This is a genomic window from Flavobacterium psychraquaticum, assembly GCF_034497725.1.
In the GTDB taxonomy this organism is placed as follows: Bacteria; Bacteroidota; Bacteroidia; order Flavobacteriales; family Flavobacteriaceae; genus Flavobacterium; species Flavobacterium psychraquaticum.
In genome coordinates this window covers 1-115343 of sequence record NZ_JAXKVR010000025.1, presented here as the reverse complement: position 1 = coordinate 115343, position 115343 = coordinate 1, and the positions used below count along the sequence as shown (strand labels likewise).

Here is a 115343-nt window from a genome sequence, read left to right as displayed (position 1 = left end):
TTAGTGATCACTGGAAGTTCTGGTTTGTATGAAAGCGCAATGGGCGACGGTTATCCAAAACGCGGGGATTATGAATACATCAAAAAGAAAGCGGAAGATGTTTTTTATAATCCTGAAATAGCAACTAAAGAAATAGTAGACGAAGTTTTTGCAACTGTTAACGACAGAATTAAATTGATCAAAACTTTAACTATTGCTAAGAGTGCTATTCGTCATAACATGGCGAAGGATTTACCGAAGATGACAACGCCAACTTGTATTATTTGGGGGAGAAATGATAAAGTTACACCACCAAATGTTGCGGAAGAATTTGATAAATTGTTACCAAACTCAGAATTATTTTGGATTGAAGAATGTGGCCACGCAGCGATGATGGAACACCCTAATCAATTCAACGAAATTCTTTATAACTGGTTTCAAAAAAAGAATATATAACTGTTCCCCTTCCGGGGAATTTTATTTTAAAAAAACATGAAAATTAATACTGCCGAATTCGTAATTAGTAATTCTGAAATTGATAACTGTCCGAAAGAACGTTTGCCAGAATATGCTTTTATTGGACGTTCAAACGTAGGGAAATCATCCTTGATCAATATGTTGACCAATCATAAAAACTTGGCAAAAACATCCTCTAAACCCGGAAAAACGCAATTAATTAATCACTTTAAGATTAACGGTAATTGGTTTTTAGTAGATTTACCCGGTTATGGTTATGCAAGAGTTTCTAAAAAAACAAAAGCGGTTTTCCAACAATTTATTATGGATTACTTCGAACAAAGAGAACAACTAGTTTGTGCATTTGTTTTAATTGACATACGCTTGGAAGCGCAGAAAATTGATTTAGAATTTTTAGAATATCTAGGCGAAAGTGAAATACCATTTTGCATTGTTTTTACCAAATCTGATAAATTAGGAAAGAACAAAGTAAATAGTCACGTAGATTCTTACAAAAAACAATTATTAGCTGGAGATTGGGCGGAAATGCCTCCTTATTTCATTACATCTTCTTTGGACGCAGTAGGAAGAGAGCCAATTTTAGATTACATAAACGGAATTAACGAAGACCTATTTAAGAACGAAGGTTTTGTTTAAAAAATAAATTAAAAAAAGTCGCTAATGATAAGTTAGCGACTTTTTTTATGCTTTCAACTCTAGTTTTTCTGCAAAGTATTCACAGAAATCTCGCATTGTATCTGCCATTTTTTCATCGGCTGTAGCACGTTCAAAAGTATCGGCCATTGCCACTAACGTTTGATGAAAAAATTGTTTCATTTCATCGACAGGCATTTCTTTTGTCCATAAATCAATACGAAGCGTTTCTTTCTTTTTACTATCCCAAACTGACAATAAAATTGCTTTTGCTTCTTCTTGCTCAATTCCTCCATCTTCTGCCGTCCATAATAATTTATCAGGAACGTTATTTTGGTCTAAGCCTACGGTGATTTTTATATCGGATGTTTTCATACTTATGATGATTTTAGTGCAACTGTTTAATATGTTGCGGGATTATTATAAAGTGAAAAATATTATTTTTTCTTTGGTTTGTATTTTGAATTTTCAAAGATAGTCTTTGCATTTAATGCTAACAATTCTTCTAATGTGGTTTTGTCATTATTTTCCATATAGCTTCTAACAATTTGCCAACCTAACCATTGCCCAACTCTTCCTGGTGTTTGATTATCAATTTCTAAATAGAATTTTGAAAATGGTGCCGGATTGATAAATCGTTGTTCACTTTTAGGATTAGAATCATACAATAATTTATTTTCTACCAAACTACTCCACATATAATATTCGTTTTCTTGACAAAATTGCAACTGCATTTCAGTGTATCCAATTTTATTGGCATCTGAATATTCTGGAATTAATTTATCTTTCATGTACAATTCTTTACCATAATAAATCATAGCCGACAGCAAAGTTCTATCGGTTGGCGGCGTAATTTTTCCGTAACTAAAACTAGAAACTAAATTAGGTAAAATTTGATTTTCTTCTAATTCAACTTTCTTAAATTCTGGAAAATCCACATAAAAGCGATGGTCTTTTCCTAAATAACAATCTAAAGAAATTAAAGCTATAGAATCTAAATAATAAGCTTTGGCATCCGTATCAACTTCATTAATCAAAGTGATAACTCTTGGCGTTTTTTGTTTTGGAAAATAATATTGAACGTGTGCAAATAATTGTTCCAAATCCGTTTCAACTTTACCTAATTTTGGATATTTCTGTTGCACTTCTGTATACAATTCTCTCAATAACGGATTTTTCAATTTATTTACCCAAACTGAATCTTGATTGCCTTCGGGAAAAAAGAAAGGATATTTTGCTTTAATTTGAGGTAAATCTTCTGGTTTTGAACCATAAAAAACTTGCTCAAAGCGTTCAACTTTAAATTTTACAGGGATTTTCGCTACAGCTTCTTCCACTTTAGTTTCGTCTTTACACGAAAAAAGAAAAACTGAAAGAAGGACCAATAATAATTGTTTCATAAAGCGTATTTTTATATTTTTATCAAATCTAAAATCGGTTGCAAATATACAGTTATCGACACATAAAATCTCATAAAATAATGACAAATTCTAATCGTTTTCAGGTCGAAAAAATAAATCAGCATATTGTTGAATGGCTACTTGATTATGCTATTAACGCTAAAGTAAAGGGTTTTGTTGTGGGAATTTCGGGCGGAATTGACAGTGCATTGGTTTCTACCTTATGTGCACAAACTGGTTTACCAACATTATGCGTGGAAATGCCCATTCATCAAGCAGAAAGTCACGTGAACAGAGCCAATGAACATATTGCACAATTGAAAGAGCGTTTTCCAAATGTAACTAACGAAAGAACTGATTTAACTCCTGTTTTTGAAAGTTTTAAAACACAAGTTCCTACTTCTGAAAAAGAAGCACTTTTACACTTGTCATTAGCAAATACGCGTGCTCGATTACGAATGACTACATTATATTATTATGCTGGAATTCACAGTTTATTAGTAACGGGAACCGGGAACAAAGTAGAAGATTTTGGGGTTGGATTTTTTACAAAATATGGTGATGGCGGTGTTGACATTAGTCCGATTGGTGATTTGATGAAAAGTGAAGTGCGAGAATTATCAGCCTATTTAGAAGTTCCATCCAGTATTTTAAATGCAAAACCAACCGACGGATTATTTGGCGATGACCGAAGCGATGAAGATCAAATTGGTGCAAATTATGACGAATTAGAATGGGCAATGCATCAAGATGAAAACGGAAAAACAGTAAAGGATTTTTCAGGAAGAGAAGCGGAAGTGTTTACTATTTATAAAAGATTAAATACTATAAATCAGCATAAAATGAATCCAATTCCAATTTGCAAAATCTTTGTATAATTTAACACGTATTTAATTATAAAATACATTTTTTTTAGTAACTTTGATAATATGTTGATATTAATGTAAATTTTTAACTATGATTAAAGTATGTATTGCTGATAGTTTCCCAGTTGTAGCACACGGACTACAATCGTATTTTTATGGGAATTCCAAATTTGAAGTTATAGCTTCCGTCCGAAATTTAGAATCTTTATTGCAAGTTTTAAACAATAAACCTTGTTCTATTTTAGTTTTGGACATAGAATTAGATGGCTTGTCTAGCATCAGAGATGTTAAAAGCTTAATTAAGGATTATCCTCAAACAAAAATTGTTTTATTCACTTCTGTTTCAGAGCAAATGTATGCTCCCACCGCAATTAAAGCCGGTGTTTCTGCTTACATACCAAAAACCACAGAATTGAGCGAAATTGAAAACATTCTAACGAAAGTTTCTGAAAATGGAGTTGTTTTAAGTGATTCTGTCAAAAAAGCAATTGACTTCTTAGGAAAAGGAAAAAAAGCAGATCGTTTATTTAAAAAATTATCTACTAGAGAAATTGAAGTGTTGCGTTATTTAAATGACGGAAAGAAAAACAAAGAAGTTGCTCAAATTCTAGGCTTAGACGAAAAAACAATTAGTACTTATAAGCTGAGATTATTAGCCAAACTAAACGTTAGTAATTTAGTTGATTTATTGAAAAAAGCCAAGGATTTAGACGTAATCTAATTATATCTAGACAAGACCCTTCCTAAACTGTTAGAAAAAATATAGGTTAACCCCAAATAAGCCATAACCATTTCTAATGTTTCTCTATTGTCAGAATTTTCATCACTTACGAGATCTTTTTTTAAATCGTCGATGATGTTATTTACTAAATACCAGCGAAGTGTAATAATCGTTTCGGTCACATATTGACTAATTGTGGTATCTTTTTGTTTGACATAAATTTGTTGCACTTCCCAATTGTGTAGTACTTCGCGTTCTTCATTCATTAAGACCGAGGTTACTTCTTGGGCTAGTTCTTCAGGCAAATTCATTAAGTATTTATCTAATTCGAAAGATTCATTTTCATTGAAATAAGTAATCAAATGATTATAAATAGCTCTAAAAACTGGATTAGCTAATTCGACCTCATCTTCTTGCAGACTCAAATAAATACGTTGGTGTACCTTATAAGGTTTTATTTCTTTTACCTCAATCATATTACCATCTTCATTTTTCGCCAGTACGATATCTTCAAATTGCTCCTCTTTACTTCCGTAAAGCAAAAGAATTTCGATGATTTTTTGTTCCAATTCGTACTGAATATCGACTTTTGTTGAAGGTTGGGAAATATCATTCTTAATAACTTCAAATGCTTTTTGCTCTTTTTGATATTCTTTATTGACTTCGTTTAAATCCTTTTTAAGTAACTGAGCCAATGTATTGAAAAGCACATCTTCAGAAATATCCATAATTCTGGAACACTCCTTAATATATACTTCACGCTTAATTCGATCGGGAATTTTTGAAATACTAACTACCATATCCCGAATCAAATCTGCTTTTTTGATCGGATCATTTTTTGCATCTTGCATTAACAAAGACGCTTTAAACTGAATGAAATCTTTGGCATTTTCATCAAAATAGGCCAATAAAGCTTCTTGATTATTCTTTCTTGCAAAACTATCAGGATCATCTCCATCTGGAAACGAACATACTTTTACGTTCATTCCGGCTTCCAAAATTAAATCAATTCCGCGAATCGATGCTCGGAGTCCGGCCGCATCACCATCAAAAAGAACTGTAATATTTGGTGTTAGCCGATTTACTAAACGAATTTGATCTGCTGTTAGAGCAGTTCCTGAAGACGAAACGACATTTTCAATTCCGGCCTGATTCATTTGGATAACATCGGTATACCCTTCAACTAAATAGCAATTATTCAACTTCGCAATTGCTTGCTTTGCTTGAAAAATTCCATACAAAACTTTACTCTTGTGGTAAATATCACTTTCGGGCGAATTTAGGTATTTTGCCGCTTTTTTATCATTGGTTAAAATTCTTCCACCAAAACCCAAAACCCTACCGCTCATGCTATGAATCGGAAACATCACACGACCTTTAAATCGATCAAATGTTTTTCCGTCTTCTTGTTTTACGATTGTAAGACCTGTTTTGTCTAAAAATTCTAATTTATACCCTTTTCCTAGTGCTTCTTTGGTAAAAGCGTCCCAAGATTCAGGCGAATATCCTAAGTTAAATTTCTTAATCGTTTCCGAAGTGAACCCACGTTCTTTAAAATACGATAATCCGATGGCTTTGCCTTCTTCTGATTCTAATAAAGTATGATGAAAATATTTTTGTGCGAATTCAGAAACCAAATACATGCTTTCTTTTTCATTGGCTTGCACCAAATCTTCATCTGATTGAAGGGTTTCTTCGACTTCAATATTATATTTTGCTGCTAAATATTTTATGGCTTCCGGATAAGTAAAATGTTCGTGTTCCATTAAAAACGTTACAGAATTCCCTCCTTTTCCCGATGAGAAATCCTTCCAAATTTGTTTTACAGGAGATACCATAAATGAAGGCGATTTTTCATTTACAAACGGACTCAATCCTTTGAGATTACTTCCCGCTCGTTTTAGTTGTACGAAATCACCAATTACCTCCTCAACTCGGGCGGTTTCAAATACTTTTTCTATGGTGTCTTTTGTAATCAAATTATTTGGGATAATAGATTTTCTGCATTAGGATTTTCAGTATCCATAAAATCGATTTCAAAGTTACAAAGTTTTTAAATAGCAAATGCATTCGGTACCAAAAACCTCAACAAGAACAAAAAAGCACCTCGATATAGAAGTGCTTTTTCAAAACAGATATAACTTAACCTAACCCAAATTTATCTTAAATAGAAACTAACTCATTAATTTAATTTATGGCTTCTGATTTCGCTTCAAATTTATTTTTTGTCTTTTTAAACTTTACTAAAACATTCTGTTTTTTATTATCCTTTTCAATTTCATATATCAATTGGTATACTTGCTTAAGGGTATCATTATCCTTACCCATAAAAACCTTAGTATCTTCAACTGAAACTAATTTAAAATTAGATATTGCTTGTTTTTGTTTTAATTCATTATGATAATCATGTCCTACTTTTACAGCTCTTCTAATTTCGTTTTCATCATTAAATTTAACGTGTTGAAATCCACAACTAGTAAATAAAAAAACTACTATAATTCCGGCTAATTTATACATCTTTTATGCTCTTAATTAGTTGAAATCGAAACGTATACCTAAACTAACGTTGTTTTGATCTATATTATTGTCCTTGAACATGTTATTTAAGTCATATTTAACATATAAGCTAGTTGTACCATAACCTAAATAGGCACTTAATCCATAATTAAAGTCGGAAACATTGAAATCTCCTTTTTGCTTATCTTTAATTTTAAGGTCATCTACTTCATATTTTAAGATTTGTTTTGACTTCAAACGAACACCCGCATAACCACCAATTCCAAGACGAAATGTTTCGTGCGTTCTGAAGTAAGATGTTCCATCTTTTGCGATTTTTTTTGGTGTAAAATCAAACTCTAAGTGAACTGGAGCGGTTAAGTAGACATTTCTAAATCGAGAATCGTTTAAATGATTTGTTGCAACCACTAAATCGGTTTGGTTGCCGTTAGTTTCAAAATAACGATTATCAGTTGGACGCAAATTATTGTATTGCAATGACAAACCATATTTAGCGTGTAACAAATTATTATTTTTTAAAATTCTCGAATTCATAGTCATTCCCCATTCATAAAAATGCGAACCTAAAACTCGAAAATCAGATTTCTCTAAATTTTCTCCTTCGGTAATTATATTATTTAAACCAAAAGCAAAAACGAATTGAGAAGTAGTTCTTCTAGATTTTTTAAGAAATTTATCTTCTTCTCCGTTGTAGACTTTCAAACTACCGATGTTTATTTCAGTTTTATATTTTCCAATAGAATCATTTGCACTTCCTCCTAAAACAATTGTAGTTCCTCCCCTTTTAGAGTCTTCTTTAGTGTCTGAAATTTTTCCATCTACCTTATCTTTAACTAATTGCGCTAATTTAGCTTCTTCATCAGCTACTTTTGTTTCTATATTATTTGCTCTTTTTGAAGCCGTTTTATTTTTCAATAATTTCCCTGTTTCTGCTGAAATTTCTCCAGCAATTATTTGAGCATCGATTGCTTCTACTTCTTTTTTAAGCGCCTCTTTTTCTTGGGTTGTAATCTTTCCAATTTGATTGGCAATTTCTTTGGCTCGGTCTTCAAACGAAATTGCTTTTTGAGTTCTACCTTTAACACTTCCGGTTTCTGCAACAGTGTCACTAACTATCTCAAGGGCAATATCTTTCATCCAAATTTGTCCTGTTCCATCTAATAAGACTCCGTACGAAATTTCAGTTGAGTACTCTGGTACAAATAAAACTACTTCATACTTTTCCCAATCTTTTGAATCTTTAATTCCTCTAGACTGCATATTATCAAAAGCTAGCACCTTACTTGAATAAAAATCAACGCGCATCCAAAGTCCAGCCCAATCTTTTACATTTTCAGTTTTAATATAACCACTCATTTTAACGGTCTTGCCTTTATAAGAAGTAGCATCAATGGTTTTCATAATATTTCCAAAACCCTTTATTTTCTCCTCAGTTGATTTGATTGCATACACTTCTTGATTGGCATAAATTGGATCTTCTGCTGGTCCAATCTCATAGCTTTTGGGTTCATCTTGTCTGAAACTCCAGCTTGATGAATCTTTGATTGCTACTTTTTGAGCCATTGTTTTAGTGATGAAAGAAAACAAGATCAAAACGGTGTAAAGGATAATTTTGTTCATAATTGTTCGATTTTTGATTGATGATTGATGATTGATGATTATTCGTAATTTCTATTAACTATTGCCGATTTTACAGCATTAAAATTCTTATTTAATTTATCTAAAGTTGTTTCTCTATACGATTCGTCTAACTCTTTTTCCACTTTTGAAAGTAAAGCATTTGCATCTATTTTAACAGATCGCTTTTTGCTTACGTTACTTTCTGAAGACAAATTTTTCTTTTCATTTTGAACTTCTGCTAACAAATTTTCTGGTGAAATGTATTTGTAAGCGCTAGAAGTTGTAGGTTGTAGGTTGTAAGTTGGATTCGCTTTATTGTCGTTTTCTTGAACACTATTCGATTTATTAAAAATTGTTGTTTTTTCCTTAATTGAATTAACGCTTTTACTTAGATTTATTTCATTTTGAACTACTACTGGTTGTTGTGATTCGATTAAAATTTCCTCTGCTTTATTTTTTTCAACGGAATCAATCGTTTTATCAACAGCAACTAATACAGGATTTTGCGTGTTAATTTCAATATTTTTGTCTGAATTAAACAGAAAAACCCCTAAGCCAAAAAACACAAAAAACGAAGCTGCGATATACAACCAAAGAAATCCTTTTCTAGGTTTTTTTTCTTCTTGAACTGAAAGCATTGCATCTAATCGATCCCAAGATTTTGCATTTGGTTCAATTGTTCTAGCATTAAGCTTTTCTCGTATTTGATTATCAAATTTATTGGACTGCATTTTGTTTCTGTTTTAATTCGGTGATTTGGAGTTGCAACATTTTTCTTGCGTGCGATAATTGTGATTTTGAAGTGCCTTCGCTAATCTTTAGCATTTGAGCAATTTCCTGATGTTTGTATCCTTCCACTGCATATAAATTAAATACCATTTTGTAACCATCTGGCAAATTATCAATGAGATTTTGAATATCGTCTACCGAAAATTCTTCCATTTCATATCCCGATTCGCTTTCTGCATAAGTAACGTCTTCTATGTCTTGATGGTTGAAATTATTTTTCTTAACTCGAAGAAAATCAATACATTCACAAACCATAATTCTTCTAATCCAACCTTCAAAACTGCCTTTGTGCTCGAAATTTTTTAGATTGGTAAACACTTTCATAAATCCGGTAATCATCACATCTTCGGCGTGGTGGATGTCTTTTATATACTGGCGACAAACGCTCAACATCTTTGGAGAAAACTTGACATAAATCTGCTGTTGTGCTTGCCGATTATTTTCGACAGCCCATTCGATTAATTGTTTTTCTTTTTGATGTAATTGTATAACCTTCATTAGTAAATTTAGAAATTAGAATTCTGAATTTAGAATCTTGCTTCTACTTATATAGACGAGAATGAATTTAAAAAGGTTGTATGACTTATTAAAAAGTAAAATATAAATTTAAAATTCAGAGAAAAGTTAGTTAAAAATTGAGATGCCGAAACGAGTTCGGCAGGACAAAAAGGAAATTATATTTTTCTTTCAATAACGTAGTTCACCATAAGAATTAGAGCATCTTTATAAGGTGATTGCGGGAAATCTTGCAAGAGTACAAGTGCTTCTTGTTGAAAGATTATCATTTTTTCTTCGGCATAAACTAATCCGTTTTTGTTTTTTACAAACTGGATTACTTCTTTTACACGCGTTTTGTCATTGTTGTGATTTTTAACCGAATTAATTACCCAACTTTTTTCTTTTTTGGTGCAATGGTTTAAAGCGTATATTAACGGTAAAGTCATCTTTTGTTCTTTGATGTCAATTCCGGTTGGTTTTCCAATGGCAGCATCGGTATAATCAAATAAATCGTCTTTGATTTGAAAGGCCATTCCGATTAATTCTCCAAATTTCCGCATTTTTTCAACAACAACTGTATCTTCTGGAATTACAGAACAAGCTCCGAGCGAACAACAAGCTGCAATTAAAGTAGCCGTTTTTTGGCGGATAATTTCGTAATAAATATCTTCTGTAATGTCTAATCTGCGGGCTTTTTCGATTTGAAGTAATTCGCCTTCACTCATTTCCCGAACGGCAACTGATATGATTTTTAATAAATCGAAATCGTTGTTGTCAATTGAAAGTAATAATCCTTTTGAAAGTAAATAATCACCCACTAAAACGGCAATTTTGTTTTTCCAAAGGGCATTTAATGAAAAGAAACCCCGACGTTTGTTGCTATCATCTACAACATCATCGTGCACTAAAGTTGCAGTATGAATTAATTCAATAACCGAAGCTCCGCGATAGGTGCGGTCGTTTACCATTCCATCAGAAACCATTTTTGCAGTTAAGAAAACAAACATTGGGCGCATTTGTTTACCTTTTCGGTTAACGATATAATGGGTAATTCTGTTTAACAACGCCACTTTTGAAGACATCGAATCGCGAAACTTCTCTTCAAAAAGTTTCATTTCAGATGCTATTGGTAGCTTTATTTGTTCGGTTATTTTCATATCTCCCACAAAAATAGTCTATTTGTTTGAAGCTAAAAAAGATTTAGAAAAAGATTAAGTTATTTAATCGAAACATGTTGTGAACGAGATTTCATAGCCCAGATAGGAACGGCATCCTTTTTATAATTGTTTTGGGTTGCTAAAACCCAAAACAATTATAAAAAGATATAGTGGATAGCTGGATTGGCTTCAAATAAAAAAAGAGATTCTGAATAAATTACGACTTATTTGCCAATTGACCGCAAGCTGCATCGATATCTTTACCGCGACTTCTTCTCACTTTTGCAACGATATTATGCTTAGCCAAAGCGGCAATGTAGGCACTGGTCACTTCTTCAGGAGCTTGCTGAAATTTGCCGTCGTCAATAGGATTATATTCAATTAGATTGACTTTACAAGGCACATATTTGCAGAATTTGACTAAGGCATCAATCGATTTTTTGTCGTCGTTGATTCCTTTCCAAACCACGTATTCGTAAGTGATTTTACTTTTTGTTTTTTTGTACCAATATTCTAAACTTTCGCGTAAATCCGTCAACGGAAAGTTTTTGGTGAACGGCATAATTTCGTTTCTAATTTCTTCAATTCCCGAATGTAATGAAACTGCTAATTTGAATTTTACCTCATCATCAGCCATTTTTTTAATCATTTTTGGAATTCCTGAAGTGGAAACTGTGATTCGTTTTGGTGACATTCCCAAACCTTCGGTTGACGTAATCATATCGATGGCTTTCATTACGTTTGGATAATTCATCAAGGGCTCTCCCATTCCCATAAAAACGATATTTGATAAAGGTCGGTCGTAATATAAACGGCTTTCGCTATCGATTGCGGCAACTTGGTCGTAGATTTCGCCAGGTTCCAAGTTTCGCATGCGCTTTAAACGAGCGGTAGCACAAAAACTACAATCTAAACTACAACCTACTTGCGAAGAAACACAAGCTGTTGTTCTAGTTTCAGTCGGAATTAAAACGGATTCTACGATTAAATCATCGTGCAAACGAATGGCATTTTTAACGGTTCCATCTTCACTTCTTTGCAAAGTATCGACTTTAATATGGTTGATTACAAAGTTTTCCTCCAAAATGGCACGAGTTTCTTTTGAAAGATTGGTCATGTCTTCAAAGGTATGAGCGCGTTTGCTCCACAACCATTCATAGACTTGATTGCCACGAAAGGGTTTGTCGCCGTTTGTAACAAAAAATTGGCGTAATTGTTCTTTTGAAAGTGCTCGTATGTCTTTTTTCTCCGTTTGCATGGTACAAAAGTAGTGAATTTTGAAATTAGAAGCGTGAAATTAGAACTAAGAAGATTTGGAATTTGTATTTTTGCCATCAGAAATTTATTTTTTATGCATTTTATATCAGAAGAATTAGAAGATTATGTTGCGAATCATTCCCAAATTGAGCCAGAATTATTAGCCAAATTAAACAAAGAAACGCACCAAAAAGTGTTGCAACCAAGAATGCTGAGTGGTCATTTTCAAGGAAGGGTTTTAAGTATGCTGTCTAAAATTATTCGTCCGACTAGTATTCTAGAAATTGGAACTTATACGGGTTATGCCGCTTTGTGTTTGGCTGAAGGTTTAACGGAAAACGGAACTTTAGACACGATTGACGTAAATGAGGAATTAGTAGATTTTCAGAAAAAATATTTTGACATTTCGCCTTGGAAAGATCAAATTTTTCAACATTTAGGAGATGCTTTGGAAGTAATTCCAACTTTAGAGAAGAAATTTGATTTGGTCTTTATTGATGCGGATAAGGAAAACTATATCGCTTATTTCAATATGATTGTTCCGATGATGAATAAAGGTGGTATTATTCTATCGGACAATGTGTTATGGAGCGGAAAAGTGCTAGAAGAAGTGAAATCTAGCGACAAAACCACGCAAATATTATTAGACTACAACAAGTTGGTTAACGAAGACAAACGCGTAGAAACGGTTTTATTGCCTATTCGGGATGGTTTAACGGTGACGCGCGTTTTGTAATTTTATATCTAGAATTGAAATATTCGTGCAGTTTGTAAAACAGGAGTCCAAAAGTAGCTCCAAACAAATAACCAGCTAAAATATCACCTGGAAAATGCAGTCCCAAATAAATTCTGCTGTAAGCAAAAACTAAAGGAAAGGCGAATAATAAAAAGGTGTTTCTGTAATATTTTCTAATAATTAAGAAAATAAATACAGTTGACGCCATTGAATTTGAAGCGTGACCCGAAAAGAAACTAAAGGATTTTCTGGTGATAACTTCGCGGATAATTCCGTCTAATTCGGGCACATTACAAGGTCGTAATCTTTGAAAAGAATATTTAAACAAATTGGTCATTTGATCCGTAAAAGCAATTAAAACCGCTAAGAACAAAATTAAAATTACAAATTTTCTAGAACCTACTTTTTTGTGAATTAGAAAAAACACAGCAAGAAAAAAGGGTGCCCAATAGATTTGTTTTGTGATGATTTTCCAAAAAGCATCGAAAGGTTCGGAACCTAATCCGTTTAAAAAGACCAATAGCTCTTGGTCTAACTGTAGTAATTGTTCCAAAATTAGCGTTGTCTTTTTATGGGCCCGGTTATGCTTTCAATATCTTCTTTTACTTGGTCGATCGGATTTTGAATACCTAAATCAATATTATTAGTAGGATTCATCATCTTGTTGATTCCGTCTTTGGCTTTATTTATTTCTTCCGAAATTCCGCCAGTTAATTCATTTATATCCAAACCGCTTTCTTTAGCGCTATTTTGAATTTCACTCTTCAATTCGTTACTTGCATTTTTTAATTGCGCCATAGTTTTACCTAGAAATCTTGCGATTTCCGGTATTTCTTTAGAACCGAAAAGCATCAATACTACTACAAGAATTAGTAATACTTCTGAAAATCCATCAAACATAATCAAAAAATTTAGAACACAAAGTTACAAAGTTTAAAAGACTAATTATCTTAAAAGTATCAAAAAAAAGACTATCCGAAGATAGTCTCATTTTTATTATTTTTTCTCTAATTGATCAAACTTAGATTCTACTGAAGCGTTTGGCCAGAAATTATTAGTAATATCTACATCCGCTGTTTCTAATTTAGGATCCAATTGGAATTTTACTACTTTTTTCGCGCTAGCAAAAACTCTTTTAGCTGAATCGTTATTCTTTCTCCAAATTTGAGCAGGGAAGGTTTGTGTTTCACTAGTTCCATCTTCAAATTGAAGTTCAACGATGATTGGCATTATCAATCCTCCTGGTTTTTCAAACTCTACTTCATAAAAGAATTTAGGCGATTGCAAAGCATTTATTTCAGCTTGCGTATAATTTTTACTTAAATAATCGTTTAAAGCTTGCACTTTTGAAGCATCAAATCCATTTGCTAATTCTGGCTTGAAATCGGTTGAACCTTCCAAAACCATTTTAAGCATTGGTTGGTTTTCATCACCAATCTTTCTTCCTCTTCTGTTAAATTGGGGTTTAGCATCTTTAGGATCTTGTTCTACTACATAATATTGTTTCACATCTTTGATTGCAATGTCTGTAAAATCTGTTGAATAGAACCAACCTCTCCAAAACCAATCTAAATCTACTGCCGAAGCATCTTCCATTGTTCGAAAGAAATCTTCTGGTGTTGGATGTTTAAATTTCCAACGATTTGCGTATGTTTTGAAAGCATGGTCAAACAATTCGTGACCCATAATTGTTTCTCTTAAAATATTTAATCCTGTTGCCGGTTTGCCATAAGCGTTTGCTCCAAAGTTGTAAATATTTTCAGAGTTTGACATAATTGGCTCTAAATATTGTTGATTTCCTTTCATATAAGGAACAATATTTTTAGCTGGTCCTCTTGTTGCAGGGAAATTAGGATCAAAAGTAGTTTCTGCTAAATATTCTAAAAATGTATTTAAACCTTCATCCATCCAAGTCCATTGTCTTTCGTCTGAATTTACAATCATTGGAAAAAAATTGTGTCCTACTTCGTGAATAATTACACCTAGCATTCCGTATTTTGTTCTGTCGCTGATGAAACCTGTTTCGTCTGGACGACCGTAATTCCAACAAATCATTGGATATTCCATTCCTTGATCTTCTGCAGAAACTGATACCGCTTTTGGATAAGGATAGTCAAATGTAAAATGAGAATACGTTTTAATTGTGTGCGCTACTGCTTTGGTGGATAAATCGCCCCAAAGCGGATTCGCTTCTTTAGGATAAATTGAGATAGCTAGTGGTTTATTTGATGGTAAATCTACGGCCATTGCATCAATTATAAATTTTCTTGAAGTTGAAAAACCAAAATCTCTTACGTTTTGAGCTTTAAATCTCCATGTTATCTTTTGATCTGAAAAGCTAGATTCTTTCGCCGTTGCTTCTTCTTGCGTAACAATAACAACTGGTTTATCGAAGGTTTTTTCTGCTAATTCCCAACGTTTTACTTGAGCTGGCGTATATACTTCGCTTCTATTTTGTAAAGAACCGGTAGCTTCCATTACGTGGTCTGCAGGAACTGTAATGTTGACTTCATAATCACCAAAAGCCAAGGCAAATTCACCACTACCCCAGAATTGCATATTTTGCCATCCTTCCACATCATTATAAACAGCCATTCTTGGGAAAAACTGTGCTATAACATACAAACGATTGCCGTCTTTAAATTCCTCATATCCAGAACGACCATTGTTTGCTTGTACTTGATAGTTCACAATATTATACCACCATTTAATAGAAAAAGAAATTTTTTGTCCAGATTTTAAAGGTTTGTCCAGATCAATACGCATCATAGTTTGATTGACAACATATTTCATTGCACTTCCTTTTGCATCTTTTACATAGTCAATGTTAAAGCCACCTGGAAAAGGATTTTCAATGAATTTCTTAGCAAAACCATCAGTTGACATTGTTTTCGCTAAAACTTCATTACCTATTAAAGGAGTTTTAGAATCTGGCTTTTCAATATTTTGATCTAACTGTACCCATAAATACTCTAAATTTTCAGGCGAATTATTAAAATAAGTTATGGTCTCTGAGCCATATAATTTTTTATTTTTATCATCTAATTCCAAATTAATTTTATAATCTGCTTTTTGCTGATAATACGCGGGTCCAGGAGCGCCCGAAGCCGTTCTAAACATGTTAGGAGTTGCCATTTCCTCATACATTTGACGAAATTTGTTTTCGTTATAATGTCCTTGTTTTTTTTCATCCTTTTTTACCTCTTGCGCAATTGCTCCAAAAGCAACTGATAAAGATAAAAAAACATTGAACACAATAGTTTTTTTCATAATAGTGCGGGTCGTTTAATAGTCAATCTTTTCTTTAAATGATGTATTAGTCATCAAAAGACTTTTTTTGTTACCGTTTATATTGCTATGAACAATATTTTGTTGCTCAGGATAAATTTCTGTTACTAATGAGTTATAGATTTCGAAGGTATTTATTTTTTTTGAAATTGTAATTTTAGTATACAATATTAACACATCTCCTTCTAATTCCCGCGCTAAAAACTCAATTCCTTGCGGCTTTTTGTTAATAGAAATTTTTATTTTCTCTTTTAAATAGGTTTTAATTAACTCTTCAGCTTCAGGCAATTCTCTGGCTGAAGTTAAATTTACTTTTGTATTAAATCTTTTATTTAATGCTTTCTCAAAATCATCTACAAAGATTCGTGAAGTGATTTCCATTCGCTTTTTTGAAGGTACGTAATCTACCTGAGTTACTGAAACATAAAATTTATGCACTGCAAAAGAACTCAAAAGCAAAACTGCAAATAGTAGTAAAACACTCTTTTTCATTGGGTAAAAATAAACATAATTATTGTAATTTAAATTCTTTTGCTTTATTGATTAAATATTCAATTAATTTCAATTCGTTTTCTGATTTCAAAAGTGGCGAAAGATCATATACATTTAACTCAGCAAAACCCATAAACGCCGGAATATTTTCATTTTCAATCTTTAAAGTACTGGTAAAAAAATTATTTGAAAAGCGTTCATACATATGTTCAGAAAAGGATTTAGATTGAATATCTCTAATTCTTCGTTCTTCGAAAACTCGTTCAGCATTCGCTTTTGGATTTACATTTTTCACAAACAAACTTACCAACCCAGCACCAATTGCCATAAAATTAAAATTAGAACCATTTGGTGCAAAATGACTAGTTAATGCGCTATTTATTGGAGTTCCTGTTCTAATATCATCTTCGTAGTTTTTAATAACTTTTGCATCAATCTTAGAAAACCCATCACCATAAACCTGAATACGTTTAGTATCCACGGTTAAATCTCCTGTTAATGTATAAGGTGTAATAATAACTTCATTTAATTCAGTAATTTTTACGTACAATTTAATTTCTAAAACCGGAAGCCAGAAATCTTTGTCTGTTAGTACATACTTTTTTGAATAATAAGACAAACCTTGAATATACAAAGTGTCAGTTGCTCTAGCATTAATTGAAAATTTTCCATCTATGTCTGTTATTGCACCGATTCTTGAGGAAATATTGTATACTGTTAAATTTTCCACTTCAATTGAATCGGCAACAATTTTTCCACGCAACACTTTTCGCGGAATTCCTTGTGCAAAAATGGTTTGAGCGAAGATTATTAGTAATAAAACAAAGTAGCTTTTTCTCATATTAATTAATATTTCGTTTTATAATTCTTTTAATTGTATAAATTCTACGGCTAATTCAGACAGAATGAAAGTTGCCATTGTTTTATTTTTATCTTTCATAGCTTGTGCATACCTTAAATTTTCTGCGATATAAAATAAAAAACCTTCCACGTATTCTTGAGGAATATTTAAGGTTTCAGTAAAATAAGTTCGTTCAAAATAATCGCTGGTTTTAGCTTGAAGCATCTCCTTTTTTTCTATAACCAATTCTATTTCTAACATTGCGGCTCTTCCACTTATGGCATTAATCATCCCATCAACACTCATTCCTCCTAAAGGAATCAATAACGGGCTATACCACTTGAAACCACCAGCCGTATATAATTTTCGCTCTGCAGGTGTATAAGTTCTTTGATTTGCTGGAACAATTCCTAATGAAACCGCATTAATATTTTTATATCCGTTAAGTATAACCTCATCTAATTGACTTATTAATGATTTCATTGGTATAAAAATTAATTCTAGTTTTACATCACTCCCTTTTATAATATATTGCGTAGCCTTCATATTTACTGCACTAAACTGTAGGGTATCGTTAACTTTTGCCTTAATTTTAAAATAACCTCGAGCATCTGTAATCTCTCCTGTTTTCTTACTGATATTTAGTACGTGAATGTCTTCTAAATTTGTAGATTCTGAAACAATTTTACCTCTTATTATCGTATCATTTTGACAAAAAACGATTGTTGGGAGAAGTAAAAAGAATAAAAGTAGTTCTTTTATCATTTAATTAGATTCGTATGTTTTTGTAAATGTAGCTAATAGCTCTCAAAAGGAAATCCCAAAAAGATGATAAACTTATGTTAATACAAAAATGTAACTTTGTAAAAAAATTGAGATGAAAAATATACTAATCGCCAGCACATCAACCTTGCATAACGGAAGTTACTTGGAGTATTTACTACCAGAATTGCGAACTTTTTTCGGCAATTGTACTGAAATTATTTTTATTCCTTATGCGCGACCAAGTGCGATTTCCCACGATGATTATACTCAAAAAGTAAGAGAAGCATTTTCGAAAATTAACATTCAGGTTAAGGGAATTCACGAATTTGAAGATCCAATCAAAGCTATTGAGAATGCTAAAGGAATATTTACCGGTGGCGGAAATACCTTTTTATTAGTTAGTCAATTATACAAAACCAAAGTGATTGATATACTAGAGACAGTTGTAAAAAACGGAACACCTTATTTAGGAACAAGTGCAGGAAGTAATATATGTGGTTTAACAATGAACACCACTAACGACATGCCGATTGTATATCCTCCGAGTTTTCGAACTTTAGGATTTGTTTCTTTTAACATTAATCCGCATTATTTAGATCCGATTGCCGATTCTACGCATATGGGAGAAACAAGAGAAACGAGAATTCACGAATTCCATCAATTTAATCCGCAGCCTGTTGTTGGTCTCAGAGAAGGAAGTTGGTTAGCCCTAAAAGGAAATTCTATAAAACTGAAAGGCAATTTAACTGCTCGGATTTTCAAAAGAAATGAAACGCCGTTTGAAGTTACTCCCGAAACCGAACTTAACGATTTGAAATAAAAAAAGCCTTGCAAATTGCAAGGCTTTTTTCTGTGGAGCGGAAGACGAGGCTCGAACTCGCGACAACCAGCTTGGAAGGCTGGAGCTCTACCAACTGAGCTACTTCCGCAGGTGATAATTTTTGAAACTTTATCTTGTTTTGGAGCGGAAGACGAGGCTCGAACTCGCGACAACCAGCTTGGAAGGCTGGAGCTCTACCAACTGAGCTACTTCCGCATAACAGAAAAAGTGTTGTGAAACACTCATTTTGTGGGTGCAAATATACTTCAAATTTTATTTTAATTGCAAATTTTATGACATCTTTTTTTCTTTACTTTGTTGGAAATTTGAAGAATTCAAAAACAAACCTGTTAATTCACTAACCTATAAATAGTTACAAAATGATAAGCGTAAAGAAAGTCACTTCAAAGGCAACCTACTCTGTGAGACAAGAGGTTTTAAGAAAAGGAAAACCTCTCGAAACTTGTTATTTTAATGGCGATGATGATGCAACTACAGTGCATTTTGGCTTATTTCAAGATCAAAAATTAATTGGCGTTGTTTCCATTTTTCAATTCCAAAACCCTGAATTTATTGAAAATAATCAATTTCAAATTAGAGGAATGGCCGTTGTATCAGAATTTCAAGGAAAAGGTTTCGGTGAACAACTTTTAAAAACAGCTGAACAATATTGTTACAATCATAAAGCTACCTTAATTTGGTTCAATGCAAGAGAGAAAGCAGTTTCTTTTTACAAAAAATTGGGTTACAAAATTAACGGTAAATCTTTTGATATTACTGATGTTGGCATTCATTTTGTGATGTACAAGAAAAGTTAAAAAGATTTCACTACATTTATACACATAAACGGGTTTCTCCTATGAAAATAATTACGCTTTTATTATCGATATTCCTCTTTATTTCCTGTAAAAAAGAAGAAAAAGTAATTGCTTTTGACAATACTATTATCAAAGATACCGTTCACAATGTAATTATTCGTCCTATAGATCCTGAATTACTTACAGACAAATCCGATAGTATGAAATTGTATTATCAAAAATTCAATTTTCACGAAATTTGGTATTTAGACACGAATAGAAAAGACTTAATAGACGCCATCAAATCGTGTTATTTAGAAGGTTTAAATCCGATGGATTATTCACTTGAATTTATCGAGAATTTAGAGAAAAAGAGAAAAGAATTATCGGACAAAGACATTGTGAAATATGATATTTTACTTACGGAATCTTTCGAAAAATTAGCACTTCATCTCTATAAAGGAAAATTAAATCCCAAAGAATTATATAACGATTGGGATTTGCAACCAAAAAATATAGCGCTTTCTCCACTATTGCTTCCAGCAATCACAGATGAAAAAGTAGCTTCTATTTTCAACACAATAAAACCCAACCACCTAGTTTATCAATTGCTAAAAAAAAGCTTATTAGAACTGGAGAAGTTTCCCAATATTACTTTTTCGAAAATTGTAGCTTCTAAAGATAAAATTCAAGTAAATGATACGTTAGCTGAAATTGTAAAAATTAAAAAACGTTTAAGTTATTGGAATGATTTTAAAAACAGAGATAGTGTTTTTACATGGACCTATGACACTATAACATTTAAAGCTGTCAAACGCTTTCAAAAACGCCATGGTTTATTAGAAGACGGCATTATCGGAAGAGGAACTTTGAGTGCTTTGAATACTACAAAAAACGAAAGACGAGAACAAATAGTAGCCAATTTAGAAAGATGGCGCTGGTATCCTAACGATTTAGGTAGGCAATATTTAATTGCAAATCTTCCGGAATATATGTTAAATTATGTTGTTGACAACGACACTATAGCATCGCACAGGATTGTTGTTGGAACAATAAAACGAAAAACACCAATACTAACATCAAAACTTTCTAACTTTGTATTTAATCCAACTTGGACCATTCCGCCGACAATTATTAAAGAAGATTTAACACCAAGCGCTTCCAAAAATAGAAATTATTTTCCATCACGAAGATTGACTATTTACGACAATAAAGGAAAAGAAATTAGCCCTTATGAGTGGAATCCTGCAAGGGCTAATAGTTATCGTTATGTGCAAAAACCAGGTTATAATAATTCATTAGGTTTAGTAAAGTTTAATTTCCCGAATGGGCATTTAGTTTATTTACACGATACAAATCACAGAGATTATTTTGTAAGAAACAATCGCGCCTTGAGCTCGGGCTGCGTGCGTGTTGAAAATCCGTTGGTTCTAGTTAAACACATTTTAGTAAAGGAAAACGAAAAAAAATGGAATACATCTGAAATTGATTCCATCATCAAACGAGAGAAAACAAAAACAGTGTCTATGAAAGACACTGTAAATATTTATATTTTTTATTGGACCAGTTGGCTAGAAAATGATCAATTGCAATTTAGACCCGACATCTATGAACTCGACAAAGCTTTGTTTCAGAAATTAAGAAACTAACTTAGATTTAGCTACGTAATTTCTTGATGGATGGTAAATGAAAACACAAGATTTGTCTTTTATCGTTGCTATCAATTCTTTATGAATTTTGTAAGGAACTGCAGGACAACCTAAACTTCTACCAATATATCCTTGGGCATTAGCCAATTTTTGACTTACATAATCAGCCCCATGAATTACTACTGCTCTGTTTCTTGCATTATCATTGATTCCCGCTTCCATTCCATCTAAACGCAAAGATGTGCCGTGTTTTCCTTGATATTCTTCACCCGTTACATAAAAACCTAAGCTACTTTGAAAAGATTCGTTTGCGTTTGAAAATTTTGTCGCAAACTCAGTTCCTGAATTTCTTCCGTGTGCAACAAGTGATTTCAAAAGTACTTTTTGAGTTTTCATATCGATTACCCACATTCTTTCAACTGTTGAAGACAAACTGAAATCCACGATTGTTAAAATTTCGTTCGAAATTTTTCCTTGGAATTTTAAAAGTTCGTAGCCTTGGAAAGCGGCAAGAAAACTATCAAATTTTGGCAATGACAAATTGTTGGCGTCTAACACACTATATAAAGTTTTACACTTTGTCTCTAAAGAAGCTTTTGTACTAGCGGCAATAAGTTTTGGATCTGTATTAGTAAAACCTTTTATATCCGCATCTGCGGTGTTTAAAGGTTTGAAAGAAAAAATACAGAATAAAATGAACGGTAAAATTTTGTATATCATTGTAAATGTTGTAGTTGTGTAGTTGATGTATGTGCCAAATATATTTATTTTTTTATTACCAACAAATTTTTTTAGTGTTTTTTATCTAAATTTTATGCATTTCGTCGATTATTTCTCGAAAAGTTAAACATTATATAAAAATTAACAAATAATGCTATAATCTCTTAATTTGCGCACAAAATTACCAAAGATGACATTTAGGCCTTTTATCACTTATCTTTTTTGCGTTGTAACTTCAATTTTGTCGGTTGCCCAAACCAAAAAAAGCATCACTACCGAAAAAATAAGTGAACCCATTACAATTGATGCAAATTTAAATGAAGATGCTTGGAAAAATGTTTCTATCGCAAGCGATTTTATAATGTTTGATCCTGATAACGGCAGACCTATTGATGTTAAAAAGAAAACAGAAGTAAAAATTCTTTATGATGACCAAGCAATTTATATAAGCGCACTGTTATACGATGATGAACCCTCAAAAATTATGAGGGAAATTACTGAACGTGACGATTTTGGCTCTTCAGACACTTTTGGAATTTACATTAATGGCTATAATGATGGCCAACAAGATTTTCGTTTTTTCGTTACGGCAGCAGGCGGTCAAGTAGATTGTTTGGCTACTGAACAATTAGGTGAAGATTATTCGTGGAATGCCATTTGGGAAAGTAAAGTGAAAATTACAGAATTCGGCTGGGCAGTAGAAATGAAAATACCTTATGCGGCTTTGCGTTTTTCTAATGAAACACAACAAACTTGGGGGTTAAATTTTGTTCGCGAAATAAGACGCGATCGACAAACTTATACTTGGACGCACGTAGATTCTAAAATTGGCGCTGTAATTCCACAAGCTGGTATTTTAAATGGTATTCAAAATATAAAAACGCCAACCCGATTATTTTTAATTCCTTATGCTTCTTTTTATTTAAATGGAAGTGAACACCAAAAAGCGAAAGGTGAATTTAAAGGCGGACTAGATATTAAATACGGAATTAATGATGCGTTTACCTTAGATGCGATTTTAGTTCCCGATTTTGGTCAGACTAAATTTGATAATGTTGTTTTAAATTTAGGTCCGTTTGAACAGCAATTTAATGAAAATCGACCTTTTTTTACAGAAGGAACAGACTTGTTTAGTAAAGGTGATTTGTTATATTCTAGGAGAATTGGACAAACTCCAAATTTCTATCCAGATTTAGCAGAGAATGAGTCAATAAAGGATTACCCTAGTGCTATTAACCTTTTAAATGCGCTTAAAGTTTCTGGAAGAGATAAAAGTGGAATGGGTATTGGATTTTTAAATGCAATTACTGAAAAAACAAGTGCAAGAGTTGAAAATGAAGCTGATGGTTCACAAAGAGAAGTAATTGTTTCTCCCTTGACTAATTATAATGTAACGGTCTTTGACCAGCGTTTTAATCAAAATTCTTCCGTGACTTTTATTAATACGAATGTTACTAGAAATGGGAGTTACAGAGATGCAAATGTGACTGGTTTATTATTTGATTTAAACAATAAAACCAATAAATACAATCTCGAAGGAGCTTTAAAATCGAGCAGTATTAGAGATGTAGAAAATTCAAATGGTGTAAATGCATCCTTATTTTTAGCCGAAAAATCAGGAAATTTCAGACATAGCTTAGGTGCCGAGTATATTTCGAAAGATTTTGATAACAATGATTTAGGGATTAATTTTAAAACCAATTATTATAGTGTTTCCGGAAATTCAAATTACCGTATTTTAAATCCGAACAAAACCTTTAATGCATTTCGCATCAATCTAAATTCTTATTTTGAATTTTATACTCCAACGAACCAAATTCAATCCAGCAACTTCAATGTAAATATGAGTGCTACCACAAAAAAGAATCATTATTATGGAGGCGGCATCAATTTTAATCCGTTCAAAAACTACGATTATTATGAACCAAGAACCGCAAATCGCTATTTTGTAAATCCTGAAACTTTAGGTGGTTTTTTGAATTTCTCATCTAATTACAACAATAAATTCGCTTTGGATTTAAGTCCATATATGACACACGTTTTAAACGAAAACAGATATGAATCGGGAATAGAAATTAGTCCAAGATACCGATTTAACGACGCTTTCGCGATGGTTTATAGTTTTGATTTTGCAAGACAACAAAACGACGTTGGCTTTATTGATAGAGATGCAGATGAAATTATTTTTGCTCGAAGAAATAGAAATACCTTTACGAATTCTATAACTAGTAAGTTTTCGATTAGTAGCGAAATGAATTTTAATTTATCGGTAAGACATTATTGGTCGTTAGCGGAAAACAATCAGATCAACACCTTAAATTCAGACGGAAGCTTAGCACCAAACACAACTTACACTGGGAATAAAAACTCAAATTTTAGCAGCTGGAACTTAGACCTATCTTATTCTTGGTGGTTTGCTCCTGGGAGTCAAATGTCTATTTTATACCGAAACAATGCGGCTACTTTTGACAGAACTATTAATAAAAATTTCAATTCTAATTTTTCAAATCTATTTAATGATAATTTGAGTCATGTCTTATCTTTTAGTGTACGTTATTTCATTGATTACAATCAGGCTAAAAATTGGATTAAAAAAGGATAAATCGCTTCCTCACCTTTATCGTTTTTTTTGATTCTTAAGTTTTGTAAATCCGTATATTTGTACAAAAGCAAGACTAATGAACAAAAAAGTAATTTTAATGATCTTAGACGGTTGGGGTAAATCGCCTGACCCAAAAGTATCTGCAATAGACAATGCTCACACACCTTTTATTGATAGTTTATATATTAAATACCCGAACGCACAATTACGAACGGATGGCTTAAATGTAGGTTTGCCTGAAGGTCAAATGGGAAATTCAGAAGTAGGTCATATGAACTTAGGTGCTGGCCGTATCGTTTATCAAGATTTAGCCAAGCTGAATTTAGCCGTAACCAACCACACGATGAGTCAAGAAAAACCACTTATGGATGCGTTGAATTATGCCAAAGAAAACAACAAATCAATTCACTTTTTAGGATTGCTTTCGGATGGTGGAGTACATTCACACACATCGCATTTGCGCGGGTTGATTGATGTTGCTCAGGCAAACGGAAACCAAAAAATGTTCGTTCACGCGTTTACGGATGGTCGTGATGTGGATCCAAAATCGGGAATGAATTATATTGCTGATTTAGACCATTATTTACAAAACACTAATGCTAAATTAGCCTCTGTAATTGGAAGATATTATGCAATGGACCGAGACAAACGCTGGGAACGTGTTAAATTAGCATATAATTTACTGGTAAATGGTTTTGGAACCAAAAGCACAAATGCTTACCAAAGTGTAGTAGCAAGTTATGCACACAACGTAACCGATGAATTTATTGAACCTATTTGTATGGTTGATGAAAATCTCGAACCTATTGCGACAATAAAAGATGACGATGTGGTCATTTTCTTCAATTTTAGAACGGATAGAGGAAGAGAATTAACCGAAGTTTTATCACAAATCGATCTACACGAATTCAACATGCATAAATTGAATTTATATTTTGTAACGATGACAAATTACGATGAAACCTATCAAAATGTTCATGTAATTTATGACAAAGACAATGTTACTGAAACATTAGGTGAAGTTTTAGAAAAATCAAATAAGAAGCAAATTCGGATTGCTGAAACAGAAAAATACCCACATGTGACGTTTTTCTTTTCAGGTGGACGAGAAGCTCCCTTTATAGGCGAAACACGCATATTAAAAAATTCTCCAAAAGTAGCAACATACGATTTACAACCTGAAATGAGTGCTTTTGAATTAAAAGACGCTTTAATTCCAGAATTAAATAAAGGTGAAGTTGATTTTGTATGTTTAAACTTTGCCAATGGCGATATGGTTGGCCACACCGGAATTATGGAAGCCGCTATAAAAGCTTGCGAAGTAGTTGATGTTTGTGTAAAAGAAATAGTTGAAGCTGCATTAGAAAACAATTATACCACAATTATTATTGCAGATCACGGTAATTGCGAAACAATGATAAATCCAGATGGGACGCCAAACACCGCACACACTACGAATCCTGTGCCAATTATTTTAGTAGATAAAGATTTAAAACATATTCAAAATGGGGTTTTAGGTGATATTGCTCCTACAATTTTAGAACTGATGGGAATTCAAAAACCCTTTGTTATGACTTGTCATTCGTTAGTTTAAAAAATAAACTACAATATTTAAAGGGAAGCAATGCTTCCCTTTTTTTATTAAAAAAAAGTTAAAAACAAAAAGAAATAATAGTAACACTATTACATTTGCGTATCAAATTTTGATAATGAAAAATGTACTATTAAATTTCAAAGCAAAAATCAATAGAAAACTATTTGTAAAAGATCCTGAAACATCTGAATTGGGTCAGAACATCTTAAAAAATAGTATTATTTTAATTGATGAAATTGGTTTTGAAGCTTTTACATTTAAAAAACTAGGGGAGAAAATTCAGTCTAATGAAAGTTCTATCTATCGCTATTTTGAAAACAAGCACAAATTATTAGTATACCTTTCTTCTTGGTACTGGTCTTGGATGGAATATCGAATGGTTTTTGCAACTGCAAATATCCAAAATCCAATTACTAAACTAGAAATTGCTATTAAATTAGTTACAGATAATGTAATTGACGACACAGCTACACCGCATATTGATGAGCAAATTCTGAATAAAATTATTATTAAAGAATTTACTAAAACACTAATGACTAAGGAAGTAGATAGTGAAAACAAAGAAGGATTCTTTCTGGTTTATAAAAGAGTTATCAATCGGATCGAAATTATAATTGAAGAAGTGAATCCTGCTTATCCATTCGCCAAAAGCTTAGCATCTAGCGTTGTAGAAGGAACTTTGCATCAACATTTTTTAAAAGATCACTTAAAGACGATAACAAATTTATCCGATCAGGATTGTGCTACTGAATTCTATCTCGATATGATTAAAAAAACACTACTATGACTCCATTAAAAAGATTTAAAAATCTTATCTCGGTTGACAAGCAAGATATTTATCAAATATTTTTATATTCGATAATTGCAGGGCTTATTAGTTTATCCTTACCATTAGGAATTCAGTCGATTATCAATTTTATCCAAGCAGGTAAAGTGAGTACCTCGTGGATCATGTTGGTGGTAATAGTTGTTGTAGGAGTTATTTTTGTAGGCATACTAAAAATAATGCAGTTCCGAATAACCGAAAATCTACAACAAAAGATTTTTGTTCGTTCGTCGTTTGAATTCGCTTACCGCTTTCCAAAAATAAAATTTAATGAATTACATAATCAATATCCGCCTGAATTAGCGAATCGCTTTTTTGACACATTAACAGTACAAAAAGGATTTTCAAAACTCTTGTTGGATATTTCTGGTGCTGTATTGCAAATTTTGTTTGGAATTATATTACTTTCATTGTATCATTCCTTCTTTATATTATTTGGAATAGTAGTTGTTATTTTACTATATTTAATTTTTAGAACTAACTTTAATGTAGGACTTGAAACGAGTTTAAAGGAGTCAAAATATAAATATAAAATCGCACATTGGTTGCAAGAAATTGCAAGAAATCATTTGAGTTTCAAAAGCAATTCAATTTTTAATTTTTCATTGCATAAGAATGACGAATTAGTAAACGAATACCTGAAACAACGTGAAAATCATTTCAAAGTATTATTAAAGCAATACGTCCAATTAACCGGATTTAAAGTTTTAATTACAGCTGGATTATTAATCATTGGCGGATTATTGGTAATCAATCAACAGATGAATATTGGACAATTTGTTGCGGCAGAAATCATCATTTTAAGTATTATTGCAGCAGTCGAGAAATTGTTTTCGGGCTTAGAATTATTTTATGACGTATTAACCTCTTTAGAAAAAATGGGCTCCGTCGTTGATTTGGAGTTGGAAGAAGAAGTTAAAAATCCAAATTATTTAGTAGATGAAAATCACATTACTCTTGAAGGTGAAAATGTATCATTTAGTTATCCAAAATCTGATAAAGAACTATTAAAAAACATAAATCTAACAATTCTACCGAAACAGCATACTTTAATAACAGGCGAAAATGGTTCTGGAAAGACTACTTTATTACGTTTGTTAGCTCGAATAATAGAGCCTACAGAGGGTAACGTTTTTATCAATGACACAAACTACAAAAGATATTCCTCCGAAGAGTATCGTTCTAAAATAGGAATTGTAACTGCTGATGAAATACCTTTTGAAGGGACGATTCTAGAAAATATCACTTGTAATAATCCTGCCATAAAAATGGATGCCGTCTTTAAATTAGTGGAAAAATTAAAACTTACCGAAGTCATAAAAGCACTGCCAAAAGGACTTGACACTAACATTACTTCTGAAGGAAAGCAAATAAATTCATCTGCAATACAAAAAATTGTATTAGCACGCTGCATTATAAATCAACCAAAACTACTGTTTTTAGAAAATCCATTAGACAAATCCGATGAACAAAGTTGTACAGAAATAATTGATTTTTTAAACGAACAAAATCAACCGTGGACGTTAATTGTTGTTAGCAAGAATAATTACTGGAAACAAATTTGCAAACAAACTATTCTTTTAGAAAAAGGTAAAATTAAACTTATTTAAAGATGCTAAATATATCTAAAAATAGAATTGGAAATTTCATAAAAATTGAAGACTTCAAATCAACGCAAATATTTAATAAACAAAAAGATTATAAAGTAATTCGAAAAATAATATTGGCTTTAGGGCTTCTCGTAATACTTTTTCTTTTTCTTCCTTGGACACAAAACATTAGAGGAACCGGCAACGTCACCACCTTAAAACCTAACCAACGTCCGCAAACTATTCAAACTATAATTGCAGGTCGGATAGAAGAGTGGTATGTGAACGAAGGCGATTTCGTAAAAAAAGGAGATACAATTTTATATATTTCTGAAATTAAAGAAGACTATCTCGATCCAAATTTAATTGAAAATACCGGAAATCAATTAAAGGCAAAAGAAAATTCAGTGATTTCTTATGGAGATAAAGTGGAAGCTTTAGAAGCGCAAATGAATGCAATTCAAAACGAAAAAGGTTTAAAAATAAGACAAACTCAAAATAAACTGAAACAATCCTATTTAAAAGCGCAAAGTGATAGCATTGATTTTGAAGCTTCAAAAACGCAACTAAAAATTGCAAAAACACAATATACACGTTCCGTTAATTTAAATAAAGAGGGTTTAAAACCTATGACCGATGTAGAGGAAAAGCGAATGAAGTTGCAAGAAACAGAGGCAAAAATTTTAACGCAAGAAAATAAATATATTTCAAGTAAAAATGAAATTTTGAATGCCAAGATGGAACTTAATAGAATTGGTGCGGAATATGCCGAAAAAAATGCAAAAGCAAGCAGCGATAAACAAACGGCTATCAGTTCACAATACGATACAGAGGCTCAAGTGAATAAACTTAAAAATCAATATAAAAACTACCAAATCAGGAATGGCATGTATTATATTACAGCACCGCAGGATGGCTATATTAATAGAGCTCTTCAGTCTGGAATTGGAGAAACAATAAAAGAAGGAACACCCGTGGTTAGTATAATGCCTGCTGTTTTTGAAATAGCGGTTGAAACTTATATCAATCCTATAGATTACTCATTAGTGAACAAAGGAGAAAAAGTACACGTTTGGTTTGATGGTTGGCCAACAATCGTTTTCAGTGGATGGCCAGGAGTTTCTTATGGTACTTTTGGCGGAATAATCGTAGCAAAAGAAAACTTCATAAGTCCGAATGGAAAATATAGAGTCTTAATAGCACCTGATCCAAACGAGAAAAAATGGCCAAAAAAATTAAGCATCGGAGCCGGAACTCAAACTATTGCGCTTTTAGATAATGTACCTATTTGGTTTGAAATTTGGAGAACTTTAAATGGATTTCCACCTAATTTTTACCAACCTTCGGAAGCTGAAAAAAATAAAAAACAATGAAAATTAAACTAATCATACTACTTCTTTTCATTGGGAACAGCATATCTATATTTGGACAAACTGCTTCAACCGAATTCAGCTATAATGAATTTTTAGGTTATGTAAAAAAATATCATCCTCTTGTAAAACAAGCAAATTTAAAAATAAATGAAGCACAAGCAAATTTATTACAAGCCAGAGGTGCGTTTGACCCTAAAATTGAAGTTGATTTTAAAGAAAAACAATTCAAAAACACAGCATATTATTCCCTTCTAAATAGTAGTTTTAAAATACCAACTTGGTATGGAATAGAGCTTAAAGCCGGATTTGACAATGCCGAAGGAATATACGTGAATCCCGAAAACACTTTACCTAACAAGGGTTTAACTTCTTTCGGGATTTCTGTGCCGCTAGGACAAGGTCTGTTTATTGATGAGCGAATGGCCGCCATTAGAAAAGCCAAAATAGCAAGCAATTTAAACGCTGCAGAAAGAAATCTTCAAGTCGTGGAAGTTATTTATAATGCTTCTGTTAGTTATATGAATTGGAAGAAAAGTTTCGATGAAATAAAGCTATATGAAGATTATCTTAAAAACGCTTTAATTCGATACAAAGGAGTACAAATATTGATTAAAGAAGGTGACAAACCAGCTATTGATAGTGTAGAAGCAGGAATTACTTTAAAAACTCGTAGTTTAAATTTAGAAAATGCCAAACTAAAATATACGAAAGCAAAATTAGAATTGTCAAATTACCTGTGGTTAGAAAATAATATTCCACTAGAACTAAATGACCTTTTACAGCCTGAAGAATTACTTGCCAAAACTATCAAGGAAACATTAAAAATAAATGAATTAGCAACTATAAGTTTAGAAAATCACTCTAAAATAAAAGCTTTAGACGCAAAAATTGCAATGTTAAAAGTAGATCGAAAACTAAAAGCAAATTTACTTTTACCAAAATTAGATTTGAGTTATACCTATTTATCGGAACCAAGTTACATTGATAATTATCGCTTTGAAGATTATAAGATAGGTCTAAATTTTTCAATTCCCTTATTTCTAAGAAAAGAACGAGGTAGTTTAAAGTTAGCCAATTTAAAAATTGAAGATACAGAGTTTGTTTTACAATTTGAGAAGAAAAATTTAGAAAATAAAATCAAATCTCAACAAGAGGAAATTACTTCACTTGAAATTCAGCAAGATTTTAATGATGCGCTCTTAAACGATTACAAAATCCTTTTAAATGCAGAAGAACGCCTGTTTGAAATGGGAGAAAGTTCGTTGTTTGTAATAAATTCAAGAGAGAATTCATTGGTAAGTTCGCAAATAAATGATATTGTTTTAGAAAACAGCTATTTTATTGCCTTACTAAGTCTTTACAAAACATTTGCAAACCCTTTATAAATAAAAAACCCTCGCAATGCGAAGGTTTCTTTCGTTGTATATTTAAAAAAATATTAGTAACGATCTCTTGAGTTGTTGTCTCTATTGAAACCACCTCTGTTTCCACCAGCGTTACGATCGAAACTTCTTCTTTCGCCTTCTGGTTTCGGTTCAGATTTGTTAACAACGATTTTTCTACCTTCGATAGTTCCACCGTTTAATTCGTCAATTGCTTTCTGAGCTTCAGCGTCATTAGCCATTTCAACAAATCCAAATCCTTTACTTCTTCCTGTAAATTTATCCGAGATAATTTTAACTGATTCAACAGCTCCATACTCTTCAAAATAACCTCTTAAATCTGCTTCCTCTACACTGAAAGGAAGACTTCCTACAAAAATGTTCATCTATGAAAAATTTAATTCCCTACAAAGGTAAGCTATTAAATGTTGTAAAAAGCTTAAAGTTTGCTTTATTTTTCAAAAGTAGCAAAAATTGGCAAAATATTAAGAATCAAACCTTTAGTGAATAACTCACGATATTTACAATTTCCTATAGCTAAGAAGTATTAAAATAAAAAAGACAACCATTCGATTGTCTTTTTTGAGTGTTAGGCTTTATTTACATACAGCCAATCATTTCATAATAAGAACGCTCAATTGCCTCTTGATGTGTGGGATGTGCAATTTTAACTAATTCATTTACTCGCTGTCTTAATGTTTTACCGTATAGATCGGCAATTCCATTTTCTGTAATAATATATTGAACGTGTGCTCTTGTTGTTACTACGCCTGCTCCTTGTTTTAAGAACGGAACAATTCTACTTTCCCCACGTTTTGTAATCGATGGTAAGGCAATAATTGCTTTTCCGCCATCACTTAATGACGCACCACGAATGAAATCCATTTGACCACCTACTCCTGAATACATTGAACTTCCGATTGAATCTGCACAGACTTGTCCTGTTAAATCGACTTCAATGGCGGAGTTGATAGAAACCATTCTTGGATTTTTACGAATTCTTGCAGTATCATTGACAATTGACGATTCTTTCATTTCGATGAACGGATTATCGTCTACAAAATCATACAAACGTTTGGAACCCATTAAAAAAGTAGCCAAAGCTCTTCCTCTTGAAGTTCCTTTATAATTGCAATTGATTACATCTTTTTCAATTAAGTCGATTACTCCATCTGAAAACATTTCGGTATGAAGTCCTAAATCTTTATGATTCGTTAATTTACTCAGAGCGGCATTTGGAATGGATCCTATTCCCATTTGAAGTGTACTTTTATTCTCGATTAGTGAAGCAACAAAAGTTCCGATTTTTTCTTCCGTTTCTGTGAATGCTGCTAAATTATGCGCATGAATCGGCACATCAACTTCCACCAAATAATCGATTTCTGAGACGTGCATAATTCCATCACCAAAAGTTCGTGGCATATTTTTGTTTACCTGAGCCACCACAATTTTAGCGTTTTCGATTGCAGCCACACTAGCTTCTACCGAAACACCAAGCGAACAATAGCCGTGCTTGTCTGGTGGTGAAACGTGAATAAAAGCAACATCTAATGAAAGAACATTTTTGCGAAATAAAAGCGGCAATTCACTCAAAAATACTGGCGTATAAGATCCGTTTCCGGCTTTTATTGTATGACGAACGTTAGCTCCGATGAAAAAGGAATTTACGTGGAAACTGTCTCTTAATTCTGGATTAGCATAGCGCGCTTCTCCCTCTGTATGTAAATGACAAATTTCTACATCTCTTAATTCTGATGCTCTGTCTGTTAATGCATTTGTAAGAATTGTTGGTGTAGCCGCTGCTGCCTGAACATAAACTCTATCACCACTTTTAACTACTTGTACAGCTTCTGCTGCGGTAACATATTTTCCCATACCTAATGAAATTTATAGTACAAAATTACGCTAAATTTTAGGGTTAAAATATGACATTGCTCATCTTTAAAGAAGAAAATAGTGTTTTTGAAGCTGTAAATTACTATTGAAATACCTGAAAATAATTAGTGATAGAATCCCTGTGGCCCTAGCCCAGATAGTAGCGGCATCCTTTTTTTATGGGCAACCGGTATTTGAAACCGGTTGGCTGTAAAAAAAGATAGAGCGAATAGCTGGAAATAGCTCCTGAAACGATATAAAATTGTATTTTTGCACTGAAATTTGATATTATGATTATAATTAAAACCCTTGAAGAAATTGAATTGATGCGTGAAAGTGCGTTGATTGTTTCGAAGACTTTAGGAATGATTGCCAAGGAAATTAAGCCTGGCGTAACTACTTTATATTTAGACAAATTAGCGGAAGATTTTATTCGTTCGCATGGTGCGGAACCGGCGTTTTTAGGGATGTATGGTTTTCCAAATTCGTTGTGTATGAGTCCCAACACGCAAGTGGTTCACGGAATTCCGAATGCGACTCCGTTGCAAGATGGCGATATTATTTCGGTTGATTGTGGTGCGCTGAAAAACGGATTTAATGGTGATCACGCGTATACATTTGAAGTGGGCGAAGTGGCGGAAGCAACGAAAAAACTATTAAAAATCACGAAGGAATCGCTTTATGAAGGGATTCGTGCTACGAAAGTGGGCAATCGTGTGGAAGATATTGGAAATGCGATTCAGGTGTATTGTGAAGCCCACGGTTATGGCGTGGTTCGGGAATTATGCGGTCATGGTTTAGGCAGAAAAATGCACGAAGATCCGGAAGTTCCAAATTATGGAAAACGTGGTCGTGGCAAGCAATTGTTAAACGGAATGGTGCTTGCAATTGAACCGATGATTAACCAGGGAACAAAAAACATCAAACAACACAAAGACGGTTGGACAATTACCACCGCTGACGGAAAACCAAGTGCTCATTTTGAACACGATGTGGCGATTGTAAATGGTAAACCCGAATTGTTATCGACTTTCGCTTATATTTATGAAGCATTGGGAATTGTTAGTGATGAAGAAGATGGATTACGTCAGAAACCCTTAGTACTTTAGTTATATGAATTGCAAATCATGTTTATCCGAAATTAACGAAAACAATCGTTTTTGTTCCAATTGTGGCTCAAAAATAGTTGATGATAGGCTATCAATAAAAGGAACTTGGGAAGAATTTATTGGTCCATTTTTAAGTTGGGACAATAATTTTTGGAGAACTTTTACAGGTTTATTTACAGATCCTAAAGATGTTTTAGAAGCTTACATCAATGGTGCCAGAAAAAAATATTTCCAGCCATTTTCCTATTTAATTTTATTTGCAACTATTGCCGTTATTTTTTATAAAATTTTTCCAATGGGAGGAATTGCTGATTTCTCGGATGGATTTAATCAAGGCATTAACACTAATGATCCTTCAGCTGTTAACATGCCTAAAATGGACATGAAGGGTTTTATGGAAAACATGATGAATTATTATAATTTCTACTATATTCTCATGATTCCAATTATAAGTTTTATTACTTATTTGACCTTTTATAAACAAAAAAATAATTTTTCTGAACACTTAGTTTTTAATTCTTATATCCAAACCAATCTAGGTTTTATTTCCTTAATCTTACAAGTACTATTTTTTAATATAATTGGCTTAAGTTTTCTTTATTTCTATTTAGGTTATCTCATTTTAAGTATGCTTTTTTCTACTTATGCATTCAAAAAATTATATGCATTAAGTACTAAACAAGCATTGATTAGTGTTCTTAAATTTTGGGCTATACTTATACCATTATATATTGTTGTGAGTCTTGTAGGAACTGTGATTGCTGTTATATATATGTTCGCAACTAAATAAACAATGAAAAAAATATTCAAATTTATACTTAACACCATTCCGCGTCCGCTATTGATTCGAATGAGTATTGTGGTGCGTCCGGTTTTGGCATTTTTGTTGAAAGGTGATCGTTTTACGGATCCGATTGATGGGAAAAGTTTTCGTATGTTTTTACCTTATGGCTATGGAACACAAAGAAACAACGTTTTATCACCAAGTACACTTTCACTAGAAAGACACCGTTTGTTGTGGTTGTATTTGCAAAACGAAACTGATTTTTTTACAGCACCTAAGAAAGTATTACATTTTGCACCGGAACAAGAGTTTTACAAACGTTTTAAGAAACAAGGTAATTTAGACTACACTACGACTGATTTATTTTCGCCTTTGGCGGATGTGAAAGCGGATATTTGTAATTTGCCTTTTGAAGACAATCAATACGATATTATTTTGTGTAATCACGTTTTAGAGCATATTCCGGATGACACGAAAGCGATGCAAGAATTGTATCGTGTTTTAAAACCTGGTGGTATGGGAATTTTTCAGATTCCACAAGATCTATCACGCGACGTTACTTTTGCCGATGATTCGATTACAGATGAAAAAGAACGAGCTAAAATTTTTGGGCAATATGATCACGTTAGAGTATATGGAAGAGATTATTTTGACAAATTGAGAAGTATCGGTTTTCACGTGGACGAAGTGGATTACACGAAGACTATCGCAACTGAATTAGTAGAGAAATATTGTTTAGCAAAAGGGGAAATTATTCCCATTTGTTATAAATAAAAAAATGGCTTTCAAATTGAAAGCCATTTTTTTTACTCTTTAATTAATTCTTTAAAATTAACAGTCATGTATTGCTGCATTTCATTTTTTTCATCTGCATACAACAATAATGCATAAAGTTCTGGATGACTTTCCAGAAAGGCTTTACTTTCCTCTAAACTCATCAACATAAAAGCAGTTGCATAACCATCAGAAATACCACCCGATTTTGATAATATCGTAGCGCTTAAAATATTACTTTTCTGTGCTAATCCTGTTTTTGGATTGATAATGTGTACGAATTTTTGCCCTGTTTTTTCATCTGTAATTACTTTTCGGTAGTTTCCTGAAGTTGCCATTCCTAAGTTTTCTAGATTTACTTTGGCTATTAAAGTGCGCTCTTCTGGTTTTTGTAATGGATTATCAATACCAACAATCCAATTTTTATTGTCTATTGTATTTTTTCCTAATGCGAATAATTCTCCACCAATTTCTACAATCGCATTTTCTATTCCTTTAGATTTAAGAAAATTCACTACAACATCTACGGAATACCCTTGTGCTATCGCATTAAAATCTAAGTAAGTTTCCTTATATTTTTTTGAAATGGTTTTATTTTCATTCAACTGAACTTTATCTAAACCTACAAATTGCAGTAAACTATCGATTTGATTTTGAGATAAATTCTGATGTTTCTTATTTGGTCCGAATCCATAGGCATTGACTAAAACGCCAATTGTAGGATCGAACAGACCGCTTGTTTCTTTATGAATTTCGCTTGAAATCTTAAAGTTTTCGACAAATAAATCATCTACCACAACCGTTGAGTCGCCCGAATTGATTTTAGAGATTTTCGAATCATCGCGATACGTAGAAAGCGACATATCGAATGCTAATAATAGGGAATCTGTTTGTTTTTTAGAAACCACTTCTTGGTTGGCGATATATTTAATGGAATACGTTGTTCCTTGTGCTTCGCCCTGAATGGTGTGAAATTTAGGCTCACTTGAACAGGAAACTAATAATAACGCGATAACTAGAATGCTACAATATTTCTGTAATTCCTTCATAATTCATTATATAATCTTGATTTTTAAAAATGGGGCTTTCGTAATCTTGAGCATTGGCAAAACCTATACCAGCATATAAGATCTTTGCATTTTTGGTTTTGGCGTGCTCCTTAAAAGTTTCCATAAAAACCGCATCATATTCTGCAGGATTATCTGGATAAGTAACGGCTTGTACCATTACAAAATGCAACGTATTCGTAGGTTTATCTACACAAACAAATTGCGGATGTTTTTTCAATTGGCTGTTAATGGCGATGAACTCAAATCCTTGTTTTTCGAGTTCTTTTCCCACGTGATTCATGGCCAAATGATGTAAATCTTGAAGTGATAATGGTTCCATGATGCAAAGGTAGTTATTCTATTTGAATGCATAAAAAAACCGACTCATTTCTGAATCGGTTTTAAAATTATATTTATCTCAAATTTCCATAAATATCTTCTTTTGCAACTGCTTCTTTTGGAATGGTTTCCCATGTTTGCCCTTCTACATATTGAAAATCTTCTGCCACTGGCTTGCTTAAGTAGATTCGACTATATTTTGGTTTCTCTACACTAAATTTTACGAAAAAATTTTTTCCTTTTAATAATTTTCGCATTTTTTCTGTCTCATACCTATATTTAATATAAATAGACTTCTCAGTTGCAACACCTTTGTCATTTGAAGCAACAAAATAGTTATTATTGTAATAAAAACTATACTCAACTGATCTTCCTCCTTTTCCCTGACTTGAATAATCATAAACAGTTGCTACAGTATACAAAGTTTTCCCATCTTCAAGATATTTTTTATTTAGTAAATGCACTACAAGTCCGTAAATAAAAAGCCCTATAAAAAAAGAAAATGCAAAAACATAATACAAGTTTTTTTGAAGGTATTTTTTAATTTGTAAAAATGACATATTATTTTATTTAGTAAATTCAAAAATAAACAATTTCACCTTGAATCAAATAAAAAAAACCGACTCATTTCTGAATCGGTTTTGGTATTTAAAATTTGGATTAACCTCCAAAGTCGTCAAATCTAATATTTTCTGGATCTAAACCGAAGTCTTCACCCATTTTTTGAACTGCTTTGTTCATCATTGGTGGTCCACAGAAATACAATTCAATATCTTCTGGATTATCATGTTTTGATAAATAATTATCAATTACCACATTGTGAATAAATCCTACGAATCCGTCACCTTCTCCGTCAACTCCGTCTTTTACTTTCCAGTTATCTTCTGGAGCAGGCTCAGATAAAGCTAAATAGAATTTAAAGTTTGGAAAATCTTTCTCTAACGCTCTGAAGTGGTCTGTGTAGAACAATTCGCGTTTAGAACGACCTCCGTACCAATATGTAACTTTTCGTCCTGTTTTAACTGTACGGAATAAATGATAAAGGTGTGAACGCATTGGTGCCATACCCGCTCCACCACCAACATATAACATTTCTGCCTCTGTTTCGTTGATGAAGAATTCACCATAAGGTCCTGAAACCGTTACTGGATCTCCTGCTTTTCTTGAGAACACATAAGAAGAAGCAATACCTGGGTTTACTTTCATCCAATCGTTTGTAGCTCTATCAAAAGGAGGCGTTGCAATACGAACGTTTAACATAATTTTTCGTCCTTCTGCAGGATATGAAGCCATTGAATAAGCTCTTTCTACCAATTCGTCATTTTTCATAACTAAAGGCCATAATTTGAACTTATCCCATTCTGCTTTAAATTTTTCAGGATCACCAGGATGCTCTTCAGGATGTGCCATGATATCCATGTCTGCAAATTTTACTTCACATTCTGGAATTTCAATTTGGATATATCCACCTGCTTCGTAATGCATATCATCTGGTAGCTCCACTATAAATTCTTTAATAAAAGAAGCTACGTTGTAGTTAGAAAATACTTTTGCTTCGAATTTTTTAATTCCAAAAATTTCTTCTGGAACTTCGATTATCATATCATTCTTAACTTTAACTTGGCACCCTAATCTCCAACCTTCCGCCAATTCCTTGCGCGAAAAGTTAGGTATTTCTGTTGGTAACGCTTCGCCTCCACCTTCTAATACGATACATTTACACTGTAAACAAGTACCACCACCACCACAAGCAGACGGTAAAAAGATTTTACTATTACTTAGAGTAGTCAAAAGTGTGCTACCTCCTGATACATCAATTTCGTTTTCACCGTTAATTTTAATCTTCACTAAACCTGAGTTTACTAACTTTGATTTTGCAAATAATAGCATAAATACCATTAGTAAAATTAGTCCTAAGAAAGCTAAAATCGAATATGTAATTAATTCAAACATAATTTCAATTTTTATATATTATACTGTTATTTAACAACTTGTATTGTGTCTATTTGTATAGAATCATTTGCAACTTGTAGTGAATCAACTACTGGAGTTTCAACCACTGCTGGTACTGGTGTTTCGTTTTTCGCTTTAGGTTTCGCGTTTAATGCGTTAAGATCAATTCCACCGAAACTCATAAAACCAATTGCCATTAAACCTGTTAGGATAAATGTAATTCCTAAACCTCTTAGCGGCGCTAAAACGTTAGAATATTCCATTTTTTCTCTGATCGCTGCTAATGCTACAATTGCAATTAACCAACCAAGACCAGAAGAAAGTCCAAAAGTTATAACGTGCCCAATATTTTGATAAGTTCCTGTATCTACACGTAATTGCATAAATAAAGAACCTCCTAAAATTGCACAGTTAACAGCAATCAGTGGCAAGAAAATACCTAAAGAATTATATAAAGATGGTGAAAATTTTTCAATAATCATCTCTACCAGCTGAACTAAAGTTGCAACTACGGCAATGTAGACAATAAGATTCAAAAAGCTTAAATCGATCTCTGCTAATGAAGGGTCGATCCAAGATAAAGCACCTGCTTCTAATACATATTTATAAATTAAATAGTTTAAAGGAACTGTAATTACTTGAACAAATGTTACTGCAATACCTAATCCAATAGCTGTAGATACTTTCTTAGATACAGCTAAGTACGAACACATTCCCAAGAAATATGCAAATACCATGTTATCAATGAACATGGATTTTAAAAATATATTGATATATTCAAACATAGCTATTACTTTTTCTCAATTAATTTTTTGTTTATGCTTCTTTGCACCCAAATAATTAGCCCTACCGTAATAAGTGCCATTGGTGCTAATAACATAAATCCGTTGTTTACATATCCATGAGCATAAGCTCCTGTTTTATCTACGGCGTTACCTAAGATTTCAATTCCGAAAATTTTTCCTGACCCTAACAATTCTCTGAAGAACGCTACAATCATTAAAATAATTCCGTATCCTAAACCGTTTCCGATTCCGTCTAAAAAGGATTTCCATGGTGTGTTTGCAAGAGCAAAAGCCTCTAAACGACCCATTACAATACAGTTTGTAATAATTAATCCTACAAAAACTGAAAGTTGTTTACTTACATCATAAGCATACGCTTTTAGAACTTGGTCAACTAAAATAACTAATAAAGCTACCACAACTAATTGAACAATTATACGAATTCGATTAGGAATTAAATTTCTGATTAATGAAACGATAACGTTACTCAATGCAACTACTGCAGTTACAGAAAGCGCCATTACGAAAGCATTTTTCATTTGAACTGTTACAGCTAGCGCTGAACAAATTCCTAATACTTGAACCGTTACTGGGTTATCGTCGTTAAAAGGATTAGTTATTAATTTGATATTACTTTTAGAAAATAATCCTTCTTTGTTGTTTGCTGCCATGCTGATTATTTTTTATTAGATTTTAAATACTTTTCATAAGGTTTCAAACCTCTCACTAACATTTCAGATACACCATTACCCGTTAAAGTTGCTCCTGAAATAGCATCAACTTCACCATCAGCTTTGTCTTTTCCACCCATATATCCTTTAACAACTCGCAAACCTTGAAGGTTACCGTTTGTATCAAACACATTTTCGCCTATAAAACTATTTTGGAAATAATCTTGTGTAATTTCACCTCCTAAACCTGGCGTTTCAGATTTGTGATCAAATACAATTCCATCTACTTTAAGGTTTTCGTCTACAGAAACATAAGCCCAAATTGCATCCCATAAACCCATTCCTCGCACAGGAATAACATAGAATTTTTTACCATCTTTCTCCGCATTAAAAATTGGGAATTTCCCTTTTTCTTTTGCGATATCTACTGTAAATGCATCTTTACTAATTTCGTTTCCGTCTTTATCAAAAACTAACTCACTAGTGATGTGCTTTTTATAAGCTTCTTCTGAAGCATCTCTTTCTACAGCCACTCCAAAAGATTTTAGAATGTACTGCATTTTCTCTTTTTTAACATTTGCTTCCTGATTTGGTTTAAGTGCCGTTGAAGCAAAAGCCAAAGCCGATGCCACAACTACTACCATAATAATCGCAAACAAAAATGTATATCCGTTACTTTCTCTATTCATGACTATGCTGCTTTTAATTGTTTAGACTTCTCTAATCTTTTCTTTCTTCTGTTCACGTTTCCGTTTACTACGAAGTAATCAATAGTTGGAGCTAATGCATTCATTAATAAAATTGCCAACATAATTCCTTCCGGATATGCAGGGTTAAAAATTCTAATCGTCATCGCGAAGAATCCGATTAAGAGACCATATATAACTTTACCTTTATCTGTTTGTGCTGCAGAAACTGGATCAGTTGCCATAAAAACAAGTCCAAAAGCAAAACCTCCTACAACTAAATGATTAGTCCATTCGAAATTCATAATTGGAGTTAAGCCAACAGCATTGAACATCAAAGTAGTTAAAGCTGCTCCAATTAATCCAGAAAGCATAATTCTCCAGCTTCCAATTCCTGTTGCAATTAAGATTAATGCACCAATTAAGACTGCTAAAGTTGAAGTTTCTGCCACAGATCCTGGAATAAATCCTAAGAACATGTCCATCGTTGAATAAGCTACTTCTTTTCCATTTGCTAAAGTTCCTAAAATAGTTTCTCCAGAAATTGCATCTGTAGTACTTGCATCACTAACCCAAATTTTATCTCCCGACATAAATAAAGGATAAGCAAAGAATGCAAAAGCACGAGCTAATAAAGCCGGATTGAAAATATTCATTCCTGTTCCTCCAAAAGCTTCTTTACCAATTACAACAGAGAAAATTACTGAAATTGCCAACATCCATAAAGGAAGATCGATAGGCATAATCATAGGGATTAACAAACCAGTTACTAAGTATCCTTCGTTAACTTCGTGTCCTCTCCAAATTGCGAATGCAAATTCAATACCTAAACCTACTGCATAAGATACAATAATCATTGGTAAGATTTTCCATAATCCGTGCATGAAGACATCCATAAACGGAGGCAAAACACCATCATTTAACTGAATAAAATGCTGATAACCTCCATTGTAAATTCCAAAAAGTAATGCTGGAAGTAAAGCTAAAACCACAGTAATCATGGTTCTTTTTAAATCCACAGCATCTCTAATATGTGCGCCATGCTTTGTAGTGTGATTAGGTACAAATAAAAATGTATCTAATGCATTAATAGCTGGTGCATATTTTTCAAATTTCTGCCCTTTCTCAAAAGGTTTTCTAATTTGGTCTAATTTATTTCTTAAAAACTTCATAGCTTATCCTACTTCTTTAATCATTAAATCAAGAGCACCACGAATAATTTCCTGTGCTTCTAATTTTGAGGTGTTAGTATAATCAATTAAAGCAAAATCTTCTGGCGCTACTTCATAAATACCTAAACCTTCCATTTTGTCAATATCTCCAGCCATACAAGCTTTTAATAATTGCATTGGAAAAATATCTAAAGGCATAACAGCTTCCATTTCACCGGTAACCACTAAAGCTCTTTCTTCTCCGTTTAAGTTTGTAGTTGGTGCATATTTTTTACCTGGCATTAACCAAGACAATCCTGTTCTTGAAGCACTATGAATACTAGGTGCTGCAAATGGCATCCATCCAAACATTCTATACTCGTTTCCTTCAGGGATTACTGTCATTGAATTGCTGTAAAAACTAACATAATCATTAGTAGTTACTTTTTTACCTGTTAAAACATCTCCAGAAATAATTCTTACATTATCGCCTTTGATTTTATTTTCAACAACACTCGCAATTGGAGCACCTTGGATTACGTTGTAGTATTGAGCATCTTTTACTTCAGAACCCACTAAAGCGATAGTTCTTGTAGCATTAAATTTACCCGTTAAAAACAACTCTCCAATTTTAGCTACATCTTGTGGCGCAACTGTCCAAACTCTTTCACCTGCATTAATTGGGTCGATTTTTGAAATCTGAACACCAACATTTCCAGAAGGATGAGGACCATAAACTTGATGAAGAGCAACTCCCTTTACATCAGAAAAAATAGATTTCCCTTTTCCTTTTACAGAAAGATGCACTTTACCAGTAGTCAATTTCGCAAGAGCATTAACTCCGGCCTGAAAAGCGTCTAATTTGTGTTCTAAAACAAACTCTACATCAGCTGCTAAAGGAGCTGTTGCATAGGTTGAAATAAAAATAGCTTTCGGCGTATCGGCAGAATTAGCAATCACATCGTAAGGACGTTGATTGATAAAGGGCCAACATCCAGAAGCTAACAAATATGCTTTTACTTCTTCCGTTGATAAATCAGTTGGATTTTTCTTGCTATGCTCTAAGAAAACATCTTGGGAATCAGCTACAATAAGAATTTCTAAGATCACTCTTTTCTCACCACGCTTTATTTCTTGGATTTTTCCACTTACTGGGGCTACAAATTTAACTTTCTCATCTGTTTTGGAATAGAAAATTACCTCTCCCGCTTTTACGTTATCACCTTCCTTTACGACCATCTTTGGAGTAACTCCGTGAAAATCAGAAGGTTTAACAGCATAGACTCTCGAGCGAGTGACATCAGAAATTTTCTTTTCCGCTTCACCCTTCAACTTAAGGTCTAAACCTTTTTTAATTCGAATGTCTTTTGACATATTTTTGAAGATATGATTGTTATAAAAATTACTATAAAACATGCAAATTTAATCATTTACAATTAAGGATACCAAAAATAAAGTCAAGGACTTACCTTATTTATAAAGATTCTAAATTAAAGTTTGGTATTAAAATTGTCTTTTGTTAAAATTGAATAAAAGTTTTATTATTTTTACAAAATATAACACCACAAAATGAATAAAATAATCGCTATTTCAGTTCTATTTTTTGTTAATATTATCTGTGCACAACAAGCAATAGAAAAAGAACCACCATTTAACATTAAAACCATTTCTTTTGTAGTTAATCAAACCAATGTAATTCCTTTCTTCAAATTAGGAGACCCATTTGAGTTGCAATTTGATGATTTATTTAGTGATGAAGCCGATTATTATTACGAAATTAAACAATTTAATTATGATTGGTCTGCACCTTCTGATCTATCTAAAGCAGAATATTTAAACGGAATGGACAATCAAAGAATTATGACGTATGAAAATTCATTTAACACGCTGCAAATGTATTCGCATTACAAGCAAACCTTTCCAAACCAATTAAATCAAATTACAAAAAGTGGTAATTATTTATTTAGCATCTTAAATGATGAACGAGAAGTTATATTTTCTAGAAAAGTGATTCTCTATGAGGAAGAGATTAATATTGGAATACTAATTAGAAGAGCGAGAGATTTTGAAGGAATTGACACTAAACAAAATATTGAAATGACAATTAACTATGGGGATAAATTATTGCAAAATCCAATTCAAAACGTAAAAGTCACTTTATTTCAAAATGGTAATTGGAAAACAAGTATTTCAAACATAAAGCCACAATATACACTCGGATCTGAATTAATTTACCGATACAATAAAGAAACACAATTTTGGGGTGGCAATGAAGCTTATACGGTTGACAACAAAATAATTAGAACGACCAACAATACTGTTGCCAAAGTAACTTCTGGAGACAACATTTACAATACCTATTTGTACGTAAACACCCCGAGAAAGAACAAACCGTATACTTATTTTCCTGATATTAATGGGAATTTTTATATCACAAATGCAAATGTTCAAAATCCTGGAATTGAAGCGGATTACTCTTGGGTTTATTTTGCCCTGGACGCCTCGAACTTCCCTGATGGTTCAATTTATGTTTCTGGAATGTTTACAAATTACACACTGACTGATGATTACAAAATGGATTTTAACAAGAACACCGGCTTGTATGAAAAAGCTATTTTAATGAAACAAGGTTTTACAAATTTCCAATATATCCGAACAGACAAAAAGGGAAACATTGATTTTGAAAACGCAGTAGATGGCAATTATTACCAAACCGAAAACAACTATACCGCTATAATTTACTATAAAGGCAACAATGACCGATATGACCGAGTAATAGGAATTTCAAATACAAATAGTGAAGTCATTCGCAATTAGAGAATGGATAGAAAAGACAAAAAATACAGAAGCACAACATGTCTTAACTGTGAGACACCGCTTGATCTTAGTGAAAAATTTTGCCATTCTTGCGGCCAATTAAACACTACAAAAAAGCTAACCATTAGAGACTTTATTGAAGAATTTTTTGCCAATTTCTATGCTTATGATTCTAAAATAAAAAATTCAATATTCTCCCTGTTTACAAAACCCGGCGTATTAGCTCGCGAATTTAATGAAGGCAAAAGAAACAAATATGCTAATCCTTTTCGTTTGTTTCTTAGCATTTCCCTTGCATTGTTTATTAGTTTTAACATGACGGAAGGCGACGCTACGCCCGTTTCAATCGATTCACAAATAAAAAATACTAAAGAAATTGCTAAAAAAAATAGGAAATTAGATAGTTTAACTTATAAAACTATAAAGTCCGAAACCCCTTCTAAAGAACTACTTGATCGCCAAGAAAAAGGTTTTAGTCACGATTCTATTTATACTAATGATTATATCAGTAAAAATATTAAAATGAATTTCGAGCCATTAACGTACACGATTTCTTCCTTCCGTAATTTCTATCTCAAATATCCTCAAAAATCAAGCGAAGAAGCATTGGAAGAATTGGGATTTGAAAATAGTTTTTTCTACAATTCACTATTCAATAAATCTAAATCTTTCAAAACCAAAGAAATAAGTACGGAGATTTTTGAATATTTCTATCGCAACTTACCATTTTTTATTTTCTTATCGTTGCCTATTTTGACACTCCTTTTCTGGATGCTTTTTTATGACAAAAAACTAAACTACACCGAACATTTAGTATTTACATACACGTTATTTACGTTCTATTTTATGTGTATGATACTTTTCAATTTAATGGGAATTGTGAGTGATTCTGTGTCGACTTTCTTTGCTGGAATTTCATTTTTAATAATTTTCCCCCTGTATCTCTACAAATCTTTAAGAAATTTTTATCAGCTGAGTCGTTGGAAAACGATTTTTAAATTCATACTTTTGAATCCCCTACTAGGTTTATTTTTAGGAATTTGTATTGTTTTCATCGCTTTTATTGGGATAATTTTGTTTTAAATTATGGTTAGTCAAATTACAAGAGGGATTAAGATTTCCGTTTTAACTAGTTTTGAAGGCACTTACTTCAGAAACTACAAGATTCATTTTGCCTTCACTTACCAAATCACCATTGAAAATCAAAGCAAAGATTCTGTGCAATTAAATTCGCGTCATTGGGAAATTTATGATGCGTTAAATGATTTAGACACCGTAGACGGCGAAGGTGTAATTGGCAAAAAACCAGTCATTAAACCCGGAGAAGCTTTTTCTTATTCTTCCGGCTGTTTGCTTGCTTCCCCAATTGGTGCTATGAAAGGGCATTTCAATATGGTGAATTTTACCTCAACAAAAACTTTCAAAGTGCTTATTCCTACTTTTAAATTAAGCGCTCCTTTTGCAATCAATTAAATAAACACACTTCCTGAATCCGTTTCTAAGAAACTTTTTTAGAAGTAACTTTTTGTTAACGATAATTCAAAATATACTTTGTATTTTTGCAATGCTTTACAATTTATTTTGTAAAACACACACCTAGATGTCTAATTTTCTAAATACAACACCATGTTAAAAGGATTTTTTAATGTTCCGAAAGCGGTTAATGAACCTGTAAAATCATATGCTCCTGGTTCTCCAGAACGAGCTGCAGTTGCTGCCGCATATACAGAAATGTGGAATTCACAAATGGAAGTTCCGTTATATATCGGTAACGAAGAAATAAAAACAGGAAACACAAAAACAATGTCTGCTCCGCATGATCATCAACATATCGTCGGAAAATATCACCAAGCAGACAAAGCTTTAGTTGAAAAAGCAATTACTTCTGCTTTAGAAGCACGCACCAAATGGGCAGCAATGTCTTGGGAAAACAGAGCTGGAATTTTCTTGAAAGCTGCTGAATTATTAGCCGGACCATACAGAGCAAAAATTAATGCTGCAACAATGATTGCACAATCAAAAACAATACACCAAGCAGAAATTGATGCGTCTTGTGAATTGATTGACTTCTTACGTTATAACGTAGAATTCATGACGAAAATTTATGCAGACCAACCAGCTTCTACTTCAGATATGTGGAACAGAGTGGAATATCGTCCTTTAGAAGGATTTGTATACGCAATTACGCCATTTAACTTCACGGCTATTGCTGGAAATCTTCCTTCAAGTGCTGCGTTAATGGGTAATGTTGTCGTTTGGAAACCAGCAGCAACACAAGTATATTCTGCGAATGTGATTATGCAAGTTTTCAAAGAAGCAGGTTTACCTGATGGCGTTATCAACATGGTAATAGGCGATTCTGCAATGATTTCTGAAGTGGTTTTATCTGACAAACATTTTGCTGGAGTTCACTTTACAGGATCAACAGGAGTTTTCAATGATATTTGGGCAAAAATCGGAACCAACATCAGTAATTATAAAACATATCCAAGAATTGTTGGAGAAACTGGTGGAAAAGATTTCATCATTGCTCACCCAACAGCAAATCCAGCACAAGTTGCCGTAGGAATTGCTCGTGGCGCTTTTGAATTCCAAGGACAAAAATGTAGCGCGGCTTCTCGTGTTTACGTTCCTCAAAGTTTATGGCCAGCAATCAATTCTAAATTAGAAACGGATTTAGCTTCTATGAAAATGGGATCGCCAGAAGATATGGGCAATTTCGTAACAGCTGTAATTTCTGAAACTTCATTTGACAAATTAGCGCGTTATATTGACCAAGTTAAAAAAGACACTGATGCAGAAGTTATTATGGGAGGAAATTATGATAAATCTAAAGGATATTTCATTGAACCAACGGTTATTTTAACTACTAATCCAAAGTACAGCACTATGGAAACCGAATTATTCGGACCTGTTGTAACAATTTATGTGTATGAAGATGCAAAATGGTCTGAAACATTAAAATTAGTAGACGAAACTTCAGAATATGCATTAACAGGAGCTGTATTTAGCGAATGCCGTTATGCAGTTGAAGAAGCAACAATCGCCTTGCAAAATGCTGCCGGAAACTTCTATATCAATGACAAACCAACAGGTGCTGTTGTAGGAATGCAACCATTTGGAGGCGCTAGAGGTTCTGGAACAAATGATAAAGCAGGTTCTTCTCAGAACTTATTGCGTTGGGCTTCAGTTAGAACAATTAAAGAAACTTTCGTTACGCCAGTAGATTATAAATATCCGTTTTTAGGATAATTTCTAACAAGAAATAAAAATAGTAAAAGCCCGATTTTCAATTGAAAATCGGGCTTTTTTTAAACTATTCACTAATCACTTACTTCTTATATTTCAATGGCAAATGAACTATTTTTTTAGTTTCGAAAAATTCTTCTTTGAAAAAATCTGCTAAATTATATTCCGTTGCATTTGGAAAATCTTTTAATTCTTCCGTTAAATCGCCCCCTTTTAAATACAAAATACCATTTCCTATTTCGTGATTTTGCTTTTTAGAAACTGCTCCATCCACCCAACTTACGAAATCGGTCATATTAGTCACAGCACGACTTACGATAAAATCAAATTCTTGCTTTACCAATTCGGCACGTTTTTGTTCTGCTTTTACATTTTTCAATCCTAAAGCGGTTGCTACTTCGTTTACCACTTTAATTTTCTTCGCAATAACATCAATCAAATAAAAGTCGACTTCCGGAAATAAAATAGCCAATGGAATTCCTGGAAATCCACCGCCTGTTCCTACATCCATAATTTTAGAGCCCGGTCTAAACTCTATTATCTTAGCCATTCCAAGGGAATGCAATACGTGTCTTGTGTACAATTCATCAATATCCTTTCTAGAAATCACATTAATTTTCGAGTTCCAATCTTCATACAAAGCTTGCAACATTTCGAATTGAATGCGCTGATTTTCAGTTAAATTAGGAAATTGTCTTAAAATCTCTTCCATTAGTTAAATTTTGCACAAAAATACGATTTTTACCGAATAAATATGACGATAATCATAAATCAAAAAATTATAATAATTATCTTTGACAAAATTTGAAGACAACTATATGAATAATACAGCCCCAATTTTTTCTAAGAGTGATAATCTGAAATTCTTTAGGACACTAAATAAAAGAGTAAACGATTATTTCAAAGAGAATAATATCGACAAAACCGGAAACTGGAAACTTCACGTTAAAACTATCGTGATGTTTGCGCTTTTCTTAACCCCATATTTCTTTTTACTTGCTATGGATATGCCGTTCTGGGCGTATTTACTATTAAACGTTGTAATCGGAATTGGAATGGCAGGCGTTGGAATGAACGTAATGCACGATGGAAATCACGGTGCTTATTCCAACAAATCTTGGGTAAACAAATTTATGGGTGGAAGCATCTATATCCTAGCCGGAAACGTTTACAACTGGCAAGTGCAACACAATGTTTTGCATCATACGTATACCAACATTTTAGGTCACGATGAAGACTTAGAAGCAGGAAGAATTTTACGTTTTTCTAAAACTTCTAAATGGTATGCACACCACCGTTTTCAACATTATTATTCGGTTTTTTTATACGGTTTATTAACGTTTAACTGGGCAATAACAACTGATTTCCTTCAAATGAGACGTTACTTAAAAAGAAACTTATCGTATGGTGAATTTAAAAAACCAGCAATTAGATGGACTACTTTAGTTATTACAAAAGTGATTTATTTCTCTATTTGGTTAGTATTACCAATGGTTTTAGGCGTTACTTGGTGGAAAGTTTTACTAGGATTCTTAGTAATGCACTACACAGCTGGAGTAATTTTAAGCGTTGTATTCCAATTAGCGCACGTTGTTGAAGAAACAGTTAATCCTGTTGCAGACGAAAACGGAGAAATTGAAAACACTTGGGCCATTCACCAATTGTTTACAACAGCAAACTTTGCTCCTAAAAACTGGTTGGTAAATTATTATACAGGAGGATTAAATCATCAGATTGAACACCATATTTTCCCAAATATCAGTCACGTACATTACGATAAAATTTCAGAAATAGTAAAACAAACGGCTGCAGAATGCAACTTACCATACCACGAATTTAAAACTACAAGAGCTGCAATTTATTCGCACTTCAACCACTTAAGAGAATTGGGGAGAAAACCTCAACTAGCATAACACACAAAGAGACGCAAGAAATTGCGTCTTTTGTATTAACTATAATAACTAACACACAATGAACCCTTTATCGGAAAGAATTAACAATTTATCAGTTTCTCAGACGCTTGCAATGGCTGCTTTAGCACGAGAATTAAAAGCACAAGGAAAAGACATTATCAGTTTAAGTTTAGGCGAACCAGATTTCAACACACCTGATTTCATTAAAGAAGCTGCAAAAAAAGCAATTGATGAGAATTATAGTACTTATTCTCCTGTAGAAGGGTATTTAGAATTAAAAGAAGCCATTTGCAAAAAATTTAAAAGAGACAATAATTTAGAGTACAAACCGTCTCAAATTGTAGTTTCTACAGGTGCAAAACAATCGCTATACAACATTGCTCAAGTAATGTTAAACGAAGGCGACGAAGTAATTCTTCCAGCTCCTTATTGGGTTTCTTATTTCGAAATCATCAAACTTTCAGGTGGAGTTCCAGTTGAAGTTCCTACTTCTGTAGAAAGCGATTTCAAAATTACACCCGCACAATTAGAAGCAGCAATCACACCAAAAACAAAAATGATGTGGTTCAGTTCCCCTTGCAATCCAAGTGGTTCGGTTTACAATCGCGAAGAATTAACAGCATTAGCTAAGGTTTTAGAAAAATATCCAAACGTCTATGTAGTTTCAGACGAAATATACGAACACATCAACTTCTCGGGAACATTTTGCAGCATTGCATCCATTCCAGGAATGCTAGAAAGAACCATCACAGTTAACGGTGTAGCGAAAGCATTTGCGATGACTGGCTGGAGAATTGGCTATGTGGGAGCACCAGAATTCATTGCAAAAGCGTGCACAAAAATACAAGGACAAGTTACTTCTGGAGCAAATTCAATTGCACAAAGAGCAACCATCACAGCAGTTGAAGCAGATCCAAGCGTATTAAACGAAATGGTAGCCGCCTTCAAAAACCGCAGAGATTTAGTAGTTGGCTTAGTAAACGAAATTCCAGGATTCAAATTAAACGTTCCCGAAGGTGCATTTTATGTGTTCCCAGACGTTTCGTTCTATTTTGGAAAAACCATCAAAGGAACCGAAATCAAAAACGCAACTGATTTTTCAATGTTCTTACTTGCAGAAGCAAACGTAGCAACAGTAACTGGTGACGCTTTTGGAAACCCAAATTGCATCCGTTTTTCATACGCCACAAGCGAAGATTTACTAACCGAAGCAATGCGAAGAATCAAAGAAGCACTTTCTTAACTTATTTTTAGAACTATATAAAATACCTCAGGATTATTTCTTGAGGTATTTTTTTTTTGGAGGTTCCCTTCGGGCGGGCCATCCACTCTATCTTTTGTTCTAAAAAAGCAGAACAAAAGGATGCCGTTCCTGTCCCTAACCCAGCACTCGGTCATCCATTTTTTCATAATTCTTTAAGGGAAGTCAACCATCCATTTATCTCAAAATTATAATTATATCCATACTTTATAATTCCTATAATCTGTGAATCCGTGGCTAAAAAAACAGAAAATCCACAACAGAAAACCGACAACAATCCACTTAAAACCAAAAAATCACACCAACAATTAGAATACCTCCTTTTTTTATAAGAACTTTGCAGCTAATTTACGGATAAAACCCAAAGAATTAAAGAGTTAAAAATGAAGAAGAAGATTGAAATACTTGCACCCGCAAAAGATTTAATACAAGGAATTGCCGCTATCAATAGTGGTGCAGATGCTGTCTATATTGGCGCGCCTTTATATGGAGCTCGTTCAAACGCTACCAACTCAATTGAAGACGTAGCCGAATTAGTAAAATACGCCCATTTATTCAATGCCCAAGTTTTTGTAGTAATCAACACCATTTTATACGATAACGAACTCGAATCGTGCCGTCAAATGATTTGGAAACTATATGATATTGGTGTCGACGCCTTGATTATTCAGGATATGGCAATTATGGAAATGGAATTACCACCAATTGTTTTGCACGCAAGTACGCAAGCAAACAACCGTGATGCCGATAAAATTAAATTCTTAGCCGATGCCGGAATGAAACGCGTGGTTCTTGCCCGCGAATTAAACTTGCACCAAATCAAAACCATTAGTGAAGCAAGTGATGTGGAATTGGAATTCTTCGTTACCGGAGCTTTGTGCGTTTCCTTCAGTGGAAATTGCTACATGAGTGTTGCCAATGGCGAACGTTCGGCAAACAGAGGTTCGTGTGCACAAAACTGTCGTTTACCTTATAACTTAATCGACGGAAATGGCGATACTTTAATCAAAAACAGTCACTTACTTTCGATTAAGGATTTCGATGTTTCCAACCAAATTCCAAATTTAGTCGAAGCAGGAATTGTTTCGTTTAAAATTGAAGGCCGTTTAAAAGATATCGTTTATGTGAAAAATAACGTTTCTTATTTGCGTAAAAAATTAGACAGTTTTTTAGCAGAAAATAGCGATAAGTACACCAAAGCCTCTTCAGGAAAATGCACCTTTACTTTTGATTCTTCTTTAGACAAATCGTTTAATCGCGGTTATACCGATTATTTCGTAAACGGAAGAGAACAAGCTATCGGTTCGTGGGAAAGTCCAAAATCGAAAGGACAATATATTGGAAAACTTATTAGAACCGTTGGAAATTCATACGAAATCGAAAACGGAGAATTACTAAATAATGGTGATGGATTGTGTTTCATCAACGAAAACAATGAAGCCGAAGGAATTTATGTTAACAGAGCCGAAAACGGATTTGCTTATCCAAATGTCCTAAAAGAAATTAAAGACGGAACCTTCATTTACCGAAATAACGATGCTGGTTTTATTAAATTAGTAGAAAGAGAAGACAGTGCCATTAGAAAAATAAGTACGACTTTATTATTAGCAGAAAACGAAGAAGGTTTCGAATTAATTGCGAGAGATGAAGACGGAAATGTTAGCGTAACAAAACTAGTTCATCCAAAAGAAAGAACTAAAAACAATGAATCTATCGAAGAAAACTTCAAAACTAACTTAGCAAAAACAGGTTTCACTCCTTATACTGCTGACGAAATTAATGTTGATTTCTCTGAAAACTGGTTCCTTCCAATTTCAAAAATCAATGAAATGAGACGAACAGTTTTTGATCAATTGTCTGAAATCCGATTGAAAAACTATAAACGCAGAGAACACCAATTGGTAAAAACATCACATCCTTATCCAGAAGAGAAATTGGATTTTATGTACAATGTTGCCAACAAATCAGCTCGTAAATTCTACGAACGTCACGGTGTTACGGAAATTGAGAAAGCATTTGAATTGCAATGGGATCCTGGAAAATCTCGTGTAATGACCACAAAATATTGCATCAAATACGAATTAGAAAAGTGTCCGATACATCAAAAAGATAAGATGGGAGAAAAACTAAAAGAACCATTAGTATTGAAACAAGGTGAACTAGAATACAAATTGAAATTCAACTGCAAACCTTGCGAAATGGAAATTTGGGAAAAAGATGCCGAATTCGAAATTGAAGAAGATCAATTCCATTAATAGTTTTTTCTGTCATTCTGAATTCATTTCAGAATTTTTACCAATTTAGATTATAAAACAAATTCAAAGGACAAAATTATTAGTTAAATTTAAAACCGATGTTATAAAAGCATAGGTTTTTTGTTTTTTACAAACTCATTATAATTAAAATTTGTATTTTTGGAAGTATGCAATTCATTATTCAAAATATCGCTAAACACGTTTCTTTAACTCCAGATGAAAAAAATTTGTTTTTATCTAAAACAGAAACTAAAATATTCAAAGCCAAAACCATACTGTTGAGTGCTGGAGAACTTTCCAACGAAACTTATTTTGTAAATTCTGGAATTTTGAGAAGTTTCAACATTAACGATAATATTATCGAACACGTTTTGCATTTTGCTTGCGAAGGTTGGTGGATTGGCGATATGTATAGTTACATATCCGAAAAACCTGGAAATCTTTTTATTGAAGTTTTGGAAGATGCTGAAATTGTGATGCTATCCAAAGAAAATCATCAAGAATTATATCAGAAAATCCCCAAATTAGAACGCTTTTTTAGAATCTTGGCCGAAAACTCATTGGTTGCTCATCAAGAACGTTTAATGGAAAATTTAAGTTTGACAGCTGAAGAACGTTTTGAGAAATTCTGCTTTAAATATCCAACCTTACTACAACGAATTCCTCAAAAACAGATTGCATCTTACATAGGAGTTACACCCGAATTTTTCAGTAAAATGAAAGCTAAAATGCTAAAAAAATAATTTGTTAATCTAAATTAAGTGTCTTTCAACAATCCTGCTTGTAAATTTGCATCATAATAATTACTAAATTTAGATACAATGGAAAATATAGTTATACATAAAGCAAATACAAGAGGAAATGCTAATCACGGCTGGCTGAATGCTTTTCATAGTTTTAGTTTCGGGAGTTGGTATAATCCAGAAAGAGTTCAGTTTGGCACATTACGCGTTTTAAACGACGATACGATTGCGGGCGGAATGGGTTTTGGAACGCATCCGCACGATAATATGGAAATTATCACGATTCCGTTAGAAGGCGATTTGGCACACAAAGACAGTATGGGAAATGTTGCTGTGATTAAAACAGGTGATATCCAAGTAATGAGTGCAGGAACTGGAGTAGAACATTCCGAATTTAATCCAAATGCTGATTTACAAACTAAATTATTTCAGATTTGGTTGTTCCCAAAATACCGCGATGTTACACCAAGATACCAGCAAATTACTTTAGATAAAAGCTTGCAAAAAAATAATTTTGCCCAAATCCTTTCACCGAATCAAGATGATGAAGGCGTTTGGATTCATCAAGACGCTTGGTTTTACCTGAGTGATTTTGATAAGGATTTTTCTAAAAAATTAAACCGTCAAAAAGAAGGAAATGGATTTTATATTATGAATATAGAAGGTGAAATTGAAGTGAATGACGAAAAGTTAGAAAAAAGAGATGCGCTAGGAATATGGGAAACACCAGAATTAGAAATCAAAGCAACAACAAATGCTAGGTTCTTGGTAATGGAAATCCCAATGGAACAATAAAAAACATAAATTATGAACGAAGAAGTACAACTTAAAATTAGTAATAAAAGTGGTGTTTTCTACATTGAAATCAACGGAAATGAAGAAGCAATGATGACTTTTTTTCTCACTGACGACAATAAAATGACTATTGATCACACCGAAGTAAATACTGGAAATGAAGGTAAAGGTTTTGGTAAAAAATTATTATTTAAAGCCATTGAGTATGCAAGAAAAAACAATTTAAAAATTATTCCGGTTTGCTCTTTTGTAAAAAGCGTGATTGAAAAAACTCCAGAATTTAAAGATATAGTATAAAATGAAAAAAATAATAGCTTTTGGTGCTTCTTCCAGCAAAAATTCAATTAACAAACAATTAGCAAACTACGTCGCAAATCAATTTCAAAATGCCAATGTAGATCTTTTAGATTTAAACGATTATGAAATGCCACTTTATTCTGTGGACAAAGAAAAAAACCAAGGAATTCCAGAATTAGCCAAAGCCTTTTTTGCTAAATTAGGAAATGCTGATTTAATTCTTATTTCTTTTGCAGAACATAACGGCGCTTATTCTACAGCTTTTAAAAACATTTTTGACTGGATTTCAAGAATTGATGGAAATACTTTTCAGGGAAAACAGATGTTATTGTTAGCAACTTCGCCTGGACCAAGAGGTGGAAGCACAGTTTTAGAAATTGCTAAAAATAGATTTCCCTTTCAAGGTGGAATTGTAAAAGGAAGTTTTTCATTGCCTAATTTCAACAATAATTTTGATGCCGAAAAAGGAATTACCAATTTAGAATTTAAAAATCAATTGACGGAAATTATAGAATCTATTGAACTTTAATTTTATTTCTTAATCTAGATTAAGCGATTTGGTAACTGGCTGATTGTAAATTTGTAATGTTATGAAATTAATTTAAAAATAAAAATTATGGCAACTACAAAATGGGCAATTGATCCCACACACTCAGAAATTGGTTTTAAAGTAAAACACATGATGTTTACTAATGTTTCAGGAAAATTCGATCAATATGATGGAACTATAGAAACTCAAGAAAATGATTTTACAACCGCTGTAATCTCTTTTTCTGCATTAATTGATTCAATTGACACTCGAAATAAAGATAGAGATAATCACTTAAAAAGTGTTGATTTTTTTGATGCCGAAAACTATCCAAAATTAACCTTCGCCGGTAAGTCATTCTCAAAAATTGATGAGAATAATTATGAGCTAATTGGTGATTTAAGCATCAAAAACGCTACAAAAGAAGTAAAACTTCCGGTTGAATTTAGTGGATTAATGCAAGATCCTTGGGGAAATACTAAAGTAGGATTGAACATTGAAGGTAAAATAAATAGAAAAGATTGGGGATTAAATTGGAACTCCGCACTTGAAACGGGTGGAGTTTTAGTAGGCGAAGAAGTAAAACTTACTATTGATCTACAATTAGTTAAATCTTAATTGCTAATCCAAAATTTAGTAACCTTACAGATTTTATAATTTGTAAGGTTATTATAGTTTTAAAAAGTTTATTTTTGCTCTTCAAGAAAATCTTGAAAATTGAAAATTGAAACAAACTTTATGAAAGCATACGTATTTCCAGGTCAAGGCGCTCAGTTTACAGGAATGGGTAAAGACTTATATGAAAATTCTCCTTTAGCACAAGAATTATTTGAAAAAGCTAACGAAATATTAGGTTTCAGCATTACAGATATTATGTTTGAAGGAACTGCTGAGGAATTAAAAGAAACAAAAGTAACGCAACCAGCGGTATTTTTACATTCGGTAATTTTAGCGAAAACATTAGCCGATTTTAATCCGGAAATGGTAGCAGGACATTCACTAGGTGAATTTTCGGCATTAGTAGCGAATGGTACTTTATCGTTTGAAGACGGCTTGAAATTGGTTTCAAAAAGAGCTTTAGCGATGCAAAAAGCGTGCGAAATTACTCCGTCAACAATGGCGGCAGTTTTGAACTTAGACGATAAAATTGTAGAAGACATTTGTGCTTCAATCGATGGTGTTGTCGTGGCTGCGAATTATAACTGTCCGGGTCAATTAGTAATTTCGGGCGAATACAAAGCAGTGGAAGTAGCTTGTGAAAAAATGAAAGAAGCGGGTGCAAAACGTGCTTTGATTTTACCTGTTGGTGGTGCATTTCACTCGCCAATGATGGAACCAGCTAGAGAAGAATTAGCAGCAGCTATTGAAGCAACTACTTTTTCTACACCAACTTGTCCAGTGTATCAAAATGTTACAGCTACTGCTGTTTCTGACCCAAGCGAAATTAAGAAAAACTTAATCATTCAATTGACAGCTCCTGTTAAATGGACACAATCTGTAAATCAAATGATTGCTGATGGTGCAACTAGTTTTACTGAAGTAGGACCTGGAAAAGTGTTAGTTGGATTAGTTGGAAAAATCAACAAAGAAGTAGAGACTTTTTCTGCTTAAAAACATATTTCTTCTAACTCCAATAGAAATATTGGAGTTTTTTTTGGTTATATTTGTAAAAAGAATGCTTTACTTATGAATTTAAATTTACGGACGGTAAACGTTTCACGATACATAACGCCACTGCGAGAAGGTGGTTCACTACCTGCGTTAGTAGAAGCTGACGACGATTTTAAATACGTTTTAAAATTTCGAGGTGCGGGTCACGGCGTAAAAGCACTAATTGCAGAATTTTTAGGAGGACAAATTGCTAAATTTTTAGAATTGCCTGTCCCAGAACTAGTATTTGCCAACTTAGATGAAGCATTTGGAAGAACAGAAGGCGACGAGGAAATTCAAGATTTACTAAAATTTAGTCAAGGTTTAAACTTAGGATTACATTTTTTATCTGGCGCCTTAACTTATGATGCAGCAGCAAACGATTGTGAGGCAACTTTAGCTTCAAAAATTGTTTGGTTAGATGCTTTTATTACCAATGTAGACAGAACTTTTAAAAACACTAATTTATTACTTTGGAAAAAAGAACTTTGGTTAATTGACCACGGCGCTTCTTTCTATTTTCATCATTCTTGGACGAATTGGGAAACTAGCGCAAAAACTCCTTTTACATTAATTAAAGACCACGTTTTATTACCAAAAGCATCAAAACTAGATGAAGTTCATCAGGAATTTACTTCCAAATTAAATGATACTATAATAAGAGAAATTGTAAATCAAATTCCGGAAGATTGGTTGCTTTGGGAAGGAGTAGCTAGTTCTTCAACGGAAATCAAAGAAGTTTATTTTCAATTCTTATCAATACGATTAAAGAGTGCCGAATTATTTTTAAAACAAGCGCAAGATGCACGAAAAACACTTATATGATTATACTGTAATTCGTGTTGTGCCTAGAGTTGAACGCGAAGAGTTTATAAATATTGGACTAATGATTTACTGCAAACGCCAAAAATATTTACGAATAAGATATGCCATTCCCGCATCTAAAATACAATCCTTTTGTACTGAGTTTGATTTAGAATCGCTTCAAATTAATCTCGATGCTTTAGTAAACATATGCGAAGGAAAAAAAGAAGGCGGTCCTATAGCACAATTTGAAAAAGACGAACGCTTTAGATGGATTGCAGCGGTTAAAAGTTCCAGCGTACAAACCTCCAGACCACATTCAGGATTTAGTACAGATTTAGATCAAACATTTGAAAAATTATATAACGAATTAGTCGTATAATATATGCAAAGCAATGTAGAAAAAATACTTCAAGAGCAAAAAAATGTAAAAGTCATTGATGACTCAATTGATTATAAAGATTATGTAACTTTAGATTTATCAGCAACTAACACTGATCTATTATCATTAAATTCAACAGATGCGGCAATATTTGAAGACTTTATAGAAAATCATTTGTCAAATAATAAGGCAAAAGTAGCTTTTGGAGGTTATAAAGAAACAAGAAATTTGTACAAAAGAAGCACTGTCTTTAAAAATGATATTGCCGATGAGCGCAACATTCACATAGGTTTAGATTTATGGGTCAAAGCTGGTACTACTGTTTTAGCAGCTTTAGATGGAAAAATACATAGTTTTCAAAACAATACAGCTTTAGGAGATTATGGCCCAACAATAATTTTAGAACATACAATTGAGCAAGTAAAATTTCATACTTTATAGGGTCATCTAAGTGAGAGAAGTTTAGTTGAAAAAAAGGTTGGACAAACTATACAAAAAGGAGAACTAATTGCGGAACTTGGGGCACCACCTATAAATGGTGATTATGCACCGCATTTGCATTTTCAAATCATCATCGATATGGAGGGGAAAACTGGAGATTATCCGGGTGTTTGTAATGAAAAGATGCTTTCTTTTTACAACTCAAACTGTCCAGATCCTAATTTACTATTAAAAATTGTTTGGTAGAATTGATTTTAATTTTATAACTTTAATGACTTACTTAATGCAACTATGAAAAAAATATTTTTAGGGATTTTATTAGCGACCACAATGCTTTCTTGTCAAGAAGAAACCAAACAAAAAGTAAAAGAAGCTTCTGAAGCGGTTGGAGCCGATTTAAAACAAGCCGCAGACTCTGCAAGAATAAAAACTAAAAATGCAATTGACTCTTCAAAAATAGGTGAAAAGACAAAAGTGCTCATAGGAAAAGGTGCTGAAAAAGTAGAAGAAGGTGCCAAAAAACTAAAAGAATCTGTAGAAGAATAAAAAAATCCTCAAATGAGGATTTTTTTATTTATTTCTTATTTTTTGTTCCCATTTCCAAGCACTGGCTAAACTTTGTTCTAGGGAGGATTGTGCTTTCCAGCCTAAAACTTCATTCGCTTTATCAGTATTGGCATAAGCTTCAACAATATCACCGTCTCTTCTGCCTACAATTTGATAATTCAATTTTGTATCAGAAACTTTTTCAAAAGCAGTAATTACTTCTAAAACTGAACTTCCCGTTCCCGTTCCTAAATTGAAAGTCTCAACTTTATGCAAATTTTTCTTATCTAATAAACGTTTTAATGCAACAACGTGTGCTTTTGCTAAATCTACCACGTGAATATAATCACGAATTGCTGTTCCATCTTGCGTAGGATAATCGTTTCCATAAACAGATAGTTTTTCACGAATTCCCATTGCAGTTTGTGTGATAAATGGCACTAAATTCTGAGGAACTCCTAAAGGTAATTCGCCAATTTCAGCAGATGGATGTGCTCCGATTGGGTTGAAATAACGCAATAAAATCGCATTGATATTCGTTACTTTAGCCACATCTGTGATGATTTCTTCGCCAATTTGCTTGGTGTTTCCATAAGGTGACATTGCTATTTGAACGGCTGCGTTTTCAGTTATTGGCATATTTTCGGCTTGACCGTAAACCGTACAAGATGAACTAAATATGAAATTAGAATTTTCTTTTTGTTGTAATTCTTGCAACAAATAAACCAAAGTATTGATGTTGTTTTCATAATACAAAAGCGGATTTTCAACACTCTCTCCAACTGCCTTTGAGGCTGCAAAATGAATTACTCCTGCAATATTTTGATGTTTTTTAAAAAAATCTTGAACAGCTTTTTTATCACGCAATTCTAATTTTTCGAAAATTGGCTTTTTTCCGGTAATGCGTTCAATTCCATCTACAACTTCAAGAGAAGAATTCGATAAATTATCAACTGCAATTACATCAAATCCTTCATTTTGCAATTCCACAACGGTATGCGAACCGATAAATCCTAAACCGCCTGTAACAAGAATTTTCATATTTTGTATTTGTAAAAACGCAATGAATTCCTTTGGATTCGGAATAAATTGCGTTTGTTTTTATTATTATTTGAAGCTATAAATCGCCTCTCTACGAGAATGCAAAATTTATTATACGAATTCTAAAATGGCGTCGGTGATGAATTTAATTTGTTCATCATCTAATTCGGTATGCATTGGCAATGCGATTACTTCCTTACACAACTGATTCGTGATAGGAAAATCTTCTTCTTTATACCTCGTATCAGCATACGCTTTTTGACTGTGCAGTGGAATTGGGTAATAAATAGCGCAAGGAATATCCTTACTTTGTAAATTTGCTAATAAAGCATCGCGTTTTCCATTCAAAATACGAATTACATACTGATGAAAAACGTGGCAATCACAAGTATCGCAAATCGTTGGCAGCCATATATTTGTATTCACACCTAGAGCCAAACTATATTTTCTTGCAGCATCTTGGCGTGCTTTGTTATAAGTATTTAAATGCGGTAATTTTGCTTTCAAAACTCCAGCTTGCATACTGTCTAAACGCGAATTTACTCCAACAACATCGTGATGATATCTTTCATACATTCCGTGGTTTACAATTCCTCTTAGTTTATGTGCTAAAGCATCATCATTAGTAAAAATTGCTCCACCATCGCCATAACAACCTAAGTTTTTAGATGGAAAAAACGAAGTTGCTCCAACGTGTCCAATGGTTCCAACTTTAGATTTTGAACCGTCTTTTGAAGTATAATCCGCACCAATTGCTTGTGCGTTATCTTCAATTACATATAAATTATGTTCTCTTGCAATTTCCATGATCGCATCCATATTAGCTGAACGACCAAATAAATGAACCGGAACAATCGCTTTTGTTTTTGGTGTAATTGCTTTACGAATTCCGTCTAGCGAAATGTTCATATTGATCAAATCCACATCTACTAAAACTGGAGTCAATTGCAACAAAGCAATCACTTCAACCGTAGCCGCGAATGTAAAATCGGCAGTAATTACTTCATCACCTGGTTTCAAATCTAATCCCATCATTGCAATTTGCAACGCATCGGTTCCGTTTGCACAAGGAATTACGTGTTTTACACCCAAATATTTTTCTAAATCAGCCTGAAATTGGTGAACCAAAGGTCCATTTATATACGTATTGTTTTCTAAAACTTCCTGAATAGAAGCATTCACTTCTACTTTTATTTTTTCGTATTGACTTTTAAGGTCAACCATTTGTAATTTTCTCATTTAAAATAAGTTTAAAAGTTTAAAGTTTAAAAGTTTAAAGTCGTTCGACCTTAATTTTTACTTTTAACAAGAACAAAAATAGTCAATAATTGATTAGTTGCCAATGAATTTTAATAAAGAAACTGTATTTTCGCAATAGATATTTACCAATATGTTATTTCTATACAATTTACTAGTAATTCTAGCGGCTCAACTTTTGAAGTTAGTAGCATTTTTTAGTCCGAAAATGAAACTTTTTGTAGACGGACGAAAAGCTGTTTTTTCAACTTTAGCAAATAAAATCAACCCAAACGATAAAACAATTTGGTTTCACGCGGCTTCTTTAGGCGAATATGAACAAGGATTGCCCGTAATTGAAGTCATCAAGCAAAAATTCCCATCGCATAAAATTATCGTTACGTTCTTTTCTCCTTCGGGATATGAAGTGCGAAAAAACAATTCAGTTGCTGATTTTACGGTTTATTTGCCTTTAGACACCACTTCGAATGCGAAACAGTTTATTCAATTGGTTCATCCCGAAATGGTGTTTTTTATTAAATATGAATATTGGCCGAATTATCTGAATGAATTAAAAAAACAAGAGATTAAAACCTATTTAATTTCAGGAATTTTACGAGAAAATCAAGCCTTTTTTAAATGGTATGGTGGATTTTATAGAACAGCATTGAAAACATTTGATTACTTCTTTGTTCAGAATGAAAATTCAAAAAAATTATTACAAAGTATCGGTTTCAACAATGTGAAAGTTTCAGGCGATACTCGATTTGACCGCGTTGTTTCAATTTTAGAACGCGATAATTCACTTGATTTTATTGCAACTTTTAAAGACAACAAAACAACAATCGTTATTGGAAGTTCGTGGCCAAAGGATGAAAGTTTATTGGTTGAATACATCAATAAAGCTTCGGACAATGTGAAGTTTATTATTGCACCGCATAACATCAAACCAGAGCAAATTCAGGAATTAAAAAAATCAATTCATAAAAAAACAATTTTATTTTCGGAAAAAGACGAGATTCTGAAACAAGTTCAGAATGACAAATTAGAGAAATTTCAAGTTTTTATCATCGACACCATCGGAATTTTAACCAAAATATATTCCTATGCCGATATTGCTTATGTGGGCGGTGGTTTTGGAAATCCGGGTGTTCACAACATTTTAGAACCGGCAACTTTTGGACTTCCGGTTGTAATTGGACCAAATTATTCGCACTTTGCAGAAGCTACCGCTTTGGTAAATATGGAAGGCTGTATTTCCATCCAAAATCAAACCGAATTGAATGAAGCTTTTGATTTATTGCTTCAAAACGAAGACGAACGTTTAGAAAAAGGACATATTTGTAGCACTTTCGTGCAAATGAATAAAGGCGCAACGCAAACTATTATGAATCATATTTTTAACTAAATGATTACTTTTAAAACTCTTGAAATTTCGGACATTGACATAATAACTGTGATGATGGAAGATTTTTATGCAATTGATAATTATCCGATAGAAGCCCAAGCTACAAAAAAAATGTTTCAAGAATTCATTTCTAATGAAAATTTTGGTAAAGCGTGGTTAATTTATGCGGATAATAAAATTGCGGGCTATGTAATTCTGACTTATATTTTTAGTTTTGAATATGGTGGAAAAATCGCTTTTGTTGACGAATTATTCATTAAAGAATCGGCAAGAGGAATAGGAATTGGAAAAGAAACGATTCAGTTCGTACAGCAAGAAAGTCCTAAATTATCGTTAAAATTACTCTATTTAGAAGTCGAAAACCATAACGAAAACGCCCAAAAATTGTATATTGCACAAGATTTTGTATTTCACAATCGAAAATTAATGAAATACAAAATTGCTAAATAAATTTATTACTATGAGATTTTTAAAATTACTACTTATTTTAGTTGTCTTCCAAGCGCAAGCGCAACAAGGAGGTATGTGGATTCCTTCTTTATTAAAAGGAGCCAACGAAAAAGAAATGAAAGCTTTAGGAATGAAAATTAGTGCCGATGACATTTATTCGGTAAATAATTCCAGCTTAAAAGACGCTGTTCCTCATTTTGATGGGGGTTGCACAGCAGAAATGATTTCGCCAAAAGGACTTTTATTGACCAATCACCACTGTGGTTATGACAACATTCAAAGTCATTCAACGGTTGAAAATGATTATTTAACAAACGGATTCTGGGCTTATAATATGAGTCAGGAACTACCTAACAAAGATTTAACCGTAACTTTCATCATTAAAATTGAAGATGTAACTGCTAAGATTTTTGAAGGTGTTTTAAATCTTTCGTCGGAAAGTGACAAGCAAAAGAAAATCCAACAAAATATTGCAGCCGTAAACAAAAGTTTTGCAAAAGAAGCTTGGCAAGAAGCGATGATTCGTGCTTTTTATGATGGAAATCAATACCTATTATTTGTTACTGAAACATTCAAAGACGTTCGTTTAGTGGGCGCACCACCAAGTTCTATTGGTAAATTTGGATCGGATACGGATAACTGGGTTTGGCCTCGTCATACAGGAGATTTCTCATTATTTAGAATTTATGCGGATAAAAACAATCGTCCTGCTGAATATTCCAAAGATAACGTTCCTTACACACCAAAACACTTTTTCCCAGTTTCTGCCAAAGGAATTCAGGAAAATGACTTCACAATGGTGATGGGATACCCGGGAAGAACTCAGGAATATTTGCCATCTTTCGCAGTGGAACAAATTGTAAACGACTTAAATCCTGCAAAAATTGAAATTCGTGATGCTGCTTTGAAAGTCCAAGATGGTTTTATGCGAAAAAACAATGCAATCAAAATTCAATATGCTTCTAAATATGCTGGCGTTGCCAATTATTGGAAAAAATGGATTGGCGAAACCAAAGGCTTAAAAAAATCAAATGCAGTTGCTGCTAAAAAAGAATTTGAAAAGAAATTCCAAGAGCGCGTAAACAAAGCAGGAAAACAAGCAGAATATGGAACTATTTTAGCTGACTTTGAAAAAAACTATACCGATATTCGAGAATATGCAATTGCAAAAGATTACTTTTCTGAAGTAGTTTTAAGAAATGCTGAAATTTTGACTTTTGGACACCGTTTATATCAGTTAGAACAAGTCTATAACTCGAAGGGAGAACAAGCATTTACAGATAGAAAAAACAACCTAATAAATGGATTCGAAGCCATCTATAAAGACTATAGTGCAGAAGTTGACGAGAAAGTTTTTGAACAATTGATTGACTTATATGCGAAAAAATCACCAAAACAATTTTTACCTGAAAGCTTAAACAACCTTAATGCTTCGGCTTTGACAACTAGTATTTTCAGCAATTCTAAATTGACAAGCTATACTGGTCTAAAAGAAATACTAACTGGTGATACAAAAACAGTTTTAGCCAAATTAAACCAAGATAAAGCTTTTCAGTTGGTAAAATCAATCGCTGATGTTTATCTAAAGAATGTAGCCCCAAAATTTGATGAAATCAATATGAAAAATATTGCTTTACAGAGAACTTATATGAAAGGAATTATAGAATTCTTCCCAGATGACAGAATCTTCCCAGATGCAAACAGTACATTACGTGTAACTTATGGGAAAGTAAAAGGATATAAACCAAGCGATGCTGTAATTTACGAACCAGTAAGCTATTTGGATGGAGTAATTGAGAAATATATTCCAGGAGATTATGAATTTGACGTTCCAGCTAAGTTAATCGATTTGTTCAACAAAAAGGATTATGGCAATTATGCAGACAAAAACGGCAAAATGCCTTTGTGTTTTATTGCAACGAATCATACGACTGGAGGAAATTCAGGAAGTCCAGCTTTAGATGCTAACGGAAATCTTATCGGATTGAACTTTGACAGAGTTTGGGAAGGTACTATGAGTGATATTTATTATAGTCCTGAAATCTGTAGAAATATTATGGTAGATTCACGTTATATCTTGTTCATAATAGACAAATTTGCTGGCGCAAAAAATCTTATTGATGAGATGACAATCACTTACCCTAAGTCTCAAAAAGCCAAATAATTAGAAATTTATCAAGTAATTTAAAGTTTGGCACGGGGTTTGAAATATAGCATTTTGGATGCTAAAGAAAATAAATTAAAAAAAAAGTAAAAAAATATTTTGTGATGTCAAAAAATTTATATCTTTGCTCCGAATTAATAATTAACCTTTTATAATAATTAAGATGAAAAAAGTTGTTTTAAGTTTAGCGATTGTTGCTGCTATGTTTGTTTCTTGTAAAGAAAATGCTACTGAAACTCCAGCTGTAGATTCTACAACTGTTGAAGTTGAAGTTCCAGTTACTGAAGAAGTTACTGTTGACTCTACTACTGTAGAAGTTGAAGTTCCTACTACTACTACTGAAGTAGCTCCTGCTACTGAAGCTGCACCTGCAAAGTAATTTATTGCTGACAGAAAAAATGAAGCTCCACATTGTGGGGCTTTTTTTTCGTAGAATAGTGAAAGCCTATTCAAAAATTTGAACCTCAAAAAATGAAAAAAATAATATTAAGTTTAGCAGTTGTTGCTGTTATGTTTCTTTCTTGTAAAGAAAACACCCAAAACACTGACACAACTATGGATTCAGTTACTAATGAAGCTGAGGCTGCTACTTCTGGAGTAATCGACGATGCTGCTGCTGAAATGGATACTACTGCTGCTAAAGTAGAAGGAGCTGTTGACGCTGTTAAAGAAGAAGTAAAATAATCATAAGACTATTTCTTATTGTAGTAAGTCCTGCATTGCAGGGCTTTTTTTATACTTACGAAGTTCCAAAAATATCTTCTGCTGATGAAAAATCTAAAAATTCTGATTGGTCTGCATATTTTATAATTTCATCGATTCCTTTTTGAAGTAATAATTGGGTTGTATATCTTCTACTTACTGCGATTTCTCTTTCGTTCAATATTAATCGAAAGAAAAACTTACCCCCAGAAGATTTGAAACGCATAAAAACACAATTATCTAAAGAATTTTTAAGCACTTCGATTTCTTCCTCGCATTCGAAACGCAATTCAAAATCGTTACTAGTAAATATTGTTTTTCCTTTTCGGGAAACAAATTCATATTTATAAGCGCCACTAAGTCTTTGCGCTATCACAAATGTTCCCATATTAATTCAATTGGAGTTTATTCTCCTTTCAAAACGAAAGGATTTTTTAAAGATAGTAAAAAATTTAAACTAGAAATCTATATTAACAAAACAGATCAAAAATAGCCACAAAAGCAAAAAAAATCTGTAAAGTTTAAATGAAAACATATTAAAACAAAAAAAGCTCCGAACAGTGTTCGGAGCTTTCAGTACTCAAGGCGGGAGTATGCACCAAACTTCGTCAATTTTAATTGTTTTAAATCCTTTTTAATCACTATATTTGACAATACAGAGATTAATAAGGTTGCGAATTTAAACATTTTTTTTGATTATGAAATCAAAATAAACCACCTTTTTAACCACCCTTTACAACAATTTAACTGCTTTTAACCGAAATGAAAGTAAATTTTGAATTAAGAAAAGAAAAAATAACTTCAAATGGTTTAATACCAATTCAATTTATTGTTAGAGCTGAAGGCATTAGAATTAGAAAAAATGTTGGAGTTAGCACTAAAGAAATATATTGGACTGGCTCAAGAGTTAAGCCAAATTTAAAAAAAGAAGAGGACAATAATTACCAATTCATCAATGATGAATTACAAAAAATTGAATCTAAAATTAGTGATATTTTTTTCTTCTTCAGGGCAAACAAAATCCCATTTTCAAAAGAGACCTTTTTAGAACATTATGAATCTGAAGGGAAAAGAACTATTTCGGAAATTGATTTTTTTGAATGCTTTGAAGAATATTTAACTCTCGGAACATTATCAAAAGCATATAACACAATAAAGGCACAAACAACCGCTAAAGGGTATTTAGAATCTTTTCAGAACGAAACAGGATTCAAAATTTCATTCAATAATATTGACGATCATTTCTTTGAAGAATTGATGAAATATTCATTTTTTACTAAAAAAATTAAGAACAATTATTTCTCAAAAATTGTTGCTATCCTAAAATCTTTTTTGAATTGGAGCACTGAAAAAGGATATAACAAAAACAGAGAATATGAAAAATTCAAAAGTAAAAGTCATGATGTAGATATCATATATTTAACATTTGACGAACTCTTAAGATTACACAATCATGATTTTGGAAACTCAAGACTTAATCACGCTAAAGATTTTTATTGTTTAGGTTGTTTTACAGGTTTAAGATTTTCAGATTTATCTCAATTAAAAAGTGCAAATATTACTGAAAGCCATATAAGTCTTTCAATTCAAAAAACTCAAACTCAAAACCACATTATCAAATTAAACAATTTTTCAAAAGAGATATTAGATAAATACAAAGGCACTATTTATGAGCCTCTTCCAAATATTTCAATACAAAAATTCAATGATTATATTAAAGAGTGTTGCGAAATAGTTGAAATCAATCAACCAGTTACAATAACATCATATGTAGGAACAAAAAAGTTGCAAAATACATTTCCTAAATATCAATTAATAACAAGCCATACAGCAAGAAAAACATTTATTACAAATTCTCTTTTACTCGGCATGGAACCAAAAGCAATTAAACAAATTGCGAACATTAAAAAAGATGAAGTATTAAATAAGTATATGAAAATCACAGAAGAGTATACTGATATGCAAATGGATAAATGGAATAACCATGACAAATAAGATTTCAGAACAAGAATTGAGAATTGAATTTCCGCAATTATTTGAAAAAATTGATAGGGTAATTCTTGAAAGTAGAAAGTATAATTTAATAGATAGATTATTCCATTTTTATATTGAGAATAAAGAAATGTCTAAATACGTTAGGTCGTTAAAATTGGATATGAATGTTGGATTGGAGCTTATAAATTATATTGGAATATTACATGCTGAAGAAATAAATATTATTAGCAAAATAAGAAAATGCTATGAAATAGAATCGATTGATTCTTATATAAATAGTGATAAAGTATTATTTGTAAATAATTTAGATTTACTTGGAATTTCACCATTCTTTTTTAAACAAGATGAATGGACTCAAATTATAATTGAAGATATAAGAAGAAGTAACTATAAATCTACTGATTTAAGTGAGTTATATGTCAAAATTGAGACCTCTTTAAATGATACTTTAGAACGTTTAGGCAAAAAAGATTTTACAGACTTAACAGTATTTGGTAAATGGAAGAAGAACAAGCCTTCAGATATGTTTAGTTTGTTAGAAGATGATATTCTTGAATTAGATGACAATTCAAAATCTACTGAAAATATCATGAAAGATTTAATGAAATGGCATAGTGAAACTCAATTAAATAAAATTGTCTTATACGGAAATTTTACAACTGGAAAACTTATCGAAAGGATAATTGAAATGTTTGCCAAAAAATCAATCAAATTGAGTAATGAAAACATTGAAGATATCAAAAGCTTCATTAGTCAAAATTTCAAAAACTCAAAAGGTAAAAACTTGGGATATAAAGAAATTAAAAACAAATCCTTTTTTAACGAACATCTAAAATTCATAAAAAGCATTTTAATTGATTGTATAAAAAAGGGCAATATAAAATGTACTGAAAAAGAAATTGCTCGGAGAATTCACAAATCACTTCCTGAACTCGGAGAATTAAAAACAATAGAGAACTATTAAAATTTAGATTTTTCCAAAAACTAAATTTTAATAGTTAAGTATTTGAAATACAATATTTTAATTTCAATTTTTAAAGATTTTAAAATTTTCCTCTTTTCTTATTTTGAATTTTACAGTGTTAAAAATCATTAATACTAATTCAAAATAGGAAAAGTTATGTCATTACAATTGTATTCACACAGCAAACAAGATTTAGAACAAGTTGTAGAAATTGTTCTAAATAAAGTAAAGAATTTCCAAATTGGAAATTCAAGCAATGAAACAAAAAAAGAAGACTTGATTACTCAAAAAGAAGCTTCAGAATTTTTAAACGTTTCACTTCCGACAATCATTCTTTGGAGAAAAGAAAAAAACTTACCGCATTATAATTATAATGGTCGATTCTACTACTCTACTAAGGAACTTCTTGAGTATGGAAAAAAATTAAACAATTCAAAATAGTTTAAATTTTAAATAGAATCATTATGGAAAATCGCAAAGAGAGACTAATTTCATTAGTCATAATACTTCTAATTATAATAGGAATAGAGATTTGGTTTTTAAAAAGTCCATCTATTCCGATCCTTTCAATTTTTGGAAAAATCTTAGGAATAGTAGCAATTAGCTTTTATGTTTTTGGAATAGTAAAAGTTTACTTTCAAAAATAAAAAAAGGCGTAAACACCTCGCCAAAAGTCGTTTACGCCTAAATATTTTATAATTGAAGACATTGCAAATATATGCAAAGTTTTCCATACAAGTATTTTACAATGGAAAATAAAAAAGATAAACCAAAGGATTTTGTTTCAAATATATTTGATATAACCGAAAATTATCTATCTGAAAGATATGATTTTAGATATAACGAAATCGCATTAGAGTTAGAATATAAGTCAAAGAAAAGCAAACAATACAAATCCCTGAATGAAAATTCACTCTATATTGAATTACAAAAAAAAGGAATTAAAATTTCGGTCAATAACCTTTTAGCAATACTAAGAAGTGAGTATGTAGATAATTTCAATCCTATAAAAGATTACTTTTTAAACTTGCCTAAATGGGACGAACAATTACACATACAAAAATTAGCAAGCTATGTCCCTACTTACGATAAAAAGCAATTTGAGTATCATTTTATTAAATGGTGTGTTCGTTGTGTAAAATGTGTCTTTGAAGATGATTACTTCAATAAACAAGCCTTTGTTTTGGTTCATAAAGGGCAAAGTAGCGGTAAAAGTACTTTCTGTAGATTTATGTGTCCTCCAGTTTTAGCAAATTATATCGCTGAAGATATTTCTAATGATAAAGATGCCAGAATACTACTTGCAAAGAATTTTTTAGTTAACCTGGACGAACTCGCAGTACTTTCAAAAAAAGAAATAAATCAACTAAAATCTTATTTCTCTAAAACCGTAATCAATGAAAGATTGCCCTACGACCGTAAAAACAGCGTATTAAAACGAGTTTGTTCATTCATTGGGAGCACTAACATGGCTACATTTTTAAATGACGAAACAGGAAGTGTTAGATGGCTTTGTTTCGAGCTTACAGCTCCAATTGATTTTAATTACAAAAAAGAAATTGACATTGATAAAGTTTGGGCGCAAGCTTTCGCATTATCTAAATCAGATTTTGATAGTGAATTATCTTTCAAAGATGTACAGGAAAATGAAAAGCGAAATTCTAAATATACCACGCTATCTGTTGAACATGAAATAATCAGCAAATATTTTAAAATTCCACAGGAAGGTAAAGAAAAGCAGTTCATGACATCAAGCGATATTTTACACTATTTATCAGTAAAGTATCAAAGATTAAATCATGTTAGTATTGGAAAAGCTATGACCAGTTTAGGCTTTGAAAGAATTAAGGACAAGGAAAGGCAAGTATATGGCTATATGGTTGTTGTACAACCATTATTTTAAGGTTGATTTGATACAAAAACTTAAATACTTCTTACCTACTTACCTGAAATTAATTTTTAGTAGATATACAATATAATTTCTTAGGTAACTTAAAAATAATCTTTCTTACCTAAAGTTACCTAACTTACCTAAAACATTAAAACATTGAATATCAATTTATTATATTTTTTTCAGGTAAGTTAGGTAACAAGAAAAAAGAAGAAAAATCTTCTTACCTGTATTGATATTACTGGCTTTGGTAACTTGGTAAGAAGGAAAAGGAAAAAACAAAATAAATTATTGCTATTGAAAAAAAATGATATGAATATAGAGAAAGCAAAAATGATTCCGATTGAACAAGTTTTATACAGAATGGGAATCTTTCCACAAAAAACAACTGGAGTGGACATTTGGTTTTTATCGCCATTCACAACCGAGAAAACACCGTCATTCAAAATTAATCAGAGAATCAATAGATGGTATTGTCATTCAAGCGGTTTTGGAGGAAACACACTTGACTTTGTAATAAAAAAATCAGGTTGCAGTATTAGTGAAGCTTTGACTTATTTAAAAGATTTTGATGTGTTCTTTTCTTTTCATCAGCAATCTTCTGAAACTCAAAAAGCAATACCGAAATCTGAAAATTATATTAATAAAACAATTCCTGTACAACATTTAGCATTAGTTCAATATCTAAAAAACAGAGGGATATCAAAGTACAGAAAAGTATGTGAACTTCAAGAAGTTCACTATACCATAAATAATAAACAATTTTTTGCTTTAGGTTTTATTAATGATAGCAAGGGTTTAGAACTTAGGTCGAAATACACAAAAATATGTCTTGGCACAAAAGATATTACTACCATCAAAAACGGTTCTAAAAGTGTAAATATTTACGAAGGTTTTTTTGATTTTCTTAGTGGAATTGAAATTGAAAATGAAACTACTGATTACATTATTTTGAACTCAATTACTCTATTGGAAAAGAATATAAACATACTCGACAACTACGAAACTATCAACTTGTACCTTGATAATGACCTACAAGGAGACAAAGCAACAGAGCTTATAAAAAACCGCTTCAGCGGTGTGACTGATTGCAGAACCAAATACAAAGAACACAAAGATTTAAATGATTTTTTAATTAATAAAATAACTAAAAGGTTATGAAAACAAATTTATTTTTCAATTACAAAGTGTAGTACTCACTACACTTTCTTCGAAAGTTTGTTCGCCTTTTTCTTTGAAAAAGGGGGGATAACTAATAAGATTTTTCAAATCTTATTAGTTATCCGTTGGAACGCTTTTGCTATGCAAAAGCTGTTTTTTTTCATTTTCTGCTTTCAGCAGAAAAGACCAAATATTTGAGTGAGAAATTTAAGTGAAATTTTTAAATGAAATATTATGAGTTACGCAGTAATGAGAATGATAAAATTAAAATCCGATTTAAGGGGAATTGGAAAACACATTGACAGAAGTTTTGGAGGAGAAACAATTAGTCCACAAAATGCAAATCCTGAAGAAGTAAGTAGAAATATTCATTGGGACAATACAGGGAAGTCATATTCTCAAAATGAATGGACTGCCTACACAAAAGAAAACCATTTACAAAAAAGGGTGAATGATAACATTAATAAAAATTACACTCAAGATAAAAAAATAAGAGCTGATGCGGTTAAGGCAATTGAATATGTTTTTACATCAGATAATCAAAAAATGAATGAAATTTTTAGTGATGATAAATTATATCAATCATGGATTAAAGACAATAGAGATTTTATTAGTGAAATATACGGCGAAAACAACATTGTTTCCATGCATTTACACTGTGATGAAAAAACATACCATTGTGAAATAGTTGTAACACCAGTTACAACAGATGGACGCTTATCTGCAAAGTCATTTATTGATGGAAAGAAAGACTTATCGGCTCAGCAAACTGCTTATGCTGAACTAATGAAAAAATACGGAATGGAAAGAGGAGAATTAGGTTCTACCGCAAAACATCAAAGACCAAATACAAGAAAAATAAATATTAGAAAACATGATTGGAATCGTTAGTTTAATAATTGTGACAGTTGTCATTATCTATTTTTTTAAGAAAAGAAATAGTAAAAAATATTTTTATCTAAAGGGAAAAAATAAAACTTATGAAATACGAAATTTAGATAGAGGAATTATCGGAGTTGGTGGAGCTGGAAGTGGAAAAACATTTTCATTAATAAATCCATTATTAGCACATTTAATTGAAGAAAGAGGGGTTTTATGTTTTGACCCAAAAGGAGATTTAAGTAGCTTAATAAATAAAAAAGCAATTCAAGTAAATAAACCAATTCTAAATTTTTCATTGGATAAAAACTATGATAGAATAAATCCATTGACTCTTTGTGATGATAAAAGCGATATTATTGATTTTAGCTCTTATTTCTTGAGCGGAATTGTAGGAATTCCTAAAAATGATAATGCTAAATATTTCTTTAATTCTGCAAAAAGTATTTTAACGGGAGTAATTATATACCTCAAAAATAAAGGAGAAAAATATACAACTATTCCACATGTAATCGCACTTTTCTTGACCGTTTCACCTGAAGAATTAATCAAGCTTTTATCATCAGATAATGAAGCCAAAAGAGCTTCAACAATCTTATTAAGCGTAAAGGACGACCCTAAATTACTGGGAAGTATAATAAGTACATTCACAGCTTTTTTTGCCTCGTTAGACACTCCGAAAATATACAGAAACTTACTTACTGAAGAAAAATTAAACTTGCCAAATAATCCTGAAAATCCTTGTGTTATAAATTTAATTTTCAATTTACAAAAGAGAGATTTATACAGTCCAATTTACAGTAGTATCATTGGTTTAGTACTTAAAAAGATGAACACGTCTAATCAGCACAAAAGTGCTGTGATTATAGACGAGTTCACTTGTTTAGCAATTCCGGACTTTCAAAACATTCCTGAAACAGCAAGAAGCAATAAAATTGCTACTTGCATCGCAATTCAAGATTTTTCACAATTAGTAAACCGATATGACAAAGAAGTTGCATCATCTATTATTTCAAACATGGGAACACAATTATTATTTAGAACTACAAACCCTGAAACATTAGACCACTTTCAGAGAACATTAGGAACAAGAGAAACTAAAAAGGAATCAAAAACAACACCTGATTTTAGCATTACTTCATCAAAAACAGTCAGTTATACAGACAGAAATATTATGCAAAAAGAAGATATTATAAAATTTAAGCCAGGGCAAGCTTGGGGAATTATAGCAGAAGGAAATCATCATTTTGTCGAAAGCGACCAAATTAATGGAAACCATTATTTAAAACACTTAGAAAATATAGAATTTGAATTAAACATAACAGATGATGAAAGGGAGCGTTACGAAAGTGTTTACACTGATATAAACGAATTATTAGGCAAAAAGAAATCACAACCACCAGTAAAATTTAACATTCAAAAATAAAAACTATGACACAGATATTCACATTAGCATTGAAAGCTTTAAAATATATTATTTACCTTTTTTTGATTCTTTACTTTTTTAGCTTTTTAGTTCTTGCCTTAGAAGTTATTGTTGAAATTGAAGCTTTGAACAAATACACATTTTTATCATTTTTATTTGCTCTTTCTACAATAACCTATTTAGTATCAACTTTTCTTTTTCAAAGAATCGTAATGGGAAATTCTTTTTTTAAATCGATAGCCTTATCAACTTTGACTTACTTAATGTTCTTCCTGATTAGCTTTATAATTTTTAATATTAATTATGAGCCAACCTTTTATGATGAGCAAAGTAAAACCAGTTTCAAGAGTGTATTTCTTGATTATAAAGAAATTTTAAATATCAATAAATTAAGAGTTCCTGAAGAAATAACAAATACTCAATTAGCATTTATAGAATTTGAAAAATACTTTTTGATCATATTTTTATTATGTATTTTAGCGGAAGGGTATTTCCTTTACAAAAAAAGAGAAAATATCAAACTTACAACTGTATTTTTCAAATTGAATATCAATAATTAGTCTTTAGATTTTTTCTAAAAAGTTGTTTTCATCAAAAACTAAGTTTAACACATTAGAAGATTAATCATGAAAAGATATACACCATTTGAGTTTATAAAAGAAGCAACAGCTATTCATGGAAATAAATACGACTACTCAAAAATCAAATATGTTTATTCGGATGAAAAATTACACATTATTTGTAAAAAGCACAATTTTGAATTTTTAAAAAAACCAAACCTTCATTTAAAAGGAAGTGGTTGTCCTATTTGTAGTGGATATAAGAAAATAACTAATGATATTTTTGTTAAATTAGGGCAAAAGTTGTATAAAAATAAAGATTCATATGAAAAAGTTAACTTAATTAATAATCATCAAAAAGTGATTATAACATGTAAAATTCATTCCCATTTCGAAAGAACCCCTGATGAATATTTAGAAGGAAAGGGATGTGACAAATGTGCTAGAAAAGTTAAATACACAACAGAAGAGTTTATTAAAAAATCTAAATTAATACATGGTAAAAAATATTTATATGATAGAACAAATTATATAAATAATAAAACAAAAGTAACTATTACTTGCCGTGTACATGGTGATTTTAATCAGTTTCCAAGTAATCATTTTAGAATTAAAGCAGGCTGTGATAAATGTGCAGGTAATTCTAAATCCACATCTGAAGAATTTATTAAAAAATCAAAATTAATACATGGCGAAAGATTCAAATATGATAATGTAATTTACATTGATAGAAAGACTGAAGTAATGATTACTTGTCCTGTTCATGGTGATTTTCCACAAAAACCAAGTAATCATTTAAGTGGAAAAGGCTGTAATGAATGTGGTGGAAAAATTAAGTTGACAAAACAAATATTTATCGAAAAATCAAAATTAATACATGGTGAAAGATTCAAATATGATAATGTAAATTATATTAATAGAACAACTACAGTAATGATAACTTGCTCTGTTCATGGTGATTTTCCTCAAACACCAAATAGTCATTTAAGTGGTAATGGTTGTAGGAAATGTAGTGGAAAAATAAAAAAAACCACTAAAGAGTTTATTAAAAAATCTAAATTAATACATGGTGAAAAATATTTATATGATAGAACAAATTATATAAATAATAAAACAAGAGTAACTATTACTTGCCCTGTACATGGAGATTTTCCTCAAATACCAATTAGTCACTTGAGTGGAAAAGGCTGTGATAAATGTGCAGGTAATTCTAAATCCACACCTGAAGAATTTATTAAAAAATCAAAACTAATTCATGGTAATAAATATTCTTATGACAATGTGAATTATATTGATAGAAATACCGAAGTAATGATTACTTGTCGTTATCATGGTGATTTTCCTCAAACACCAAATAATCACTTAAGTGGTAATGGTTGTAAGAAGTGTAAATATTCAAAAGGAGAGGCTGCAATAGAAACTGTTCTAAAAAAATTAAATATTGAATTTAATTCACAACATACATTTGAAGATTGTGTATATAAGAGAAGGTTGTTTTTTGATTTTGCAATATCTGTTAATGGACAAGTTGGTCTTATCGAATTTCACGGAGAACAACATTATAACAAAATATCTTTTTTTGATAAGAGGAAGCAAAATGCAGAAGCAAGAATTCGAGATGAAATAAAATTGAATTATGCTAAAACAAAAAATATTAAGTTACTTATAATTCCATTTACTCAAATTGATAATGTTGAGCAGTTAATTAGAGAATTTGTAAGTAGAGATTTTTAGAAATTATATTTATAAAAATAAACAACTACAAGAATAATGAAATTGTATCTAAATTAGATTAACAAAGAGGTAATGTAAAAACTAAATTAAAGAAGTAACTATAAGTTTTTTGATTAATAATTTATCATCTTTTAAATATTAAAATGTACTTTTGCTTTGATGAATCACGAATTATTATATTGCTTAGAAAAATTAGAAATGATAGGGGATTCAGAGTTTCGCTCTGGGTTAGTTTCTGTTCGTGAATTAAAGTCAAATAAAAATTTGCCTCCTGAAGAATATATTGCCTTAGAGAATGCAAATAAGTACAAGGCAAATTACGTCTATTTTAGAAGGTTTGAAAGTAGACCATCTGTTCCTCAAATTTACCTTTATGATTTTACAGACAATATAAATGTTAAAGAGGAAGATTTAACGAATATACATAAGCAACTCTATAGTTCTGGATTGGTTCCAATGTTTTTTATTTTCACTAAAAAAGACGTTCGTATTTTTAATTGTTTTGAGAGACCTTCTGAAGGAAGAAGCCTTAAATATACTCCTTTGACAATTATTAAACTAGCCTCCAATTTATCAGATGAAATAGACGAATTTAATAATGAAGAAGAGTTTAAGGCATTTTCGGGGAAATCATTTGATAATGGTACTTTTTGGGAAAATTCAAAATATTCTAACAAGTTTAATTTTAATAATAGCGCTTATGAAAAACTTCTAGGAGAGCTTAAGCAAGCCTTAAAAGATATTATTAGCAATAATATTCTACCATCAAATATTGCTCGTAAAATGATGGTTGTGTCTATTCTCATAAAATATTTAGAGGAAAGAGAGGATGAATTCGGCAATAAAGTATTTCCTTCAGATTTTTTTTCAAGATTTGGTGCTAACTCATCAAAATTTACAGATGTATTAAAAACGCCAGGCTCTTATTTAAAGTTATTAGATTATCTTTCAAAGCACTTTAATGGAGGTGTTTTTGAACTTGAAGAAGAAGAAAGAAATTACATTTCCAATCAAGATTTATCAAGATTTGGTCAATTTTTAGATGGAGATACTGATGGAATTCAATTTGTTTTTTGGAGATTATACTCATTTAATGACTTACCAGTTGAGTTAATTAGTAATATCTATGAAGAATTCTTAGGAAAACAACCTGGAGTTGTTTATACTCCTCCTTATTTAGTGAATTTTTTGCTAGATGAAGCAATGCCCCTAAGCAACGAAAATACTGAATTTAAAATACTTGACCCTTCATGTGGTTCGGGTGTTTTTCTTGTAGGAGCATACAGAAGGTTAATTTATAGATGGAGAAGAAAAAACAACTGGAGACATCCAGATTTAGTTATTTTAAAAAAATTATTAAAAGATAACATATTTGGTGTAGAGCTAAAAAAAGAAGCTGCACAATTAACTGTATTCAGCTTAAGTTTAGCATTATGTGATGAATTAACTCCATTGCAAATATGGAAAGATCTTCAGTTTGACGACCTTCAAAAAGAAAACATTATCCATGATGACTTTTTTAATGTTGTTTTAAATAATAAATTCAAAAACAAATTTGACTTAGTCATTGGAAACCCCCCTTTTGAAGCTAAATTAACTAAATCTGCAGAAAAAGTCGAGACAATTAGTGCTAAAGAAAGAACTCTATATAATTCAGAATATAATTTTAAACTTAATAATTCTTTAATTAAATTACCTGATAATCAAATATCTTTATTATTTCTTGAAAAATCAATAGATTTATGCAAGATTAATAGTTTGGTTTGTCTTATTCAGCCTTCAGGACCATTACTTTACAACAATAGTTCTTTTCTATTTAGAAAATCATTATTAAAGAAATATAATGTACCCCAAATCATAGACTTTACTTCTTTAAGCGAAGTTTTGTATGGCAATGCAAAAGTAGCAACTGCAGCAATTTTTGTTAAAAACGAGAAACCAAAAAATAAAAGTTTACTTCATGTAACTGTACGCAGAACAAAGGCACATAAAGAAAAATTATTTTTTGAATTAGACACATACGATTTTCATAATATCCCTTATGATTTAGCGATAAATGATTCATTAGTTTGGAAATCAAACTTCATTGGAGGTAGTAGATATCATCAGTTAATAAAAAGATTGGCAGACTTACAGACATTTGAAGAGTTTTTACTCAAACAAAAGGAAACATTTGGTTGGGAATTTTCTGAGGGATTTACAGCTGCGATTGACTCTGATATTAAGAAAATATCAAAATTAGAAAATGACAGACAAAATTCCATTAGTGCTGAATCGGCATATCAAATTGCACTAAAGAAAATGAAAGCTCATTTTTTAACAGGAAAAAGACACTTACCAGTAGAAGCATTAAGTACATCAGGAATTGATGATTCAAAAATAGAGGAAGAATTAAGCTTAGAATATTTTCATAGTAAAGGAAATGCAAAAGTATATCTTGCACCCCATTTATTAATAAAAGAAGTCGTAGAAGCGTCCTCTTTTTCAATTCCTGTTGAATACAGAAAGGATGACTTGGTCTTTAAAAATTCTATTTTTGGAATTCATGGCCATTCAGAAGAATCACTTCTTGAAATTAAAAAAAGGTTCTCAAATAATCAGCTTTACCCATTCTATTTAGCAGGTATTAGCGGAAGATATATGGTTAATAAATCTTCGTCTTTGTTAGCTTCTGATTTAAAAAAACTTCCTTATCCTGAATTTGAAGATGATTTAAAAATAAGTGAATTTGAATCAATTTTAATTAGTGATTTTGGAAATTATATTCTTGAATTTAGAAGAAAAGGTGAAAATTCTAAAATTGCTAAAAACAATGTTTCTAAATCTGAACTTAATGATTTCGCTAATATATTTTGCAGAGTCTTAGAAGGTGTTTTTAACTCCATTAAACCCTATAAATATTTCGAAACAGATTCATACATCTGTTATCCTTTTTATTTTGGTAGTGAACCAAATATTGATTTTAGTGATTCTAAAAATGCGGATAAGTATATAGAAAATCTTGTGAGAAAGAATTCTGGAGTCAATTTAAGGTTAACTCGAATAGTTAGGATTTATGAAGGAAACGTTATTTATTTAATTAAACCGAAAAAACTGAGATATTGGTTGAAATCTATTGCGCTTAAAGATGCAGATGATACTTTTTCAGATTTAAGAAAACAAGGATATTAATGTTAGCAGATATTAATCAAAATATTAGTAATGGAGAACTAACTCACGGTATAGAAATTGATTCTTCAATAAAATGTGTTATTGGTTTTATAGAAACTCACTTCTTAGAATTTTCAGAAAAAGTAAAAGGAGAAATTAATGCAAATGAAAAATCTTTAACAGATAGATTATGTAAACATTTTAACCGTAAAGCAAATAGTTATCCATTTTATTTTCATCATGAAAATATTGAGAACCACGCCTCGGGAATAAGCCCTCAAACTGATATTGGCACATTGTCAGAAAATGAACAACTAATAATTGGCGATAGAAGTTACGGTGAATTTGATTCTTTTTTTTCAATTGAAGCAAAAAGACTGCCAACACCAGGTCATAATCGAGAAAAAGAATATGTAGTTGGTTATGAACGCCCTTGTGGAGGTATTGAAAGGTTCAAAAAAGGGATTCACGGTAAGAAGCTTAAATATGCTGCAATCATTGGTTATATTCAAAGTGAAGAATCCAACCATTGGTTTTTAAAAATTAATGATTGGATTAGCGAACTTGTTTTAATTAATCCTGATTTATGGAAAGTTGGTGAGCAATTAATCAAAAAAGAATCAAACTCTGACGGAATTGATAAATTTAGTTCAAAAAATTTCAGACTAAATGGAGATGGAGAAGAAGACTTCATTGAGTTATTTCATTTTTGGGTAGACCTACAGACAATATAAATCCAAAGAAGACCTATATCAAACACATAAAAACCCCCGTTAAATATTAATTTAACGGGGGTTTTTATGTGAATTATAAAATAAATATAAAAAAATTAACCTTTAATTATTTTAAGTAAAATTTAAAAGAAATAAACATTTTTAAAGTTTTAGCCACCCTTTTGACCACCTTTAAAAATAAAAAAGCCTCATAATCAGCAGATTACAAGGCTTTCAAGTACTCAAGGCGGGACTTGAACCCGCACGGGCATTACTACCCACTGGATTTTAAGTCCAGCGTGTCTACCAATTCCACCACTCAAGCAATTTATTTTGGTATAGAGCGAAAAACGGGGCTCGAACCCGCGACCTCGACCTTGGCAAGGTCGCGCTCTACCAGCTGAGCTATTTTCGCGTTTTTTGTAATCTTAGTTTTTTAAAAGAACGTCGCTATACTTGTTCCGTATTGCGAGTGCAAATATAGTACATATTTTTATTCTCGCAAGAACTTTTTAAATAAAAATTAAAACTTTTTTATAACCTTTTGATAACTAATTAATTATTTTTTAATTATTTTTTTACCAACATCCTTTTTATCTCATTTAGCTTCATTAATGCTTCCACTGGAGTCAAGGTATTAATATCAATATTCATAATTTCTTCTTTAATATCTTCTAATAACGGATCGTCTAAATTGAAAAAACTCAATTGCAGTTCATCATTTGCGGCTTTAATTCCAGATAATTCTTCGCTTGAATGTCTTTTTTCTAATTGTTTCAAAAGTTTTTGTGCTTTCTGAATTACAATTTGAGGCATTCCAGCCATTTTTGCCACGTGAATTCCAAAACTATGAGCACTTCCGCCTTTTACTAATTTACGAATGAACAAAACAGTATCTTTTAACTCCTTTACAGAAACGTTATAATTGTGAATGCGTTCAAACGTAACTTCCATTTCATTTAATTCGTGATAATGCGTAGCGAACAATGTTTTTGGTTTGTTTGGATGTTCGTGCAAATATTCTGAAATCGCCCAAGCAATCGAAATTCCGTCATAAGTTGAAGTTCCTCTTCCAATTTCGTCTAGCAACACCAAGCTTCTTTCCGAAATATTATTCAAAATCGAAGCCGTTTCGTTCATTTCAACCATAAAAGTAGATTCGCCCATCGAAATATTATCGCTCGCTCCTACTCTAGTGAAAATTTTGTCCACAATTCCCATTCTAACGCTTTCCGCAGGCACAAAACTTCCCATCTGAGCCAAGAGCACAATCAAAGCAGTTTGACGCAAAATTGCCGACTTACCCGACATATTGGGTCCGGTAATCATAATGATTTGTTGCGTATCGCTATCCAAATAAACATCATTGGCAATATAAGGTGTTCCAACAGGCAGTTGCTTTTCGATTACCGGATGTCTTCCGTCTTTAATTTCCAATTCAAAACTCTCGTCAAGAACTGGACAAACGTATTTATTATCAATCGCTAATTGCGTAAACGAATTCAAACAATCTAATTGAGCAATTAAATTAGCATTCAACTGAACGTGCTTGATATATGTTGCAATCCAATTCACTAATTGTTCGAACAATTGGGTTTCTAATTGATGAATTTTTTCTTCAGCTCCTAATATTTTCGATTCATATTCTTTTAATTCTTCGGTAATATAGCGTTCTGCATTTACCAAAGTTTGCTTACGAATCCATTCGGTTGGCACTTTGTCTTTGTGCGAATTTCGAACTTCAATATAATAACCAAATACATTATTAAATGATATTTTTAACGAAGGAATTCCTGTATTAGCACTTTCTCGTCGTTCTAAATCTTCTAAATAACCTTTTCCAGTCGAAGAAATACCGCGCAATTCATCTAATTCGGAATGTACTCCAACCGCAATTGCATTTCCTTTATTGATACTCACCGGAGCATCTTCTTGAATCGTAGTTTTTATTTTTTCACGCAATAATTCACAAGCGTGTAAACTATCGCCAATTACACGTAAAGCTTCATTTTTACTATCCAAAGCCAATGTTTTAATTGGAATAATTGCATCTAATGAATCTTTTAAGAAAATAACTTCTCTTGGCGAAATTTTACCTGTTGCTACTTTCGAAATCAAACGTTCTAAATCGGAAATTTGTTTGATTTGATATTGGATTTTTTGTAGAATCTCAGGATTATCTTTTAAGTAGGAAACCACTTCGTGACGACTTCTGATTTTAGTAATATCTTTCAACGGAAGTGCCAACCAACGTTTCAAAAGTCTGGATCCCATTGGCGAAAGCGTTTTATCAATCACATCCAAAAGCGTTACTGCATTCGGATTATAACTGTGGTATAATTCTAAATTTCGAATGGTAAATTTATCCATCCAAACGTAAGCATCTTCGGCAATTCGCTGAATGCTTGTAATGTGTTGAATTTTATTGTGTTGGGTTTCTGACAAGTAAAATAAAATCGCACCTGATGCAATTAATCCTTCGTTTAATTCTTCGACACCAAAACCTTTTAAGGAATTAGTTTGAAAATGCTTCATTAAACTTTCCAACGCATAATCTTCTTTATATACCCAATCTTCTAAGAAAAAAGTATGAAAATCAGGACCAAAAACCGACGTAAACTGGTTCTTAAATTGCTTCGGAATTAAAACTTCGCTAGGGCGGAAATTTTGCAACAATTTATCAATATATTCTTCATTTCCTTGCGACACTAAAAACTCTCCAGTTGAAACATCTAAAAATGATACACCGATATTTCTTTTTCCAAAATGAATTGCGGCTAAAAAGTTATTCGATTTTGAATTTAACACCTCATCATTCATAGAAACTCCTGGCGTTACTAATTCGGTAACACCGCGTTTCACAATGGTTTTAGTCATTTTCGGATCTTCTAGCTGATCGCAAATTGCAACACGAAGTCCGGCTTTGACTAATTTTGGCAAATAGGTATTTATAGAATGATGTGGGAAACCAGCTAAAGCCGTTTCAGTTGCAGAACCAGCTCCTCTTTTTGTCAATGTAATTCCTAAAATTCCGGCGGCACGAACTGCATCTTCTCCAAACGTTTCATAAAAATCGCCTACACGAAAAAGCAAACAAGCATCGGGATATTTACGTTTTATCTCGTTGTATTGCTTCATTAAAGGCGTTTCCTTTGGTGTTGTATCGGAAGAAATTTCTGCTTTTTTAGCCACAATTTTAGGTTTTTAAGTACAATTGCGAAGGTAAGAAAAACTGAAGCAATAGCAATGGCAAAATTTAATAGCAATTACAATTGCAAAAATTAAAAAATTAAACACAAATTCCACAAATAACCTTAAAAGTCTTTGAAATCCGTACTTGTTTAAACTTTTAAACATCAATAAGTTTTTAAACTTTTAAACTAAAATATATCTTTGCATTATGAGAAAATTAGCCAACGCAGAATTAGAACGTAAAAATGTAGATGAATTTAAAGACGCTAAAAAAACACCAATTATTGTAGTTCTTGATGATATTAGAAGTTTACATAATATTGGTTCGGTTTTTAGAACTTCGGATGCCTTTTTGATTGAAAAAATCTATTTGTGTGGCATTACGGCTGTTCCGCCTAATAAGGAAATTCATAAAACCGCTCTTGGTGCGACAGAAACCGTGACATGGGAATATGTAAAAGATGTTTTAGAAGTTGTCAATAAATTAAAATCGGAAAACATAAAAGTATATTCAGTAGAACAAACCGAACACGCAATTATGTTAGATAAATTTCAAACAAAACCAAATTCAAAATACGCTTTAATTTTCGGAAATGAAGTAAAAGGTGTTTCGCAAGAAGCAATTAATCTAAGTGATGGTGTTATTGAAATTCCGCAATTAGGAAGCAAACATTCCTTAAACATTTCAGTGAGTGCTGGAATTGTGATTTGGGATTTATTTCAGAAAATGAATTGAAAGCTTCTATTTAGCAACACAGATTTAAGAAATTAATAAAATCTTTACTGACATATAGAAACAGAGATTGCTATGGTTTTCATTTAAGCATTTAAGTCAGATAAGTTTATCTTTCTGATTATAATTTATAATACTATTCTAGGAAGGAGATGCTGAAACAAGTTCAGCATAACAAAAATCCAGTTTATTTAGTTGTAATCTTCTTATTTATCGCATTCAACAAAAAAACATAATCTTCTTGTTTTTTTACAAAATCTAAATCGGATACATCAATAACCAAAACATTCAAATCGGTTTGCGTTTTGATGTAATCTAAATAACCTTGATTTATTTTTTCTAAGTATTCTGCTGGAATTTCTTGTTCGTAACTTCTTCCTCTTTTCTTTATATTTTGCAACAAACGATCCGTGTTTTGATACAAATAAACATATAAATCAGGCTTTGGCATTTCCTTGTGAATGATGTCAAACATCGTTTTATACAGTCGAAATTCATCTTCTTGAAGCGTTACTTTTGCAAAAATTAGCGATTTAAAAATGTGATAATCCGCCACAACAAAATCTTTGAACAAATCAAATTGCGCTAAATCATCAGACAATTGTTGGTAACGATCCGCCAAAAACGACATTTCTAATGGAAACGCGTAGCGACTCTGGTCTTTATAGAATTTTGGTAAAAAAGGATTATCGGCAAAACGTTCCAAAACTAATTTAGCATTACAATCTTCGGCTAATTTTGTAGCAAGTGTCGTTTTTCCAGCGCCAATATTTCCTTCAATGGCAATATAATTGAAGTTTTGTAAGCTTAATTTTTCAATAGGCGAAATCAAGTTTTGAACGACTTTGCACTCGCTCTTATCTTCACAGTTCAGTACTAATTCTGCAATAGATTTTTTATAGATTGGATGCTCCCAATTCAGACCTAAATCTAACATCGGTTGTAAAACAAACTTCCTGTTTTGTAATAAAGGATGTGGGATATTTAAATTTTCAGTCGCTATAATCTCTTCATCAAAAGAAATAATATCAATATCAATAATTCTAGCTTGATAGCCTGCCTCATTTGCACGAACTCTTCCTAACTTTTTTTCGATTTTTAAAACTTGTCTCAATAACTTTTGAGCTGATTTTGACGTATGAACCAAAATAGCACAATTATAAAAAGCATCACTTTCAAATCCCCAAGCAGGCGTTTCATATAATTTAGAAACTTTAATAACAACTGCTACTTCATTATTTATCAAATCAATACAAGATTGAATCATAGTCAATCGATCGCCTTCGTTGCTTCCTAAAGATAATATTACTTGATGTTGGTTCATATTGGCAAAATAACAAACAATTTTAGACTTAAGTTTTACCTTTTTCATTTTTTTATGAACATGTAACAAATTTGTTGTTTCTACTACTTATAGTCAATTAATAAATACTATTGAAATGAGATTTTTAGGAAATGTAATTGCAACAATTGTTGGACTATTTGTTTTTATTATGATATTTTTCTTCGGAATAATCATCATCGGTGCTATTTTTGGTGGTGATGAAGACCACGTTAAAGTAAAAGAAAATTCTGTAATCGAATTAGACTTATCGAAAGTGACTTTAGATTATTCAGGAAAAACGAATTACAAAGATTTTAATTATTTTGAAGCGCATCACAACGGTGTTACCGATATTTTAAATGCGATTGAAGTGGCTAAAACAGACAAAAACATCAAAGGAATTTCTATCTTAAACAATCAGTCGAGATTAGGAATGGCGCAAAGTAAATCAGTTCGTGATAAATTAGAAGAATTTAAAAAATCAGGGAAATTTGTCTACTCGTATTCCGATTACTACACACAAAGCGACTATTATTTAAATTCTGTTGCCGATAAAATTTATTTAAATCCGATGGGTGAAGTAGATTTTAAAGGATTGTCGTCGGAAATACTTTACATGAAAGATTTACAAGAAAAATCAGGTGTGAAATTTGAAGTTATTCGTCACGGAAAATATAAAAGTGCTGTTGAACCTTTTCTTGCTCAAGAAATGAGTCCGGAAAACAGAGAGCAAATGACTGTTTTGTTAAATTCGGTTTGGAGCACGATTGTTTCAGACATTGCGAAAAGTAGAAAAATATCAGTGGCACAACTAGATGCAATTGCAAATACCTTGGGAGCAAGAACTCCCGAATTGGCTTTAGCAAACAAAATAGTAGACAAAATTGCTTATGAAGATGAATATCACGATGCAATTAGAGCAAAATTAAAAGTCGATAAAAAAGACAAATACAACATCGTAAGTGTGAAAGATTATGCTAAAAAAGCAGTTTCAACAATTAACGATTATTCGAAAAAAGACATTATTGCGGTTGTTTATGCACAAGGTGAAATTTCTGGTGGTGAAGGTGATGTAAATGTAATTGGTGAAGGTTCAATTAAACGTTCTTTAGAAGAAGCACGAAAAGATGATGACGTCAAAGCAATTGTATTAAGAGTTAACAGCCCTGGCGGAAGCGCTTTAACATCTGAATTGATTTGGAGAGAGATTGAAATTACTAAAAAAGTAAAACCAGTTGTAGTTTCTATGGGGAATTATGCGGCTTCAGGTGGTTATTATATTGCAGCTAATGCGGATAGAATTTTCGCTGAACCAAATACGATTACAGGTTCAATTGGAGTTTTTGGAATGTTACCCAACATGAACCAATTAGGTAAAAACATCGGAATTAACGCCGAACAAGTAAAAACGCATGAAAACGCAAGTGGATACAGTGTTTTTGAACCAATCGATGAAAATTTTAAAGGATTTGTTTTAGAAAGCATCGAAAAAACATACGCTACTTTCTTAAAACGTGTAGCTGATGGAAGAAAAATGACTACAGAGCAAGTAGATGTAATTGCACAAGGAAGAGTTTGGACTGGGATTGATGCTCATAAACTAGGTTTAGTGGACGAAATTGGTGGTTTAGATGCTGCCATTAAATACGCTGCAAAACTAGGAAAAACAACTTCATACAGAACAGAAAACTATCCAGAATACGAAAAGAGTTTTGAAGATATGTTAGCTAATTTCACTGGAATGGCGATGTTTAAAACCAAAGAGCAATTATTAAAAGAGCAATTAGGCGAAGAAGGTTTCCAAATGCTCGAACAAATAAAACGTGTAAAAAGCAGAAAAGGTATTCAAGCTATTATGCCTTATGAACTGATCATTAATTAGTACTTAACTTTTAGCAAGTTATAATCCCAAAGACAGTTTGTTTTTGGGATTTATTTTTATAAGTTTACTTTGCATTACTATAAATTTTCGGATTTTGGTACTACTTTTGCTCTTGCATAAACTAATTGCAATAAATAGCACCATTTACAAAATAGAATTCACTCTTAAAAAATACAATTATGTTGAAAAAAATCTTAAAAGGAACTGGCATATTTTTACTAGTTGTTATTATTGCTTTGGCTGCGGCACCTTTTTTATTCAAAGATAAAATTAAGGAACTGGTTGCGAAAACTTTAAATGAAAACGTAAATGCAACAATTGCATTTAAAGATGTAGATTTAAGTTTATTCAAAAGCTTCCCGCAAGCTAATGTTTCTATTGCAAATCTTAGCATTGTGACAAAAGCTCCTTTTGCAAACGACACACTTTTATATTCGGGCGAAACTAACGTAACAATGAGTATTAAAGAACTATTTAAAGGCGATGGCGAAGCTATGAATTTAGAGAGTTTTAGCACTATTGATGGAATCGTAAACATTATTTTCAATAAAGACGGTGTCGGAAATTTTGATATTGCCTTAAAACAAGCCGAAGAAGAAAAACCTTCAAGCAGCAAACCGTTTGCTTTAAATATTCAGAAATACGATGTTACTAACCTAAAATTCACTTACATCGACGAAAGTTCTAACATGAAAATGGTTTTAGACAGTATTAATCATGAAGGGAAAGGGAATTTTGCTGCTCAAAAATTAGATTTAGAAACTAAAACCACAGCAAAACTATCTTTTGATATGGACAAAATGAACTATATGAACAATGTAGCCATTTCATTAGATGCCATTTTAGGAATTGATTTAGAAAAAAGTAAATACGAATTCAAAGACAACAAAGCCTTAATCAATCAATTGCCATTAGAATTCAACGGATTTATTCAAATGGTTGAAGCGGGACAGACTTATGATTTAACATTCAAAACACCAACATCTGATTTTAAAAATTTCTTGGGATTAATTCCAGCAGCTTATTCAGGCGATATTAACAAAGTAAAAACTACTGGACAATTTTCGGTAGACGGAAAAGTAAAAGGTAATTTAACCGAAACTACAATTCCTGCTTTTGATGTAAAAATTGCGTCTAATAATGCGTCTTTTCAATATCCAAATTTACCAAAATCGGTTAAAAATATCGTGATTGACACACATATTATCAATGAAACAGGTTTAATGAACGACACGTATGTAAATTTGAAAAAACTTGCATTTTCAATTGACCAAGATGTGTTTAATGCAAAAGCAAATATTAGAAACATCGCTACAAATGCTTTAGTGGATGCCGAATTAAAAGGAACTATCAATTTAGCAAACGTTACCAAAGCATATCCAGTAAAGTTAGTCAAACCATTAACCGGAATTTTAAAAGCGGATGTTAAAACCAAATTCGATATGAAATCGGTTGAAACTTCGCAATATCAAAACATACAAAATTCTGGAACCGCAAGTATCACAGGCTTCAATTATGAAGGACCGGAAATGGCAAAACCTTTTAAAATTATTCAAGCAAATGTTGCTTTTAATCCAAATCATGTTGAATTAAGTAAGTTTGATGCAAAAACAGGTTCATCTGATCTTCAAGTAAATGGAACTTTAGATAATTTTTATGGTTTCTTATTTAAAAATCAAATCTTGAAGGGGAATTTCAATATGAATGCTACAAAATTAGTTGTGTCTGATTTTATGGCACCAACGACTAAGGTTGAGGAAGGAAAGAAAACTACTGAAGCGGTAAAAATTCCATCATTCTTAGATTGTACGATTACTGCAAAAGCAGGAACTGTGGTTTATGACAATTTAAATTTGAAAAACGTTTCTGGAACACTATTAATCAAAGACGAAGCCGTAAATTTAAACAATTTGAAAATGGATATTTTTGGCGGAAATATTGGCTTAAGCGGAAGTGTTTCAACGAAAGGGAAAACACCAAAATTTAATATGAACTTAGGATTAAATGCCGTTAATATTGCGGAATCATTCACGCAATTGGATATGTTGAAATCAATTGCTCCAATCGCAGGAGTGATTAATGGAAAATTAAACTCAACCATTAAATTATCAGGTGATTTACAACAAGATATGACGCCTAATTTAAAAACAATATCAGGTGATTTATTAGGGCAATTATTATCTACCACCGTCAATGAAAAGAATTCTAAGTTATTAAGCGCATTAACTTCTAATGTAAAATTTTTAGATGTTAGTAAATTAAATTTAAATGATGTTAAAGCAACGCTGTCCTTTGAAAACGGAAAAGTAAACGTGAAACCCTTTGACATAAAATATCAAGATATCGCTATAAACGTAGGCGGAACACACGGTTTTGACCAAACAATGAATTATAATGTTAAATTTGACGTTCCTGCGAAATATTTAGGAACAGAAGTGAATAATTTATTATCAAAATTAACACCTACAGATCAGAATAAAATTGAGAATATTCCGGTTACGGCATTACTTGGAGGAAACTTCAGCAATCCGAAAATCACAACCGATATGAAACAAGCTACTACAAATTTAGCAACGCAATTGGTGAAAATGCAAAAGGAAAAATTGGTAAATCAAGGAACAAATGCCTTGAAAGATTTACTGAATGGCGGTAAAGGAAATCCGGCAACTACACCAACTACAACTGATACTACAAAAACACCAACAACTCCAAAAGAGGATATTAAGAACACGGTCAAGGACAAAGCCGCTGGCGCTTTGAAAGACTTGTTTGGCAAGAAGAAAAAAGAGGAATAGCCTTTTTAAAATAGCACTAAAAAGAAACCCTTTCAAAATTTGAAAGGGTTTCTTTTTTATAAATTAATTTTCACCACATAACCTTCAAAAGTTCTTACATTAAAAACCGTTCCATCTTCAAATAATAAATATTGCCCTTTGATTCCGGTTAATTTTCCTGCGAAATTTGGTGTTTTTTCTAAATTCAGACTTGTAACCTTTTTGGGATATTGTAAAACTGGAAAATCCATTTGTATGATTTTTTCTTCTTTTGGAAAATATTCTTTTACCTCATTTGGCAACCATTCAAATGCTTTGTTTCGTTCTAAAAATAAGTCAACATTTGGCACGTCATTTTTTAGCATTTTTTGCCAATTGGTTTTATCTGCATAATGATTTTTCAAAGCAACTTCGGTAATTCCTGCTAAATATCTGTTTGGCACTTCTACAATCGGAACCGCTTGAACCGCTCCTTGATCAATCCATCTTGTTGGAACTTGCGTATTTCTCGTTACACCAACTTTAACTTCACTAGACAAAGCCAAATACACTACGTGAGGTTGTAATTGCACACGTTTTTCATAGGCCAAATCTCTATCTTCAATATCTAAATGCGCTGTACTTAATTCGGGCTTCATAATCCAATCGCCCACCGCTGGACTGCTCATAAAACAATCGTAACAAAAACCTTGTCGAAAAACTTTCTTTGCTTTTTTACAATTCAAACATTGATAACCTTCAAATGCAATTTCGATGTCTTTTCCTAAGAGCTGATTGACATTTAAAAAACTATTTTCAAAAACCAAATAATATTGAATTGGACTTCCTAATTCGGTTTGCATTTTTGAAAGTGTGCCTTGGTAGTTCATTTGTATAAAGATTTTCTTTTTGTGAAGAATTATTTAAAAAAAATGTTATTTTTGGTAAAGTTATTATTCCGTTTTAAGAATTCAAAATTAGAATTACACTAAATGCCTTTACAAATTATAAATTCCGTTGCCACTTGGTTTTTGAAGAAACGAATTCATCAAATGGAATTGTTTTTAAAATATCCGCACGAAGTGCAAGACGAATTACTTTTAAACTTAATTAAATCCGCGGAAAACACTCAATTAGGAAAGAAATATGATTTCTCTACTACAAGAAACTATACTAAATTTTGCGAGCGCGTGCCTATTTCTACCTATGAAGATTTAGAACCTATAATTGAATTAACTCGAAAAGGCGAACAAAATGTGTTTTGGCATTCGAATATAAAATGGTTTGCAAAATCAAGCGGAACGACTAACGCTAAAAGTAAATTTATTCCAGTTAGTGCCGAGGCGTTAGAGAATTGCCACTATAAAGCGAGTAAAGATTTATTGTGTTTGTATTTAAATAATAACGAAGAATCACAATTGTTCACTGGTAAAAGTCTTCGCTTAGGCGGAAGTAAGCAATTGTATGAAGACAACAATACTTTTTTTGGTGATTTATCCGCAATTCTTATTGACAATATGCCTATTTGGGCCGAGTTCAGTTCGACACCTTCCAGCAGAACGTCTTTAATGGGAGATTGGGAAACGAAACTTCCGGCAATTATTAACGAAACCATTAATGAAAACGTTACAAGTTTAGCTGGCGTTCCAAGTTGGATGTTAGTGTTGCTTCATAAAGCACTAGAAACCACTGGGAAATCGAACCTGCACGAAGTGTGGCCAAATGCTGAGGTTTATTTTCATGGTGGCGTAAATTTTGATCCTTACATAGAACAATACAAAAAATTATTCCCGAAAAATGATTTTAAATATTATGAAATCTATAATGCTTCTGAAGGTTTTTTTGCTATTCAAGATCAAAATGACTCAGAGGAATTACTATTGATGTTAGATTATGGAATTTTCTACGAATTTATTCCGATGGATACTTTTGGTACATTAAACCAGCAAGTTATCCGTTTGAATCAAGTCGTTTTAAATAAAAATTATGCATTGGTTATTACAACAAACTCGGGTTTGTGGCGCTATTTAATTGGCGACACGATTCGTTTTACTTCTTTGAGCCCTTATCGCATTAAGGTTTCGGGAAGAACAAAACACCATATTAATGTTTTTGGTGAAGAATTAATGGTTGAAAACACTGATAGTGCAATTGCAAAAACGTGTAAAGAATTTAATTGCGAAATAGTAGATTATACGGTTGCCCCTATTTTTATGAAAGACAGCGAAAAAGGATCGCATGAATGGTTAATTGAATTTAAAATTGCACCAATTGATTTAGAAAAATTCCGACATTCGCTCGACGAAAATATCCAAGGCGTCAATTCTGATTATGAAGCGAAACGTTATAACAATATGACTTTAAATCCACTATCTTTGCGAGTGGCCCGTCAAAATTTATTTTACGACTGGTTAAAAAAACAAGATAAATTAGGCGGACAGCATAAAGTGCCAAGACTTTCAAATGATCGTAATTATTTAGAAAGCTTATTGCAATTATAAAAGTAAAACTTATGAAAAAAATAGTTATTTTAATCGCAGTAACTACCGTTATAACTTCTTTGTATTCTTGTGGTCCACGACGTTATAAATGTGGCCCATATAGAAGATGTGAAATTAATAAAAAAGCAACTGATTTTGATGTGCCAAGAGCATTTCAGCAAGACTACACGGTTTAATTTTCACTACAGTTATAGCCCAGTGAAAAACTATTCTTTTGAGCGTTTAATCGATTTTTAGAGATAGTTGTCGGGTAAATTATATTATTTCAAAATTTAATGCTTTTTTTATATAAAATTATAGCTCAAAGCTTGTAATTATATAAAATTATTAAATTATGAATCAACTTAAACCATTAGCTATATTTCTTTTTTTCGGAATGACATTGTTGAGCTATTCACAAAAGTCAAAAACGAAAGATGGAAAAGATTCCAACACTAGCAGCTATAGTAAAGGAATTTTCTATTCACTTAGTGATTCAAAAATAAACACTGAATTGAATGAAATAGGAGTGACTTTTTTTAGAAATAAATATATCTTTTTATCGAATAAGAAAAGGAGAATTATTGAAGCAACTAAAGGCGCACCAATAAAAGAACCTAATAATTTTATGTATGTTTTAAACATTGATGAAAGTGGTGATTTATCATTTCCCTTACTTTTTTCACAGAAACTAATTTCAGAAAACAACCAAGGTTCTGTTGGCTTTTCTCCAGATCAAAAAATCATCTATTTTACTAAAGAAAATGCAAAAGATAGTAATATTTATACTTTACATAAAGCAGATTTTGATGAAAAAAATCCAGATCGATGGATTAACTTAACTGAATTAAAAGTTGTTCCTTCCGCGTTTTCAATAGAAACACCTTGCATTTCTCCAGACGGTAAGAAAATATATGTAGCCTCAAATATTCCCGGCGGTTACGGCGGATTTGATCTCTATGAAGCGCCTATTCTAAAAGATGGTTCAATTGGTAAATTAGTAAATTTAGGAGCGAAGGTTAACACTTCTACAGATGAAAAGTATCCATTTTTATCTTCAGACAACAAACATTTGTATTATTCGTCTAAAGGTCACGCTAATTTAGGTGGTTTTGATGTGTTTAGATCTTCTTATAAAAATGGTGAATTTTCAAGAGCAGTGAATTTAGGAAAAAGTTTTAACTCTGAAAGTGATGAAATCGCTTTCGCTATGGGAACAAAAACAACAGGTTATGTAACAACCAACAGAAAACAAAAAGACAATTTTGATATTTTAAAATTTGAAGCTAAAAAACAAAATAACACACAACAAACGTACACCGTTGTAAAAGAGCAATCTAAAGCAGCATTACCAAACGTTGTTGTAGTTGTAAAAAACGAATTTAATAAAATGGTTGCGGTTTTAAAAACAGATGCCAACGGTAAAATTAAGTTTAATCTGGAACCATTATCAGAGTACACCATAGCTATTAACACCGCTGGTTATGAAGCGTATAATATGCAAATTAGTTTAGATGATGAAAATATAGATTTCAATCTTAAGAAAATCAAATAACAAAATTTTAGTAGACAAGAATCTTCATTTTACCAAGTCTAAGAAAAGAATTTGATCTCAACTATAAAAAAACAAAATTAGCTATAACTACTAGTTATTAAAACATAAAAAAGGTCGCCAATTGGCGACCTTTTTTATGTTTTAATACAATTAAGAAACGGCTTTTAAACGTTGTAATAAGTTTTTATTCAAACTGTTTTCTGCATATTCTTTTGTTACTTGCAAGTGCTTCTCATTTGAACTTGGCAATTCGTACATAGCGTCGGTTAAAATTGCCTCACACAATGAACGCAAACCTCTTGCTCCTAATTTATATTCTAATGCCTTAGAAACGATATAATCTAAAGCTTCTTCGTCAATATCTAAAGTTACTTCATCCATTTCAAACAATTTTCTGTATTGCTTTATAATAGCATTTTTAGGTTCGGTCAAGATTGCTCTTAATGTTTCAGCATCTAATGGATCCATATGAGTCAAAACCGGCAAACGACCTATAATTTCAGGAATTAATCCGAAATCTTTCACATCTTTTGGCGTCAAATATTGCAACAAATTGTCTTTATCAATATTATCGGTACCAATTGAAGAACTATAACCGACAGCTTGTCTGTTCAAACGTTTTGAAATAATTCTTTCAATTCCGTCAAAAGCACCACCTGCAATAAATAAAATATTTTGCGTGTTTACTTCAACAAATTTCTGGTCTGGGTGTTTTCTACCTCCTTTTGGTGGTACATTCACAACAGTTCCTTCTAAAAGTTTTAACAAAGCTTGCTGCACACCTTCACCTGAAACGTCACGCGTAATAGATGGATTATCACTTTTACGAGCAATTTTATCAATCTCATCAATGAAAACAATTCCACGTTCTGCTTTAGCGACATCGTAATCAGCTGCTTGCAGTAATCTTGTAAGAATACTTTCCACATCTTCTCCAACATAACCTGCTTCTGTTAGTACTGTTGCATCAACAATTGCAAGCGGAACATTTAACATTTTCGCAATGGTTTTAGCTACTAATGTTTTACCTGTTCCTGTTTGTCCAACCATCAAAATGTTAGATTTTTCAATCTCCACTTCATCATCTAGTTGAATTTGCATCAAACGTTTGTAGTGATTATAAACCGCAACACTCATTACTTTTTTAGTTTGATCTTGTCCGATGACATAATCATCTAAAAATGCACGAATTTCTTTAGGCTTTAATAGAATTAAATCTGCAGCTAAATCTGAATTTCCTGCTTGTTTAATTTCCTCTACAACGATTCCGTGTGCTTGTTCAATACATTTGTCGCAAATATGCGCATTTATTCCTGCGATCAGTAAACTTGTCTCAGGTTTTTTCCTTCCGCAGAATGAACATTCTAATACTTCTTTTGCCATTACTCAGTGATTAGTGAAAAGTGATTGGCAACTAGTGTTTCACTAATTACCAATCACTAATTACTTAATTAATTTTTTATTTTCTTACTAAAACCTCATCAATCATTCCGTATTCTTTTGCTTCAGCGGCAATCATCCAATAATCACGTTCTGAATCTTTATGTACTTTTTCAAACGATTGTCCTGAATGTTTAGAGATGATTTCGTATAATTCATCTTTTAATTTCAACATTTCCTTCAAGTTAATTTCCATATCTGTCGCCACTCCTTGTGCTCCTCCGGATGGTTGGTGAATCATAACTCTTGAATGTGGTAAAGCCGAACGTTTCCCTTCTGCACCAGCACATAATAAAACCGCTCCCATTGAAGCCGCCATACCTGTACAAATTGTTGCAACGTCTGGTTTTACAAATTGCATAGTATCGTAAATTCCCAATCCAGCGTAAACGCTTCCTCCTGGTGAATTGATATAAATACTAATGTCTTTTGATGCATCAACACTTTCTAAAAACAATAATTGTGCTTGAATAATATTAGCTACATAATCGTCTACACCTGTTCCCAAGAAAATGATTCTGTCCATCATTAAACGAGAAAACACGTCCATTGATGCTACATTTAACTGACGCTCTTCAATGATATAGGGCGTCATACTTCCAACAATTTTATCGTAATATAAACTGTTTACTCCGTGATGCTTAGTAGCATATTTTTTAAATTCTTTTCCGTAATTCATAAATTAAGTTTAAAAGTTTATATGTTTAAAAGTTTAAAAAAGATTAAACTTAAAACCATTAATGTTTTTACAAAGGTCGTGCCTTTTATTCTGTCTGACAAAATGACTCGAAACAAAAAGCGCCAAAACTAGTTTGACGCTCAAAGATAATTATTTTTTACGAGATATTATTCCCCGTACATTTCTTTAATGAATTGATCGTAATTTACTTCTTTAGATTTTGCCTTTACTTTATCGTTGTAAAGTCCAATCATTTTTTCGCCCATTACTTGCTCAGACAAACGTTTTACTTCGTCTTGGTTACCCATAACTCGTGCTACAATTCCAGCAACTTCCTCGTCTGAAGGATTTAGTTGACCAAATTGAGCCATTTGTTTCTTGATAATTTCAGCAGTATGTGCTTTTAAATCTTCAAAAGTAATTTGTAATTTATTATCAGACATTACTCTTCCTTCAATTAGTTGAAAACGTAATCCTTTTTCTGCTTTTGCATATTCTTCTTCAATTTGCTCATCAGTTAATGGCGTTTCTCCCATTGTTTTCATCCATTTTTTAAGGAAAGAAGCTGGTAAATCAAATTTTGTATTTTCGATTAAAGCGTCAGTAACATCATTTAAGAATTTTTGATCTGCTTGTTGTGCAAATTGTGCTTCAGCATCTTCTTTGATTTTAGCTTTTAGTTCTTCGATTGAAGAAATAACACCTGGTCCAAATAATTTATCAAACAATTCTTGGTCAAATTCTGCCTTTTCAATTGCATTGATTTCTTCGATTGTAAAATCAACAGTAATATCCAAACCATGCACATCATCGTGACCAATTTTTAAATAATCCATTAATTTATGATCGTCATCAAATAAACCTTTAGTTCCAACAGCAACTACGTCACCAACTTTTTTACCGATGAATGCTTTAGCCACCTTTTTATCTGCAAAAATATCCAAACCAAAGTTTGCTGGAGCGTTGATCCCATTTTCTGCATTAGTAAAAGTTCCTCTAACTTCGAAATCTTCTTTTACTTCTGATTGCGAAATTAATTTTCCATATTGTTTTGCGATACGATCTACTTGATCATTTAGCATTTTATCGTCTGCAATAATAGCATATCTTGTAACATTTTTTGCAGCAGCTAAGTCTACAGAAAATTCAGGCGCTAAACCGATTTCGAATTCGAATGTGAAATTATCATCGTTCCAATCGATTTTTTCATCCATTTTTGGAACTGGATTTCCTAAAATATCCAATCTTTCTGAACTTAAATATTTGCTTAATGATGCTTGTAAAACTTTATTTACTTCTTCTTGTAAAACTGGTTTTCCGTATTGTTTTTGAATTACACTCATTGGAACCGCCCCTTTTCTAAATCCAGAAATAGCTGCGTTTTTCTTATAATCGTATAATTTTTTTTCTACTTGATTTGCATAATCCTCTCTCGTAATTGCTATTGTTATAACAGCATTTAATGCATCAACTTGCGTTTTTGTAATGTTCATTATCTTTTTGTTTAAATACCATAAAAATTGGGTTGCAAAATTATAGAATTTTTACAACCCAAACAAGTTTTTAAGATATTGAAATTCAATTTGCTATAAAATCAATTGTCACTGGCGAAAATTCCATTTAATACTGATTGACTAATTGCTAGTAAAACACTAAATATTAAAGCTGTGATAAATCCGTCTACTGTGAACTCATTAATAAAATATGCACAAAGCATAATGATAAACGCATTAATAACCAGTAAAAACAAACCTAAAGTAAGAATCGTAACTGGAATTGTAAGAATAACCAGTATCGGCTTTAAGAATGTGTTTAAAAGTCCTAAAACCACCGCTACTAGCAAAGCGGTTGACATATCTGCGACATGAACTCCAGGTAAAAAATAAGCTAGGACAAAAACGATAATTGAGCTAATTAAAAGTCTAATAAGTAAATTCATAGAATAATTTTTAAAAATTAAAGTTACAAAAAAAAGGCATCAAAACGATGCCTTTTAATTTTTTATGATAAAATCTTAATTTGAACCTACCACATTAATTCCTGGGAAATTTGTAGGATTATAAATTGGTAAATTAGCGTTGTAATAACTGTTAATTACTTTTATAATTTCGTTTGCAATTACAGAATAACCACGAGCATTAGGATGAACACCATCTAACGAGAACAATACTTTATTCTCAGTTGCTATACCACTAAAATAATTAGCTGTATAAATTGTTCCTGTTTCAACTCGTAAACCATCTACTAATTTGTTTAGGATAAAATTCATATCAGCAACTGCTAAATTTTTAGAAGCAGCGATTGCGACAATAGAACTGTTGTAGGAAGCTGTTGCACTTGCAACTTTAGCTTGCTCAGTAGGCGTTAGCACCCATTTATTAGCCATTGGAAAAGAAACACCGTTAATGTTAATTCCTGCTGGCGCTGCATTATTTACTGTTCCGATAACTGAAGAAGCGGGCAAAACTATTAAATCAGCAGCAGTTGTCTGACGTGCTTTTCCGAATACGGCACCGAAAGCATTTGCTGTTGCTGGTGGATAATTCAAAACAGTGATTAGGTAACCTGAAATTTGAGCACTTCTATCTGCTGCAGCAACATCTGTTATCAATAATGGATTTGCTGCAGTAGCTACTAAAGGATTAACACGATTAGGTTCTCCGTAAGCCGTAAAAATACCATCTAATAAACCATATAACTGTGCATTTAAAGCATTAATGTTTGCAGAACCACCCAAAGCTGTTGGCGACAATGGCGCAAAAGGAACGGTAGTGAAATAAGGAATAGAAGTTACACTAGGAACAGTTGCTACAACTCCCTTTGCTCCATTAGCAGTTAAAGTAGTAACAATAGTATTGTAAACGCTAGCAAAAACACCATTATTAGTAATGTCATTTGACCCATAAGTTGCAGGATTCATATTAGCAGTTTCATTATTGTCATCTGCTGGCGTGTTTCCATCTGCTTTAGCTCCCCCATTTGTAGCGTAAGCTAAAACATCGTTTGCACCAATCCAGTTGGTGAAGAATGTTGGGTTTTTTGTCATTGCATCTCCTAATACTGTAGCTGAAGGCGTAGTTGCATGTCTTACAAAATAAGGATTAGCTGCTCCAATAGCAACACCTCCAAGATTTCCATAATTTGGAGCTACTAAATGAAACGATTTTGCTCCGGGAACTCCCATGTTATTATACGCAGTTGCTTGTAAAGCGGATACTTCAATAGTTGAAGTTCCTGCTATAATTTCCACAGCCCCAACTGAGCCATTTGGATTAACTTGAGTTGCATCAAGCACCCTTCTTCTGTCGGCAATTGAAATACCTCCTAGCATTAAACCACCTAAATTATTAACATCGTCCGCATACGAAGGCTGAGTAAATTCACCACCACCTACTAAAGCAAATTTTTGTGCTAATAAATTTGGAAAAGAATTCACTTGACCTCCTTTAGAAACTGTTCCATCCATATAACCTGCAGTTAATGAATTTCCAATAGCAACATACGATGTAAAGTCAGCCTCACCAGCAGTATAAGTTGAACCTACTTCGTTATCAAATTCTGGTTCACAAGAAGCAAAACCAGCAGCTAAAATAGCTAAATATATAAATTTATTTTTCATCTTTTTTTAATTTAAAAATTAGAAACCGTAAGTAATTCCAATTCCTGGAGAGAATACAACTGATTTGTACGTTCCACCAAAATCAGGATTTGGTTGACCTGAAACAGGATCAGTAGAATGGTTATAAGAATTATCTATCTCGTCAAAGTGAATGTACAAGAAAGAGAAATCAATACCTAATTTATCGTTCAATTGGTAAGTGAAACCTCCTGTATAAGCCATAGAATCATTACGTGGTGTTTCTGGAGCGAAATAGCCATCTTGTACTGGGCTTTCATCAAAATACCAACCTGCTCTAAATGTAAATTTATCATTAGCTTGATACTGAGTTCCTACTCTATAAGTACTTACATCTTGGTAGTTTCTTGGGTTGATAGATTCTGAACCATTTTCGAATTTCACATCTAAGTTTTTGTAAGCACTCCACATCGTGTGGTTGTAATCAAAAGCAACCAACCATTTGCTTGTAACTTGGTAAGAAAGACCCACAGTTAATTCTGCTGGCAATGGCAATTCTGCATCAAATTTTTGATTTTGGAAATTTGGATTATTTGTAGCAAATCCTGGAACATCATTAAAAGTAGCCTGACCACCTTTTGCTTCCATAATAATTTCCGAACGGTAGTTCATACCAATTCTCATTTTATCTGTTGGATTAAACATAAAACCTGCAGTGTAACCCCATGCATTAATTCCCTTAGCATCAATTGTTACGTCAGATGGGTTACCATTATCAGAAAGTAAAGGATTAGTTGATAGATTTTTATTTAGATTCACAGAACCTGTTGCATAAATTGGTCCACCACCAATACTAAAATGATCTCCCATTCTGATAGAGATAGTTGGTTGAACAAAAATTGCTTGTAAATCAATATTATTAACTAAATGCGCACCTTCCCAATCTTGATCCCAAGAAACAGCACTTCCATAAGGTGTATAAACTCCTAAACCTGCAGTGAACCATTCATTAATTTTGTAAGTGGCATAAACGTTAAAAGGAGTTCCAACATTTTTAGACTCAGCTTCCCATCCAAACTGTGTGTTTTGGAATTTTACGTTTGCAAACAAAGCACTTCCACCTGCAGATAAATTGAATTTTTTATCTAAATAAGCCATACCTGCCGGGTTAAAAAATGCAACTTCTGCACTATTAACTATAGCAACACCCGTGTGCCCCATAGCCAGTTGTTTTTGGCCTTGAATACTAACTCGGTATCCACCTGCAAATGCAGTTGAACCAGCTAGAGCCAATAATGTTAAAGAAAGTAATTTTCTCATAATGTAATAAGTGTTAGTTTTTATCTCTGTTTATAAAATCAATACTTCAAAATTAAAACAAAATATGAATTTTACAATTTTTTTAACAAAAAAATTATGCATGCATAATTAATTTATGTTTTTATTGTAAAAATCGCATCACAGCATCGTAAAAATCTTTAGGATTTTCGGCGTGCAGCCAGTGTCCTGCATTTTTTATTGTTTCAATTTTTGAATTTGAAAAATGACGGTAAATACTTTCAAAATCAACATCTTGTATGTAATTTGACTTATCCCCTCTTAAAAATAAAGTTGGTTTAGAAAATGTGTTTTCATTAGGCAAAGCAGTTCCTACGACATCTATTTTATCAATAAAAACTGGTAAATTAAATCGGAAAGCTAATTGTTCTGGCGTTTGCCAATAGAGGTTTTTTAATAAAAATTGTCTGGTTCCAAAATCTTTGATATAAGTGGATAATATTTCTTCGGCATCGCTTCTGCTTGGTTTTTCTGAGAAATCAATAGCATTTAACCCTTCTAAAATCGTTTGATGATGCGGTGCGTAATATTTTGGTCCAATATCGGCGATAATTAATTTTGATACGAATTCGGGATGGGTTGAAGCCAGCAACATCGCTACTTTTCCGCCCATAGAATGTCCTAAAAGGATTACATCTGTTAGGTGATGAAATTCGCAATATTGTTTTACGTCTTCGGCCATAATTTCATAACTGAAATCGCTGGAATGAAAACTTTTACCGTGATTTCGTAAATCTAAAGCGTGTACTTGAAAACCTTGTGCTGCAAATTGTGTTCCGAGGGATTTCCAGTTGTCATTCATTCCTAAAAAACCGTGAATGATCACCATTGGTTTGCCTTCTCCTTCTATTCTTGAATTTAAAATCATATTTTCTATTTTATGCGATGTTGCGTTAGGGACGGAAGCGGCATCCTTTTTTGGTGCTTTTTTTGCACCAAAAAAGATATAGCGGACGGCCCGACCCTTGTGGTAACGCCCAAATTATTTTAGTTTTTGAAGATACATATTGACCACATTTTCCAATCCTAAATATAAAGACTCGGAAATTAAGGCGTGACCAATGGAAACTTCTAATAGATTTGGAATATTTTCTTTGAAGAATTTGATATTATCTAAGCTTAAATCGTGACCAGCGTTAATCCCGATGTTTAGTTCATTTGCTTTGAGAGCGGCTTTTACAAACGGCTCGATTCCGGCTTTGTTTCCTAAACCGTATTGATGTGCAAAGCTTTCGGTGTATAATTCAATTCGGTCGGCTCCGGTTGCTTTTGCGCCTTCGACCATTTTTTCATCGGCATCTACAAAAATTGCTGTGCGGATTCCGTTGCGATTAAATTCCTGAATTACTTCGGTTAAATAATCTTTGTGTTTGATGGTGTCCCAACCTGCATTTGAGGTCAAAGCGCCAATTGCATCGGGCACCAAAGTAACTTGAGTAGGTTTGCATTCCAACACCAATTCAATGAAATTATGCTGTGGATTACCCTCAATATTATATTCTGTGTAAACAATAGGTTTTAAATCGCGCGCATCTTGATAGCGGATATGACGTTCATCTGGTCGCGGATGAATGGTGATTCCTTGGGCTCCAAATTGCTGTACATCTTTCGCAACCTGCAATAAATTTGGCGTATTTCCACCTCTTGAATTGCGCAATGTTGCAATTTTATTAATATTAACCGATAGTTTTGTCATCTCTTACATTTTATTTTAGCAAAAATACAAAGTATAAATTAGGTAACATATGGTATTTTTTGATTATTTTGCACTTAAATTATAAACATAGCTAAATGAATAGTCTAGAAAGTTACATAAATAACGACATAAAACCTATAAAACATACGGCTTCTGTTGCAGATGCGCAGGATATTTTTGTAGATTTTCCGTATTCGCACTTTCCAGTTACTGAAGAAGGTGTTTATATTGGTTGTGTGGGAAGAGATGCCGTAGAATTTCTAAAATCTGAAGCCATTTTGAATGAAAGCCGCTTTAACTTTGAACGTTTTTTTGTTCGTTCTTCCCTTTTGTGGTTAGATGTTCTCGAAGTTTTTGCCAAGAGCGATGCTAATTTAGTTCCAGTGTTAGATGATAAAAATACATATTTAGGTTATTATGAATTAGAAGATGTCTTTCGGTTTTTACAAGAAACGCCTTTTATGAAAGAAGAAGGCGGCACCATTATCTTGAGAAAAGAGGCAGATCAATTTTCTATGAGTCAGGTAGCACAAATTGTAGAAAGCAATAATGCCAAAGTACTAGGCTTATTTATTTCGGATATTGCGAATAAAAATGTGGAAATCACCGTAAAGATCAGCCAAAGTGGAATGAACGATATTATTCAAACATTTAGGAGATATGAATATGAGATTATTTCTGAACATCAAGAAGATTCATACTTAAACAGCTTGAAAGAGCGTTCTGATTATTTAGACAAATACCTTAACATATAATACGCACATGAAAATAGCTGTTTTCGGACAATATTACCAAAGCAATACGGCAGAAATCGCAATTAAAGTAGTCGATTTTTTAAAGAGAAATGATATTAACATTTTGTTTGAAGCTACTTTTTTAAAAATTTTAACGGAAAAAGAAATCGTTTTAGATGCTTTTGAGACGTATTCGAGCTATGAAGAATTACCACTAGATACTGAGGCTTTAATTAGTATTGGTGGCGATGGAACGATTTTGAAAGCTGCTACATTTATTAGAGATAAAAACATACCCATTATTGGAATAAATGCGGGAAGATTAGGTTTTTTAGCGACTGTTCAGTTCGATAAAATTGAAGAATTATTACAAAAAGTATTACTTAAAGATTATTGCATTTCAAGAAGAAGTCTTTTAAGCATTGAAACCACGCCTTCACATGAAAATTTTGCGGTTTTAGATTTTGCTTTAAACGAAGTGACGGTAGCCAGAAAAGACACAACTTCGATGATCACGATTGAAACTTCTTTAGACGGCGAATATTTAACTTCGTATTGGGCTGATGGCTTAATTGTTTCTACTCCGACTGGATCAACTGGTTATTCGTTAAGTTGTGGCGGACCGGTTTTAATGCCAGAAGTAAATAGTTTTGTAATTACACCGATGGCTCCACATAATTTAAACGCACGTCCCTTAGTAATAACTGATGACACCCTAATTGAATTAAAAGTTACGGGAAGAGAGGAACACTTTTTAATTTCGCTAGATTCAAGAATTGCATCTGTTTCAAAGGACACCATTGTGAAAATTAGAAAAACACCATTTACAATATCGATTATTGAATTTAAAGAAGAATCTTTTTTAAATACGATTCGAAAAAAGCTACTTTGGGGTGCAGATAAAAGAAATTAAAAACAACTTATATTATTCTGCACAATTTAGCGTTTTAAAAGCACAACTAAATGTAACAAAAAAAACCTTTAAAATAGGGATAAGAAGTCATTATTGTTATATTTGCAAACTATTTTAAAAAATGAAACGCTTTTTACTACACATAAGCTTGCTATTTTGCGCCTTCAGTGCTCACTCACAGATTAACGAGTTGGGTGTTTTTGTTGGTGGAATAAACTACATTGGCGATATTGGTCCAACGGATTACATAGCACCTAATGAATTGGGCATTGGTATTTTGTACAAATGGAACAGAAGCGCGCGTCATTCCTATCGCTTTTCTTATTTTCAAGGAACTATTACTGCAAGAGACAAAGATAGCGATGTACCAAGTCGTAACTTAAGAGGGATTTCCTTCAAAAATGAAATAAAGGAATTTTCAGCAGGTATGGAATTTAACTTTATGGATTTTGATCTTCACAGCAGCGGTAAGCTAATTACACCTTATGTTTTTACTGGTGTTAATTACTTCATATACAATGAAATTTACATTAACAACTTTGAAAGTGAAATCGATTATAGGCACAGCACTTTTGCTATCCCTATGATAATTGGTGTGAAAGCTCGTTTATTTGGTAATTTCATTATCGGAGCAGAAGTTGGCGCACGTTATACTTTTACAGATAATTTAGATGGTAGTAATCCGAAAAATGACAATTTAGCAGGTTCGCGTTTCGGAAATTTAGACAGCAAAGATTGGTATGTGTTTTCAGGCTTAACGCTAACTTATACTTTTGGTCAAAACCCTTGTTTTTGCGCAGATTAATGGAAGCATCACACGAAATAAATAAAGCAACTTTGCCACAACACCTAGCCATAATTATGGATGGAAACGGAAGATGGGCAAAACAAAAAGGATTACTGCGCGCATTAGGACACGAAAGCGGAACTAAATCGGTGCGAGTTACCGTGGAAAGCTGTGCCAAATTAGGCATTAAGAACCTAACGCTATACGCCTTCTCTACTGAAAACTGGAATCGTCCGAAACTGGAGGTTGATTTATTGATGAAGCTATTAATTTCCTCTTTAAAGAAAGAAATTAGAACGCTTCAAGAAAATAACATCAAGTTAAACGCCATCGGAAATTTAACAAATTTACCTACCAGCGTTCAAAAAGAATTGCAAGAAGTTATTCAAAAAACTGCCGAAAACACTAGAATGACATTGACCCTTGCCCTTAGCTATGGCGCTAGGGAAGAACTTATTCAAGCTGTTAAAAAAATTAGTAATAAAGTTAAAAATAATATAATTTCTGAAGACGCTATTGACGAATCAATTATTAATCAGCATCTTTACACACACAATTTACCAGATGTAGATTTAGTAATACGAACTAGTGGCGAACATAGAATAAGTAATTTCCTATTATGGCAAATTGCTTATGCCGAGTTTTATTTTACAGATGTGCTTTGGCCAGATTTTTCAGAAGACCATTTATATGAAGCAATTATCAGTTACCAAAAGAGAGAACGTCGATTTGGAAAAACAAGCGAACAAATTATACCTTAACAAAATGTTTAAAAAAGGATTACAAGTACTTACTATTTTTATTGTATTAAATAGCACGGCAATTTTTGCACAAGACGACACTAAATTAGAAAGTGGAAAAGAATACATTCTGGCCGACATTAGTGTTACTGGTAAAATAAGTTACAACGCACAAACTGTAACAACTTTTACGGGTTTAGAAAAAGGACAATCTATTATGGTTCCTGGCGAAGACATAAGTATCGCTATTAAAAAACTTTGGAAATTAGGCTTGTTTTCCGATGTTAATTTCTACGTTAACAAAATCGTTGGCGATAGTATATATTTAGATCTGGAATTAAACGAATTACCGAAAATTGGTGATGTAAAAATTCAAGGTGTAAAAAAAGGAAAAGCAGAAGAATTAATAAAAGAAACTGACCTTAAAAAAGGAAAAGTTGTTAATGAAAACTTATTAACAACTACAAAAAATTATATAGAGAATAAGTATAAAAAAGATGGTTACTTCAATACAAAAGTAGTTATAAATACAGTGCAAGATTCTACTTTTGCTGATGTAAAAATGGTAGTTAATGTTGATAAAGGTGAGAAAGTAAAGGTGAAAAGCATCCAATTTGATGGAAACTCACTAATTTCTGATGCTAAACTTAGAAAGGCTTTTAAAAACACCAAACAAAAAAACCCACTCAGTATCCTAAAGAGATCCAAATATATCAAAGAAAAGTACAAAGAAGATTTAGCAAGCGTAATTACAAAATATAAAGAAAAAGGTTTTAGAGATGCTAGAATAATTTCAGATTCTGTTAGTTTTGATAAGAGTAGCAATACCGTTGCAATTAAAGTAAATCTTGAAGAAGGAAGAAAATATTATTTTGGTGATATTCGTTATTTAGGAAACACAATCTACACTGACCGTCAACTGAATCTTTTGTTAGGAATCAAAAAAGGCGATATATATAACGGAACACTTTTACAAACAAGAATTGCTGATCAATCTAAACCAGATGGCGAGGATATCACTAACCTATATCAAAATAATGGTTATTTATTCTCAAGCATCAACCCAGTTGAAGTAAGAACAGCAAATGACACCATTGATTTTGAAATTAGAATTGTAGAAGGACCAATTGCTTACTTCAATAAAATATCTGTTGTAGGAAATGACAAAACGAATGACCACGTTATTTATAGAGAATTAAGAACAAAACCTGGACAAAAATATAGTAAAGACGATTTAATTCGTTCGGTTCGTGAAATTGGTCAATTGGGCTTTTTCGATCCCGAAGCTATCAAACCCGACTTCAGAAATGTAGATCCGCAAGCGGGTACTGTTGATATCGAATATAATGTTGTTGAAAAAGGATCAAGTCAAATTGAACTTCAAGGAGGCTATGGTGGTGGAGGTTTCATCGGAACTTTAGGTTTATCGTTCAATAACTTCTCTGCTCGAAATATATTCAAAAAAGACGCATACAAACCACTTCCAATGGGAGACGGGCAAAAAGTATCACTACGTTTGCAAGGAAGTTCTTACTTTCAAACTTATAGTGTTTCCTTTTCTGAGCCTTGGTTTGGTGGTAAAAAACCAGTTAGCTTTTCTACCTCAATATCACATAGTAAGCAATTTTTATACAACTATGCGACTAGAGATGTAACAAGAAGTCAAAGTTTCAACATTACGTCACTATCTGTTGGTTTAGCAAGAAGATTAACTGTGCCAGATGATTATTTTGTGCTGTCGCAAGCAGTTTCTTTTCAATATTATGATTTGAACAATTATAACACCGGATTATTTACTTTTGGTGATGGTTCTTCAAGAAACTTAGCTTACACAGTAGGCCTAACAAGAAATAGTAAGGGACTTAATCCTATCTTTCCAACTTATGGCTCAGAGTTTAGTGTGTCAGGAAAATTCACATTGCCTTATTCACTGCTTAATGGCATAGATTATTTAGATTTACAAAATCAGAAAGAATATAAATTACAATATCAAGTTGGATCTCAGCTAAATATTCAACCAAGTGTTAACGGACAAGTACCTGTTCCAGGAGATTACATACAAGAGACTGCAGACGGTTCAGGAGTATATCAAACAGTTGGAAGTGATTGGGAAAATGCTTCATTAGATCGTGCTAAATATGACCAAAAAAGATTTAATTGGTTAGAATATTATAAAATTAAATTCAAAGCGGATTGGTATACCAGAGTTTATCAAAAATTAGTATTGCGCGCTACCGGAGAATTTGGTTTTATGGGCGCTTATAATTCAGATCGAGGTTTAGTGCCTTTTGAACGTTTCTATTTAGGTGGAGATGGATTAGCGAATTTCTCTCTAGATGGTAGAGAAACGATCCAATTGAGAGGTTATCCAAACAACTCATTATCTTCTTTAGATGGTGGAACCGTTTACAATAAATTCTCTTTAGAATTAAGATATCCAATTACATTGAACCAATCAGCATCTATTTATGCGTTGAGTTTTGTAGAAGCTGGAGCTGCATTTGATAATTTTAAAGATTACAATCCATTTACATTACAACGTTCGGCAGGTGTTGGTTTACGTGTATTTATGCCCGCTTTCGGATTATTAGGTATCGATTTCGCACATGGTTTTGATGCAATTCCAGGCGAAACAGTAAAAAGCGGCTGGCAAACTCACTTTATCATAGGCCAACAATTTTAATAATTGGTAAGACTTTTTTGTTACATTCGTGAAAATATTTTGATATTTGTTACGTTTATAAAAATATCAATAATAAACACTAGGCAGTAACACCTAACGGCAAAATAAAAAGTATATGAAAAAATTATTTTTACTGATATCGTTTTTAACAATAGTAACGCAAGCTCAAACCGCTAGAGGTGTAAAAATTGGTTATATAGATATGGAATATATTTTGGAAAAAGTTCCAGATTACGCGGATGCTATGAACCAATTAGAGCAAAAAGTACAGAAATGGAAACAAGAAATTGAAACAAAAAGAATTGCGCTAAATATTTTAAAGGATAATTTAAAAACGGAACGTGTTCTACTAACGAAAGAATTAATAGAAGAACGGGAAGAAGAAATTTCTTATCAAGAAAAAGAGCTATTAGATTATCAAGAAAAACGATTTGGTCCTAAAGGCGATTTAATAATTCAAAAAACGGTTCTAGTGAAACCAATCCAAGATCAAATATTCACTATAGTGCAAGATGTTGCCGAGCAAAGAAAATTTGATTTTATTTTTGATAGATCTTCAGATTTAACAATGCTTTTTGCTGATAGAAAACATGATATTAGTAACTTTGTAGTTAACAAACTTACTACTTCTCAAAAAAGAGAAGAAATGAGCAAGAAACAATTAAAAGCCTTAGAAGCAAAAGAAGCTTTAGAAGAATCAATAGCAGACAATCCGGCTTTAGATGAACGTCAAAAAAAATTAGATGAGCGAAAAGCAGCTAGAGATAAATTAATTGAAGATCGTCAAAAAGCGATGGATGAACGAAAAGCTGAAGCTGCTGAAAAACGTCAAAAGTTAATTGACGAAAGAGAAGCGAAAAAAAATGGCACAGTAATTGAAAAGGATACTATAGAAGAAAACGCTAATAAAACGCAAGCCTTCAAAGTAACGACGGAAGATGTTGATAAAAAAACACCCGCAGAAGAAATTAGACAAAAAGCTATTGCTGATAGAAATAAAAAATTAGCCGATCGTAAAACAGCATTAGAAGCACAAAAGAAAAAAATGGTAGAAGACAGAGAAGCTGCTCGGAAAGCCAAGGAATCAAAAACAGATAAAAAAGAGTAATAAACCAAAATTAAAATTTAGAAAATGAAACAATTAAAATCGTTAGTAATCGCAGTTATCCTTTTTGTTGGAACACAAGTAACAGCACAAACTAAAGTTGCTCATATAGACTTACAGGCTTTAATGACAACAATGCCACAAATGAAGACTGCTCAAGATCAGATGAAAAAAATACAAGAATCTTATGACAAAGATTTTAAAGCAATGGCTTCTGAATATCAAACAAAATTACAAAAATACGAACAAGAATCTACTACTGCAGGGGATGCTTTAAACGAAACACGTTCTAAAGAAATGCAAGATATGGGAGCTCGTATTCAAAAGTTTCAACAAGATGCTCAAAAAGAATTAGGTCAAAAAGAGATGGATCTGTTAAAACCAATTATGGAAAAAGCACAACTTGCTATTAAAAAAGTAGCTAAAGCAAAAGGTATTACTTACGTTTTAGATGCAACTACAGGTAGTGGTGTAATTGTTGCTGATGGTGAAGATTTATTAACAGCCGTTAAGACTGAATTAGGATTCTAAAAAATTCAATCTAAAAAAATTAAAACTGCTCAATCTATAGTAAGATTGAGCAGTTTTTTTTTATTTTTGTTTTAAATGAAAAATACAAATCCCATAGGCTTATTTGATTCCGGTATTGGCGGTACTTCTATTTGGAAAGAGGTACATGCTTTATTGCCAAATGAAAATACTATTTATCTGGCAGATAGTAAAAACGCTCCTTATGGTTTAAAGTCGAAAGAAGAGATAATTGATTTGAGTTTTAAAAACACGGAATTCCTGCTGCACAACAATTGCAAACTAATTATTGTGGCATGCAACACCGCAACAACTAATGCAATTAAGGAATTAAGGGCTAAGTATGATGTTCCTTTTATTGGAATTGAACCAGCAATTAAACCAGCTGCAATTCAAAGTAAGACGCATTGCATAGGTATTTTAGCTACAAAAGGAACCCTTAACAGTGAATTATTTCATAAAAGCGTTGCCAGACACCCTGAAGTGCATATCATTGAGCAAATCGGCTACGAATTGGTACAACTAATAGAAAGTGGTGCCATTGATACACCAGAAATGCTAACATTATTAGAAAGTTATCTTGAACCGATGGTCGAACAAAATATTGATCATTTAGTTTTAGGTTGTAGTCATTACCCCTATTTAATTCCGAAAATAAAAAACCTAATCCCGAATCACATTAAGATAATTGATTCTGGTGAAGCGGTAGCCAAGCAAACCCGGAGAATTCTAAAAGAAAAAGAAATGCTAAATAATTCTAGCGAAAAAAGTTACCAAATTTTTTATACCAATAGTAATGCAACGGTTTTAAAAACTATTTTACTAAACAAAGAAGATGTTGTTTATAAAGAATTCTAACTAATTAATCTTCTTTATACCAACCTGAATACATTACGTAATTGTTTGAAATACGTTCAATTTCTCCCGCAAAATCACTTTGATCGATATTTTTTACTTTTTTTGCTGGTATTCCTGCGTATATACAACCAGATTCGACCACTGTGTTTTGAGTAATTACTGAACCGGCAGCTATTATTGAATTACTTTCTATAACACAATTATCCATTACAATAGCTCCCATTCCAATTAAAACATTGTCTTTAATTGTGCAACCGTGTACTATGGCGTTATGACCAATAGAAACATTACTCCCAATTATTGTTGGATGTTTTAAATAGGTACAATGTACTACAGCACCGTCTTGAATATTAACTTTATTACCTATAGAAATTGAGTTTACATCACCTCGAATTACAGCATTGAACCAAACACTACAATTAGATCCAAAACTTACATCGCCAATTATAGTTGCATTTTCTGCAACATAGCAATCCTCAGGAATTTGCGGATATTTTCCATTTACTTCTTTTACTAACATACTCTTTAAAAAAATGTCCCGATAAATCGGGACAATATATTTATAAATTGATTAATTCTAAAATTAGTTAACTGCTGGACAATTACAGTCCCATTGTTTGTCTTTACAGAAGATATTAATACCTAAAGTAATTTGATGAAACCCACCATTATCAAACTTAACATCTCCCATTACATGAGAATAGGTATAGGAGAACATATATTTATCATAATTTAAACCAATAATTGGCGAAACCCATTGTAAATTTTGTTTAGCACCAGGATATTCAGCACTATCAAAACTTCTTCTGTAAGATAAAGCAGCCCATAATCTACCGAAATCCATTGCTTTATATACTTTCATATTTAAATCAATTGAAGATTCTTTAGTTTCTGGAATATTTTGATACATAATTGATGGCTCGAATAACAATCTGTCTTCATCGCCAAAAACAGCTCCTACACTCCATAAATATTTTTGAAGATTATCAGATTCAAATCCTTGAGAATACAATTCTCTTCTTTGACTTGCTAATAAATTTTTAACGGTAACGTGTGTAAAGAAATCCAAATAATGGTATGAAACCCCTAAATCAACATTAAAATACGAATCTTTTTGAATTACTCCGGGAACAATTACGGGGTCAAATCCTGTAAAGTCTGAGCCATCCAATGTACTTTGAACAAAAGCAGTGCTTAATCCAAATGATAATTGATTCAAATCCACTGTTCCTCTAGAAAATCGCAAATGATGTGCATAGGTTAATTTAGCACCTCTTTGTGAATGATATCCATTTTTATCATTGAAAAGAATCATCCCTACTCCAGATTTTCCATCCTCATCAATTGCTGTATTAAAACTTACAGTTTGTAATGCAGGAGCATCATCTTGTCCAAACCATTGTTGGCGACCTGTAAGTCTAATTTTTCCACAATTAGCTGCACCAGCCATCGAAGGATGAATTAAATAATAATTATCCGATAAGTAATCAGAATAAACCGCTACACCTTCTTGAGCGTAAGTAAACTGTGCTACTAAAAATGCTAAAATATAATAACTCTTTTTAAAATTCATCGTAGGTTCTCGTTTTAATATAAATGATATTTATAATGTTTTTACTGTTTTTTGTTTTTGTAAAATTTAAGATAAAAAAGTCATAAAACTTTACGAATTCTTTATCTCAAAACTTACCTAGTTGGTCAAAGATATAAATTTTTCAATGCATTTACATCTTTATTTAAAATTTCTGTTATCGTTTTAAAGAAAAATGTGCTTTAAATTGTTTGGTAGCTCCATTTTCTAAGTAGTCTACTGTAAACCAATAATCTGTTGACGGCAATTGTTGACCATTTAACATACCGTTCCAGCCTTCACTACCTGCTGCAGTGTTAATTTGTTTGATCAATTTTCCGTATCTATCGAAGATAAATAACTTCGCATTTTCTTGATTTAATCCAATAATATTCCACGTATCGTTGTGTCCATCGCCGTTTGGTGTGAAGTATTTTGGATAATCAATCACTAAAACATCTTGCGTTAAATAAGTACAACCTTCCGTATCCACTACCGTTACGGTATGAAGTCCTGCACTTACGCCTTCAAAGATATTCGATGCTTGTAATGCCCCTTGGTCTAATTGATACAATAAAGTGCCTGTGCCATCTGGAACTGTTACTGTAATGGTTGCATTGTCTGTAAAGGCATCCGTAACTACTGTCGTAAATGAATTCGCTGGATATACAAAGTCAACCGTTGCAAACACTTCCTCTGATTCACACGTTGTTGTAGTATTGGTTACTATTACAGAATACAATCCTACTTGATTAGCTACCAAAGTTGGTCCGTTTGCTGCGGGAATTAAAACACCGTCTAAAAACCAATCAAAACTGTTTCCTGCTGCTGATAATCCTGTGTTTAAAGTATACGTTTGATACACTTCTCCCGTTGCTTCAATAATACATAATGTGCCATCAGCTAACATTGGTTTTGGTAATGGATTTACCGTTACTGTCACCGTAATTGGAGCGCCAGAACATCCGTTTAATACTGGGATAACCGTATAAACCACTGTTCCTTGGACTGTTGGCGCTTCTAGAATTTCTATAATAGCTATTCCTGAACCCGCTG

At 32.3% G+C, this 115343-nt stretch carries 109 protein-coding genes and 4 tRNA genes (1 of these 113 running past the window's edge); 64 read left to right on the top strand and 49 right to left on the bottom strand.

The genetic code is table 11. From position 1 onward, the window contains the following. A protein-coding gene (locus tag T1L09_RS04635) for an alpha/beta fold hydrolase (RefSeq protein WP_322549781.1) crosses the window boundary here: on the top strand, positions 1–435 show its 3' portion. 321 nt of this gene lie to the left of the window's left edge; only the last 435 of its 756 coding nucleotides appear in the window; the start codon falls outside the window, past its left edge; its stop codon occupies positions 433–435. A 36-nt stretch (positions 436–471) separates the two neighbouring features. Continuing rightward, on the top strand, positions 472–1092 hold the full coding sequence (gene yihA, locus T1L09_RS04630) for a ribosome biogenesis GTP-binding protein YihA/YsxC (protein ID WP_322549780.1): 621 nt from the start codon (positions 472–474) through the stop codon (positions 1090–1092). Positions 1093–1137: 45 nt separating this feature from the next. Here yihA and gldC read toward each other — a convergent pair whose 3' ends face one another. Then, positions 1138–1464 (bottom strand): gliding motility protein GldC, encoded by a 327-nt coding sequence (gene gldC / locus T1L09_RS04625; RefSeq protein WP_322549779.1) that lies wholly within the window; start codon positions 1462–1464, stop codon positions 1138–1140. 62 nt (positions 1465–1526) lie between these two features. After that, positions 1527–2489 carry a gliding motility lipoprotein GldB gene (gene gldB, locus T1L09_RS04620; RefSeq protein WP_322549778.1) on the bottom strand — a complete coding sequence of 321 codons (963 nt, stop codon included), beginning with the start codon at positions 2487–2489 and terminating at the stop codon, positions 1527–1529. A gap of 80 nt (positions 2490–2569) precedes the next feature. Here gldB and nadE point away from each other — a divergent pair, with 80 nt between their 5' ends. Both nadE and T1L09_RS04610 read left to right on the top strand, forming a co-directional pair. After that, a complete protein-coding gene (gene nadE / locus T1L09_RS04615) occupies positions 2570–3367 on the top strand; it encodes an NAD(+) synthase (RefSeq protein ID WP_322549777.1) in 798 nt (265 codons plus the stop codon). A gap of 79 nt (positions 3368–3446) precedes the next feature. Next, positions 3447–4076 carry a response regulator transcription factor gene (locus T1L09_RS04610; protein ID WP_322549776.1) on the top strand — a complete coding sequence of 210 codons (630 nt, stop codon included), beginning with the start codon at positions 3447–3449 and terminating at the stop codon, positions 4074–4076. Here the strand turns inward: T1L09_RS04610 and dnaG are convergent. From dnaG to rlmN, 7 genes are all read right to left on the bottom strand, one after another. Next, positions 4073–6055: a DNA primase gene (gene dnaG / locus T1L09_RS04605; protein ID WP_322549775.1), complete on the bottom strand. Its 1983-nt coding sequence runs from the start codon at positions 6053–6055 to the stop codon at positions 4073–4075. The two genes, T1L09_RS04610 and dnaG, sit on opposite strands and share 4 nt — an antisense overlap. Positions 6056–6263: 208 nt before the next feature. Next, positions 6264–6593 carry a hypothetical protein gene (locus T1L09_RS04600; protein ID WP_322549774.1) on the bottom strand — a complete coding sequence of 110 codons (330 nt, stop codon included), beginning with the start codon at positions 6591–6593 and terminating at the stop codon, positions 6264–6266. 15 nt (positions 6594–6608) lie between these two features. Continuing rightward, the gene (locus tag T1L09_RS04595; protein ID WP_322549773.1) at positions 6609–8213 is read right to left on the bottom strand and encodes a hypothetical protein; all 1605 of its coding nucleotides are present in this window, start codon (positions 8211–8213) and stop codon (positions 6609–6611) included. Positions 8214–8251: 38 nt separating this feature from the next. Continuing rightward, positions 8252–8944 carry a hypothetical protein gene (locus T1L09_RS04590; RefSeq protein WP_322549772.1) on the bottom strand — a complete coding sequence of 231 codons (693 nt, stop codon included), beginning with the start codon at positions 8942–8944 and terminating at the stop codon, positions 8252–8254. Then, on the bottom strand, positions 8931–9500 hold the full coding sequence (locus T1L09_RS04585; RefSeq protein ID WP_322549771.1) for an RNA polymerase sigma factor: 570 nt from the start codon (positions 9498–9500) through the stop codon (positions 8931–8933). Before T1L09_RS04585 ends, T1L09_RS04590 begins: the two co-directional genes overlap by 14 nt. A 176-nt stretch (positions 9501–9676) precedes the next feature. Next, on the bottom strand, positions 9677–10657 hold the full coding sequence (locus T1L09_RS04580) for a polyprenyl synthetase family protein (RefSeq protein ID WP_322549770.1): 981 nt from the start codon (positions 10655–10657) through the stop codon (positions 9677–9679). 217 nt (positions 10658–10874) lie between these two features. After that, entirely contained in the window at positions 10875–11915 is a 1041-nt protein-coding gene (gene rlmN / locus T1L09_RS04575; RefSeq protein WP_322549769.1) for a dual-specificity RNA methyltransferase RlmN, read from the bottom strand. A gap of 93 nt (positions 11916–12008) precedes the next feature. On the opposite strand from rlmN, the gene T1L09_RS04570 reads away from it, so the two are divergent. After that, complete coding sequence (locus T1L09_RS04570; protein ID WP_322549864.1) at positions 12009–12650, top strand: O-methyltransferase; 642 nt, start codon at positions 12009–12011, stop codon at positions 12648–12650. Here T1L09_RS04570 and T1L09_RS04565 read toward each other — a convergent pair. The 6 genes from T1L09_RS04565 to T1L09_RS04540 all read right to left on the bottom strand — a co-directional run bounded on the left by T1L09_RS04565 (position 12613) and on the right by T1L09_RS04540 (position 18036). Continuing rightward, positions 12613–13206 carry a phosphatase PAP2 family protein gene (locus tag T1L09_RS04565; protein WP_322549863.1) on the bottom strand — a complete coding sequence of 198 codons (594 nt, stop codon included), beginning with the start codon at positions 13204–13206 and terminating at the stop codon, positions 12613–12615. The genes T1L09_RS04570 and T1L09_RS04565 overlap by 38 nt on opposite strands. Next, a complete protein-coding gene (locus tag T1L09_RS04560; protein WP_322549768.1) occupies positions 13206–13550 on the bottom strand; it encodes a twin-arginine translocase TatA/TatE family subunit in 345 nt (114 codons plus the stop codon). Before T1L09_RS04560 ends, T1L09_RS04565 begins: the two co-directional genes overlap by 1 nt. Before the next feature lie 96 nt (positions 13551–13646). Continuing rightward, positions 13647–15920, bottom strand: coding sequence for a M1 family metallopeptidase (locus T1L09_RS04555; protein WP_322549767.1), 2274 nt, complete (start codon positions 15918–15920; stop codon positions 13647–13649). Between the two features lie 15 nt (positions 15921–15935). Further along, the gene (locus tag T1L09_RS04550) at positions 15936–16430 is read right to left on the bottom strand and encodes a DUF6702 family protein (RefSeq protein WP_322549766.1); all 495 of its coding nucleotides are present in this window, start codon (positions 16428–16430) and stop codon (positions 15936–15938) included. 19 nt (positions 16431–16449) lie between these two features. Then, on the bottom strand, positions 16450–17271 hold the full coding sequence (locus T1L09_RS04545; RefSeq protein ID WP_322549765.1) for a hypothetical protein: 822 nt from the start codon (positions 17269–17271) through the stop codon (positions 16450–16452). Positions 17272–17289: 18 nt separating this feature from the next. Then, complete coding sequence (locus T1L09_RS04540; RefSeq protein WP_322549764.1) at positions 17290–18036, bottom strand: carboxypeptidase-like regulatory domain-containing protein; 747 nt, start codon at positions 18034–18036, stop codon at positions 17290–17292. 112 nt (positions 18037–18148) lie between these two features. On the opposite strand from T1L09_RS04540, the gene pepE reads away from it, so the two are divergent. Further along, positions 18149–18856 (top strand): dipeptidase PepE, encoded by a 708-nt coding sequence (gene pepE / locus T1L09_RS04535; RefSeq protein WP_322549763.1) that lies wholly within the window; start codon positions 18149–18151, stop codon positions 18854–18856. A 33-nt stretch (positions 18857–18889) separates the two neighbouring features. Here pepE and T1L09_RS04530 read toward each other — a convergent pair. Continuing rightward, positions 18890–18965, bottom strand: a tRNA-Gly gene (locus T1L09_RS04530). A gap of 31 nt (positions 18966–18996) precedes the next feature. Next, a tRNA-Gly gene (locus T1L09_RS04525) sits at positions 18997–19072 on the bottom strand. Between the two features lie 164 nt (positions 19073–19236). Between T1L09_RS04525 and T1L09_RS04520 the strand changes: the two genes are divergently transcribed. Both T1L09_RS04520 and T1L09_RS04515 read left to right on the top strand, forming a co-directional pair. Next, positions 19237–19674, top strand: coding sequence for a GNAT family N-acetyltransferase (locus T1L09_RS04520; RefSeq protein WP_322549762.1), 438 nt, complete (start codon positions 19237–19239; stop codon positions 19672–19674). 41 nt (positions 19675–19715) lie between these two features. After that, positions 19716–21302 (top strand): L,D-transpeptidase family protein, encoded by a 1587-nt coding sequence (locus tag T1L09_RS04515; RefSeq protein ID WP_322549761.1) that lies wholly within the window; start codon positions 19716–19718, stop codon positions 21300–21302. Here the strand turns inward: T1L09_RS04515 and T1L09_RS04510 are convergent. Continuing rightward, the gene (locus T1L09_RS04510) at positions 21291–22022 is read right to left on the bottom strand and encodes a murein L,D-transpeptidase catalytic domain family protein (RefSeq protein ID WP_322549760.1); all 732 of its coding nucleotides are present in this window, start codon (positions 22020–22022) and stop codon (positions 21291–21293) included. The two genes, T1L09_RS04515 and T1L09_RS04510, sit on opposite strands and share 12 nt — an antisense overlap. 190 nt (positions 22023–22212) lie before the next feature. Here T1L09_RS04510 and T1L09_RS04505 point away from each other — a divergent pair, with 190 nt between their 5' ends. From T1L09_RS04505 to T1L09_RS04480, 6 genes are all read left to right on the top strand, one after another. After that, positions 22213–24624 (top strand): DUF5916 domain-containing protein, encoded by a 2412-nt coding sequence (locus T1L09_RS04505; protein WP_322549759.1) that lies wholly within the window; start codon positions 22213–22215, stop codon positions 24622–24624. A gap of 76 nt (positions 24625–24700) precedes the next feature. Continuing rightward, on the top strand, positions 24701–26218 hold the full coding sequence (gene gpmI, locus T1L09_RS04500; RefSeq protein WP_322549758.1) for a 2,3-bisphosphoglycerate-independent phosphoglycerate mutase: 1518 nt from the start codon (positions 24701–24703) through the stop codon (positions 26216–26218). A gap of 115 nt (positions 26219–26333) precedes the next feature. Further along, a complete protein-coding gene (locus tag T1L09_RS04495) occupies positions 26334–27005 on the top strand; it encodes a TetR/AcrR family transcriptional regulator (RefSeq protein WP_322549757.1) in 672 nt (223 codons plus the stop codon). Continuing rightward, positions 27002–28654, top strand: a complete 1653-nt coding sequence (locus T1L09_RS04490) for a peptidase domain-containing ABC transporter (RefSeq protein WP_322549756.1) — start codon at positions 27002–27004, stop codon at positions 28652–28654. The genes T1L09_RS04495 and T1L09_RS04490 overlap by 4 nt, the downstream gene beginning before the upstream one ends. Positions 28655–28656: 2 nt before the next feature. Continuing rightward, positions 28657–30006, top strand: coding sequence for an HlyD family secretion protein (locus tag T1L09_RS04485; RefSeq protein ID WP_322549755.1), 1350 nt, complete (start codon positions 28657–28659; stop codon positions 30004–30006). Then, on the top strand, positions 30003–31391 hold the full coding sequence (locus tag T1L09_RS04480) for a TolC family protein (RefSeq protein WP_322549754.1): 1389 nt from the start codon (positions 30003–30005) through the stop codon (positions 31389–31391). The genes T1L09_RS04485 and T1L09_RS04480 overlap by 4 nt, the downstream gene beginning before the upstream one ends. A 53-nt stretch (positions 31392–31444) precedes the next feature. On the opposite strand, the gene T1L09_RS04475 is transcribed toward T1L09_RS04480, so the two are convergent. After that, the gene (locus tag T1L09_RS04475) at positions 31445–31774 is read right to left on the bottom strand and encodes an RNA recognition motif domain-containing protein (protein ID WP_322549753.1); all 330 of its coding nucleotides are present in this window, start codon (positions 31772–31774) and stop codon (positions 31445–31447) included. A gap of 214 nt (positions 31775–31988) precedes the next feature. Further along, on the bottom strand, positions 31989–33263 hold the full coding sequence (locus tag T1L09_RS04470) for an acetyl-CoA hydrolase/transferase family protein (RefSeq protein ID WP_322549752.1): 1275 nt from the start codon (positions 33261–33263) through the stop codon (positions 31989–31991). Positions 33264–33553: 290 nt separating this feature from the next. Here T1L09_RS04470 and map point away from each other — a divergent pair, with 290 nt between their 5' ends. The 3 genes from map to T1L09_RS04455 are packed head-to-tail and all read left to right on the top strand — an operon-like array spanning position 33554 to position 35930. Beyond that, complete coding sequence (gene map, locus T1L09_RS04465; RefSeq protein WP_322549751.1) at positions 33554–34372, top strand: type I methionyl aminopeptidase; 819 nt, start codon at positions 33554–33556, stop codon at positions 34370–34372. 4 nt (positions 34373–34376) lie between these two features. Continuing rightward, positions 34377–35162 carry a DUF3667 domain-containing protein gene (locus T1L09_RS04460; RefSeq protein WP_322549750.1) on the top strand — a complete coding sequence of 262 codons (786 nt, stop codon included), beginning with the start codon at positions 34377–34379 and terminating at the stop codon, positions 35160–35162. A 3-nt stretch (positions 35163–35165) separates the two neighbouring features. Further along, positions 35166–35930, top strand: coding sequence for a class I SAM-dependent methyltransferase (locus T1L09_RS04455; RefSeq protein WP_322549749.1), 765 nt, complete (start codon positions 35166–35168; stop codon positions 35928–35930). A gap of 32 nt (positions 35931–35962) precedes the next feature. On the opposite strand, the gene T1L09_RS04450 is transcribed toward T1L09_RS04455, so the two are convergent. From T1L09_RS04450 to T1L09_RS04410, 9 genes are all read right to left on the bottom strand, one after another. Continuing rightward, complete coding sequence (locus T1L09_RS04450) at positions 35963–36979, bottom strand: FAD:protein FMN transferase (RefSeq protein ID WP_322549748.1); 1017 nt, start codon at positions 36977–36979, stop codon at positions 35963–35965. After that, positions 36954–37319: a Na(+)-translocating NADH-quinone reductase subunit F gene (locus tag T1L09_RS04445; RefSeq protein WP_322549747.1), complete on the bottom strand. Its 366-nt coding sequence runs from the start codon at positions 37317–37319 to the stop codon at positions 36954–36956. Before T1L09_RS04445 ends, T1L09_RS04450 begins: the two co-directional genes overlap by 26 nt. Positions 37320–37392: 73 nt before the next feature. Next, positions 37393–37878 carry a hypothetical protein gene (locus tag T1L09_RS04440; RefSeq protein WP_322549746.1) on the bottom strand — a complete coding sequence of 162 codons (486 nt, stop codon included), beginning with the start codon at positions 37876–37878 and terminating at the stop codon, positions 37393–37395. A 100-nt stretch (positions 37879–37978) separates the two neighbouring features. Beyond that, positions 37979–39271, bottom strand: a complete 1293-nt coding sequence (gene nqrF / locus T1L09_RS04435; protein ID WP_322549745.1) for an NADH:ubiquinone reductase (Na(+)-transporting) subunit F — start codon at positions 39269–39271, stop codon at positions 37979–37981. A 26-nt stretch (positions 39272–39297) separates the two neighbouring features. Further along, positions 39298–40056 carry an NADH:ubiquinone reductase (Na(+)-transporting) subunit E gene (nqrE, locus tag T1L09_RS04430; protein WP_322549744.1) on the bottom strand — a complete coding sequence of 253 codons (759 nt, stop codon included), beginning with the start codon at positions 40054–40056 and terminating at the stop codon, positions 39298–39300. A 5-nt stretch (positions 40057–40061) separates the two neighbouring features. Beyond that, complete coding sequence (locus tag T1L09_RS04425; RefSeq protein WP_322549743.1) at positions 40062–40727, bottom strand: NADH:ubiquinone reductase (Na(+)-transporting) subunit D; 666 nt, start codon at positions 40725–40727, stop codon at positions 40062–40064. A gap of 5 nt (positions 40728–40732) precedes the next feature. Next, positions 40733–41416, bottom strand: coding sequence for a Na+-translocating NADH-quinone reductase subunit C (locus T1L09_RS04420; protein ID WP_322549742.1), 684 nt, complete (start codon positions 41414–41416; stop codon positions 40733–40735). A gap of 2 nt (positions 41417–41418) precedes the next feature. Further along, positions 41419–42585 (bottom strand): NADH:ubiquinone reductase (Na(+)-transporting) subunit B, encoded by a 1167-nt coding sequence (locus T1L09_RS04415; RefSeq protein WP_322549741.1) that lies wholly within the window; start codon positions 42583–42585, stop codon positions 41419–41421. 3 nt (positions 42586–42588) lie between these two features. Then, on the bottom strand, positions 42589–43938 hold the full coding sequence (locus T1L09_RS04410) for a Na(+)-translocating NADH-quinone reductase subunit A (protein ID WP_322549740.1): 1350 nt from the start codon (positions 43936–43938) through the stop codon (positions 42589–42591). A gap of 195 nt (positions 43939–44133) precedes the next feature. Here T1L09_RS04410 and T1L09_RS04405 point away from each other — a divergent pair, with 195 nt between their 5' ends. The 4 genes from T1L09_RS04405 to pruA all read left to right on the top strand — a co-directional run bounded on the left by T1L09_RS04405 (position 44134) and on the right by pruA (position 48633). Further along, complete coding sequence (locus T1L09_RS04405) at positions 44134–45381, top strand: type IX secretion system plug protein (protein WP_322549739.1); 1248 nt, start codon at positions 44134–44136, stop codon at positions 45379–45381. A gap of 3 nt (positions 45382–45384) precedes the next feature. After that, the gene (locus T1L09_RS04400) at positions 45385–46464 is read left to right on the top strand and encodes a DUF3667 domain-containing protein (RefSeq protein WP_322549738.1); all 1080 of its coding nucleotides are present in this window, start codon (positions 45385–45387) and stop codon (positions 46462–46464) included. A gap of 3 nt (positions 46465–46467) precedes the next feature. Continuing rightward, positions 46468–46854, top strand: coding sequence for a Co2+/Mg2+ efflux protein ApaG (apaG, locus tag T1L09_RS04395; protein ID WP_322549737.1), 387 nt, complete (start codon positions 46468–46470; stop codon positions 46852–46854). Positions 46855–47007: 153 nt separating this feature from the next. After that, positions 47008–48633, top strand: a complete 1626-nt coding sequence (pruA, locus tag T1L09_RS04390; protein ID WP_322549736.1) for an L-glutamate gamma-semialdehyde dehydrogenase — start codon at positions 47008–47010, stop codon at positions 48631–48633. Positions 48634–48712: 79 nt separating this feature from the next. Here pruA and rsmG read toward each other — a convergent pair whose 3' ends face one another. Then, on the bottom strand, positions 48713–49342 hold the full coding sequence (gene rsmG / locus T1L09_RS04385) for a 16S rRNA (guanine(527)-N(7))-methyltransferase RsmG (RefSeq protein WP_322549735.1): 630 nt from the start codon (positions 49340–49342) through the stop codon (positions 48713–48715). A 106-nt stretch (positions 49343–49448) separates the two neighbouring features. Between rsmG and T1L09_RS04380 the strand changes: the two genes are divergently transcribed. The 13 genes from T1L09_RS04380 to T1L09_RS04320 all read left to right on the top strand — a co-directional run bounded on the left by T1L09_RS04380 (position 49449) and on the right by T1L09_RS04320 (position 60246). Beyond that, positions 49449–50543 (top strand): fatty acid desaturase family protein, encoded by a 1095-nt coding sequence (locus T1L09_RS04380; protein ID WP_322549734.1) that lies wholly within the window; start codon positions 49449–49451, stop codon positions 50541–50543. A gap of 58 nt (positions 50544–50601) precedes the next feature. Beyond that, positions 50602–51786 (top strand): pyridoxal phosphate-dependent aminotransferase, encoded by a 1185-nt coding sequence (locus tag T1L09_RS04375; RefSeq protein WP_322549733.1) that lies wholly within the window; start codon positions 50602–50604, stop codon positions 51784–51786. 401 nt (positions 51787–52187) lie between these two features. After that, positions 52188–54059 (top strand): peptidase U32 family protein, encoded by a 1872-nt coding sequence (locus tag T1L09_RS04370; RefSeq protein WP_322549732.1) that lies wholly within the window; start codon positions 52188–52190, stop codon positions 54057–54059. A gap of 167 nt (positions 54060–54226) precedes the next feature. Next, positions 54227–54802, top strand: coding sequence for a Crp/Fnr family transcriptional regulator (locus T1L09_RS04365; RefSeq protein ID WP_322549731.1), 576 nt, complete (start codon positions 54227–54229; stop codon positions 54800–54802). A gap of 78 nt (positions 54803–54880) precedes the next feature. Beyond that, entirely contained in the window at positions 54881–55597 is a 717-nt protein-coding gene (locus tag T1L09_RS04360) for a pirin family protein (RefSeq protein ID WP_322549730.1), read from the top strand. Positions 55598–55609: 12 nt separating this feature from the next. Next, a complete protein-coding gene (locus tag T1L09_RS04355) occupies positions 55610–55894 on the top strand; it encodes a GNAT family N-acetyltransferase (RefSeq protein ID WP_322549729.1) in 285 nt (94 codons plus the stop codon). A 1-nt stretch (position 55895) separates the two neighbouring features. Then, positions 55896–56423: an NADPH-dependent FMN reductase gene (locus T1L09_RS04350; RefSeq protein ID WP_322549728.1), complete on the top strand. Its 528-nt coding sequence runs from the start codon at positions 55896–55898 to the stop codon at positions 56421–56423. Positions 56424–56510: 87 nt separating this feature from the next. Then, positions 56511–57041, top strand: coding sequence for a YceI family protein (locus T1L09_RS04345; protein WP_322549727.1), 531 nt, complete (start codon positions 56511–56513; stop codon positions 57039–57041). 120 nt (positions 57042–57161) lie between these two features. Continuing rightward, the gene (gene fabD / locus T1L09_RS04340) at positions 57162–58034 is read left to right on the top strand and encodes an ACP S-malonyltransferase (RefSeq protein WP_322549726.1); all 873 of its coding nucleotides are present in this window, start codon (positions 57162–57164) and stop codon (positions 58032–58034) included. 75 nt (positions 58035–58109) lie between these two features. Then, on the top strand, positions 58110–58898 hold the full coding sequence (locus T1L09_RS04335) for a HipA family kinase (protein WP_322549725.1): 789 nt from the start codon (positions 58110–58112) through the stop codon (positions 58896–58898). After that, positions 58876–59259, top strand: a complete 384-nt coding sequence (locus tag T1L09_RS04330; protein WP_322549724.1) for a DUF3037 domain-containing protein — start codon at positions 58876–58878, stop codon at positions 59257–59259. The genes T1L09_RS04335 and T1L09_RS04330 overlap by 23 nt, the downstream gene beginning before the upstream one ends. A 3-nt stretch (positions 59260–59262) precedes the next feature. After that, on the top strand, positions 59263–59700 hold the full coding sequence (locus T1L09_RS04325) for a hypothetical protein (RefSeq protein ID WP_322549723.1): 438 nt from the start codon (positions 59263–59265) through the stop codon (positions 59698–59700). A gap of 291 nt (positions 59701–59991) precedes the next feature. Further along, positions 59992–60246 carry a hypothetical protein gene (locus tag T1L09_RS04320; protein ID WP_322549722.1) on the top strand — a complete coding sequence of 85 codons (255 nt, stop codon included), beginning with the start codon at positions 59992–59994 and terminating at the stop codon, positions 60244–60246. A 24-nt stretch (positions 60247–60270) separates the two neighbouring features. Here T1L09_RS04320 and galE read toward each other — a convergent pair whose 3' ends face one another. Beyond that, positions 60271–61287 (bottom strand): UDP-glucose 4-epimerase GalE, encoded by a 1017-nt coding sequence (gene galE / locus T1L09_RS04315; RefSeq protein WP_322549721.1) that lies wholly within the window; start codon positions 61285–61287, stop codon positions 60271–60273. 111 nt (positions 61288–61398) lie between these two features. After that, positions 61399–62526 carry a DegT/DnrJ/EryC1/StrS family aminotransferase gene (locus T1L09_RS04310; protein ID WP_322549720.1) on the bottom strand — a complete coding sequence of 376 codons (1128 nt, stop codon included), beginning with the start codon at positions 62524–62526 and terminating at the stop codon, positions 61399–61401. Positions 62527–62677: 151 nt separating this feature from the next. Between T1L09_RS04310 and T1L09_RS04305 the strand changes: the two genes are divergently transcribed. The 5 genes from T1L09_RS04305 (at position 62678) to T1L09_RS04285 (ending at position 67229) form a co-directional block, all read left to right on the top strand. Then, the gene (locus T1L09_RS04305) at positions 62678–63931 is read left to right on the top strand and encodes a 3-deoxy-D-manno-octulosonic acid transferase (RefSeq protein ID WP_322549719.1); all 1254 of its coding nucleotides are present in this window, start codon (positions 62678–62680) and stop codon (positions 63929–63931) included. Then, positions 63932–64381 carry a GNAT family N-acetyltransferase gene (locus T1L09_RS04300; protein ID WP_322549718.1) on the top strand — a complete coding sequence of 150 codons (450 nt, stop codon included), beginning with the start codon at positions 63932–63934 and terminating at the stop codon, positions 64379–64381. Between the two features lie 10 nt (positions 64382–64391). Next, entirely contained in the window at positions 64392–66545 is a 2154-nt protein-coding gene (locus T1L09_RS04295) for a S46 family peptidase (RefSeq protein ID WP_322549717.1), read from the top strand. 163 nt (positions 66546–66708) lie between these two features. Further along, positions 66709–66924, top strand: coding sequence for a hypothetical protein (locus T1L09_RS04290; protein ID WP_322549716.1), 216 nt, complete (start codon positions 66709–66711; stop codon positions 66922–66924). A 92-nt stretch (positions 66925–67016) separates the two neighbouring features. Next, positions 67017–67229: a hypothetical protein gene (locus tag T1L09_RS04285; RefSeq protein WP_322549715.1), complete on the top strand. Its 213-nt coding sequence runs from the start codon at positions 67017–67019 to the stop codon at positions 67227–67229. A gap of 55 nt (positions 67230–67284) precedes the next feature. Here T1L09_RS04285 and T1L09_RS04280 read toward each other — a convergent pair whose 3' ends face one another. Further along, the gene (locus tag T1L09_RS04280) at positions 67285–67635 is read right to left on the bottom strand and encodes a YegP family protein (protein ID WP_322549714.1); all 351 of its coding nucleotides are present in this window, start codon (positions 67633–67635) and stop codon (positions 67285–67287) included. 374 nt (positions 67636–68009) lie between these two features. On the opposite strand from T1L09_RS04280, the gene T1L09_RS04275 reads away from it, so the two are divergent. The 11 genes from T1L09_RS04275 to T1L09_RS04225 all read left to right on the top strand — a co-directional run bounded on the left by T1L09_RS04275 (position 68010) and on the right by T1L09_RS04225 (position 81741). Then, on the top strand, positions 68010–69242 hold the full coding sequence (locus T1L09_RS04275) for a site-specific integrase (RefSeq protein ID WP_322549713.1): 1233 nt from the start codon (positions 68010–68012) through the stop codon (positions 69240–69242). Further along, the gene (locus T1L09_RS04270; protein WP_322549712.1) at positions 69232–70206 is read left to right on the top strand and encodes a hypothetical protein; all 975 of its coding nucleotides are present in this window, start codon (positions 69232–69234) and stop codon (positions 70204–70206) included. Before T1L09_RS04275 ends, T1L09_RS04270 begins: the two co-directional genes overlap by 11 nt. A 156-nt stretch (positions 70207–70362) precedes the next feature. After that, positions 70363–70647 carry a helix-turn-helix domain-containing protein gene (locus T1L09_RS04265; protein ID WP_322549711.1) on the top strand — a complete coding sequence of 95 codons (285 nt, stop codon included), beginning with the start codon at positions 70363–70365 and terminating at the stop codon, positions 70645–70647. 307 nt (positions 70648–70954) lie between these two features. Further along, the gene (locus tag T1L09_RS04260; RefSeq protein ID WP_322549710.1) at positions 70955–72109 is read left to right on the top strand and encodes a VapE domain-containing protein; all 1155 of its coding nucleotides are present in this window, start codon (positions 70955–70957) and stop codon (positions 72107–72109) included. Between the two features lie 300 nt (positions 72110–72409). After that, the gene (locus T1L09_RS04255; RefSeq protein WP_322549709.1) at positions 72410–73258 is read left to right on the top strand and encodes a toprim domain-containing protein; all 849 of its coding nucleotides are present in this window, start codon (positions 72410–72412) and stop codon (positions 73256–73258) included. A 234-nt stretch (positions 73259–73492) separates the two neighbouring features. Beyond that, on the top strand, positions 73493–74149 hold the full coding sequence (mobV, locus tag T1L09_RS04250; RefSeq protein WP_322549708.1) for a MobV family relaxase: 657 nt from the start codon (positions 73493–73495) through the stop codon (positions 74147–74149). After that, positions 74133–75563, top strand: a complete 1431-nt coding sequence (locus tag T1L09_RS04245) for a type IV secretory system conjugative DNA transfer family protein (RefSeq protein ID WP_322549707.1) — start codon at positions 74133–74135, stop codon at positions 75561–75563. Before mobV ends, T1L09_RS04245 begins: the two co-directional genes overlap by 17 nt. A 29-nt stretch (positions 75564–75592) precedes the next feature. Then, positions 75593–76123: a hypothetical protein gene (locus T1L09_RS04240; RefSeq protein WP_322549706.1), complete on the top strand. Its 531-nt coding sequence runs from the start codon at positions 75593–75595 to the stop codon at positions 76121–76123. Between the two features lie 66 nt (positions 76124–76189). Continuing rightward, entirely contained in the window at positions 76190–77857 is a 1668-nt protein-coding gene (locus T1L09_RS04235) for a hypothetical protein (protein ID WP_322549705.1), read from the top strand. 159 nt (positions 77858–78016) lie between these two features. Continuing rightward, complete coding sequence (locus tag T1L09_RS04230; RefSeq protein WP_322549862.1) at positions 78017–81028, top strand: HsdM family class I SAM-dependent methyltransferase; 3012 nt, start codon at positions 78017–78019, stop codon at positions 81026–81028. After that, a complete protein-coding gene (locus T1L09_RS04225) occupies positions 81028–81741 on the top strand; it encodes a hypothetical protein (RefSeq protein WP_322549704.1) in 714 nt (237 codons plus the stop codon). The genes T1L09_RS04230 and T1L09_RS04225 overlap by 1 nt, the downstream gene beginning before the upstream one ends. Before the next feature lie 218 nt (positions 81742–81959). On the opposite strand, the gene T1L09_RS04220 is transcribed toward T1L09_RS04225, so the two are convergent. From T1L09_RS04220 to mutS, 3 genes are all read right to left on the bottom strand, one after another. Then, positions 81960–82045: transfer RNA gene (locus T1L09_RS04220), tRNA-Leu, on the bottom strand. Between the two features lie 17 nt (positions 82046–82062). Further along, a tRNA-Gly gene (locus T1L09_RS04215) sits at positions 82063–82135 on the bottom strand. Between the two features lie 155 nt (positions 82136–82290). Next, the gene (mutS, locus tag T1L09_RS04210; RefSeq protein WP_322549861.1) at positions 82291–84858 is read right to left on the bottom strand and encodes a DNA mismatch repair protein MutS; all 2568 of its coding nucleotides are present in this window, start codon (positions 84856–84858) and stop codon (positions 82291–82293) included. A gap of 262 nt (positions 84859–85120) precedes the next feature. Here mutS and T1L09_RS04205 point away from each other — a divergent pair, with 262 nt between their 5' ends. Then, the gene (locus T1L09_RS04205; protein ID WP_322549703.1) at positions 85121–85648 is read left to right on the top strand and encodes an RNA methyltransferase; all 528 of its coding nucleotides are present in this window, start codon (positions 85121–85123) and stop codon (positions 85646–85648) included. Between the two features lie 184 nt (positions 85649–85832). On the opposite strand, the gene folK is transcribed toward T1L09_RS04205, so the two are convergent. After that, entirely contained in the window at positions 85833–87017 is a 1185-nt protein-coding gene (gene folK, locus T1L09_RS04200) for a 2-amino-4-hydroxy-6-hydroxymethyldihydropteridine diphosphokinase (protein WP_322549702.1), read from the bottom strand. A gap of 67 nt (positions 87018–87084) precedes the next feature. Between folK and sppA the strand changes: the two genes are divergently transcribed. Further along, entirely contained in the window at positions 87085–88851 is a 1767-nt protein-coding gene (gene sppA / locus T1L09_RS04195; protein ID WP_322549701.1) for a signal peptide peptidase SppA, read from the top strand. A gap of 179 nt (positions 88852–89030) precedes the next feature. Then, positions 89031–91646 (top strand): AsmA-like C-terminal region-containing protein, encoded by a 2616-nt coding sequence (locus T1L09_RS04190; protein WP_322549700.1) that lies wholly within the window; start codon positions 89031–89033, stop codon positions 91644–91646. 56 nt (positions 91647–91702) lie between these two features. Here T1L09_RS04190 and T1L09_RS04185 read toward each other — a convergent pair whose 3' ends face one another. After that, entirely contained in the window at positions 91703–92494 is a 792-nt protein-coding gene (locus tag T1L09_RS04185; protein ID WP_322549699.1) for a DUF2797 domain-containing protein, read from the bottom strand. A gap of 102 nt (positions 92495–92596) precedes the next feature. Here T1L09_RS04185 and T1L09_RS04180 point away from each other — a divergent pair, with 102 nt between their 5' ends. The 3 genes from T1L09_RS04180 (at position 92597) to T1L09_RS04170 (ending at position 95639) form a co-directional block, all read left to right on the top strand. Next, complete coding sequence (locus T1L09_RS04180; protein WP_322549698.1) at positions 92597–94105, top strand: GH3 auxin-responsive promoter family protein; 1509 nt, start codon at positions 92597–92599, stop codon at positions 94103–94105. A gap of 11 nt (positions 94106–94116) precedes the next feature. Beyond that, positions 94117–94281: a hypothetical protein gene (locus tag T1L09_RS04175; RefSeq protein WP_322549697.1), complete on the top strand. Its 165-nt coding sequence runs from the start codon at positions 94117–94119 to the stop codon at positions 94279–94281. Positions 94282–94439: 158 nt separating this feature from the next. Further along, positions 94440–95639 carry a hypothetical protein gene (locus tag T1L09_RS04170; RefSeq protein WP_322549696.1) on the top strand — a complete coding sequence of 400 codons (1200 nt, stop codon included), beginning with the start codon at positions 94440–94442 and terminating at the stop codon, positions 95637–95639. A 150-nt stretch (positions 95640–95789) separates the two neighbouring features. On the opposite strand, the gene clpX is transcribed toward T1L09_RS04170, so the two are convergent. The 8 genes from clpX to T1L09_RS04130 form a co-directional block, all read right to left on the bottom strand. Next, positions 95790–97022: an ATP-dependent Clp protease ATP-binding subunit ClpX gene (gene clpX, locus T1L09_RS04165; RefSeq protein ID WP_322549695.1), complete on the bottom strand. Its 1233-nt coding sequence runs from the start codon at positions 97020–97022 to the stop codon at positions 95790–95792. Positions 97023–97098: 76 nt separating this feature from the next. Further along, positions 97099–97758 (bottom strand): ATP-dependent Clp endopeptidase proteolytic subunit ClpP, encoded by a 660-nt coding sequence (gene clpP, locus T1L09_RS04160; RefSeq protein WP_322549694.1) that lies wholly within the window; start codon positions 97756–97758, stop codon positions 97099–97101. A 167-nt stretch (positions 97759–97925) separates the two neighbouring features. Further along, positions 97926–99251 carry a trigger factor gene (gene tig, locus T1L09_RS04155; RefSeq protein WP_322549693.1) on the bottom strand — a complete coding sequence of 442 codons (1326 nt, stop codon included), beginning with the start codon at positions 99249–99251 and terminating at the stop codon, positions 97926–97928. A gap of 101 nt (positions 99252–99352) precedes the next feature. After that, positions 99353–99697 (bottom strand): phage holin family protein, encoded by a 345-nt coding sequence (locus tag T1L09_RS04150; protein WP_322549692.1) that lies wholly within the window; start codon positions 99695–99697, stop codon positions 99353–99355. A 75-nt stretch (positions 99698–99772) separates the two neighbouring features. After that, complete coding sequence (locus tag T1L09_RS04145; protein ID WP_322549691.1) at positions 99773–101377, bottom strand: G-D-S-L family lipolytic protein; 1605 nt, start codon at positions 101375–101377, stop codon at positions 99773–99775. Positions 101378–101395: 18 nt separating this feature from the next. Then, positions 101396–102655, bottom strand: a complete 1260-nt coding sequence (locus T1L09_RS04140; RefSeq protein WP_322549690.1) for an OmpP1/FadL family transporter — start codon at positions 102653–102655, stop codon at positions 101396–101398. Positions 102656–102776: 121 nt separating this feature from the next. Next, on the bottom strand, positions 102777–103538 hold the full coding sequence (locus T1L09_RS04135; protein ID WP_322549860.1) for an alpha/beta fold hydrolase: 762 nt from the start codon (positions 103536–103538) through the stop codon (positions 102777–102779). 117 nt (positions 103539–103655) lie between these two features. Beyond that, positions 103656–104369 (bottom strand): pyridoxine 5'-phosphate synthase, encoded by a 714-nt coding sequence (locus T1L09_RS04130; RefSeq protein WP_322549689.1) that lies wholly within the window; start codon positions 104367–104369, stop codon positions 103656–103658. A 95-nt stretch (positions 104370–104464) separates the two neighbouring features. Here T1L09_RS04130 and T1L09_RS04125 point away from each other — a divergent pair, with 95 nt between their 5' ends. From T1L09_RS04125 to murI, 8 genes are all read left to right on the top strand, one after another. Beyond that, positions 104465–105124 (top strand): CBS domain-containing protein, encoded by a 660-nt coding sequence (locus T1L09_RS04125; protein WP_322549688.1) that lies wholly within the window; start codon positions 104465–104467, stop codon positions 105122–105124. A gap of 7 nt (positions 105125–105131) precedes the next feature. Next, positions 105132–106016, top strand: coding sequence for an NAD kinase (locus T1L09_RS04120; RefSeq protein ID WP_322549687.1), 885 nt, complete (start codon positions 105132–105134; stop codon positions 106014–106016). A gap of 121 nt (positions 106017–106137) precedes the next feature. Further along, positions 106138–106821 (top strand): type IX secretion system protein PorG, encoded by a 684-nt coding sequence (gene porG, locus T1L09_RS04115; protein ID WP_322549686.1) that lies wholly within the window; start codon positions 106138–106140, stop codon positions 106819–106821. Next, positions 106821–107564: an isoprenyl transferase gene (locus tag T1L09_RS04110; protein ID WP_322549685.1), complete on the top strand. Its 744-nt coding sequence runs from the start codon at positions 106821–106823 to the stop codon at positions 107562–107564. Before porG ends, T1L09_RS04110 begins: the two co-directional genes overlap by 1 nt. Continuing rightward, positions 107494–110226 (top strand): outer membrane protein assembly factor BamA, encoded by a 2733-nt coding sequence (gene bamA / locus T1L09_RS04105; protein WP_322549684.1) that lies wholly within the window; start codon positions 107494–107496, stop codon positions 110224–110226. Before T1L09_RS04110 ends, bamA begins: the two co-directional genes overlap by 71 nt. Positions 110227–110341: 115 nt before the next feature. Beyond that, positions 110342–111334: an OmpH/Skp family outer membrane protein gene (locus T1L09_RS04100; RefSeq protein WP_322549683.1), complete on the top strand. Its 993-nt coding sequence runs from the start codon at positions 110342–110344 to the stop codon at positions 111332–111334. Positions 111335–111358: 24 nt separating this feature from the next. Continuing rightward, positions 111359–111862: an OmpH/Skp family outer membrane protein gene (locus tag T1L09_RS04095; protein ID WP_322549682.1), complete on the top strand. Its 504-nt coding sequence runs from the start codon at positions 111359–111361 to the stop codon at positions 111860–111862. A gap of 75 nt (positions 111863–111937) precedes the next feature. Next, positions 111938–112717 carry a glutamate racemase gene (gene murI / locus T1L09_RS04090; protein WP_322549681.1) on the top strand — a complete coding sequence of 260 codons (780 nt, stop codon included), beginning with the start codon at positions 111938–111940 and terminating at the stop codon, positions 112715–112717. Between the two features lie 4 nt (positions 112718–112721). Here the strand turns inward: murI and T1L09_RS04085 are convergent, their stop codons facing one another. The 3 genes from T1L09_RS04085 to T1L09_RS04075 form a co-directional block, all read right to left on the bottom strand. Further along, a complete protein-coding gene (locus T1L09_RS04085; protein ID WP_322549680.1) occupies positions 112722–113237 on the bottom strand; it encodes a gamma carbonic anhydrase family protein in 516 nt (171 codons plus the stop codon). 63 nt (positions 113238–113300) lie between these two features. After that, positions 113301–114290: a PorP/SprF family type IX secretion system membrane protein gene (locus tag T1L09_RS04080; protein ID WP_322549679.1), complete on the bottom strand. Its 990-nt coding sequence runs from the start codon at positions 114288–114290 to the stop codon at positions 113301–113303. A 175-nt stretch (positions 114291–114465) separates the two neighbouring features. Beyond that, positions 114466–115343 (bottom strand): T9SS type B sorting domain-containing protein (locus T1L09_RS04075; RefSeq protein ID WP_322549678.1); only part of this gene is annotated, 878 nt, incomplete at its 5' end.

Excerpts from the sequence above, each read along its gene's own strand:
- yihA (WP_322549780.1), top strand. The coding sequence starts at position 472 with ATGAAAATTAATACTGCCGAATTCGTAATTAGTAATTCTGAAATTGAT.
- gldC (WP_322549779.1), bottom strand. The coding sequence starts at position 1,464 with ATGAAAACATCCGATATAAAAATCACCGTAGGCTTAGACCAAAATAAC.
- gldB (WP_322549778.1), bottom strand. The coding sequence starts at position 2,489 with ATGAAACAATTATTATTGGTCCTTCTTTCAGTTTTTCTTTTTTCGTGT.
- nadE (WP_322549777.1), top strand. The coding sequence starts at position 2,570 with ATGACAAATTCTAATCGTTTTCAGGTCGAAAAAATAAATCAGCATATT.
- T1L09_RS04610 (WP_322549776.1), top strand. The coding sequence starts at position 3,447 with ATGATTAAAGTATGTATTGCTGATAGTTTCCCAGTTGTAGCACACGGA.
- T1L09_RS04600 (WP_322549774.1), bottom strand. The coding sequence starts at position 6,593 with ATGTATAAATTAGCCGGAATTATAGTAGTTTTTTTATTTACTAGTTGT.
- T1L09_RS04595 (WP_322549773.1), bottom strand. The coding sequence starts at position 8,213 with ATGAACAAAATTATCCTTTACACCGTTTTGATCTTGTTTTCTTTCATC.
- T1L09_RS04590 (WP_322549772.1), bottom strand. The coding sequence starts at position 8,944 with ATGCAGTCCAATAAATTTGATAATCAAATACGAGAAAAGCTTAATGCT.
- T1L09_RS04585 (WP_322549771.1), bottom strand. The coding sequence starts at position 9,500 with ATGAAGGTTATACAATTACATCAAAAAGAAAAACAATTAATCGAATGG.
- T1L09_RS04580 (WP_322549770.1), bottom strand. The coding sequence starts at position 10,657 with ATGAAAATAACCGAACAAATAAAGCTACCAATAGCATCTGAAATGAAA.
- rlmN (WP_322549769.1), bottom strand. The coding sequence starts at position 11,915 with ATGCAAACGGAGAAAAAAGACATACGAGCACTTTCAAAAGAACAATTA.
- T1L09_RS04570 (WP_322549864.1), top strand. The coding sequence starts at position 12,009 with ATGCATTTTATATCAGAAGAATTAGAAGATTATGTTGCGAATCATTCC.
- T1L09_RS04560 (WP_322549768.1), bottom strand. The coding sequence starts at position 13,550 with ATGTTTGATGGATTTTCAGAAGTATTACTAATTCTTGTAGTAGTATTG.
- T1L09_RS04555 (WP_322549767.1), bottom strand. The coding sequence starts at position 15,920 with ATGAAAAAAACTATTGTGTTCAATGTTTTTTTATCTTTATCAGTTGCT.
- T1L09_RS04550 (WP_322549766.1), bottom strand. The coding sequence starts at position 16,430 with ATGAAAAAGAGTGTTTTACTACTATTTGCAGTTTTGCTTTTGAGTTCT.
- T1L09_RS04545 (WP_322549765.1), bottom strand. The coding sequence starts at position 17,271 with ATGAGAAAAAGCTACTTTGTTTTATTACTAATAATCTTCGCTCAAACC.
- T1L09_RS04540 (WP_322549764.1), bottom strand. The coding sequence starts at position 18,036 with ATGATAAAAGAACTACTTTTATTCTTTTTACTTCTCCCAACAATCGTT.
- pepE (WP_322549763.1), top strand. The coding sequence starts at position 18,149 with ATGAAAAATATACTAATCGCCAGCACATCAACCTTGCATAACGGAAGT.
- T1L09_RS04520 (WP_322549762.1), top strand. The coding sequence starts at position 19,237 with ATGATAAGCGTAAAGAAAGTCACTTCAAAGGCAACCTACTCTGTGAGA.
- T1L09_RS04515 (WP_322549761.1), top strand. The coding sequence starts at position 19,716 with ATGAAAATAATTACGCTTTTATTATCGATATTCCTCTTTATTTCCTGT.
- T1L09_RS04510 (WP_322549760.1), bottom strand. The coding sequence starts at position 22,022 with ATGATATACAAAATTTTACCGTTCATTTTATTCTGTATTTTTTCTTTC.
- T1L09_RS04505 (WP_322549759.1), top strand. The coding sequence starts at position 22,213 with ATGACATTTAGGCCTTTTATCACTTATCTTTTTTGCGTTGTAACTTCA.
- gpmI (WP_322549758.1), top strand. The coding sequence starts at position 24,701 with ATGAACAAAAAAGTAATTTTAATGATCTTAGACGGTTGGGGTAAATCG.
- T1L09_RS04495 (WP_322549757.1), top strand. The coding sequence starts at position 26,334 with ATGAAAAATGTACTATTAAATTTCAAAGCAAAAATCAATAGAAAACTA.
- T1L09_RS04490 (WP_322549756.1), top strand. The coding sequence starts at position 27,002 with ATGACTCCATTAAAAAGATTTAAAAATCTTATCTCGGTTGACAAGCAA.
- T1L09_RS04485 (WP_322549755.1), top strand. The coding sequence starts at position 28,657 with ATGCTAAATATATCTAAAAATAGAATTGGAAATTTCATAAAAATTGAA.
- T1L09_RS04480 (WP_322549754.1), top strand. The coding sequence starts at position 30,003 with ATGAAAATTAAACTAATCATACTACTTCTTTTCATTGGGAACAGCATA.
- T1L09_RS04475 (WP_322549753.1), bottom strand. The coding sequence starts at position 31,774 with ATGAACATTTTTGTAGGAAGTCTTCCTTTCAGTGTAGAGGAAGCAGAT.
- T1L09_RS04470 (WP_322549752.1), bottom strand. The coding sequence starts at position 33,263 with ATGGGAAAATATGTTACCGCAGCAGAAGCTGTACAAGTAGTTAAAAGT.
- map (WP_322549751.1), top strand. The coding sequence starts at position 33,554 with ATGATTATAATTAAAACCCTTGAAGAAATTGAATTGATGCGTGAAAGT.
- T1L09_RS04460 (WP_322549750.1), top strand. The coding sequence starts at position 34,377 with ATGAATTGCAAATCATGTTTATCCGAAATTAACGAAAACAATCGTTTT.
- T1L09_RS04455 (WP_322549749.1), top strand. The coding sequence starts at position 35,166 with ATGAAAAAAATATTCAAATTTATACTTAACACCATTCCGCGTCCGCTA.
- T1L09_RS04450 (WP_322549748.1), bottom strand. The coding sequence starts at position 36,979 with ATGAAGGAATTACAGAAATATTGTAGCATTCTAGTTATCGCGTTATTA.
- T1L09_RS04445 (WP_322549747.1), bottom strand. The coding sequence starts at position 37,319 with ATGGAACCATTATCACTTCAAGATTTACATCATTTGGCCATGAATCAC.
- T1L09_RS04440 (WP_322549746.1), bottom strand. The coding sequence starts at position 37,878 with ATGTCATTTTTACAAATTAAAAAATACCTTCAAAAAAACTTGTATTAT.
- nqrF (WP_322549745.1), bottom strand. The coding sequence starts at position 39,271 with ATGTTTGAATTAATTACATATTCGATTTTAGCTTTCTTAGGACTAATT.
- nqrE (WP_322549744.1), bottom strand. The coding sequence starts at position 40,056 with ATGTTTGAATATATCAATATATTTTTAAAATCCATGTTCATTGATAAC.
- T1L09_RS04425 (WP_322549743.1), bottom strand. The coding sequence starts at position 40,727 with ATGGCAGCAAACAACAAAGAAGGATTATTTTCTAAAAGTAATATCAAA.
- T1L09_RS04420 (WP_322549742.1), bottom strand. The coding sequence starts at position 41,416 with ATGAATAGAGAAAGTAACGGATATACATTTTTGTTTGCGATTATTATG.
- T1L09_RS04415 (WP_322549741.1), bottom strand. The coding sequence starts at position 42,585 with ATGAAGTTTTTAAGAAATAAATTAGACCAAATTAGAAAACCTTTTGAG.
- T1L09_RS04410 (WP_322549740.1), bottom strand. The coding sequence starts at position 43,938 with ATGTCAAAAGACATTCGAATTAAAAAAGGTTTAGACCTTAAGTTGAAG.
- T1L09_RS04405 (WP_322549739.1), top strand. The coding sequence starts at position 44,134 with ATGAATAAAATAATCGCTATTTCAGTTCTATTTTTTGTTAATATTATC.
- T1L09_RS04400 (WP_322549738.1), top strand. The coding sequence starts at position 45,385 with ATGGATAGAAAAGACAAAAAATACAGAAGCACAACATGTCTTAACTGT.
- apaG (WP_322549737.1), top strand. The coding sequence starts at position 46,468 with ATGGTTAGTCAAATTACAAGAGGGATTAAGATTTCCGTTTTAACTAGT.
- pruA (WP_322549736.1), top strand. The coding sequence starts at position 47,008 with ATGTTAAAAGGATTTTTTAATGTTCCGAAAGCGGTTAATGAACCTGTA.
- rsmG (WP_322549735.1), bottom strand. The coding sequence starts at position 49,342 with ATGGAAGAGATTTTAAGACAATTTCCTAATTTAACTGAAAATCAGCGC.
- T1L09_RS04380 (WP_322549734.1), top strand. The coding sequence starts at position 49,449 with ATGAATAATACAGCCCCAATTTTTTCTAAGAGTGATAATCTGAAATTC.
- T1L09_RS04375 (WP_322549733.1), top strand. The coding sequence starts at position 50,602 with ATGAACCCTTTATCGGAAAGAATTAACAATTTATCAGTTTCTCAGACG.
- T1L09_RS04370 (WP_322549732.1), top strand. The coding sequence starts at position 52,188 with ATGAAGAAGAAGATTGAAATACTTGCACCCGCAAAAGATTTAATACAA.
- T1L09_RS04365 (WP_322549731.1), top strand. The coding sequence starts at position 54,227 with ATGCAATTCATTATTCAAAATATCGCTAAACACGTTTCTTTAACTCCA.
- T1L09_RS04360 (WP_322549730.1), top strand. The coding sequence starts at position 54,881 with ATGGAAAATATAGTTATACATAAAGCAAATACAAGAGGAAATGCTAAT.
- T1L09_RS04355 (WP_322549729.1), top strand. The coding sequence starts at position 55,610 with ATGAACGAAGAAGTACAACTTAAAATTAGTAATAAAAGTGGTGTTTTC.
- T1L09_RS04350 (WP_322549728.1), top strand. The coding sequence starts at position 55,896 with ATGAAAAAAATAATAGCTTTTGGTGCTTCTTCCAGCAAAAATTCAATT.
- T1L09_RS04345 (WP_322549727.1), top strand. The coding sequence starts at position 56,511 with ATGGCAACTACAAAATGGGCAATTGATCCCACACACTCAGAAATTGGT.
- fabD (WP_322549726.1), top strand. The coding sequence starts at position 57,162 with ATGAAAGCATACGTATTTCCAGGTCAAGGCGCTCAGTTTACAGGAATG.
- T1L09_RS04335 (WP_322549725.1), top strand. The coding sequence starts at position 58,110 with ATGAATTTAAATTTACGGACGGTAAACGTTTCACGATACATAACGCCA.
- T1L09_RS04330 (WP_322549724.1), top strand. The coding sequence starts at position 58,876 with ATGCACGAAAAACACTTATATGATTATACTGTAATTCGTGTTGTGCCT.
- T1L09_RS04325 (WP_322549723.1), top strand. The coding sequence starts at position 59,263 with ATGCAAAGCAATGTAGAAAAAATACTTCAAGAGCAAAAAAATGTAAAA.
- T1L09_RS04320 (WP_322549722.1), top strand. The coding sequence starts at position 59,992 with ATGAAAAAAATATTTTTAGGGATTTTATTAGCGACCACAATGCTTTCT.
- galE (WP_322549721.1), bottom strand. The coding sequence starts at position 61,287 with ATGAAAATTCTTGTTACAGGCGGTTTAGGATTTATCGGTTCGCATACC.
- T1L09_RS04310 (WP_322549720.1), bottom strand. The coding sequence starts at position 62,526 with ATGAGAAAATTACAAATGGTTGACCTTAAAAGTCAATACGAAAAAATA.
- T1L09_RS04305 (WP_322549719.1), top strand. The coding sequence starts at position 62,678 with ATGTTATTTCTATACAATTTACTAGTAATTCTAGCGGCTCAACTTTTG.
- T1L09_RS04300 (WP_322549718.1), top strand. The coding sequence starts at position 63,932 with ATGATTACTTTTAAAACTCTTGAAATTTCGGACATTGACATAATAACT.
- T1L09_RS04295 (WP_322549717.1), top strand. The coding sequence starts at position 64,392 with ATGAGATTTTTAAAATTACTACTTATTTTAGTTGTCTTCCAAGCGCAA.
- T1L09_RS04290 (WP_322549716.1), top strand. The coding sequence starts at position 66,709 with ATGAAAAAAGTTGTTTTAAGTTTAGCGATTGTTGCTGCTATGTTTGTT.
- T1L09_RS04285 (WP_322549715.1), top strand. The coding sequence starts at position 67,017 with ATGAAAAAAATAATATTAAGTTTAGCAGTTGTTGCTGTTATGTTTCTT.
- T1L09_RS04280 (WP_322549714.1), bottom strand. The coding sequence starts at position 67,635 with ATGGGAACATTTGTGATAGCGCAAAGACTTAGTGGCGCTTATAAATAT.
- T1L09_RS04275 (WP_322549713.1), top strand. The coding sequence starts at position 68,010 with ATGAAAGTAAATTTTGAATTAAGAAAAGAAAAAATAACTTCAAATGGT.
- T1L09_RS04270 (WP_322549712.1), top strand. The coding sequence starts at position 69,232 with ATGACAAATAAGATTTCAGAACAAGAATTGAGAATTGAATTTCCGCAA.
- T1L09_RS04265 (WP_322549711.1), top strand. The coding sequence starts at position 70,363 with ATGTCATTACAATTGTATTCACACAGCAAACAAGATTTAGAACAAGTT.
- T1L09_RS04260 (WP_322549710.1), top strand. The coding sequence starts at position 70,955 with ATGGAAAATAAAAAAGATAAACCAAAGGATTTTGTTTCAAATATATTT.
- T1L09_RS04255 (WP_322549709.1), top strand. The coding sequence starts at position 72,410 with ATGAATATAGAGAAAGCAAAAATGATTCCGATTGAACAAGTTTTATAC.
- mobV (WP_322549708.1), top strand. The coding sequence starts at position 73,493 with ATGAGTTACGCAGTAATGAGAATGATAAAATTAAAATCCGATTTAAGG.
- T1L09_RS04245 (WP_322549707.1), top strand. The coding sequence starts at position 74,133 with ATGATTGGAATCGTTAGTTTAATAATTGTGACAGTTGTCATTATCTAT.
- T1L09_RS04235 (WP_322549705.1), top strand. The coding sequence starts at position 76,190 with ATGAAAAGATATACACCATTTGAGTTTATAAAAGAAGCAACAGCTATT.
- T1L09_RS04230 (WP_322549862.1), top strand. The coding sequence starts at position 78,017 with ATGAATCACGAATTATTATATTGCTTAGAAAAATTAGAAATGATAGGG.
- T1L09_RS04225 (WP_322549704.1), top strand. The coding sequence starts at position 81,028 with ATGTTAGCAGATATTAATCAAAATATTAGTAATGGAGAACTAACTCAC.
- mutS (WP_322549861.1), bottom strand. The coding sequence starts at position 84,858 with ATGAAGCAATACAACGAGATAAAACGTAAATATCCCGATGCTTGTTTG.
- T1L09_RS04205 (WP_322549703.1), top strand. The coding sequence starts at position 85,121 with ATGAGAAAATTAGCCAACGCAGAATTAGAACGTAAAAATGTAGATGAA.
- folK (WP_322549702.1), bottom strand. The coding sequence starts at position 87,017 with ATGAAAAAGGTAAAACTTAAGTCTAAAATTGTTTGTTATTTTGCCAAT.
- sppA (WP_322549701.1), top strand. The coding sequence starts at position 87,085 with ATGAGATTTTTAGGAAATGTAATTGCAACAATTGTTGGACTATTTGTT.
- T1L09_RS04190 (WP_322549700.1), top strand. The coding sequence starts at position 89,031 with ATGTTGAAAAAAATCTTAAAAGGAACTGGCATATTTTTACTAGTTGTT.
- T1L09_RS04185 (WP_322549699.1), bottom strand. The coding sequence starts at position 92,494 with ATGAACTACCAAGGCACACTTTCAAAAATGCAAACCGAATTAGGAAGT.
- T1L09_RS04180 (WP_322549698.1), top strand. The coding sequence starts at position 92,597 with ATGCCTTTACAAATTATAAATTCCGTTGCCACTTGGTTTTTGAAGAAA.
- T1L09_RS04175 (WP_322549697.1), top strand. The coding sequence starts at position 94,117 with ATGAAAAAAATAGTTATTTTAATCGCAGTAACTACCGTTATAACTTCT.
- T1L09_RS04170 (WP_322549696.1), top strand. The coding sequence starts at position 94,440 with ATGAATCAACTTAAACCATTAGCTATATTTCTTTTTTTCGGAATGACA.
- clpX (WP_322549695.1), bottom strand. The coding sequence starts at position 97,022 with ATGGCAAAAGAAGTATTAGAATGTTCATTCTGCGGAAGGAAAAAACCT.
- clpP (WP_322549694.1), bottom strand. The coding sequence starts at position 97,758 with ATGAATTACGGAAAAGAATTTAAAAAATATGCTACTAAGCATCACGGA.
- tig (WP_322549693.1), bottom strand. The coding sequence starts at position 99,251 with ATGAACATTACAAAAACGCAAGTTGATGCATTAAATGCTGTTATAACA.
- T1L09_RS04150 (WP_322549692.1), bottom strand. The coding sequence starts at position 99,697 with ATGAATTTACTTATTAGACTTTTAATTAGCTCAATTATCGTTTTTGTC.
- T1L09_RS04145 (WP_322549691.1), bottom strand. The coding sequence starts at position 101,377 with ATGAAAAATAAATTTATATATTTAGCTATTTTAGCTGCTGGTTTTGCT.
- T1L09_RS04140 (WP_322549690.1), bottom strand. The coding sequence starts at position 102,655 with ATGAGAAAATTACTTTCTTTAACATTATTGGCTCTAGCTGGTTCAACT.
- T1L09_RS04130 (WP_322549689.1), bottom strand. The coding sequence starts at position 104,369 with ATGACAAAACTATCGGTTAATATTAATAAAATTGCAACATTGCGCAAT.
- T1L09_RS04125 (WP_322549688.1), top strand. The coding sequence starts at position 104,465 with ATGAATAGTCTAGAAAGTTACATAAATAACGACATAAAACCTATAAAA.
- T1L09_RS04120 (WP_322549687.1), top strand. The coding sequence starts at position 105,132 with ATGAAAATAGCTGTTTTCGGACAATATTACCAAAGCAATACGGCAGAA.
- porG (WP_322549686.1), top strand. The coding sequence starts at position 106,138 with ATGAAACGCTTTTTACTACACATAAGCTTGCTATTTTGCGCCTTCAGT.
- T1L09_RS04110 (WP_322549685.1), top strand. The coding sequence starts at position 106,821 with ATGGAAGCATCACACGAAATAAATAAAGCAACTTTGCCACAACACCTA.
- bamA (WP_322549684.1), top strand. The coding sequence starts at position 107,494 with ATGAAGCAATTATCAGTTACCAAAAGAGAGAACGTCGATTTGGAAAAA.
- T1L09_RS04100 (WP_322549683.1), top strand. The coding sequence starts at position 110,342 with ATGAAAAAATTATTTTTACTGATATCGTTTTTAACAATAGTAACGCAA.
- T1L09_RS04095 (WP_322549682.1), top strand. The coding sequence starts at position 111,359 with ATGAAACAATTAAAATCGTTAGTAATCGCAGTTATCCTTTTTGTTGGA.
- murI (WP_322549681.1), top strand. The coding sequence starts at position 111,938 with ATGAAAAATACAAATCCCATAGGCTTATTTGATTCCGGTATTGGCGGT.
- T1L09_RS04085 (WP_322549680.1), bottom strand. The coding sequence starts at position 113,237 with ATGTTAGTAAAAGAAGTAAATGGAAAATATCCGCAAATTCCTGAGGAT.
- T1L09_RS04080 (WP_322549679.1), bottom strand. The coding sequence starts at position 114,290 with ATGAATTTTAAAAAGAGTTATTATATTTTAGCATTTTTAGTAGCACAG.